The sequence below is a fragment of the Prosthecobacter sp. genome (assembly GCF_034366625.1).
GTDB lineage: Bacteria > Verrucomicrobiota > Verrucomicrobiia > Verrucomicrobiales > Verrucomicrobiaceae > Prosthecobacter.
This window is the reverse complement of sequence record NZ_JAXMIH010000010.1, coordinates 1-115343: the sequence shown is the minus strand read 5'-3', so window position 1 is coordinate 115343 and position 115343 is coordinate 1. Positions and strand designations below refer to the sequence as shown.

Genomic DNA, 115343 nt, shown 5'->3' with positions numbered 1-115343 from the left:
ACTGAGTCAGCTCCTCTTTGCCGATGCCGCCGTCATTCAGCATGCGCATGGCGAACCACGTCACCAGAATCAAGGCCACGCTGAACGCGAAGATGATGAAGGCGATGAAGGACGCGCGTGGAATCGCCGCACGAAGCACCGTGCGCAGGTATTCGCCGAGGTTTTTGTCATAACGGGCCATTTCATAAGCTTCGTTGCGGAAGGCCTTCACGCTCACGATGCTTTGCAGGCTCTCGTCCACCACGACCTGCGAGGCCGCGAGGTTGTCCTGCGCTTTCTTGGTCAGTTTGCGAATGCGGGTGCCAAAGATGGCGATCATCACAATCACCACGGGAATCGTGCCGACCATGAACAGCGACAGCTTCACCGACATGTTCAGGATGAGCACGAGGCACAGCGACAGCATCACTGTGTGCCGGATCAGCATCGGAATCGTCACCACCAGCGTCTCACGCATCGCTTCGACATCGTTCGCGAGGCGCGAGGCCAGCTCACCGACACGACGCTGGTTCAGCGTCGTCATTGGCAGACGAATGATGCGGCTGAAGGTGTCGAGCCGCAACGCTGCCAGGGCGCGTTCAGAGGCTTTGGCAAACAGCAGGATACGGAAGAAGGCGATGAACGCCTGCATAGCCACGATGCCCACGAGAAACCACGCGCTGTGATTGAGTTCGGCCATCCATTGCGGCCCGGAGGCTCCGCCGATGCCTTTTCCGGCCAGGGCCGCCAGTTCCTTGATGAAAATGATCGTCATCCCGCCCGTGATCGCCAGCGCGATGAGCGCCGGGATGAACACGTTGTAGTGCGGACGCAGGTAGGTCAGGAAAAAGCCCGCGTCTTTCCATGCCGCGCGGTCCCACAGTTTTTTACTCGCTCGTTCTTCAGCCATGTTAGTTGGTGTGTAAGGAAATCAAGGGTTCAAAGGCGGAGGGCAAAGAGCGAAGGGCTTAGAGTGCATGCTAGCGTGGGCAATAGACATTCTGGACTCTTTGCCCTTCGCTCTACGCCCTTTGCTTCTCACTCCACGCGCACGGTCCAGCGGCGGGTGGGTTTGTCAGTGAGTTCCAATACGCTCAAACTCTCCGCATCGTCTCCCTGGCGTGTGCTGCGGGTGAGGAAATACTCACGTCCGCCGCCGGTCAGCCGCAGATTGATGCCCAACTGGCTGTTGCCATTCTCCAGCGCCCATTCGTGGCGGTAGAGGTAGCTCTTGGGCAGTGTGATGGTCAGCCTGCGGCCTCCGCTGGCAGAACTGCTCAGCGTGGCCTGAATCTCCTGCACTTCAAACTCCGCCGCGTAACCGCTGCCGAAGACCCAGGGCGCAATGGGATCAATCTCCCCCGCGCCATCGCCCGCCTTGCCGGTGATGCGCAGTGCCGCCGTGGCACCTGGTGTCAGGCGCTCGCCATAACTGCGCGCATCGAGGTTCAGCAGCAGTTCATAGGCTTTGCCCGAGGCGCCATCCACAAGATCCACGCCGGTCAGATCCAGTGTCAAAAAAAACTTCATGCTGTCTGCATCCGCCCGCAGCGTGACCGCGCTGTGCTGACCATCCGCCGTGCTCAACGGCACGGTTTCCTTGAGACCAAAGTTGCGCGTGATCTCGACGTAGCGGTCAAAAATCTGCCGCACACCGTTGGCGCTCACAGCAAAGTTCAGCGGCAGGCGCTGGCGGAACGGCGCTTTGGCGTCCGCAGGCAGCGCGAGCCTCAGTGGCAGTGTCTCGGAGCCATTCGCATCCAGCGAGACCTTGCCCTCCTGGCTTTTGCCGCCCCAGCTTGATTCCCAAGAAGCGTTGAGGCCGGCGGCTGTGCTGTTGGTGATTTCCAGCTCAGGCGAAAACTCTGATTCCTGATTGAAGGCCACGCGTGCATTCCAGGAAGCGCTGAACGGGTGCAGCGGCACCACGAGATCGCTGATGCGCGACTCCTTGCCCGCGATCACCAGCACCGGCAGCCGCACTTTGCCATCGCTCAGCGGCAGTTGGAGGGTGTTCGTGATCGTGTAGCTCACCTTCACCGCTTGTTTCGCTCCAGGAGCCAGCGTGAGTTCGGGATTCGTGTCCTTGAGCTTCAAACCGAGCGGCACCAGCGGCAGCACCGTCATGGGCAGGGTCTCACGAGACGTGTTGGTGACCTGGAATTCGAGCGTCAGCTTCCCCTGCCCCTCCAACGTCGCATTCGCATCGCTGAGCCTCCATGCGACCACAGGCGTGCCTTTCATCACATCTTCAAACAGGATGCGTCCCATCGCCGCATGCATGTCCGCCGTCGGTGTCGCCACCTTGCCGGGCGGGGCGGTGTTGAGCCGGCTTTGATACTGCTGCACCAGCGCCGGGAACAGCAGATGGGCTTCACTGGTTCCCGCAGGCGGGGTGAGCAGCCGCGAGAAATCGCCGAGGTCCGAGAACAAAATCTTCCCTGTTTCACAAAATTCACGCATCACACTGTCCGGCCCACGGGTGAGCGCCAGACTCGTCTCCTCCGGGTCCGCCGCCTGCGGGATCGGCCCGGCGACGATGACTTCGAGACGATGCGTGCGTGCCGTGTCCAGCAGGCTGCGCATGGCGATGGCCACATCCGCTGTCGAAGTACCCGCCACACCGTCTTCGAGACCATGAGCCACCAGCACCACATCCGGCTTGCCTTGGAACCCCACCGTCGCCAGCGCCGAGGCGGCGGAAACGATGCTCGAGGTGCGCACCGGCTGCAGCAGAATCTCCGGCCCCAAGACCATGCTCTCCTTGCTGCGCAGCTCGGAGCCCGGCCGAATCACGCGCACACCGCCGGTATAGTAGAATTGATTCGCCAGCGCCTTCGCAAACACGCCCGCAAAGCTCTTGAGCAGCGGATCGGCATCACCCTCGGTCTTCGCGCCATCGAGGATCGCATCGCCCAGCACCACGATCTGCACGCGTTCGCGGCGGGTGAGCTTTAAGAGTGTCTGCGGCAGGTAGGTCTGCCAACGCTCCCGCTGCGCCGGCGCCAGATCGAAGTAGCTCTGCGGTTTCGACTCAGGCTTCGGCAGCTTTGCCTCCGCCTCGCGTGCGGCGGCCTGCAAGGCGGGCAGATCAGGCCTGGCCTCGGCGGCAGGTGCCGTCGGCGGCAGCGGCTCCGGCGTCTGCGCACGGAGACCGGTCACGCCCAGCCACGCCAGAGCGCCGAGAAGGGAGAAAGTCTTGCGGTAGGAAAACATGCGGGCGCTATGTCAGCGAGACCGGCGGCGGCTGCAACCGGGGAGTGGGGGATCGTTCTTGTCGACACACGTATTCTTGTGGAAAATTCTCGCTCTTGTGATCTGCACAATGCTAAAACCACTCGTCTCAGGCAACCTGCCGGGGCCAACAGACAATGAATACCACCCGAGAGATTGATTTGATCAACACATTCGTCGTGTCCGAAAAGCGAGATCGTTGCGTCTATTTTCTCAGTGATCCGAAGCGAAGACAAAAATTCTTGCGCCAACTCTACCATTTTAACGACTTTGACCCTGCGTGCGTGGAGGAGCTCTCAGGTGCAACCAACTCCAATCGTGGCCTTCTTGGCAGAACTACGACGCAGAGGAGCGCCTGAAGAGTGTTACATCGTGAGTGTAAACAAGGAGATGGATGGCACCACGAAACCCCTAGCCGATGTGGTCAACAAAATCTTCGGCTTTGAGGAGGGAACTCTCATATCCTGTGTTCCAGGTCAATTGGCGTACTATGAAGGAGAGGCTCCACACAACCGGTTCATCCTGCATCACAGAGGTGGTTCAACCAGGCGATGATTCGCTTGCCCGTTCTCCACGACTCTCTCTCATCCCGCTATGTCCACCCTCGCCCCCGCCGCCGTTTTGTATGAAGCGAAGACCCCCCTGAGCATCGAGGAGGTGCGCGTGCTGCCGCCGCAAAAGGGCGAGGTCACGGTGCGGATGAAGGCGGCGGGCGTGTGCCACAGCGACCTCCATGTGATGAAGGGCGATCTTTCGATGCCGATGCCGATCATCCTGGGCCACGAAGGCAGCGGTGTGATCGAAGCGGTCGGCGAAGGCGTGACTTCGGTGGAGATCGGCGATCATGTGATCCTCGTCTGGCGGGGTTCGTGCGGGAAATGCGAGTATTGCACCAGCGGACGCCCCGCGCTGTGCGACATGGGCACGACAATGCGTTTCACCGGCCTGATGCCGGACGGCACCACTCGGTTTCAAAACGCAGCGGGCGAGAACATCCGGCATTACGCGGGCGTTTCGGCCTTTTCCTCGCTCTCAACGATGCCGGAGGCCTCGGTGGTGAAAATTCCGCGTGAGTTTTCCTTCGAGAAGGCGGCGCTGATCGGCTGCGGTGTCATCACCGGCGTGGGTGCGGTGGAGCGCGCGGCCAAGGTGCAGCCCAACAGCACGGTGGCCGTGATCGGCTGCGGTGGCATCGGCTTGAACGTCATTCAAGGCGCGCGCATGGCCGGAGCGCGACAGATCATCGCGGTGGACAAATTCACCCGCAAAGAAGCCGACGCGCGGCAGTTTGGAGCCACCGATTACGTCGATGTGAACGCCGGTGATCCCGTGCAGGCCATCAAAGACCTCACCGACGGCAAAGGTGTGGATTATTCCTTCGAAGCCTACGGTTCAGGCAAAACCGCCGAACAGGCCTTCGATGCGACGAAGAAAGGCGGCATGTGCGTGATGGTGGGCATCACCAGCGCGGCGGATCGGGCGTCGATCAACGTCAATCAACTCGTCTATGCCGAGAAAACCCTGCGCGGCAGCCTCTACGGCAGCACCCAGCCACGCACTGATCTGCTGCTGCTCATCGGCATGCACCAGTCCGGCCGCCTGATGCTGGATGAACTCGTCACCAAGCGCTACCCGCTGGAGGGGATCAATGAAGCGTATGACGCGCTCCAGCGCGGCGAAGTGGCGCGGAGTCTGATCGTGTTTGAGTGAGCTTTCATCCAATCGCCCGCTTGATCGCATTCGCAGTGATTCTCTGCACGCGCGCATCCGGTCCATGCGGACGTGAGTAGTGGCTCCACGGAATCATGTGGCCAGGTGGATCGCTGAGGCCTTGGCTCCAGAAGATGGTGGTAGCGTTGAAGACGATGTTTTTCTTCGGGCCTTCGAAAATCGTGGCGGCATATTTGCCGAGGCGTGTGCCGCCAGCCCAGACGTTGCCTTCGGCGATGACTTCGAGGCCTTCGCGGGCGGTGTCGGGATCACCGTGGAATTCCCAGCCGACGAGACCGGGGATGCTGTCGCCCATTTTCATACCGGTGCCTTCAAACAGCCAGTGATCGGGTTTGGCGCAGGTCCAGTCGCCACCGCCGTTGAAGGGGACGATGGTGCGTGCGCCGATGATGTCGCGTTCGTCGGGGCCTGGATTTTCAAAGGGGCCGAGAACCTTGGAATAGGCCGCTTTTTCTTCTTCGCGAAACTCGCCGAAGCAGGTTTCACGCGTGAGGCGGCGGTTTGCATCGCCTTTGGCGTTCGGGGTGAAGGGCGTGACCATGTATACGTCATTTGCTGAGAGCCAGAGCACGCTAAGGCCGTCGGCAATGGCTTGTTTGACGTTGTGAAACTGCCGCACGTCCCAGTATTCGTCGTGGCCGATGCTGATCATCGTTTTGGCACGGCTCAGATTAGCAGGTTCGAGGTTATCGACGTTGGAGCAGTAGGTGACATCGTAGCCTTCCTTTTCGAGCCAGTAGCACAGCGGGAATTCCCACAGTAGGAACTCGCCGCTGCCCATGCTCTGCGGGTTGTCGAAGATCTGCACATACTTGCCGTAAGGCCGGTCAAAGCTGCCACTGACGCCGGGCGCATGTGCGGCGCGTGGATCGGTGTAGAGCGATTCATTCACCGGCCAGCGGTTGTAGGCCTGCCAGGTGTTATCGCTGCATTGAAAGAGGATGTCGGCAGGACGGTCGTCTTTGACGATGAAGATGATGTAGCTCTGCCAGTAAGGTTTGTCGGCAGCTTCGGGCACGGTGGAGAGACGGCCGAGATAGACACCGCTGGGCCAGTCGGCGGGAATCGTGAGCGTGGTGCTGGCCTCCCACTGGCATTCGCGCAGGCGCTGCTCGCCCATTTCGGGCACGGGCTGCTCTTTGCCAGTGAAGGGGCCGAGCGTGGTCATCAAACGTGAGCCTGCACCGTCGTAGTAACCCATGCGGAAAATGTCGATGGTGAATTTCGCCACAGGCTTCGTGCTGACGAAGATGTCGAGCTTTTCACCGGCTTTGATGGACTGGCGCGAGCAGTAGCCTTCGATGAGCGAGGTGCGGTAGGACTTCGCGTTGTCGGGCATCATGCGCGTGAGCTGGAAGCTTGCGCCGGGTTTGGCGTTCTCGGCTTTGATGAGCTCGGGCTGACGTTTGGCAGAAGGTGAGGACTTGAGTGTCCGTGTTCCTGTCAAAGCGGCAACGGCAGTGGTGGTTTTGATGAAATCGCGGCGGTCCATGATGAGGAAACCAACGTCGCAGCGTTCTGATCTCATGCTCCGAACACTCTTTCTCTCCGGCTTTTTGTTCACCCTGAGTGTGCAGGCGCAAACGCAGCCAAGGGTGGTGCTCGCGGGTGATTCCACGGTGGCGACGGTGAACGAAGCCCCCAAGGACCGGCCCACGCTCGCCGGGTGGGGGCAGATGTTGCAGGAGTTCATGCCCAAAGCGCAGATCATCAATCATGCGCGCTCGGGGACGAGCACGATGAGTTTTCGCGCGCTGGGGCTCTGGGACCGTGTGTTGAAGGAGAAAGCAGACTGGGTGCTGATCCAATTCGGTCACAACGACCAGCCGGGCAAAGGGCCTGAGCGCGAGACGGATGCGGCAACAACCTACCGTGAGAATTTGCGACGCTTCATCACCGAGGTGCGAGATGGCGGCGGAAAGCCGGTGCTGATCACTTCCGTGGCACGGCGGGTGTATGTGGATGGCAAAATGACGTCCACGCTGACACCGTATGTTGAGGCGGTGAAGGTGGTCGGCCAAGAGATGCAGGTGCCAGTGGTGGATCTGCATCAGGCGAGTTTTGCGCTGTTTGACCAGATGGGGGAGAAGTTCTGCAAGCTGTATGGCCCCTCGGACACGGACCGGACGCATTTCTCCACGGAAGGCGCGCGCATGATCGCAAGGTTGGTGGCCGAAGGACTGGCGCGCGAGGTGCCGGAACTGCGCTCGCATCTTCAACTCGTACCGCCACCACCCGCCGGGCTGCCGTTTGAGGTGAAGCACACGATTGTCTCCGAAGGCTACGACGGCAAAACCTGCTGGGTGCATCCACGCGCAGGTGCCATTCCTGGCAAAACGCCCAGCGTGGTGCTGACGATGCAGAAGCTGCTGCTCACCGGTAGCGATGTGTTTTTTGCGCTGAATGACACGCGCAGTGATGACCTCGGCCAGACCTGGAGTCCGATCACCGAGCACGGCGAGACGCTGGGACGTCGTAGCGAGCCTGACGACGTGATCGTGGCGACGTGCGATTTCACTCCGAAGTGGCATGCGAAGAGCGGCAAACTGCTCGGCATCGGCCACACTGTGCGTTACAGCGGCGACAAGGTGATTCATGACCGGAAGCGTGAGACCGCGTATGCGGTCTATGACGAGAAGACGCGTCAGTGGACGTCTTGGACAACGCTGGAGATGCCGGACGATCCGCGATTTCACAGCGCAGGTGCGGGAAGCGTGCAGCGCGTCGATCTGGACAACGGTGACATCCTGCTGCCGATCTATTTCAAAGGAAAAACGGACAAATATTACTCGGTGACCGTGCTGCGCTGCGTCTTTGACGGCACGAAGCTGCTTTATCGCGAGCATGGCGACGTGCTGACACTGGAATCCGGCCGCGGAGTGTATGAGCCATCGCTGATGCAATGCGGCGGGCGCTTTTACCTGACGCTGCGCAACGACACGGCCGGTTATGTCTCCGTCAGCGACGACGGGAAGCACTTCAGCAAGCCGGCGATGTGGTGCTGGGAGGACGGCACGGAACTGGGCAACTACAACACGCAGCAGCACTGGGTGACGCATGCGGACCGGCTGTATCTCGTTTACACGAGGAAGGGCGCGCACAACGATCACGTCTTCCGTCATCGCGCGCCGCTTTTCATGGCGGAAGTGAATCGCGACACCCTGCGCGTGAAACGTGCCACCGAAGTCGTGCTGGTGCCCGAGCATGGAGCGCGGCTGGGCAACTTTGGTGTTTGCGAAGTCAGCGCGAACGAGACTTGGGTCACCGTGGCGGAATGGATGCAGACCTGGGGGCCGAATGTGGCCATCCGCCCCGGACATCCGCTCGGCGCGAACAACCGCGTGCATGTGGCGCGTATCCTCTGGAAGAAATAATCACCCGCCATGCCGCTGCATCTCACCTCCCGCCGTCAGTTCATCACTCAATTCGGAGCCGCCGTCGCGCTCTCGCAGGTCGAAACCTCTGCGGCAGAGGTAGATGACAATCTGATCGCCATTTTGAACGACACACACATCGGCGCGCAGCATCTGGTGAGTGCTCCGATCCCGACAAACCTGCGCAACACGGTCGCCTACCTGCTGGCGCTGCCGAAACGCCCGGCTGCGGTTGTCATCAACGGCGATCTGGCCTTGAAGGATGGCAAGCGCGGTGATTACGAGCATTTTGCCAGATTGATCGCCCCGCTGCGCGACGCGGGTGTGTCGCTGCATCTCACGATGGGCAATCACGACGACCGCGCGATGTTTTACGAGGTACTGAAGAGCGAAAGGCCAGAGTCACCCGCCGTTGAGTCGAAACACGTCGGCGTGGTGAAACTGGCGGGCGCGAATCTTTTCCTGCTCGACTCACTGAAGGCGACCATGGTGACGCAAGGACTCATCGGCGACACTCAGATGGCCTGGCTGACAAAACTGCTCGATCAACACGCCGACAAGCCCGCGCTCGTCTTTGCGCATCACAATCCGCGTCTCGGTGGTGATCCCCTGCACTTCCCTGGCGGCTTGGAGGACTCGGAGACGTTATGGAAGGCGTTCGCAGCCCGAAAGCACATCAAAGCCTACATCCACGGACACATCCATCATCGTGACTTCTACGCGCATGAGGGCATCCACATTCTCAACACGCCCGCCACCTCGTATGTGGCCAACAAGCAGACCTCGACCACCGGCTGGACGATGGCCCGGCTGTCCACCTCAGGAGGTGCCTTCACCACGCACACGCACATCCCGGAGCATGCATGGAATGGTGTGACGGTGGACTTGAAATGGCGGAGTTGAGGAGCGCCTAACGTGAGAGCGCCCTGGTTCGTTGCAGCACGCATGAAGCGCCTCCCATTCATCCTCGGACTTGGTCTCGCCTGCTCGCATGCCGAAGCTGCCAATGAGGTCATCAAACCCAAGGGTGATCCCAACGATCCGGGACCGAAACCGGACCCGAACAAGCAGGGGACGTATGATTGCATGCTGAAGAGCATGGAGGAAAAGCAGGTCACGGAGCCACAAACGGGCAAAATAACCCGATGGGGCAAGCCCGAGAAGGAAACATGGAATGGATATGTCTATTGGGCCATCCGGTTGGAGTACGACCTTGGAACTGTGTTTGGAAAACTCGAAGCCGTGACGCGGGCACTCATCCGAAACAACCATGTCCACATCTGGCTCTATGTGGGGTCGGACGAATGGGTGCCGTAAGCGCCTGCCACGCAAGATCACTCCCCTGCCCTCGTAGGTTTGCACATCGTGGGCACACCGACTCCAGCCATGCGCATTTCACGGCGCAACGTTCTCCATGCAGGCGGCATGGGCATGCTGGGCTACGGTCTGAACCAGCTCGGAGCGCTCGCATCGCTATCACGACCTAGCAGTATCGGCTTGGGCAAGGCCAAATCGGTGATCATGATCTTCAATGGCGGTGCGCCGAGCCACATCGACCTATGGGATCCGAAACCGGACGCGCCGTCGGAGATTCGAGGTGAGTTCAAGACGATCAAAACGAACGTGCCGGGCATCCACATCACGGAGTTGCTGCCGCAGATGGCGAAGCGCATGGACAAGCTGGCGCTGATCCGCAGCGTGCATCATGGCCACAGCAGTCACAATGGCGGCATGCATTGGGCCACCACGGGCAGGCCGTATCGCGTGGACAGCACGCTGATCACCCCTAGCCCGACGGATCTTCCCGGCGTCGGCACACTCTGCGGCTGGCTGGCGCAGCGCGATGGATTCAGCAAGGGCGTACCGCCATATGTCATCACACCGTTTCCGCACTGCGACAGCAGGGTCTATCTCACGCCCGGTCAGTTCGGCGGCTGTTTGGGCACGCGCTACGATCCCTTCGTCCTCGATGATGATCCCAACGCGGCCACCTTCCGCGTGAAGAACATGGGACTCGATGCAAGCCTGACACCGGCACGTTTTCAGGAACGGCTCGCGTTGCTAAACCACATGAGCGCTGCCTCGCAGCCCATTGCCTCATCGCAAACGAAGCAGATTGATATTTTCAACGAGCAGGCCACCGCGATGCTGCAATCCGGCAAGGCGGCGGATGCTTTCGATCTCACCAAAGAGCCCGACAAAGTCCGCGAACGCTACGGCAGGCATAGTTGGGGGCAGTCGCATCTCCTAGCGCGGCGTTTGATCGAATCTGGTACGCGCTTTGTCACCACGGTGAACGGGCCGTCCATCACGTGGGACACGCACAAGGACAACTTCAACGGTCTCAAGAACCGCCTCGTGCCCCCGATGGAACAGGCCTATGCCGCGCTGCTCGATGATCTGGAGGAACGCGGCCTGCTGGAGAGCACGCTGGTCGTGTGGATGGGCGAATTCGGCCGCACACCGAAGATCAACAATGACGCGGGCCGTGATCACTGGCCGGGCTGCTACAGCGTGTTGCTGGCTGGCGGAGGTGTGCGTGGCGGGCAGGTCATTGGCAGCAGCGATGCCACGGGCGCTTATCCGAAAGATCGCCCCGTCTCACCGGCAGACATCCATGCCAGCATCTATGCCGCGCTGGGTTATGACTACCGCGAGATCGATTACCGCTCGGCGGATGGACGGCCGATCCCGCTCACCGACGGTGCCACGGTCAGTGAGTTGTTTTGATTTTCACCGCCACAGGCTAATCTAGCCACGTGCCAAAAAAGAAAACTCCCGACGCCAGGGCCAAGCCTGCCAAAAAATGGTGCCTTTATGTGCTGCGCTGCAAGGACGGCACGCTCTACTGCGGCATCACGAACGATCTGGCCAGCCGCATTGCCCGACACGATGCAGGCAAGGGAGCCCGCTACACACGTGGACGTGGACCGGTAAAACTGCTGCGCTCTTGGCCGCAGAAGGGCAAGTCCGCCGCACTAAAGGCCGAATTCGCCTTCAAACGGCTGACCCGGCGTGCCAAAGACGCGTTTTTACTCGCATGAAATGTCTCGCCGGTGAATGAATCGTCACATTTGATGATGGTTTCTGAGACAGAACCATATTCTTGTGGTACAGGGAACGATGGTCACCACTAAAGTAGTCACGAAAAAAGCGCCTTTCTCCCGCCGGGTAGTTGACCACGTCACTGACGAACTCGTGAACGTGCTCTCCAAGGGCGAAACCTATGAGTTCAAAGCCCTGTTCACGAAAGTGTTCGAAGGATTGAAGCTCAAGAACGCCGTCAGCGGCGGTGAGGAGATGCTCCGGCTGCGCTCGTATGAGAAGATTCTCAAGCTGACCAATTGCGGACTCGTGCAAAAGATTGGCAAGACCTACCGTGCTCTCGAAGGCATTGAAACAGCCTCCAGCGCCCATCGTCTGGCACGCTTGGATTCCGCCATCCTGGCCGCTCAGAACAAGGCCGTTGTGGTTTAACAGGTCACCGGGAGCATTCACCAAATCCACGTGCTCGCTAGGGCAGCGTGGTTGCCTCACAAGGATTCGAACCTTGAATAACAGATTCAGAATCTGCTGTGTTACCATTACACCATGAGGCAGTGGGTGGCGGGCGCGAAGAATAGAGGTGCCCGCCGTGGTTGCAAGCGTGAGGGTGGATTTTTTCAATCATTTCGGCCCGGGTTTGGCAGCCATACAGGCTGCAAGGCGAGTACTGCGCATGCGGTGTGATTTTTGCCGACGGTGACATTCCCGTTGCGTATTTCACCGCCCTTCCGCTATCCTCATCCCCTGTTTTAATCCAACCATGAAACCCTCCTTATTCCCCAATCGTCGTACGTTCCTTCGTAGCACCGCCGCAACTGCGGGCGGGATCTTTTTCCCCAATCTGCTGATCGGCCAAGAAGGTGGCGTCAAAAAACTCAATGTCGCGGGCATCGGTGGTGCCGGCGGCAAAGGTGAGAGCGACATCGGAATCGCCGCCAAGGGCGCGAATGTGGTCGCCATCTGTGACGTGGATCGTGAGCGCCTCAAGAAAGCCCAGGCCAAATATCCTGATGCGAAGATGTTCGAAAGCTTCCGCGAGATGTTTGAAACCATGGGCGACAAGATCGACCTGTGCACGGTTTCCACACCTGACCACGCGCATTACCCTGCCGCCATGGAGGCCATCAAGCGTGGCAAGCACGTCTGCGTGCAGAAGCCCCTCGTCAACCGTATCTGGGAGGCCAATCAGCTGCATCTGGCCGCAGGCAAGATGGGCGTGAAGACGAACATGGGCAACCAGGGCCACACCGGCAAGGGCATCCGCTTCCTCAAGCAATGGGTCAGCGAAGGCATCGTCGGCAACGTCAAAGAAATCCACGTCTGGACCAACCGCCCCATCTGGCCACAGGGCAACGAGGCCAAGGCCAAGTACATCACCGGCACCATGCCGAAGGTGAAGGAGAAGGCCAAAGGGCCCGATGGCAAAGACATCATGGTGGACACCACCCAGGATTTGTTGAACTGGGAGTCCTGGCTGGCGCAATGCCCGTCCATCCCCTTCACCAACGGCCTGCATCCCTTCGCTTGGCGCGGCCATGCCGAGTACGGCGCCGGTGCCATGGGTGACATGGGATGCCATCTGCTCGACGGTCCCTTCTGGGCCTGCGGTCTCGGTGAACCCTACAAGATGGAAGCCGAATGCAGTGAACTCACCGATGTGAGCTGGCCAAAGTCCTCCCACGTCGTCTGCTACTTCAAGACCGAGAAATACGGCGAGATCAAACTCCACTGGTATGAAGGCAGCCGCAAACCCGAGCGTCCGGCCGAACTCGAAGCCGACCGCGACTGGGACAAGATCAAGGGCGGCTTCATCCTCCGTGGCGATGCCGGCGTGATCCTCAACACTGACGACTACTGCGGCAGCCCGCGTCTCATCCCGAGCACGAAGATGACCGACTTCCTCGGCGGCAAATCGCCTGAATTGAAGATCGAGCCATCCATCGCCGAAGGCGAGCCTCAGCTCGAGCTTGTCCGCGCCATCGAACAGAACAAGATCTGCGGTAGCAACTTCGACTACTCCGTGCCGCTGACGAAATTCTGCCTTCTCGGCAATCTCGCCATCGCCAACCCCGGCAAAGTCATCAACTGGGACGCCGCGAAGCAGGAATCCGACAACGCCGACGCCAACAAGCTCATCAAGCGTGCCGCCGTCCGCGACGGCTGGGATTATAGCTCCGACAAGGTCTGACCAGCGTGACACAGGCTGCCAGCCTGTTCATTCCCGCTTCCCATCGCCCGGCAGTTCACGCTGCCGGGCATTTTTTTGGCCTTCGCTTTCGCTAACAGGCGCGGCGATGCTCGTACTGGGAAACGCCTGCCCCAGCAGCATCAGCGGGCCAAACAGCAGTCGAAACACATATCCCATGAAGCAGTTCAATTGCTGCTCCGCCTCGTCACGAATGCGACGGGTTGAAATCTCCTGCCGGTACTGACGCTTCTCGAAGTCCATGGTTCGCCTCCGCAACTGGCTGAGCTGAACAAAATTATTCAGTGGAAAAAAGGCCGGATCACGCTGGTTCGACACAGGCTCAAGCCCTGTGCGATACCGGTCAATCATCAGTGACACCACACCAAAAGGCAGGGCTAGCAGAAACAACAGCGGCCCCCAGCCCACCCAGCAAGCCAATGCGACAAACAGCAGACACACGACCAGAGCCAGCCCGTGATCCCATCCCCAGCGTTTTACCGTTGATATTGGCAACTCCGGCAGAGCCTCCAAATCGGATTTCAGGAGCAAAATGAACCTTTGAAACAAGTTCCACTGTTCTTTGGTCATCACGACATGATGATCCTTGCAATCATCGTAGTGGAACCACGCCAGGCGCGCGATTTCTGCCGCCATCTGGTCGTTGTTACTGGCCGGGCATAATTGCTTATCGAACTCGAAGGCAGTGATCCGGTCATCAAGGTAGCCCTCGATGACCACAATCATTCGATCACGCTCTACCCGGTCAATCATGTGCTCCCAGTGAAAGCAGCGCTTAAGTCAGTGTCAAGGGCTGGCCCGATAACGGCGATGAGCTTTTATGCAAACAGATGCGTCAGCGGCTGCCCTTTGTCGGCGACAGTGAACGGACGCTTGCTGGGTGAGAAGATCACCTGATCGAGTGGAAGACCGAGAGCATAGCCGATGGTGGCGTTCAAATCAGGCGGTCCGACTTTGTCAGCGGCAATGCCTGCGCCATCAGGAGTGGTGGCACCATATTTCATGCCTCCCTTGATGCCGCCGCCGATGATGACTGAACTGAAGATCGGATAATGATCACGGCCCTGGTTCTGATTGATCTTCGGCGTGCGGCCAAACTCGGAGCTGACCACGATCATGGTGCTGTCGAGCATGCCCCGGCGCTCCAGATCGGTGACGAGCGCTGCCAGTGCGGTGTCGAGCGTGTCACAGAGACGCGGTGTGTTGATGAAATTCGCCACATGCGTGTCCCAACTGCCAAAACTGACCTCAATGAAGCGCACACCGTGTTCGACGAGACGACGCGCCAGCAGACAGCCTTGGCCGAAGGTATCGCGACCATAGGCCTGGCGCAGGTCATCCGGCTCCTTGGTGAGATCGAAGGCCACGAGATCCTCGCTTTTCATGAGTTTGACCGCGTCGTCATACATGTCGGAGTAGGCTTTGACGTTGCGCGTCTCCCACTTGCCCTGAAACTCGGCGTCGAGCGCCCCGGCCATTTCACGACGCAAGGCGAAGCGTTCATCGGTCACGCCTTTCTGCGGGCGCACGTTTTGCAGCCCGGCCTCGGGATTGTTGACCATGAGCGGACCATGCTTCTTCGCAAAGAAGCCCGCGCCGGGATGGCGGCTGTCGTTTCCGACATACACATAGGCCGGGAGCGCCGGATTGCCGCTGCCCTGATAGAAACTCAGCCACGCGCCCATGCCTGGGTGCTTGATCGTGCTGCGCAGGCCGAAGCTGGTGTGCATGAAGTAGTTCGCCTGCTCGTGCGCGGCGGTGTTGGTGGCCATGGAGTTGATCACGCAGGCGTGATGCATCTGTTTGGTCATGCGCGGCAGGTATTCGCTGATCTGCACGCCATCGGCGCTCGTCTTGATGGCCTTCACCGGCCCGGCGACTTCCTTGTTGTCGGGCTTCGGATCCCAGGTGTCCAGATGGCTCTGGCCGCCGGTCATGTAGAGAAAGATGACATTGCGCGCGGTGGCCGCCTGTTTCGCCACAGCGGCCCCTTCGCCAACGGCCAGGGCTTTGCCGGAGAACAGATGCTCCATCGAAGGCAGCAGGCCGACGCCAAGGCAGCCTTGGGCCATGCGGGTCATCACGGAGCGGCGGGTAAGTTCGGAGTTCATGATCGTTTCAAGTTTGAGGTTTACAGTTTCAAGCGGGCCTACTCGACAAAGATGAAGCGCTGTGTGCTGAGCGCGGCGAGGGTGATGTCTTCCCAGAGGTTTTTGTTGGAGGCGTAGGATTCGAGGGTTTGCAGCATCTGCGTCTTTTCCTTCGCGCTTGGCGGGCGGGAGTAGAGGCTGAGGAAGAAGGTGTTGATCTTTTCCTCGTTGGTCGCTGCCTTGCGGAGGTTGATGCTGAGCGTAGACCATGCACCAGTGATCTGCCCCAAGAGTGAACCATTCATCATCGTGAGCGCCTGCGGCACGCTGGCCTCGTCACTGGCGTTTTCGATGATCTCGCGGTCGCTCTGGCCAAACTCACGCAGGAAGTGGCCGCGTGGGGCGGGCGACGGCTGTTCAGCAGCGCGGCTCCAAGTCTGATGCAGCGTCTTCTGGTAAGTTTCGTAGCTCTTGGCGCTCTTCGGGTCTTTGATGCCGAGCACCTGCTCATCGGCCTTGATGCGTTTCAGGAGCTTGGGATCGAGCGGCATGTCTTTGGCATCGACACGCGTGTCCTCCATCAGGCTCATCATCGCCATGTCCATCGAGCCACCACCGCTCACCGCTGCCAGTTCGGCCTGGATCTTCTCATTGCCAGACTTCTTCGCGGCAGCGTAGAAGTGCTTGGAGACGTTCTCGCGCAGGATGCGCTGGCTCTGTCCGAGGCGGCGCTGAATGTCGCGGGCTTTTTCCTTGTCGTCCTTGGCACGGGCCTCGTCGAGTTCCTTGCGCAGGGCATCGAACTCTTTGTTCTGCTCGCGCATGGCATCGGCGACAGCCTTCGAGGCCTCAAAGAGCAACGGAGCCTCGGTCTGGTCGAGAATCTGGGACAGACGACGGCGGTTTTCGAGATCGCGCTTCTCGCGCTCGCGGGCGCTCCAGTTCGGCTGCTCAGGATCAGGGCTGACGAGGGCGACGAGCGAGTCCCACACCTGCTCGGCGGTCATGCGGCGGAAAACAGGCCCTTGGAAATAGTAAGGCACACCGGGACTGATTTCCTTGGTGCTTTCGCGGGCGAAGGCCTGCGTGTTCAGCAGCATGCGCAAGTAGGCCTTCATGTCATACTTCTGCGCCACCATCTGCTTCTCCAAATAACGCATCAGCTCAGGATTCGAGGCCACGCTGTTGTCCATCATCTCATCGACCTGCTCATAGATGCCCGCGCCGAAGACACGCTTCCACAGGCGGTTCGCGATGATCGTGGTGAAGCGAGGATTCTCGGCGGAAGTGAGCCATTGGCCAAATTCACCGATGGTGTTCGACTCTTTCTTCAGCGTCACCGGCTTGCCAAACATCACGGCAGCCTGCACGACATCCTTCGGCTTCGCGTCGGAGTATTTGTAATCGTGCGGCAGGCGCATGGCGCCTTTGTTCTGCACCACGAGCGTGTCACGCAGCGGACGGAAGGCCTCATTGAGCGCCTGGCGCATGAGATCACGTGACTGGCTGTCGAGCGACTTGTCGGCACGCATCATTTTCTGCACCTCGTCGTTGCCCTTCGAGCGGTAGCTGGTGGCGCTCATGTTGTGGGTGAAGGCCGCCATCTCGAAGAACTGCTTCTGCGTCCACTTGTCGAAGGGATGATCGTGGCACTGAGCGCACTCCATGCGCGTGCCAAGGAAGATGCGCGTGGTGTTGGACAAATTGTCGAGCGGCATGCCGCGGTCGCGCATGTAGTAGCCGATGGCGCCCGTGTCGAAGCAAGTGCCCTCGCTGGAGACCAGTTCGCGGGCCATTTGGTCCCATGGCTTGTTCGTGCGCAGGGATTCACGGATGAAGTTCAGGTACTGCTGCGCCGTGGTGCTGCCACCCACGCCCTGACTCTGTGCACGGAGCACATCGGCCCAGTAGTTGAAGGCGTGCTGCACATAACCGTCGCTTGCCAGCAGGCAGTCGATGAGCTTCGCACGTTTGTCGGGAGCCTGTGAGGCGTGGAAGGCCTTCGCCTCGTCCAGCGTCGGGATGCGGCCCACGACCGTGAGATAAACACGGCGCAGGAACGTGGCTTCACCCACCAGTGGATTCGGCGTGATCTTCTGCTTCTGCCAGCTTTGAGCAAGCAGGGCATCGATTTGCTTCGAGGCGGCGGTGTCTGGCTGCGCCGCTGCAAGAGTGGAGGCGAGGCAGACGGCGGCGATGATCGGGATGAGCAGCGTGGCTTTCATGCCGCAACCAACGCAGGAAGAAGTGTCACCGTGTCAACCCAGCTTCAGGATGCCAAATCCTGCACAGCGAATGACAAGCGGCGTATTGCCGGGCATCCCGGCAGTTGATCTATTCGCAAAAAACAGTCACTTCATGGACATGTCGTTGAAGAGGCCCTTGATCACATCCCCAGCCTCGCCCAGGCCTTTCATCAGCTCATTCAGACCCGGACCAAGAATCCACGAGGCATAAGTGATGCCCGCCCACCACGCGACGGCGTTGATGATGATCATGAGGGTCACCAGCACCTCCACCCAGCGGCCCCAGACTCTAAGATAGCCGTTTTCGTCCTTCTTACGGCGGAAGATATGGTCCGAGTACAACGACACCGCCGCCCACCACAGCAACGGCGGAAAAAGCAAGAAGCCCAAGATCATGCGCCGCAGCACAGCGCCGCCGCGCTGGCTGTAAGGCACGCGGGTGTAATCACGGTAGCGTGCCACACGCCGACGTGAAGGCCGCACGGTGAGACCGTCGGCTGAAACTTGCCCCTCGGCATGCAGTTCCAGCAGCGTGGAAACCGGCCGCCACTGTTCATCATCCTCGCGTTTCACCAGATCGCTGTCCTTGATCGATCCATACGCGAGGAAATTGCGCAGATCATCCTTGGAGCAGGGCCCCAGAGTCTTCTGGCCTTTGGCGATGTAATACAGAGCATGCACGAACCGGGAGGAGTCGAACGGCGGAAGGATAGTCCTATCCGCAGGCAAGATGCAATATCCACGCCAGAATGAATTGTAAGTTTTTTCTCAGGAATCTGCTGTCGCAGGACGTACTCCGTGGCATGCGCCCCACCCTTCTCCTCTGTCTTCTCACGGCGACACTGCACGCCCAGACACCCGCTCTTACCTCAAGCATCAAGGCTGGCTTCGCCGAGCGTGACATCACACCCGGCATCGGCATGGAGCAGCCCGGCGGCTACGGCAAGGGCTTCCACAAAACCTTCCACGATCCGTGCAAAGTGCGCGTGGCCCTCTTCGACGATGGCAAAAAACGTGCCGTAGTCATCGGCCTCGATGCACTCGTCGTGCCACGGCAGGTTGTGCTGGATGCCAGATCGCAGATTGAAAAAGCCACTGGAATCAAGGGCGACGCCGTTTTGATCTGCGCTTCGCATTCTCACAGCTCCGGCCCCGTCGGCATGGTGATGCCAGGCGAATACGATGCCGCGTCCGATCTAGTGAAGAAGCTCGCGTATGAGGAATCCTCCTGCGCTGATGCTGGCTACCTGCTGCGTCTGACAAACGAGATCGTCGCCGGTGTTGTCGCAGCGGATCGAGGCAAGGTGCCCGTGCAACTCGGCTTTGGCTACGGCCATGAGGACAAAGTCGCCTTCAACCGTCGTCTGCGCATGAAGAACGGCCAGAGCTGGAGTCATCCCGGCGCTGGCAATCCGGACATCCTCGAATACGCCGGTCCCATCGACCCACAGGTCGGCGTCATCGGGGCGTGGGACATGCAGGGCCAGCTTGTCGGTGTCGTGGTGAACTACGCCTGCCATGCCACCACCAATCCCGGTGGCATCTCGGCCAACTGGATTCAATATCTCGAAAAAACCATCCAAGGCGGCCTCGGCACGCGTGCGCCCATCGTCTTTATGCAGGGCGCATGCGGTGATGTGACGCAGGTGGACAATCTCAGCCCGAACCAGCGCCCGAAACCGGAGGAATGGTCGCAATTTGTCGGCAGCCGCATCGGAGCGGAAGCGATCCGCACCCTGCTTGCGATACCGAAGACCACATCCGCTCCCGTCGAGACGCGCCAGGAGGTGCTCAAGATCAAACGCCGTCCGCCCTCGGCGCAACGCGTCGCCAAGAGTCTCGAAATCGTGCAGAAGCCGAAGAACACCGTCGAACCCACGGAATGGATCTTTGCGAAGGAGATCGTCATGCTCGATCACCTCAACAAAACCGTCCCGCTGGTCGATTGCGAGGTGCAGTGCGTCAAAATCGGCCCCGCGTGCTTCGTCTCGAATCCTGCCGAGTACTTCGTGCAGTATGGCCTCGACATCAAAAAAGGCAGCAAGCACGCTTTCACCTTCCCGTGCGAGCTTTCCAATGGCATCGTCGGCTATGTGCCCACGGAGGAGGCTTTTGGCCCAAATGGCGGCGGTTACGAAACACGCCTCACCGCTTACTCGAATCTCGAAATCACTGCTGGCACGCAGATGGCCCAAAAGGGCATCGAACTCGCCAACCAAATGGCTCCCGAGCCGAAGCCCGAGCCTCCCAAGATCTCGCCCTTCGCTGGCAAACCCTGGACCTACGGCAACGTGCCACCGGAACTGGAATGAGTATGTTGTTCACGCTTTAGCGTGTCTGCCGGTTGCAGTTCGTCTGATTCCGTGCCAAACCGCGAACTGTTGAACATGACTCCCACCGAACTCCTCGCCGCCTTGAACTGGCGCTATGCCACCAAGGTCTTCGATTCCACGAAGAAAATCCCTGCCGACATCTGGGCCGCTTTGGAGGAGTCGCTCGTGCTCACGCCCTCCAGCTATGGCCTGCAACCATGGAAGTTTCTCATCATTCAGGACAAGGATCTGCGTGAACAACTCGTGCCGCATTCCTGGCGGCAGCGTCAGGTCGCCGATTGCTCGCATCTCGTCGTCATGGCCACGAAACGCACCATGACCGAGGCCGACATCGACGCGAACCTCATCCGCATCGCCGAAGTGCGCGGCGGCACGCCGGATGCGCTCGCCGGTTTTCGCAGGATGCTCATTGGCGATGTCGTCACCGGCGAACGCAGCCAATACATCACCGTCTGGGCCAAGATGCAGGCCTATATCGCCCTCGGCCAGTTCATGGCGTCCTGCGCCCTGCTCGGCATCGACACCTGCCCGATGGAAGGATTCGTTGCCGAAAGATACGACGAAATCCTCGGCCTCGAAGCCCAGGGCCTCACCACCGCCGTCCTCTGCCCCGTTGGTTATCGCCATGCCGATGACCGCTACGCATCACTGCCGAAAGTGCGCTTCAAGAGCAACGATGTGATCGAACATCGCTGACGTTGTTCATTCCGGGTTTCGCACCAGTTGCACGAGCCGTGGATCTTTTTCGGGATCCAGCCACATGAGAATGGAGCGAAGATCGCTCTCGCGCATCGCCGTACAGCCGGAGGTGGGGACGCTTTCGCCCTGCCAGATGTGAAGGAAGATGCAGGAGCCGCGTCCGGGCAGGTTTTGTGGATTGTGAGCGATCACAGCCCCGAGCTGGTAACAGCCGCCGCTGGGCACCATCGTTTCGGGACTGGTCCAGTCGCAGGCAACCTCACGATCATCGACGATCTGGTTGTAATGACGCGAACGCACATCGTCGATGCCGAAATGATGCGAGGTGCAGCGGATGTAGGGCAGTTTGATCCAGTTCGGCTTCGATTCGGAGCCGAAGGCCTGCGTGATGCGGAAGATGCCCGCTGGAGCGCAGCCATCTCCTTCTTGTTTGAGGCGAAATCCGGTAGGCGCAGGCAAAGCGGGCTCGCCAAGTCCCCAGGCGAGACCATGGCGCCCGACGCGAACGGGAATGGCCGTGCTGAAGCTCTTCCAGGCATTCGCCGTGGTGCGTTGAAGCATGCGGAGCTCCGCAGCCGTGGTCTTGTCGTCGGCGGCAGTGACCAAGAGCACCTGCTGACAGCTTGCGGGCAAAACAGCGGCGATCTCCGGTGGCAGCGTGGCTGGGGCGGGCATGCGCGCACAGGAGGCGAGCACGAGGAGCATGACAAGCAGGCGATGCATGCGTTCTGAGGTGAAATGAAAACGCCGCAGGGTGGTGAGACTCTGCGGCGTTGCGAATGCGTTGCGCTCATCACGCGGAGCGATGATGGCTACTTTACCAGCCGTGTGCGTCGCGCACCTTGATCATCGCGGCGAGGATCTTGTTCCAGGTGTCCGGCGTTTCGAGCACGGCGTTCGGGAACATGCAGCCATCCCAGCAGATGTGCTGGATGCCACGGGCGGCGGCGTCTTTGAGCCAGTAGCCGGAGGCCTTGGTGATGTCGAGCTTGCCATTGGGATCGTCCGCCTGGCAGTGCTTGCCGGTCTTGTCGTGTGAACCAGCACCGTGGACGGTGCCGTCGTTCTGTGCGACGTGGAAGTCGATGGTCCAAGGACGCAGCTTGTCGGTCATCTGTTCGTAGGCGGCCCAAAACTCGGCGTCGCTGTAGCCTTCTTTGAGAAGAGCATGCTCGGGTGCGTTGTAACCGAGGGTGTAGAGGTAGGTGTGGGCGAGGTCGGCCTGGAAGCCGAGCGCGTTCGGCATGCCGACGCCTTCGAGGACATCGAGCATGTCTTTCCAGGAGTGCATGCCGGCCCAGCAGATTTCACCTTCGGCGGCAAGGCGCTCGCCACTGTCTGCGGCGATGCGGGCGGCCTTCTTGAAGGTGTCCACGATGCGGGCGGTGTTCGCCTTCGGGTTCTCGCGCCATTTGGCCACGCCGAACTCGGCGGAGTCGATGCGGATGACGCCGTATTTGCGGACGCCGTGCGCATTGAAGATCTTGGCGATGCGGCAGGCCATTTTCACGGCGCTGAGGAATTTCTCCTGCTGCGCGTCGTCGCCCATGGCGGAATCACCGACGGTGCCGGGCCACACGGGAGCCACGAGGGAGCCGACGCTGAAGCCTTTGCTGGCGATGAGATCGGCGATCTTCTTGAGTTCGTCGTCGCTGGCCTCGGGATTGGTGTGCGGGAGGAAGAGGAAGTAGTCGATGCCTTCGAACTTCTGGCCGCCGACATTGGCCGCGGCGCTGAGATCGAGCATGCGCTCAAGGCTGATCGGGGGTTCCTGGCCTTCGCCTGTGCCTTTGCCGACGAGGCCGGGCCACATCGCGTTGTGGAGTTTGGGTGCGGAGTTGCTCATAGTAGATGCTTGGTTTGGGAAGCGAGGCCGCGAGGTTAGCGGGCAGGTTTACGAACGCACGAGGAAAATGCGGCGAATTGACGGGTTGGAGGGAGATCAAAAATGACGAAACCAGAATGGCGAATGACGAAGGAATACCGAAATCCCAATGGCGAACGCCTTCGGTTATTGGTCATTCATTCGATTTTCCTCATTCTGGTTTCGTCATTCGCCGCTCACTTGGCCTTCTTCTTCGCCTTCGCGATGGGAGTCGGTTTGCGCAGCACGACCTCGACCGCGTTCTGCTGCGGCGTCCCCGGCGTGCTGCGGCCATTGGCGACGATTTTTTCGAGCTGGGCGGTCATCTTGGCGACGATCTCGGGGTTCTTGTCCTGCACGTTGGTCTTCTCGGCAATGTCGCTCTCCAAATTGTAGAGCTGTGTGTTCGGCAGACCTTTCTCGCCGGGCGAACCGGGCCGCGGATCGCTCCAACCGCCGGAACCGGCGCAGAGTTCAAGTTTCCACGCACCTTCACGCAACGCAAAGGAGCCGTTGATGGAATGATGGATGATGCTCTGACGTGTGGCCTTGCCGGATTCGCCCAGCAACACTGGTAGGAAGCTGAAGCTGTCCTCAGCGGCGTTGTCGGGGAGTTTGACACCCACGATTTCAGCAGCGGTGGCGGTGAAATCGGTGAGGCAGGTCAACTGGCCCGTGGTCTGGCCGCCTTTGACCTTCGCGGGCCAGCGCGCGATGAAAGGCACGCGATGGCCGCCATCAAAGATGTCCGCCTTGTGGCCGCGCATGACGCCGCTGGGATTGTGACCCTTCGCGATAAGCTCGGGGAAGTTCGCCTGCGGGGAGCAGCCGTTGTCGCTGGTCACGATGATGAGCGTGTCCTTGGCGATTCCAGCTTCTTCCGTCGCGCGCATGATCTGGCCGATGGCGTCGTCGGTTTCCATGACGAAATCGGCGTAGAGGCTGAGGCCGCTTTTGCCCTGCCACTTCTCGCTCGGCAGGATCGGAGTGTGCGGTGAGTTCAGCGGCATGTAGATGAAGAAGGGAGCGCCCTTCTTCGCTCCGGCGGACTTCTCGTCGATGATCTTCAGCGCACGCTTCGTGAACGATGGCAGCACATCTTCTCCACGGAAACCGGGGGAGCCGGGGCCTTCGCGGGTGAAGCTCATCTTGCCGCCCGAGCCGTTCATGGCGAGCTTCATCGTCTCGGTGGGAGTCGCTGGCACACGGTCGTTTTCGATGAAGCAATACGGCACCATGTCCAGCGAGGCGCTGATGCCGAAGTAGGTGTCAAAGCCGACGCTGGTGGGGCCGTTCGTGATCGGCTGGGTGTAATCGACGTTGTTCACCTGGCCTTCTGATTCGATGCCAAGTTCGGTGACATCGCCCTTGCGCACCCAGTCCATGCCGAGGTGCCATTTGCCGACGCAGTGAGTCGAGTAGCCTAGCCCTTTGAGCATGCTGGCGACGGTCAGGCGCCCCTGCTCGATCAAACGCGGGCTCAGACCGCCGAGCACGCCGCTTTGCAGCTTTGAGCGCCAGGCGTAGCGGCCGGTCATCACGCCGTAACGCGTCGGCGTGCAGACGCTGGAGCCGGAATGCGCGTCGGTGAAGATCATGCCCTCCTTCGCGAGACGATCCATGTGCGGCGTGGCGATCTTGCCTTCGGGATTGAGGCATTTCACGTCGCCGGTGCCGAGGTCATCGCAGAGGATGAAGATGATGTTCGGTTTGTCGGCCGCAGAAGCAGCGACGGCGACGAAGGTGAGGCAAAGCAGGGCCAGGAGTCGGTTCATGGTCCACTGGAACGCGTTCAGCCTTCCGAGCTATCGAGATATTCCAGCGCCTTCGAGAAACTGGCCTGCGTGAGGAAATGATTCAGCCGTGGCGGCAGTTGCGCGCGCAAACGCTGATGCTCGGCCATGATCTCCTCCGAGACGTTTTTGAGCGCTTCCAGATGCGCCGCCGCATCGCGATCCCGAAACGCATGATCGGCGATGAGATCGAGGCGGCGTTGCAGGAGCGTGCGGAGTGAAGCGAGGTCGGACATGGTGGAGTGCGAGTATTCCACTCGCCTGGCTTTCCTGTCGAGTGGCAAGGCGGGAGCGCGAGTATTCTACTCGCCTGACTTTCCTGCCGCGTCGCACGGCTAGAGATGCAGCGAAAGCGCTCAATCGCATTCGAGAACGCTGGGCCGGACAAATGGCGAGTAAAATACTCGCGCTCCTACAGCTTCGGCGGCGCGGGCTTGATCGGTGGCTGCTGGCCGCTGACGACGCCTTTGGCTTTCGTCGGGCGTTTGTAGTTTTTCCAGCCGCAGGCGATGTACAGTTCACTCATGTCCTTGCCGCCGAAACATACATCATGTGGCTTTTCTGGGGTCGGGATGATGAAGTTCACACGACCTGCCTGATCACAAACTTGAATGCCAAGACTGGTGGCAACATAAAGACGACCTTCGGTGTCCACACACATTCCTCCTTCACTACATTGTCCCATCGAAGTCATTTCGAGTCTGTAGAACATCTGAAGATGCTTTGATGCACCGCTCGGCTGCACCTGGGCAGAAAAGACTGTGTTGGTTCCTCGCAAATTTAAGTACACAATCGATTGGTCAGGCGAAAGAGCAGTGTGCCCGTTAGGCAGGGGCTTGGCACCCAAGTAGCGACCTTCAGAGTCTTTGGAGCGGGCATGTCGATCTGTGCTTCGATCAACGACACCGTCAGCGGATACTTTGAGGTACTGTGCATTCACAATCAAAGAGTCTGCCCACCTGCCCCCTGCATCCACCACCTCATACCCCTTCCACTTCGACTCGCCCTTCGGATTCGCTTTCACCTCTATGTCCGTCTGCCAGTCGCGCCAGAGCCAGCGCATCACGTCGGGGAAGATTTGGGAGGCGTGTTTGGCGTTGTGGCCGCCTTCGCCCCAGGCGTGGTTCACGTCGTAGCCGGCCCAGGTGAGGCTGCGTTCCATCATCTGGTTGGCCATCCACCAGTCGCCGCAGTAGAGGTTGTTGTCGCCGGTGCCGCTTTGCAGGAAGACGCGGAGGGGCTTGGGTTCAAATTTGCGGACGAGGACGGGCAGTTGATCGGCGCCATGTATGCCGACGTAGGTGCCGACACCGGTGAACACGCGACGGAAACGGTCGGGGCGATGCCACGCGGCCATGAAGGCGCAGATGCCGCCGCTGCTGTTGCCGGAGATGGCGGCGTGATTCGGATCGGTGCTGAGTTTGAGGCCGTGCTTGGACTCGATGGCGGGCAGGAACTCGTCGATGAGGAACTGCGAGTAGGTGGGCGTGATGCTGTCGTACTCGTAGCTACGGTTGAAGCGCGGCAGGGCGTTGTCATTCGCGGCGGGAACGACGCCTGGCTTGATGAAGATGCCGACGAGCGGCGGGATGTCCTTTTTGGCGATGAGATTGTCGAAGACGACAGGCGCCTGATAGATGACACCGTCCTGGAAGACCATGAAGGATGCGGGTTGCGTTTTGTCGAAACCGGCGGGCAGGTAGATCTGGTATTCGCGCTGCGTGCCGGGGAAGACGCTGCCTTCCTTCGCAGTGTGGTTGTCCTTCAGCATGGTGCCCTTCGGCACGTTCGGCTGCGGCTGGGAATCGGCGGTGAGCGGGAACTCGGGCTCGGCGGCGAGAGCGATGCGAGTGAGGAGCAAAAGAGCGAGGATGGAGCGCATTTGGCATGCTGGCAGAAGCGGAATCGGGCCGCCAGCGTGATTTTCTCCGGGTGGGGTGCATTCCCCATTCCACATGGCTGACTTCCGGCTTGTTTCAACGGGTGCTCCGGCTAGCATCCCCTTCTCCTTCCAACCCCTTCTTTCTCACGCGTGAAACCCGCTCTCGTCCTTGCATGCACGTTCATCGGCATGGGGCTCGCCATGTCGGTCCCGGCGGCGGAGAAGCGCACGGATGATCCGGGCGCGAGCCAGGAGATCGCCCTGCTGCGGCTCGGCTACGAACGCAGCCTCATCGAATCCAGTCTCGCGCCGGTGAAGCAGCAGATCACCACGCTGGCCGGTTTGGAAAAACAATTCGCCGATGCCCGCGATTACGACGCCGCGATCACCGCGCGCGACGAGCGCAAGCGCCTGCAAAACGAGCTGGGCCGGCTCGACAAGGAACTGCTGCTGCTGCAAACCCGCGAACGTGCGCTCAAGACCGCGATGCTGCCGGAGCGCATCAAGCTCCCGCTCGACTCCGCCACCTTGAGCGATCTGCGACGCGAAGGGGGTGCCATCACCGGCTGGTCAAAGATCGGCGCTGCCGCCACCTGGAAGCTGCCCGCGCTGCCGCCCGGTGGTTACGAGGTGATGCTGCGCTATCGCTGCGGTGCCGCGGAGGGCGGCCAGTTGTTGATCAAAGAGGCTCGTTTCACGCTCACCACGACCATTGAAACCACGCTCAAAGGCCCCGAGGAACGCAACGCCGGCACCCTCAAGGTCAGCGACGGCTCCGGCACGCTCACCCTCGCCGCGCAATCACTCGTCACCAACAACCTGATGCAACTGCTGGCCGTGGAACTGGTGCCCGCATCCCGATGAAACACCGCCTGCCAGTCTGGATCACCGCCCTGCATGCCTGCGCCTGCCTGGCCTTGCATGCCCAGACGGCGCCCTCGGAGCCGGACGCGCTCATCGCCACACGCGCGGCGTTTCTGCGTCAGGTGATGGCGGACTCACAGCTCCTCACCCAGCAATACGAGCGTGCGCTGGCCAGGACGGAAGCGGAAGTCGCCGCGACGGGAGATTACGAAGAGGCGCGCGCCATCCGCCAGCGCCGCGAGCAATTGCAGGCGCTGTACACCGGCACCGTGTCCAGCCTCGCCACTCCCCTGCCCTTGGCACAAGCAAGACTCACAGGTTCCGCCCAAGCCTCGGGCGAAACGCTCGGCGGCTGGCGCTCGAACGGCAGCGGCGCTGAGTGGCTGAACTTCCGCATCCTGCCCGGTCGCTACCATCTCGAATTCGAGGTCAACATGAGCGACGCACCCGTGGCCGGCAGCATCTACGCCTCGTCCAAATTTCAGCCGCAGCAGAGCGCCCTGTTTGAGTTCAACGAAGTCACGCTGCTGGGCAATTCCTCGGAAAACCGCCGCACCTTTGAGATCGCCCGCAGCACGGATGAGACCACCTTCGTCACCGTGCGTGTCGGCCCGCTCAACTTCAGCCACAGCCCGGTCACGTTGCGTTTCGCCACCACTGCCGGTTATCCCGCGAACATCATCCGCATTCGCAATCTGCGTCTGGTGCCCGTCACCGAGGAAACCGCCGTCCCGGTGGCCGCCACCATCCTGACGAGTTCCACCACGGCCATGCAGCAGGCCACCGCCACGTTGAAGGCGGCGCTCGACACGGCCAGAAAAAACGCCGCCACCACTTACCTCGCCGATTTGCAGAAGCTGGCCATGGGCAAGACTGCCTTGAAGGAACAGATCGAGGCCGAAACACGCCGCATCCAGCGGCTCAGCGATCAAAAAACCGGTCCCACCGGCCTGCGTGCCATCGCCACGGGCGGCAGCCTTGATGGCTTTGAAGACATCAGTGACGCACGTCTTGCCGATGAGGAACCCTTGTCTGGCGAGCGCTTCAACGTGGTTCACGAAGGCCGCACCATCGCCGTGCGCCTGCTGTGGATCGATTGCGCCCCGGTGGATGAAAAGGATCCTGGCGTGAAGCGATTCGCGAAGCACTTCAACATGGATGACGAGGATGCCGTGGCCGTGGGCCGTGACGCACGCGAATTCACCGCCGGTTACCTGCACGACAAGCCACTGCGGCTCCTCATCCGCCCGGATCGTGACAAGGACGGCACCCAGGCCGCGCTGCTGTTCCTGCCGGATGTCGGCTTGTATCAAAACGTGCTCGTCGATCACGGACTCGCCGCCGTGGTGCCGCCGTCACGCGATGAACGACGCAGCGCCACGGAGAAGGCCTTCATCGCAACGCTCAGCGCCCGTGAAAACGCCGCCAAAAAACGCCAGCCTGCCCCCGGAGCCTGGGCGCTCTCGGCGGAAACGAACGGAGGGAAAGCCCCATGATGCGCCTGCTCACGCTTGTCTTTTGCCTGGCACTGCTGGTTCCTCCCTCCGTGGCCCAGCAGCCTGCTCCACCGGCCGCCATCACACGTCTGCAGCAGATGGAAGGCATCTATCAGAAGGAACTGAGCGCACGGCACATTCCACTGCTGGGCAAGTATCTCGTCGAATTGCAGCGCCAGGCCGCCACCGCCACCGACAAGACCGCCTATGAGGCCGAAGTCACGCGCATCCAGCAGGTCATCAGCGCGGGTGGTGTGCTGGACCTCATCGCCATGCAGCAGTCGCTCTCGGGAGCCATGCCCATGCCCGCGCCACCGCCTGCTCCCATTCCCATCGAGCGCAAGCAGGCGCTCATCGCGCTTTCCCCCGCGCTGGCACAGACCGTTTCACCCACGCCTGCCGCCAATGCCGAGACCGCCACCATCGGGGAGGCAGACTGGCGCATCGAACTCATCGCCGCCGGCACCTACGACATCCTGCTGCAATATGCCTGCCCCGAGCTTGCCGCGCCCTTGACCATCCGCGTCGAATTCAACGGTCAGACGGTCGAAAAGGAACTGGCCACTGACCGTGCCACCAAGGACGCGCAGACCTTCCGCATCCTGCGCCTCGGCAGCCTCACCTTGACCGGCGACCATCGCGGCGAAACACTGCGCCTCAGCGCCGGTGACAAAACCAGCCCGAAGCTCATCCTCAAAAGCCTGCTCATCACCCGGCCGCGACCTGCCGCCCCCAATCCCTAGTTTCCATGCGTTTTGCCTCTCTCATTCTCCTCGTCCTCCTCGCCCTCGGCACGCTGCCCTCCTGCAAGCGCATTGAGGACAAGCTGCGCCGGCTTGCCGAGCAGAGCGGCGTCACCCCCAAACCACCGCCACCGCCCAAACCTGCCGAACCCGTCCTCACCCCCGAGGAACAGGCCATTGAAAAGAAGCTGCAGGAGTCCGCGCTGCTCGCCACGGCCGCACCGGAGCCCGACGTTCCCAAAGCCACGGCCTTCGAGCTCAACAAATCCTCCGTCGTCTCCATCCTCGGCTACCACGACTTCCGCGAGCGCGGCGGCAGCCCCATGCTCATCGCCTCCACCAAGTTCCGCGAGCAGATGCAGGCCATCAAGGACTCCAAGATCCCCGTCATCTCACTCAGCGATGTCATGGCCTGGAAGAAGGGCGAGAAGAACATCCCCGAAGAAGCCATCGTCATCACCATGGATGACGGCTGGGAGGGCGTTCACACCTATGCCTATCCCGTCCTGCGCGACTTCGGCTTCCCCTTCACCGTCTATCTCTACAAAAAGTACGTCAACATCGGCGGCCGCTCGCTGAGCTGGGACCAGATCAAGGAGATGATGCAGCACGGCTGTGAGATCGGCAGCCACAGCGTCTCGCATGAAAGCCTCAAGAAGCGCCCCCGCAGCGCCAAGACCGAAGCCGACTTCCAGCAGTGGGTGCTCGGTGAGCTGAAGGACTCGCGAGATTTCCTGGAGCAGAACCTCAAGATCAAGGTCACCTCCTTCGCCTACCCCTTCGGCATCTTTGACGATGCCATCATGGAGACCGGCTTGCAGATTGGCTACGAATCCCTCGTCACCGTCAACGGCCAGAAAGTCACCTGGGACACGCCCAACGGCAAACTCGGCCGCTACATCATCCACGGCGACAGCGACACCAACTTCAAGCTCGCCACCAGCTTCCGTGGCCGGGGCGATGTCGGCTCCAACAAATTCCTCGTCGCCGATGCCAAGAACGAGAAGGGCGAGCAGCTCATCCTGCTCACACCCAAGCCCGACGCCGTCGTCGCCAACCGCATGCCCGTCATCGAGGCCGATTTGAAAAAGATCGGCACCCTCATGCCGGAGAGCATCAAGCTGCGCATCGCCGGACTCGGCACCGTGCCCGCGCACTACGACCCCGCCACCATGATCGTGCGCTTCCAGTTCCCCTACAAACTGCGCCGCGAAGAATGCGCCGTCAGCCTCAGCTTCCAGCGCGATGCCACCCAGCCCGCCGAAGTCGTGAGCTGGCGCTTCAAGATCGACCTCGCGGCGGCTTATCTGCCAGCGCCGTAGCTGGCCCCTCGATCCTCCGCCGCTTAGCCACGTCCCAGAAGACGCGGAGATTCGCTGCCAGCCGCAGTGCTTTGCACAGCGATGCAGGCGGGTGCTCAGGAGACTTGGAGACATCGCTTTGATCAGGAGGGAAATGTTGCCTGGCTTCACCATCCCTGCGGGCAGCCTGCGGCTGGCTATCTCCGCTGCGCTCCGGTTCCTGCATTTCCGACTTCGGCAAACCGGGACGTTTGCCCTCCCATCTCACCCTCTCCACTGCTCGTTGCTACCAACTGCGATCCCAATGGTACCAGCCTTCCGCAAAGGGCAGCTTCGTATAGCTGTCTTCGCCAATGACGGGGGGTGATGATTTCGGAGCAAAGGCAAATCCGGCATGGTCGCCGAATCCGCTGTCGCATGTGATAAAGCGAACCACACCGTCAGGCAGCATCTCCGTCCTCTCACGAATCAGATAGAGACCCACCCAGATCCGGGAATCACGTTCGGGGTCCTTCATCGACTGAACATAATGCTCCAACGAAGGTCGGGATGCCATGAAGCGAAGATAAAAGGGCACCTTACTATGGGAGATGACGACCGCAAGAATCAAGGCCAGTGGCTCGATGGCCCAATAAGCGAGTCTTCGGCGTTTAGTGACCACTCCAAATCGTGACTTCCATGCATAGACGAGAAGTCGAATCACCCACGCAGATCCCCAGACAACGTTGACGCCGTAGCAAAGAAAAAACACACCCTCGTTCCACCCGGCATCCGAATGGGCAACAGTCACGAAAAGCACCCACAAGATCGACCCCAGGAGCGCCAGTGATGGCAGCTTCATGGCGGTGAGCCTAGGGGCATGGGTGAATGCGCGCTTCATGTGGGTATCCGAGGAAACACAATCCGCGCGACTCCGTCAATGCGGTTCTCCTCATCCCCACTTCTCCCAGTCTCCATGTCTCCTCTTCTCCAAGTCTCCGGCGCAGCCGTCTCCTCCTCTCTCCACCTCGCGCCTGTCACGAATCGTCACCTGCCCCTTTCCTGTGACCCTTTCCTGCGTCACCCCAACTCGACCAACCCGAGGGCTGATTCGATCAACCCGATGATTGGCTCGATCAATCCTACGGCTGGCTCGATCAACCCAATGGTTGATTCAATCAACCCGACGGTTGGCTCAATAAATCCTACGGCTGGCTCAATCCACCCAAGGGCTGATTCGATCTACCCGACGGCTGACGGAGCCGACACGGCACAAGGACGTGATTTTCAGAGGTTTGACCGCCTCTCACGGCCGCAGGGCCTGGTCGCCGGTCTTTCCAACTCTTTTCGGAGGATGCGCTCATGGCCCTGTAGTCCAGCCGCCGTTGACGCGCACCTCGGCGTAGATGCCGGTGTGCCCGTCCTTGAAGATGAACTGATCCTGGCGCTGCGGAGGTAGGGCGCGTTGTCCTCAACGCGCCGCCAAACCCGGCCGCTGGGGACCAGCCTCCCTACCTTGGGGGCGTGAGACAGGCAGCCTGCCTGTGCTTTCAATTCTAAGTTTCCGAGCCCACAGGCTGGCAGCCTGTGTCACTCACGGGCGCGTTGTCCGAACGCGCCCTCCTGAGCTTCGCAGTTGCCATGCGCGGGCATCTGCCGACTATCCAGCGCTCCCTTTTATCTCCCGATGTTCTCCGCTCTCTCCGAAAAACTCGAACTCGCCTTCAAAAAGCTGCGTGGCCAGGGCCGCATCAGCGAAGCCAACGTCAGCGACTCCATGCAGGAGATCCGCATGGCCCTGCTGGAGGCCGATGTGGACTTCAAAGTCGCCAAGGATCTCGTCGAAAACGTCACCAAGCAGTCGGTGGGTGCCGAAGTGCTGCGCACCGTCTCCCCCGGCCAGCAGATCGTCAAAATCTTCCACGATGAACTGGTCAAGCTGCTCGGCAGTGATGCCAGCGCGCTGAACCTCGACCCGCCGCAGCGCATTCTGATGACCGGCCTCAACGGTGCCGGTAAAACAACCACTTCCGCCAAGCTGGCGAGCTGGTTGAAAAAACAGGGCCGCCGTCCGTTGCTCATCGCTCTCGATTTGTACCGCCCTGCCGCCATCAAGCAGCTTCAGGTGCTCGGTCAGCAGCTCAACGTGCCGGTCTTTGCACCTGCTGAAGGCGAAACCGATCCCGTCAAAGCCGCGAAGGCGTCACTCGAATGGCTCAAGGCGCAAGGCAGCGGCATCGCCATCTTCGACACCGCCGGTCGCCAGGATCTCGATGAAGAACTGCTCGCCGAACTCAAACGCGTGCGTGCCGTGGTGCAGCCGAATGAAGTGCTGCTCGTCGCCGATGCCGCCACCGGCCAGCAGGCCGTGAACGTGGCCCAAAAATTCAACGACGCCGTCGGCATCACCGGCTTGATCATGACCAAGCTCGATGGCGACGCCCGTGGTGGTGCGCTGCTCTCGATGCGCCAAGTCACCGGCTGCGCGGTCAAATTCCTCGGCGTCGGCGAAAAAGTCGATCAGCTCGAAGTCTTCCATCCCGACCGCATGGCGCAGCGAATCCTCGGCATGGGCGATGTCGTCGGCCTTGTGGAGAAAGCGGCGGAAGAAATCGACGAGAAGGAGGCGATGAAGCTCGCCGTGCGCATGCAGTCGAACAAATTCGACTTCACCGACATGCTGCAGCAGATGCGCATGATGAAAAAGCTCAGTTCTGGCGGCATGGGGAGTCTGCTGGGCATGCTCCCTGGCATGGGCAAAATGAAGGACGCCATCGGTCCCGATGCCGACAAAAAACTCAAGCACACCGAGGCGTTGATCCTCTCGATGACGCCCAAAGAGCGCCAGCGACCCGAAATCATCAACGGCCAGCGCCGCAAACGCATCTGCAACGGTGCCGGTCGTCCCGTGATGGAAATGAACCAGCTCCTCAAGCAGTTCGAGATGATGAAGAAGCTCATGAGCAACAAAGGCATGATGGCTCAGATGATGGGCGGCATGATGGGAGGCGGCGGCGGTGGTGGTGGTGGCATGGGCGGCCTCGGCAGCATGCTCGGTGGCCTTGGCGGCGGCGGCAAAATGCCCAAACTCCCGCCGGGCATGAAGTTCCCTGGTAAATTCTGAAACAGAAGATAACGAAGAAAACAAAGCCCTGAATTTTTGATCTCCGTTAACTTCGTTATCTCCTGTAAAACGATTCTAATTTTTCTCTCCCAGACTTGTCCTCATGAGTTCCCCTTTCCGCATTGGAGTCGCCGGTGTCGGCGCAATTGGCAAAAACCATGCACGCATCATGGCGGAGATAGCCGCGAAGAGCGGTGGTGCGACCACCTTTGCCGCCGTGTATGACGCTGATCCCGCGCGTGCCGCTGAATTCGCCGCACAGTATCAAACCCACCCTGCCAGCGACCTCGAAGACTTCGCCCAGCGCGTTGATGCCGCCACCGTGGCCGTTCCGACCATTTACCACCGCAGAGTCGCCGAGCCGCTCATGCAGCGTGGCATTCACGTCATGGTGGAAAAGCCGATCAGCGAGTCCTACGCCGAAGCGCAGGCCCTCATCGAACTCGCCAAGGCCAAAAGCGTCATTCTCCAGGTCGGGCACATCGAGCGCTTCAATCCAGTGCTCCGCCAGCTTGAGGAACGCATGAACAACCCGCGTTTCATCGAAGCGCATCGCCTCTCCCCCTTCCCCAACCGCAGCATGGACATCGGCGTCGTCCTCGACGTGATGATCCATGACATCGAGATCGTTTTGCATCTCGTAAAGTCGGAACTCATCCAGATCGATGCCGTGGGCATCCAGGTGCTCACCAAACGCGAGGACATCGCCAACGCCCGCCTCAAGTTCGCCAACGGCTGCATCGCCAACATCACCGCCAGCCGCATCAGCCCCGAGAAGATGCGCAAAATCCGTGTCTTCCAGAGCGAGAGCTACCTGAGCCTCGATTACCAGGAGCAGAGCGGCTGGATCTATCGCAAGGACGGCATGCAGATCGTGCGTGAAGCCGTCGAGGTCGAAAAAGACGAGCCTCTGAAGCTCGAAATCGCCGCCTTTGTCGAATGCGCCCGCCATGGCCGCCGTCCTGTCGTCACTGGGCAGGAAGGCGCGGAGGCAGTGCGCATCGCGCTGGAGATCACCGATCAAATCGAACGCAACGCTGCTCTGGCCACGCCATGAACCGCATCTTCATCATCGCAGGCGAAGTCAGCGGCGACACCCATGCCGCCGGACTCCTGCGTGAGTTGAAGACACTGGAACCCGACCTGAAAGTCGTCGGTCTCGGCGGACCGAAGATGCGCGAAGTGATCGGCGAGAGCATTGAGGACTGGGTCGAAACGGCCGGTGTGGTCGGTTTGTGGGAGGTGGTGAAGATGTACCGCTACTTCAAGGAGAAGCTGGATGGCGTGCTGGACTCGATCCTCGATCAAAAGCCCGAAGCGGTCATCCTCGTCGATTATCCCGGCTTCAATCTGCGGCTGGCGAAGGCGCTGCGCCTCGGCGGCTACAAAGGCCGCCTCCTCTACTACATCAGCCCACAGGTCTGGGCGTGGAAGAAGGGCCGCGTGAAGACAATGGCCCAAGTGCTCGACCTCATGATCTGCATCTTCCCCTTCGAGAAGGAGTTTTATGAGAAGAGCGGCCTGCGCACCGAATTCTGCGGGCATCCGATGGTGGACCGCGTGGTCACCTTGAAACGTGAATGGAAGCGCGAACCCGGCCTCGTCGGCTGGTTTCCTGGCAGCCGGCTCAATGAAGTGCGTCGCTTGTTCCCGCTCATGATGGATGCCGCGAAAGCGATCAAACTGGCGGTGCCGAACGCCCGTTTTGCCGTTTCAGCCGCGAACGAGACGCTGGCGGGCTTCATGCGTGAGATGGCGGAGGAGCATGGCATGCCCGAGGCGAAGCGCTGGATCGAGACCGGCACGGTCTATGATCTGATGCAGCGTGCCGAGGCCGGAGCCGTGGCCTCCGGCACCGCCACGCTCGAAGCCGCCTGCTTTGGCCTGCCCTACACACTGATCTACAACGTGAGCTGGCCCACCTACATCATCGCGAAGCTGGTGGTGCGCATCAAGCACCTCGGCATTATCAACATCCTCGCCAAACGCGAGGTGGTGCAAGAACTCGTGCAAGGAAAGCTCAATGCTGACACGCTGGCCAGAGCCACCGCCGACCTGCTCACCAGCGAATCAAAGCGACAGCACATGCAAGGCGAACTCGCCGCTGTGGTGGCGACACTCGGTTCCGGCGGCGCGTATGCACGCGTGGCCAAAGTGGTGCATGAGTCTCTGGCAGCCTAGCCGCCTCAGAGGCTGACCTGAGGCAGCTTCCACACGTGCTTCGCGTATTCGAGGATGGTGCGGTCGCTGCTGAATTTGCCAACACGGGCGGTGTTATGAATGGCCATCTTCTGCCAGTGCTTCTGGTCGCGGTAGGCTAGATCCACTTTGGCCTGGCTGGCGGCATAGGAATCGTAGTCCGCCATGACCAGGAAAGGATCGCCGTGCGTGAGCAGGCTGTCGCGCAACGGTTTGAACTCGTCCTGATTGCCGGTGAAGTAATCCGAAGCCAGCCAGTCGATGCTGAGGCGCAGATCTTCACTGGCGTGGTAGAAATCCCATGGGTTGTAGCCCTTGGCATACAGCTCGGTGACTTCCTCGACGGTGAGTCCGAAGATGAAGATGTTTTCCGGGCCGACCTCTTCGAGGATCTCGACATTCGCACCGTCGAGCGTGCCAATGGTAAGAGCGCCATTGAGCGCGAGCTTCATGTTGCCGGTGCCGGAGGCTTCCTTGCCAGCGGTGGAGATTTGCTCGGAGAGATCGGCGGCAGGAATGATGCGCTCGGCGAGGGAGACGCCATAGTTCGGAATGTAGATGACCTTCAGCTTGCCATCGACACGCGGATCATGATTCACCTTGGCGGCGAGGGCATTGATGGCGTGGATGATGTTTTTCGCGAGGTAATAACCCGGAGCCGCCTTGGCGCCGAAGATGAAGACACGCGGGGCCATGTCGATCTGCGGATTGGCGATGATCTTGCGGTAGAGGCTGACGATGTGCAGGAGATTGAGGTGCTGGCGCTTGTACTCGTGCAGACGCTTGATCTGCACATCGAACAAGGCGTCAGGACTGACGCAGACACCGCAGGTGTCCTGAATGATCTTGGCGAGGTGTACTTTGTGACCGCGTTTGATGGCCTGGAAGCGCTCACGGAAGGATGAGTCGTCGGCAAAACGATCGAGAGCCTTGAGTTTCGTTGAGTCCTTCAACCAGCCTTCGCCGATGGATTCGGTGATGAGCGCGGAGAGCTGCGGATTGCACACATCAAGCCAGCGACGGAAGGTGACGCCGTTGGTCAGGTTGAGGAAGCGCTCGGGATACAATTCAAAGAACTCCGGGAAGAGACGTTCACACAGCAGCCGCGTGTGCAGCGCGGCGACACCGTTGGTGGCATGGCTGCCGAGGACGGAGAGATGCGCCATGCGGACGTGTTTGCCGCCACGCTCTTCAATGAGGGAAAGGTTGCGTTTTTTCTCCGCATCGCCCGGCCAGCGTGTCTCCACATCACCTTCGAGGAAGCGTTTGTTGATTTCGTAGATGATCTGGAGATGGCGTGGCAGCACACGGTCGAAGAGCGCGGCACTCCAAGTTTCGAGAGCCTCGGGAAGCAGCGTGTGATTGGTGTATGAGAAGGTTTTCTGGCAGATGTCCCAGGCCTGGCTCCACTCGATCCCCTCGTCATCCACGAGGATGCGCATGAGCTCGGGAATGGCGACAGCCGGATGCGTGTCATTGAGCTGGACCGCCGCCTTGGAGGGGAACTCGCTCCATGGCAGCTCATAGCCGCCTTTGAAACGACGCACGATGTCTGCCAGGGAGCAGGCGACGAAGAAATACTGCTGCACGAGGCGGAGTTCCTTGCCGCTTTCCGTGGCATCGTTCGGGTAAAGCACCTTGGAGACAGTCTCGGCGATGGCTTTTTCTCGCAGGGCCTCGACGTAGCTGCCCTCGTTGAAGACCTTGAAGTTAAAATCTTCATCCGCCTGCGCCTGCCAGAGGCGCAGCACGTTCACCGTGCTGCTGTCGTAGCCGACGATGGGAATGTCCCACGGCAGGCCGAGCAGGCATTTCGTTTCGATCCATTCGTGGTGCGGCTGGCCGAACTCGTCGAATTTTTGAATGACCTTGCCATACAGATGCACGGTCTGGCGGTAGGACGGGCGGGCGATCTTCCACGGGCTGCCATCGCGCATCCAGGCGTCGGGATGCTCGACCTGTTTGCCGTTCACGAACTCCTGACGGAAGAGGCCAAACTCATAATGGATGCCGTAACCGATCGCCGGAAGGTCCAGGGTGCTGAGCGAATCCATGAAGCAGGCCGCGAGACGACCGAGACCGCCGTTGCCGAGGCCCATGTCAGGCTCCTTTTGCACGAGCACATCGAGATCCTTGCCCATGTCCGCCAGCGCTTCTTTCGTGGCGTCATAGATGCCTGCATTGCGCAGGTTGTTCTCCAACAGACGGCCCATGAGATATTCGAGCGAGAGATAATGCACACGACGGACTCCCTGCGCGCGATGCTGCCGGCGCGACTGCGTGGCACGCTCCATGACGCGATCACGCACGGCGAGCGAGGTGGCGACATACCAGTCGTTCTCACTCGCGGTTTCGATGTAGGCCCCGAGGGTGAAGCGCAGATGATTGGTGATCGAAAGCTTGAGGCTGTCGGAAGTGTTGAGGACGGCGCAGTTGGCGAGGGCTTCCATGAGTGTTCTTTTTTAGAAATGAATTTACCAGACGAGCCACTTGGGAGACTCGACCGGAGCGATAAGGAGGGTGATTTCGCCCTTGGGCGGTTTGACTTGAAAGTGAGATAGCAGGATGCCTGCCGTGCCACGCCGGAATTCCTCGAATTTTTTGGTCAGTTCACGTGCCACCACCACGCGACGCTCAGGCCCTGCCTCAGCCAGGATGGCCAGCGTGTCCACGAGCCGGTAGGGGCTCTCAAAGTAGATGCTGGTGCAGTCGCGCTGAAGAGCAGCGGTCAGTTCGGTGGCGCGCGCGCCTTTTTTGTGCGGCAGGAAACCGCCAAAGTAGAATGGTGTGGTGGGGAGACCCGACGCGGCGAGCGCCGTGAGCACAGCGCTGGGTCCAGGAATGCCCTCCACATGCAGCCCCCCCGCAACGGTGGCTCCGACGAGCCTCTGCCCCGGATCGGACACGGTGGGCATTCCCGCATCGGAAATCAGCGCCACACTGCCGCCCTGGCGCATGTGATCGAGCAACTGCGGGATGCGCTGCGCCTCGTTGTGCTCATTCAGGCTGATGAGCCGCGCGCGGATGTCGTGGTGTTTCAGCAGCATGCCGGAATGGCGGGTGTCTTCGCAGGCAACCAAGTCAGCGGCACGCAAGACATCGAGCGCGCGCTGGGTGATGTCACGCATGTTGCCGATGGGGGTGGCCACGAGATGCAGGCCCGGTTTCAGCCGGCCCATGGAGGCCACAGGCTCTAATGGCGCATCCTCTTCACTCTGGATAGGCTCTGGGGGTAAATCCTGCTCCGACGGCATGAGACGGACAGGCGGTTACCAGCCCTCGGAGACTTCATCCGCCACATTGTAGGCGAGACGTTGTGCGGCATCTTCGAGCAGCTGGGTTTCCGAAAGCTGAAGATTGGCATCGAGAATGATGTAGGAGTCAGCCGAGGCGCTTCCATTGTGGAGCACGGTTCCCGACGCAGCATCCTTGATGACGTAGCTGCTGTTGAGAGTCGCCATAATCTGCGAGGTGAGCAGGATGTTGTTGCGGTCCGAACGGAACTGCGAGCGGGTGATCTGCTGAATATTGCCCTCCAGCACCGCCTCGGCATCGCTCTTGGCGACAATTTGATACGAGCCGTGGTTTTGCAGTTGCTTGATGACCGCATTCGTCACCAGCACGGCGAGACGAGGTTCAAGCGTGAGATTTTTAAAGGTCGGCACCGCGATCTTGGTGATGTTGCGCAGGTGGGCAGGCTTTTGGCCGCCGAGGGTGTAGCCCGCACAACTGGAAAGCAGGAGGCAGACGGGGGCCAGCAAAAGGAAAATCTGTTTCATCCAAAAAAGTTTGAGAAGTGATGCCATCCAGCATGGCGTGATTGCCATGTCCGCGCAAGAATTATGACGCAGGCTTCACCGTCGGCGGTGGCGGCACCGGCAGCTTGTTGCCGGAGGCAGGAGGAGGCGGGATCAGCGGCTTGTTCGGAACCGGAGGCACCGGCAACAGCGCGGGTTTTTCCGTCTCTGGCACCGGCGGCAGCAGTGAACCCGCACCTGGCATCGTTGCACCCGGGCGCAACGGCAGCATGGGCTCCTGCAGGGGGATGGGCATGAAACCCTCATCGCCCGTGCGCATCCTGGGTTTCTGGCTCAGACGGGCCAGTTCCGGCGCCAGCGGGCCAACATAATCATCACGCGTTTTCAAATTCTGCGCCGTGAGCGCTGTGTAATCCTGTCCCGGACCCTTCTTCGCATCTGCCACGCCTTCGGGATCGGTGGCGGCGAGTTCAGCGAGCAGCGTGCGGGCTTCAGCCGAGACTTCAGGCGAGCCGAACTTCAGCGCCTCGTTGAGGTAAATCGCCGCCGCCTTGGTCTTGCCGATGCGCTTGTAAAACTTCGCCACGGTCAGCGATTGATTGGCCTCCGCCGTGTTCACCTGGCTGAGAATCATCTCCGTCTCCTGCTTGCGCTCCCCGGCGGGATTCGAGGCGATGTAAGTGCGAAGCGCGTCACGTGCGGCGAGCAGGTTGGAGGCGTCCTCACTGCGCTGGGCGGCGATGTTGCTGATGGAGCCGATGCGGAACTGCGCTTCGGCCGCCTGCGAGGTGTTGGGGTAGTTTTCCACCACCTTCTGATAGGCGGCGACGGCCTTGTCCTTCTCTTTCATGTCCTGCTGGATTTCAGCGATGCTGAACTGCGCCAGCGGAGCGTACTTGCCGAAGGGGGCGTTTTTGATGATCTGCTCGTAAAACCCGATCACTTCCGAGGTGTTCAATTTCATCGGCAGCAGCAGCAGGCCGCTTTGCTTTTTGCCACCTTTCGCCTCTTCGGCGATTTCATACTGCTTTTCGATGGCCTCGGCGAACCGGGGACTGTCACGGTAGGCTTGAATGAAGGCCTGAAATGCCTCGAAGGCAGCATCCATTTTGCCCACATGGCGGATGATGAGTGCATTTTGAAAGGACGCCTCCCCAGCGCTCACTGTGAAGGGATATTTCTTCACGATGGCCTGGTACAATCCCTGCGCCTTGCCTGCTTTGCCGGCATTGTGCGCCAGCCGGGCCTGCGCGAGCAAGGCCGAGGCGGCGGCTTCCTGAGTATCACGCTCGCTGGCCATCGGCACCACCTTGTCCTTTTTGCCGAAAATGAACTCAAACAAGGCAAAGGAAGGGGTCGTCAGAGACAGGAACGACAGGGCACACGCCAGGACCACTGGCAGGCGGGCAGAAATGGGGGGGATCATCGTTCCGATAGTATGTTCTGGTTAAGCATGCGTCAAGGTTGCAACATGCCCATCTCGACATCCTTTTGCGGCTCTTGTTTTGCCCTTTTTCCCGGCTTATGAGGCCCGTCATGCGTCTCTCCTGCCTCATTGCCCTAGTCCTCCCTGCCCTGGCTCTCTGTCAAAGCCCCGCCGGCTTCCAAGTCGTGCGCAATCTCGACTATGTTGGCAAGGGCAACCCACGCCAGATGCTCGACCTCTACCTGCCTGAGACGAAGACCACCAAACCACGTCCGCTCGTGGTGTACATCCACGGCGGCGGCTGGGAAAACGGCAGCAAGGACCAAGCTGGCGTGCTCATCAATCTCATCAAGGACACAGCCTATGCCGGAGCCAGCATCAACTACCGCCTCACTAACGAGGCCATCTGGCCCGCGCAGCTTCATGACTGCAAAGCCGCCATCCGCGCCCTCCGCGCCCATGCTGCGGAGAACCAGATCGACCCGGACAAGATCGCCGTCTTCGGCATCTCGGCCGGCGGGCATCTCGTCAGCCTGCTCGGCGTCACCGGCGGTGTGAAGGAACTGGAGGGCGAGCTGGGCACGAACCTCGGTCAAAGCAGCCGCGTCACCTGCGTGCTCGACTTCTGCGGCCCTTCAAACTTCCTCACCTTCGCCGGTGAAGGGACGATCATCAATGTGGACGATCCCAAGACTGGGCTCTCGAAGCTCATCGGCGGCACGGTCAAAGAAAAGCCCGACGTTGCTCGCAGCGCCTCTCCCGTCACCTACATCACCAAAGATGACGCCCCCTTCCTCATCATCCATGGGGACAAGGACAACATCGTCCGCTATGCCCAAGCCACCGAGTTCGACGCGGCGCTCGAGAAGGCCCAGATTCCCGCCACCCTCCTCACCGGCACCAACGGCGGCCACGTCTTCTTCAGTGCGCCACTCTTCGAGCACATGCGCCACTTCATCGACCGCCATCTCCTTGGCAAAGACGTCCAGATCCCCGAAGGAGCCGTTCCTTCCAAGTAGAGCATTGTTCCGTTTGCTGCTTGCCATCCACCAAGAACGAGGAACTAAGAACCAAGAACCTTTTTTGATGACCGATTCCGAAATCCAGTCCGCCATCCTCGACATGGGCCGCCGGGCCCGTGCCGCCTCCTACGCCCTCGTCAAACTCTCCACCACGCAGAAAAACGCCATCCTACATGCGATGGCCGATGAGATCCGTGCACGACAAGAAGTCATCCTCGCGGCCAATGCCCTCGACCTCGCCCGTGCCGAGCAAAACGGCCTCAGCAAGGCCATGATCGACCGCCTCGCGCTCGATCCAAAGCGTTTGCAAGACATCTCCGACGCCTTGCATGAAGTCGCCGCCCTGCCCGATCCCGTCGGTGAGCAGCTCCGCGTCTGGACCCGCCCCAACGGCCTCCACATCCGCAAAGTCCGCGTTCCCATCGGTGTCATCGGCATCATCTTTGAATCACGCCCTAACGTCACGAGCGACGCCGCCTCGCTCTGCTTCAAAACCGGCAACGCCACCATCCTCCGTGGCGGCAGTGAGGCCATCGACAGCAACCGCGCCCTCGCCGCCGCGTTGCAGGCCGGTGGCGAACGCGTCGGTCTCCCGCCCGACAGCATCCAGCTCATCCCCTTCACCGACCGCGCCAGCGTCGAGCACATGGCGAAGATGGATCAATACCTCGACCTCATCATTCCCCGCGGTGGCAAAGGCTTGATCGAAAAAGTCGTCGCCTGCGCCCGCATGCCCGTCATCAAGCACTACGACGGCGTCTGCCACGTCTATGTCCACGCCGATGCCGATCTGCAGATGGCCGCCGACATCATCGTCAATTCCAAGTGCCAGAAGCCCGGCGTCTGCAACGCCCTCGAAACCTTCCTCGTCCATCAGGACATCGCCGCCTCCTTTTATCCGCTCATCGGCCAGCGCCTTGTCGAAGCCAAAGTCGAAATCCGTGGCGATGCCACCGCCTTGCAGCACCTCGGCGTGCCCGCCCAAGCCGCCACCGAGGAAGATTGGACCACCGAATACCTCGACCTCATCCTCGCCGCCAAAACCGTCAGCGGCTTGGATGAAGCCATCGCCCACATCAACCGCCACGGTTCCCACCACACCGACAGCATCATCACGCGGGATCGCAGTGCCGCCGAACGCTTCCAGCACGAGGTGGACAGCGCCGTCGTCCTTCACAACGCCAGCACGAGATTCAACGACGGCGGCGAATTCGGCTTCGGTGCCGAGATCGGCATCTCCACCGACAAACTCCACGCCCGCGGCCCCATGGGCCTCGCCGAGCTGTGCAGCTACAAGTATCTCGTGGATGGCAGTGGTCAGACGCGCGTGTAACCCACTGCAAGTGATCCTCCTCGTCCTCCTACTCGAACTCGTCCTCGATGGATGGGTCCTCTTTGCCAGGAGCCAGGATCAAGCCTCCATACTTGGCATCTGAGAAACGCAGGAAAAGAGGAAAGCAGCGCGGCGCACAATCTGCATCGGAGCGCTGCGGACTGAAGTCCGCGCTCCACGATTCCGCCCCCAACCTGATTTTGCCTCGAAAACACGGATAACAGATCGGGAGTTAGTTGAGTGAGGCTTCAAAGTCCAGCGGGGACATGTAGTCGAGGGAAGAATGGAGACGCTTGGAGTTATAAAAGGTGGTGATGTAATCGAAGATCATGGTGATGGCAGCGGAGCGGGTGGCGGGGATGGTGGAGCCGAAGGCTTCGGTTTTGAGCGTGGCCCAAAAGGACTCCATGGCGGCGTTGTCGTAGCAGTTGCCTGTGCGGCTCATGCTGGGGATGGCGTGACGCAGGGTGAGGTCAGCGCGGTAGGCCGCGCTGGCATACTGGCAGCCACGATCGATATGAACGATGAGGTCGTGCAGGGGAACACCGCGATGACTGTAGGCCTGGCGCAGCGAGGTGATGACCAGCTCCACAGGCATGGCCGCAGAGGCGTGCCAGCCGAGCACTCGGCGACTGCATAAATCCAGCGTGGCATCAAGATAGAGCCAGCCTTCACGCGTGGGGATGTAAGAGCCGAGCACAGCGAGACAGCCAACCGTCAGGCTGCCCGCAGGGTGAGCGCAGCGAACGAAGCAAATGTCTTTGACCCAGATCTCGTTGAGGCGGGTGGGTGGAGTGGGGCGGCGTTGTTGAAGCAGATTGGCGGCAATGGGGCCGCAGTGATTGCTGTGCGTGGTTTTAGGCACGAAGCGGCGCTTGGCCTTGGGGCGCAGTCCCTTGGCGGCCATCAGGCGGCTGATGCGTCTGCGGCTCACGCCGAGGCCCTGCGCCTTGAGCACCTCGCGCAAACGCGGACTGCCATAAGTCTGGCGGCTGAGCTTGAAGCCTTCGACGAGTTGCGTGGCGATGGCTTGATCCTGCTGACGGCGCTGGCGGTGCGCCTTGTGCGTGTGATCGTAGTAACCACTGCGCGATACTTCAAGCGTCTGGCGCATGTCAGTGAGACAATGCGTGTTGCCAGGATGGGAGATCATGGCGTGGATCATCTCGTGGCGACGGGGGATGTCTGGCCGACAGCCGAGCGAAGCGAGACAGACAGCACGGAGTGCTGCCCGCAGGGCGAAGGCGCAGCCGAGTCAATGGCCAAGGCTTTTTTAAAATGTCGTGCTGGATGATGACATGACGCAGATCGGCCTGGAGGCGGGCCACCGCCGCCGCAAGCGCCACGGGGCCGCGCGCGCCTTCGGCCATCAACAGAACGGCTTGCTCTTTGAAGGCTTCATCATGCATCGGGTGCTGCGCACCCCGGTTGGTCGATTCAGATTCTTGGTTCACTGGACACGGTTCCTATACAGGTTGGTTTTCGTGTCCGCGAATTCGTGGCAGGCTCAGAGGACATGCCAGCCGGTGCCGTCCATCACCAGCAACGCACGGTCCCTTGGTATCGGCTTCGTTGAATTCCGGGAGCAGCGCTCACGACACTCATCTCACCCACGCTCATCGCTGCATTCTATCTGTGTGCCTTCGGCTATCTCCACTTCGTTCCGGTTCGCAGCCCGCCATTGTGCTCGGCTCCAAGTCTCATTCATTCCGCACTCCTCCATCACTCCACTTCTCCAACTCTCCTCCGCCCTTTCGCGTCGTCGCGTGAGAAATCCCGCCCCCGACCTCCGTAACTCTCCGGCCTCAGGGTCTCCAGGAGGCAGGCTGCCTCCGGCGGCATCACAGTTCATCTCAACCAGGACTTGTTCATGAATCTCCTCCCGAGCTCCCGTCGCCGATTTCTTCAAGCCGGTGGCATCGGCGCTCTGAACCTCGCCATCCCGGGACTCGTCGTCGGGAAGGACAAGCTCGATGCCTCGGGCAAGGCAGTGGCTTCGAAGAAGCGCTGCATCTTCCTGCTGCTCTGCGGCGGTCCGAGCCAGCTCGACACTTGGGATCTGAAGCCCGACGCTCCGTCCGAAATCCGCGGACCCTACAAACCCATCCGCACCAAAGTGCCCGGCATGCACTTGAGCGAGCTCCATCCTCTGCTCGCGAAAGTCACCGATCACTTCTGCCTCATCCGCTCGATGACGCACCCAGGCCCGATCAGCAATCACTTCGACGCCATGCACAACCTGCTCAGCGGGCAGTTGATCGAGCGCGTCAAGCAAGGCGAGCCCGACGGCCTGCCCTACCTCGGTTCCGTCGTGGCCAAGCATCTTCCAAGCGAGCACAACCTCGTCTCCAACGCCTGGCTCATCAAATGCGTTGGGCAGCCCGTCTTCTGCGCGCCAAACATCGGCTCGGGCGGTTACCTCGGCTCCGCTCAAGCGCCGGTGTTCATCGGCTCCGCCGACAACCATCCCGCGATGCCGAACTTCAAACCACCGGAGATTTATGACATGGGCGATCCCGCCCGTCTGTGGGAACGGCGCAAACTGCTGGCCGATCTTGAATCCAAAGCCCTGGCCGACACCCCGCTTGGCAAGGACTGGAGTGAACTCCGCGAGAAAGCCTACGATTCCATGACCCGCCCCGAAGGTAGGCAGGCCTTTGACTTGACGCAGGAAACCGTCGCCGTGCGCGAGCGCTACGGCATGCATCCCCTCGGTCAAAATCTCCTCCTGGCCCGGCGCATGGTCGAGGCCGGCGTGCGCTTCGTTACCGTCAACGGCTGGGTCGGTCCCGCGCCGGGAGAAAAAGACGGCGGCCCGCCCAGTTCCAGTTGGGACATGCATGGCGGGAACATGGGCATGGGCAACGCCTTCGGCACCGGCTCTTACGGCATGAACTTCTGCCTGCCCCGCCTCGATCAGGCGCTCTCCGCCCTCCTCAGCGATTTGAAGCAGCGCGGTCTGCTCGAAGACACCCTCGTCGTCGCCGTCGGCGAATTCGGGCGCACGCCCATCATCCTGACGAAAGGGCCACCCGGGCGCCAACACTGGCCCAAGTGCTTCTCCGCCATTGTCGCTGGCTGCGGCATTCGCGGCGGTGCGGTTTATGGCGAGTCTGACAAAACCGCCTCCGCCCCGATCAGTGATCCCGTCACCGTCCAAGATCTCCACGCCACCGTGCTCCACGCCTTGGGTGTGCCCCTCAACGACCTCGGCATGAACACCGGCCTCTCCCGTCCCCCCTTCTCCACCGGCAAACCAGTCCTCGGCCTTTTCGGCTGAGCAGGCTCCCGCTTTCAGCATTTCAGTTTTTCAGCTTTCGTTTTCCCATTTCCCCTCCTGATCGCGCCTTCTTCGCCGACGCATCACCGCCAGTCCCAGTCCCAGCCCAAGGAGCATGGCACGGCCTGGCTCCGGCGTCGCATACAGGCTGGCATTGATCCCGCCGGGGAGACGCCCGGCGGTGGGACTCCAGAAGTTGATGCGGCCGATTTGATCCCCGCCCGTGGCCTCGACGCCCAGATACTGGGTCGATGCCGGGTCGGCACTGAAGTTGGTGGATCCCAAGAAAGCTCCCGTCGTCGAATAAGCACTGATCACAATGTTCGAAAATCCGGCCCCGTTGATGGAAAAGGGGTTCAACCCCACCCCGTTCACCTGCGTCGTAGGGCTGAAGATCCAGTCCAGACTGTTGGTGGTGCTCGCGATCGTGATGACTGGCGTGATGTTCCCCCGGGTGGAATTGGGCCCCACCGCCAGCAGGATGGTGCCCATGCTCACGACCGAGGCCGACCCGCCCAGCGAGTTGCTCTGCACCGTCATCGGCATCACCAGCCCGCTGTTGTACGGAAAGTTCGGCACCCCCTGTGTGATTGGCGGGTTCGGGTTCGCGTTGGAGTTCGTGCCCAGCGCGGATCCCCCAAAGGTTTCCGTGCCCAGCAGGGTGTTGTTCGTCACCGCAGACATCGCCGTGGTGAACCCGGTTTGATCATTCACATGAAAGGTGACCGCTGCTCTCAGCGCCACCGGTGCTGTCAGCACAAGCATTCCAAACACGCGGCACACCAAGAACAAGACAACGTTCCTCTTCCCCGCGGCACGATGAAGACTGGTATTCATAATAAGAGGATTGTTTTCAAAAACAGGGCCATTAGCAAGACCAATCATCGCGCGCATTTTGCGCCACCCTCCCGAATGCTGGCTGACGCGCCTTCATCGACCTGACTCGGATGGGGTCTCAGGCTTTAGGCCGACGAAGACGAAAGGGGCACCTGCCGTCAGCCCGCCCTGCCAGTAAGCCGCAGTGGGTGGAGCGTTCGGAGCGTAGTTCGGTGAAGACCCACGAATGCGAAGGGAAACCCAAATGGCATCGAATCGCCACTCATAGCCAAAGTTGGAATCATGAAGACTGGCGGTGGAGTACGTTTCTTGCGCGAACGCTCAAGCTCTGGCGACGGGAGGAGCACTGATACGACAATGAAGCCCCTCGCGTTGCCAGCAGCGCCATTGTTAGGCGACATCGGGTTCATCGAGACGAGCGAAGAGGAACAAACGAGCGCGGAAGAAAAGCAGTGGAATGCCCCCGACGCGGAATTGAAGATGAAGCTCTTTATCAGTTATGCCCAAGTGAACGAGAAGGAGTTGCTGCCCTTCCGACAGAACCTCACACACTTGAGCCAACAAGGATACATTCAGGTGTGGCAGGATCGTGATCTACTTTCCGGAGAAAAGTGGGAGGCCGGCAGTCGTGACGCTCTAAACCATGCCGATATCGTCCTGCTCTTCTACACCACGGCGGCTAGGATCTCCAAATTCATCCAAGAAACCGAGTTGCCGATCATGCTCGAACGCTCCGACAACAATCAATGCACTGTTCTCTGGGTACCACTGGAGCGAAACGACCTGAATGCCAGCCACCCTCTTGAAAGCCGTCTCAAAGACATCCAATGTGCCACCCAGGACGCAATGCAAATCTATGACTTCGAAATCGTGCAGAAAGGCTGGTTAGAAGTCGAGCAAGCGATCCGCAAGGCTGTGGAGACACGGCGGAAATTGCGGAAATAAACGACAACGCTTCACTCTTAGGGCAGATGATTCTCCAGCCACCTCCGGTCAAAACTCGATGTTGCCAGTAGACATTACCATATGGATGAATCACTCCGCCGCTGGCATGCCTTCGGATTCCGGTTCTGAGGGTTCGACTACAGTCGCAGGCACTTCGCCGACTTCAACAACCGGCACCACATCATCGGCGACCACAGTGGCCACGTCCTGAATGGTTTCGCCTTCGTTGAGGCCCATGAGCTTGACGCCCTGGGCGTTGCGGCCGGTTTCGCGGATGTCGCAGACGCGGATGCGCACGCTCTGGCCCTTGGTGGTCATGAGCATGAGTTCGTCTTTGTCATGCACGGCTTTCGCAGCGACGACTTTGCCGGTTTTCTCGGTGACGTTCATCGTGGTGACACCTTTGCCACCACGATTGGTGAGGAGGCGGTATTCGTCGAAGGCGGTTCGCTTGCCGAGGCCGTTCTCGCTCACGACGAGCAGCATGGCTCCCACCTCGTGCGTGATGCAGCTCACGAGGAAGTCGCCATCGTCGAGCGTGATGCCGCGCACACCGGCGGTGGCACGGCCAATCGGACGCAGATTCGGTGACGCGGGATCATCGCCCGTCTCGTGGAAGCGGGCACACATGCCTTCATGCGTGATGAGACAAATCTCCTTGTTGCCGTCGGTGAGGACGCAATCAACGAGGTCGTTGCCTTCATCGAGCTTGATGGCGATGATGCCGTCCTTGCGGTAGTTTTTGAACTCTTCGAGGGCGGTTTTCTTCACCGTGCCATCCTTGGTGGCAAAGAGCACATACTTGTCCGCCGCCCACATGGCCTCGTCTTCGGGGCCCTGGGCAACAAGAATCAATACGGCCGCGATTTTCTCTTCAGCGCGCAGATTGAGCATGTTCTTGATGCTGCGGCCCTTGCCGGTACGTGCAGCCTCCGGGATCTGATACACCCGCTCCACATACATGCGGCCCGTGTTGGTGAAGAAGAGCAGGAAGTCGTGCAGATGCGCGCTGAAGAGATGCTCGACGAAGTCGGTCGCCTCCTCCTCGCCCTGCGCTTCGCGGGCCTCCATGCCTTTGAGGCCTTTGCCACCACGGTTTTGCAGGCGGTATTCGGTCGTGGAGGTGCGCTTGATGCTGCCCAGATGCGTCATGGTGACGACGGTCGGGTCGTTCGGAATGAGATCGACATTCTCGATCTCACCTTCGGCAGCTTCGATGCGGGTAAGGCGCGGGCCAGCGTGCTTGAGGCGGATGGCCATCAATTCGTCCTTGATGATCTGGAGCACGCGGGACTCACGGGCCAGGATGTCCATGAAGTCGCGGATGCTGACGAGAACGTCGTCGTAGTCGGCCTTGATCTTGTCGCGCTCGAGTCCGACGAGCTGATAGAGGCGAAGTTCGAGGATGTCTTCGACCTGCTTATCGGTGAAGATGTATTTGTCGCCCACAATGCTGGCCTGGGCGCGAATCATGATGCCGAGCTGCTCGGCTGTGCTGATGGCGAAGCTGTAAGCCTTGAGGCGCTCACGAGCTTCGTCGCGGTTCTTGCTGTCGCGGATGATCTTGATGAAATCGTCGAGATGGCCGAGCGCGAGGAGCTGGGCTTCGAGTTTTTCGGCCTTGATCTCGGCCTGCTTGAGCAGGAAGCGCGTGCGGCGGATGATGACCTCGCGGCGGTGCTCGATGTAGCACGCGATGGCGTCCTTCATGCTCAACACACGCGGCTTGCCGCCGTCGATGGCCAGCATGTGGATCGAGAAGCTCGATTCGAGCGCGGTGTGCTTGTAGAGATTGTTTAGCACGACCTGCCCGCGTGCATCGCGCTTGAGGTCGATGACGACGCGGGTGTTTTCATCCGACTCATCGCGCACACCGCTGATTTCCGCGATGATCTTCTCGTTGGCGAGTTCAGCAATGCGCTTCACCAGTTCGGCGCGGTTCACGTTGAACGGAATCTCGGTGATGATGATCTGCTCACGGTTGCCGTTCTCAGCGATCTCGGCCTGACCACGAATGCGCACGCTGCCGTGGCCGGTTTCCATGTATTCACGGATGCCGTTGGTGCCGAGGATGACGCAGCCCGTCGGGAAATCGGGGCCTTTGATGTGCGCCTGAAGCTCTCCGCAAGTGATCTGCGGATTGTCGATCTGCGCGCACACCGCATCGACGACTTCGCCGAGGTTGTGCGGCGGCATGTTCGTGGCCATGCCGACCGCGATGCCGGTGCCGCCATTGACGATGAGATTCGGGAACGCCGCCGGGAACACGGTCGGCTCGGTGAGACGTTCATCGTAGTTGGGCACGAAATCGACCGTCTCCTTCTCCATGTCCGACATCAAAGTCCCGCCGAGATGCGTCATGCGGGCTTCCGTGTAACGCATGGCAGCCGGAGGATCGCCTTCCACCGAGCCGAAGTTCCCCTGCGGGTCGATCAGCGGCTCACGAATGGCCCAGGGCTGTCCCATGTGAACGAGTGTCGGGTAAATGACCGCCTCGCCATGTGGATGATAGTTACCCGAGGTGTCACCGCAGATCTTCGCGCACTTCATGTGCTTCTTCGGCGGATAGAGCGACAGCTCATGCATCGCGTAAAGGATGCGACGCTGAGAGGGCTTCAAACCATCGCGAACATCCGGCAGCGCACGGGCGATGATGACGGACATCGAATAGTCGAGGAAGGAGTTCTTCACTTCTTCAGCGACAGAGATGGGGCGGATGTTGGGGTCTTGCATGGACGGAGAACGAAAGGGCTAAACGAAAGAACAGGAAGCGGGCGAAAGGCCCCGGATTACACGTCGAGGTTGCGGACGTTGAGGGCGTTTTCTTCGATGAAGTGCTTTCGTGGCTCGACCACATCACCCATGAGGATGGTGAACATGCGTTCGGCTTCATGGGCGTTGGTTTCGTCGAGTTTGACCTGGAGGAGGGTGCGCTTGTTCGGGTCCATGGTGGTCTCGAAGAGCTGCTTGGCGTTCATTTCGCCCAGACCTTTGAAGCGCTTGATCTCCATGCCGCGTTTGCCGATCTCCATCACTTTGTCGAGGATGCCTGGGATGCTGAAGACGGGGTGAACTTTGGCGTTGTCGCCATCGCCTTCGATGACTTCAAAGAGCGGCTTGTCCTGGCTGCTGAAGTGATCGACGTGCAGGCCAAGCTCATCAAGCTGCTGGAAACGCTTCTTCATGCCGTGGGCCTCGTGAATTTCAATGAGGCGGGCGCGGCGATGAGACTTCGGCAATGCCGCAGTTCCGTTGCCGTTGGTGTCAACGGCGGCAGTGGGATTGGCAAAGAGATGGAGATCGCTGTTTTCGCGAGCGAAGGCGGCGAGCTGCTCGTTGCTGTGGAAATAGTGGATGCGCACTTCGTTGCCTTCGCGGATCACAACGAGATGATGCGGCAGGTTGCCGGAGGCTTCGTCACGGGCCTGGAGGTAATGCTCAAAGTCAGCGCCGTGACGGCGGATGATGTCGGCGAATTTGGCAACGGGAACGAGAAGATCGAGGATGGCCTTGAGCCGGTCGGCAGTGAGTTTGCTGCCATCAGCGATGTTGCGCAGGCTGATCTCGCCGGAACCGAGTTCGAGCAGAATAGCGTCCATTTCGGCATCACTCTGCACGTATTCCTCGCGTTTTTTGCGCGTGACTTGGTAGAGCGGCGGCTGGGCGACATAAATGTGGCCGCCCTTCATGAGTTCCGGCATCTGGCGGAAGAAGAACGTGAGAAGCAAGGTGCGGATGTGGCTGCCATCGACGTCGGCATCGGTCATGATGACGATTTTATGGTAGCGGAGCTTCTCGATGTTGAAGGAGCCTTCCACCTCACTGTCGCCACCGATACCGGTGCCGATGGCAGTGATCATGGTCTGTACTTCCTTGTTCTGAAGCACTTTTTCGAGGCGTGCTTTCTCGGTGTTGATGAGTTTACCTCGGAGCGGAAGAATCGCCTGATTGTGGCGGTTGCGGCCCATTTTGGCAGAACCACCGGCGGAATCACCCTCGACAATGAACAGCTCAGTCTTCGCCGGATCACGTTCGGAGCAGTCGGCCAATTTGCCGGGCAGACCGCCGCTGCTCATCGCATCCTTGCGGATGGCCTCACGGGCCTTGCGGGCCGCTTCGCGTGATTTCGCGGCGATGATGATGTTCTTGATGATCTCGATGGCGGTATCGGGATTCTCATCAAAGAAGCGCAGCAGGCCTTCATAGACGATGGAATTGACGACGCCTTCGACCTCGCCGTTCACGAGCTTCACCTTCGTCTGCGAGTTGAAGCGCGGATTGGTCAATTTAACGCTCAAGACGCAGATCATGCCTTCGCGGCAGTCATCGCCCTCAATGTCGGGCAGTTTGTCTTTGAAAGCTTTCGGGTTGGCGTTGATATACTGCTTCACCGACTTCGTGAGCGCGGTTTTGAGGCCGCTGTAGTGCGTGCCGCCGTCGGGATTCGGAATGGCGTTGGCAAAGCAGAGTGTCTGCTCGTTGAGGCCCTTGTTCCATTGCAGCACGCAATCAACGAGGATGAATTTCTTCTTGTCGTCGATGGGCACCTCGCGGCGACCCGCGAGCGCGACCGGCTCAGGATGGATCTTGTCCTTGTCCGCGCCCATCTCGCGCACGAACTGCTTCACACCTTCTTGATAAATGAGCACTTCCTGGCGCTGCGGCTCGCAGCGCTCGTCGGTGAGCGTGATCTTGATGCCGGGATTCAGGAAAGCGAGTTCACGCAGGCGCACGAGCAGGCGATCAAAGACGTAAGCCGTCGTGATCGTGAAGATCGTGGCATCAGGGAAGAAGGAAATCTTCGTCCCTGTTGTCTTCGGATCATCGAGATCGCCGAGGACGGTCAGCGGCTCCGTCGTTTTGCCACGCTCGAAACCGATGGCGTGGATTTTGCCATCGCGGAAGACCTCGCACTTGAACCAGTCGGACAGAGCATTCGTACACTTCGCACCGACGCCGTGAAGACCGCCGGAGAATTCGTACGCGCCATCGCCGAACTTGCCGCCCGCATGCAGGCTGGTGAGCACGAGTTCCACCGTGGGAATCTTGGCCTTGGGATGCATTTCCACCGGGATGCCACGACCGTCGTCTTGAATCGTGATGGAACCGTCGGTGTGAATCGTGATCCAGACGTTTTTGCAATGACCGGCGAGATGCTCGTCGATGGAGTTGTCCACGACTTCAAAAACACAGTGGTGCAAGCCGCGCTCATCGGGGTCGCCGATGTACATGCCGGGGCGGAGGCGGACGGCTTCGAGGCCTTCGAGTTTCTGGATTTGATCGGCACCGTAGGCCTGGTTTTCGGCCACACCGGTATTGAAAGCAGCGTTCTGCTCAGGAGACTGTTCGGACATAAGATTTGATGGGAGAATCATCGACTGAATCCGTCCCAAAAACCGCTACCGGAAACGTGCTCGATGACAACCCGTCCAGACTAGCAAGATGGAATGGCGAGCAAAGAGATTTTTACCTCGAAACGCAGTCTTTTTTCTCCAGCGAAACAGACCTCAAATCACATCCTGCAAACCCAACTTCTCAATGACCTCCGCCGGCACCCCAGGATAAGGGCCGCCGACGCTGATATTGCCGACATAGCCAAGGCTTTTCCAAGTCTGGCTATGGGTGTAGTAGCCGCCGAGGCAGAGCTGGCGGAAGCGCTTGAAGAAGGAGGAGCCGACTTTGAATTCAGACCGCGCCTTGGCAGGGTCGCAGATGTCATCGGCGATCTGAGACTGCTGCGCGACGTCCAGCTCCTCGAAGCGTTTGGCGAAGCGCTTGAAGCTCTCGGTGTTAAGCCAGCCAAGGCCACCGCGGATGATTTCGCGATCCTCGTGATGCTCCGGGTAGTCGGCACTGACCCATTCGTTGATGAAATCCGGCACGCCGACCTCGGAGGCAGCGGGCGAAGTCTCGTCCTTGGGCAGGATCAAATCAGCCAAGGTCGTGGTGGTGGCGAGTTCTTCGGCGGAAAGCAGCTTTTCCCACGGAAACTTCACCGGTTGGGTGAAATCGGGGTCTTGAAAGACATGCCGCGAAGGAAACACCGCCGGAGCCGGCTCGGTGTGATTCGGCGCGGCGATGGCCGGAACAGCAGCAGCGCCAGCGGCACCGCTGAGGAGCCCTTTCAGAGCGTGGCGGCGAGAGATGAAGGAAGAATCGGACATGGCACAGATCGGTTAGATGTTCCCCCGCTTCATCTCCTCCATGAGCCATTCACTGGAGCGCCAGGCGAGGGCCAGGATGGTGAGGGTGGGGTTTTTGTCGGGATTGCTGGGCAAGACGGCTCCGTCCATGAGGAAGAGGTTCTTCACGTCCCAGGTCTGGCAGTATTGATTCGTGACGCTTTCCGAGGCCTTGTCGCCCATGCGGGCGGTGCCAACCTCGTGAATGATCTCGCCGGGGCGCTGGATGGCGTCCTTGCCACTTTGCGGCTTCGGCTTGCCTCCCATCTCCTCCAGCATCGCGGCAAAGGTCTGCTGCATGTGCTCGGCCTGCTTGATCTCGTGATCGCTCCACTTCCAATGGAAGCGCAGCACGGGGATGCCCCATTGATCAACGACATTGGGATCGAGTTCGCAATAGCAGTCTTTGTTCGGCAACATTTCGCCACGTCCTGCGAAACCGAAGGTGGCACCGTAGTAGCGGCGGGCTTCTTCCTTCAATTTACGGCCATACACGCCGGGCGAAGTCGAATCGAGGATGCTGAAGTTTTTCATCTCCGGCATCTGACGGCCACCGCCCATCTCGATGTGATAGCCACGGGCGAAGCCGAGCTTGGCGTGATCGTTCACCAGCCACCACGGCGAATAGACATGCAGCCCACCGGCCCCGTCCTCATTCATCGGCGGCAGGTCTTCCATCGCGGGAATGTGCGCCCCCAGACGCGTGCCAACGCTGTCCATGAGGTTCTTGCCGACCTGGCCGGAGGAATTGGCCATTCCTGCCGAATCGCGCGACTTCGAGTTCAGCAGGATGCGTGAGGTTTCGCAGGTGCTCGCGGCGAGAATGACGACGCGTGCCTTCGCAATGGCATCACGGCGCGTGATTTTGTCGATGTAATGCACGCCCGTGGCCTTGCCGCTGCCATCGACAATGACTTCGCGCACCATCGCGTCCGTGATGATGTCGAGATTGCCTGTGGCGAGCGCGGGCGGCAGCAGGACGGTCGTACTCTGGAAGTTCGCACGGATGCTGCAGCCACGCACGCAATGCGTGGCCCAGAAACACGCCATGCGGGACAGCATGTCCTTGCCGATGATCTCCTGCGCCTTCGGATTGTTAGGGAACAGCGTCTTCGGGAGATTCTTCCAATCGAGCGGCTGACTCAGCACGGCACGATGCGCTGCGACGACGGGCACGCCGTGCTTCCTCCCGGCTTTTCTCGCGAGAAGCTCGCCCACACGCGGCTTCGGCGGTGGCATCAGCACGCCGGGAGATGAGTTGGGTGCGTTGGCAATGCCGTCGTTCTCACCATAGACGCCGATCAACTGCTCCACGCGGTCATACCACGGCGCAATGTCGGCGTAGTTCATCGGCCAATCGACACCGAGACCGTCGCGCGACTTCGGTTTGAAGTCGAACTCGCCAAAACGCAGCGCGATGCGGCCCCAGTGATTGGTGCGCCCGCCGAGCATGCGCGCACGCCACCACCAGAAGGCGCCTTCAGTGCCCTGCTTGTTGGTGTAAGGCTCTCCCGAGACCTGCCAGCCGCCAATGTTCGAATCGTAGAAGCCGAAGGGGCGATCCGGTGTGGGCGCACCACGCAGCGGAGCCATCTCCGGCGTGTTGAACATCGGCGTCTCCTTCACCGGCTCGTAATTGCGGCCGGCCTCAATCATGAGGACCTTCACTCCATTCAGGGCCAGAATCATCGCCGCCATGCCGCCACCCGCGCCAGAACCGACGACGATGACATCATACTGCGGCTGCGTTTTGCGATTGGTGATAAGAGACATGACAAAAGGTCAGAATTCGCCGCGAAACACGCAGCGAGCGTTCGGAGTTTCGTGAATGACGATCTCGCATAGGCCGGGAAGCTGGGGTGCGAGCTTTTTCCAAAGCCAGGCGGCCATGTATTCGATGGTGGGGTTCTCCAGGCCTTCGATTTCGTTCAAATAGGAGTGATCGAGACGGTCCATGATCGGCTTCATGGCCCGGGAGATTTCAGCGTGATCATAGACCCAGCCGATCTGCGGATTCACCTCGCCCTCGACGGCAATTTCCACTTTGAACGAGTGACCGTGCATCTTGGTGCATTTGTGATCGCCAGGAAGATTTGGCAGCGTCTGGGCGGCCTCGAATCGGAAGTCTTTGATGATGCGTGCGCGCATGATGAGGAATGATTGTCAGTTCGCGGTTTTCAGTTCGCGAGTGGGTGCGGTGGGTTGGTGTGGCGGGAGAAGGGTGAGGTTCAGACGATGAACCTGCCCGTCAAAGGGAGTGCTGTTGGGATGTTGCGCGTTCTTCAAAATGCCGAAACTCTGCCCGGCGGCGACGCCAGATTTGGGTTCCTGTGGAAATCCCTGGTCGAAAGGAGCCACGCCGAGCACCTCGCTGTGCCCCGGAACGGCGATCGTAATGACACCGCCGGTGTCGATTTGGGCGCGGATGTTGACGCGGCCTTTGTCGAGAGCAGCGCCACTGATGATCGTCTCCTTGCCATTCACAAACACCGTCAGTGTCGGCTTCGACGCGACCAGGTGCAGCGCGTAGCCGGACTGTGTGTCACCTTGCGCGAGCAGCGTGCTGTCCTGATCGACATCAGGATCGAATTCAAAGGCAGCGTCTATAAAGACGCCCCTGCCCTGCAGTTTGGGTGCCTCGGCGGCGCTGAGTTCATCGCCAATGTTAAGCTTGAGATCCACAGAACCGGACGGACTGGCGGCACCGACAATCTCTGAGGCCGGACGCACGGCGCTCTTGAACTCCCTTGGGAAAAACGTCCCGAGGCGGGTTTTCTCAGCCGCGTATTCAGGTTTCGCGGCAAGATTGGTCCACTCGTTGGGATCGTTTTGATGATCGTAGAGTTCCTCGCTGCCATCAGCATACCGGATGTAGCGCCAGCGCTCGTCACGGGCGGCGTAACCAGCATTTTTGCCGCCACCCATGCAGGTGATGGCAGGCGTGTCACGTTTCGACGCCGGATCGAGCAGCAACGGTTTCAAACTGAGGCCATCGAGGTGTTTGGGCTTGGGCAGTTTCACGAGATCGCAGAGCGTGGGATACAAATCGACGAGCGAGACGGGCTGTGAAGACACGCTGTCCGGCTTGGTCATCTCGGGAGCATAAATGGTGAGCGGAACTCGTGTGGTGGCCTCCCACAACTTGCCTTTATGCCACATCTGCTTCTCCCCGAGATACCAGCCGTGATCGGAGGTGAAGACGATGATGGTGTTCTTCGCATTCGGGCCTTTTTCGACCGCTTCCAGGATGCGGCCGAGCATGGCGTCGCAAAAGGCCACGTTGGCGAGATAGGCACGCACGGCATCCTTCCAGAGGTTCTTTTCGAGGATCTTGGCGTGGTGGCTGTCTTTGAGATGTGATTTCGCGACGGCGGGCACGTCGTCGAGATCATCCGCCTTCACTTCCGGCAGCTTGATCGAATCGAGCGGCAGCGCATCGAAGTATTTCTGCGGCACATACCAAGGCGAATGCGGACGGTAGAGGCCGAGGGCAAGGAAGAACGGCTTCTTCTGCTTCTGCGCGAGGAAATCGGCGGCAAAGCTCACAACCTGGCCATCATCCGTCTTATCGTCTTCGACTTGAATGCCACCCCAGTCCCAGTGCCAGATGTCGAGGCCATTGAAGTTCTGTCCAGTGTGAACGGGAAGATCGGGGATTTGCACACCCGTAATTGGAAAGCGCTGATCCCATGCGGCATCCTGCTCAAAGCCACGACGACCTCCATGCCAGCCGGAGAGACGACCTTCCGGCCCGCCATGATTCGCGTGGAAGATTTTTCCCGCTGCCGCAGACGTGAAGCCCTGCGCCTTGAAATGTTCAGGCAGCGTCGGTTTGCCTGCGATCTGCACGCTGCGCCGCCAGTCCTGCTCGTTGCCAAACACACCGCTCGACGATGGCAGCATGCCGGTGAGCAAGCTGGTGCGCGAAGGATTGCACAGCGCGTAATTGCAGTGCGCATTCGTGAAGCGAATGCCCATTTTCGCCAGACGATCCATGTTCGGCGTCACCGCCTGCGAATGCCCGCCCATCCAGCCGATGTAGTCGCGCAGATCATCGGCGATGATGAACAACACATTAGGCTTGCCGTAGGCGGAGACAGAGCGCGATTTCGACTTCGTGGCGGCGCTGGCAGAAAAAGACAGCGCGAGAGCGAGAAAAAAGAAGCGGTAGGCGGTCGGCATCGCGGCGAAACTCGCACGTGGCGGAGGAGATGTCGAGCCAGTGTGTCGAGCATGGGTGAACGACTCTGCATGTCCGCAAAATCAAGGCCTTGGCGACTTTGTGAAATTTTTCACAAATAGGGCTTGCCTCACCTCTCTCATGTGGCTAGAAAAAGCGCCCGCCATTCCGGCACAACCCACGCGCCATGTCGTCTTTGCTCACCCAACAAGTCTCCTTTTCGCCGCTGCTCGCCAACGTGCACAGCTATGCGTCGGAGTTCTTCAAGGCCAGCAGCACGCTTGGCTTCCTGACCAACTCGGTGTTTGTGGCGCTGGTCGTGCTGTCCCTCGTCCTCTGGTTCTCGCGCAAGGCGACGAAAAACATGACGCTGGTGCCGCACAAGGCGCAGAACTTTTTTGAGTTCATCGTCGAGTTTCTCTACGGCCAGGTGGAAGGCATTGTCGGCAAGAAACTCGCTCCGCGCACCTTCCCTCTGCTCGGCACCATCTTTATCTATATCCTTGTCTCCAACTGGTTCGGACTCCTCCCCGGCGTCGGCACCATCGGCTGGGGCGAAGGAACCGGCTTCCTGAGCGTCAAGGAAGTGCATGATCCACTGTTCCGCCCGCCAACGGCCGATCTGAACATGACCTTTGGTCTGTCGATCTCGATGTTCCTCGTCTGGTTTTACATCACGATCCGTGAAGTGGGTCTCTGGGGCTTTCTGGTACATACCTTCGGCCCCAAAGGCGGCCTGAAGGGCCTGATGGGCGCCGTGGTTGCCGCCGTGTTCCTGTTTGTCGGCGTGATCGAAATTTTCTCCATCATCTTCCGCCCGGTAACTCTCTCCTTCCGTCTCTTCGGCAACATCTTGGCTGGCGAAAACGTGCTGCACACCATGAGCGACATGGGAGGCTTCATCGGCAGCATTCTCGCCCCCTTCCCCTTCTACTTCATGGAATTGCTGGTCGGCCTGCTCCAGGCGATCGTGTTCACGCTGCTCTGCGCCGTTTACATCCAGCTTTCCACCACTCATGACGATCACGGTCATGAGGAAGCGCATCACTAATCTCGAATTTGCCTGCGGGACCATGCGCAACGCGTGGACGTGGGTGACACAACAAACCAAAACTCAACTAACACTATGACACTTGAACTTATCTCGATGGCCCAGGCCGCCGCCGCTCATGCTCCTGCCGCCGTCGGCATCTCCGGCAGCATCGCAACCGGCCTTGGCGCTGGTGGTGCCGCTCTCGGCGTGGGCCTCATCGGCTCCAAGGCTGTGGAAGCCGTCGGTCGCAATCCCGGCGCTTTCGGCAACATCCTGACCCTCGGCATTATCGCCATGGCTCTTGCAGAAGGCCTCGGCATTCTGTCCTTCATTCTTGGCAAGTAAGCCCTGAATTTCGCGGCGGGCTGTGAACCAGCCCGCCGCAGTCAACTCTCTCTCTTTCTCACACCGTTATGGACCAGATCAAAGGAATTGCTTATCAGATCGCAGGCGACTTCGGCCTCGCTTGGGCCAAATTTTTTGCCCAGGTCATCATCTTCATCGCGGTGTATGCCATTTTGAAAAAATACGCCTTCGGCCCGATCCTCGGCATGCTGGAGCAGCGCCGTCAACGCATCGCCGATGGCGAGGCGAAGCTCGAAAAAATCGCCCGTGACGCCGCCGAGGCCAAACAGAACTCCCAGGCCATTCTCGACAAAGCAGAGGCTGATGCAGCCCGTCTCGTGAAGGAAGCCGATGACGCCGCGAAGGCCATCCAAGAGCGCCGCCAGCAGGATGCGGTCGCCAGCGCCAACACCATCATCGCCAAGGCGCGTGAAGCAGCTCAGCTCGAACAGGAGCAGCTCATGTCCCAACTCAAGCGCGAGTTCGGCCGCATGGTGTCCGACGCCACCAGTCGCGTCACCGGCAAGGTGCTCAACACCGAGGACCAAAGCCGCATCAATCAGGAAACCGCAGCCCAGGTCTCCGCTTAATTTTCTCCACGCGTCGCCCCCATGAAGATCACCAAGGAAGCCCGCCGCACCTCACGTCAGCTCTTCCGCGCCTGCATCGCTGGTGGGAAGCTCGACGAGTCCCGCGTGCGCACGGTGGTCAACACGGTCGCAAAAAGCAAGCCTCGCGGCTACATCGGCATCCTCGATGCCTTCTCGCGTCTCGTTTCGAACGAAGTGGACCGTCAGCGTGCCCTCGTCGAAAGCGCCACCGCTTTGACGTCTGCCACGCAGTCCGAACTGCAAGCCAGCCTCTCGAAGAAATACAACCGCACGCTCAGCCTTGAGTTCAGCGTCAATCCCGACCTCCTCGGCGGTATCCGCGTCAAAGTCGGCTCCGACGTGTGGGACGGCAGCGTCAAAGCCCGTCTCGAAGCCCTCAAAGCCTCCTTGTCCTGATTTTAGTTTTCATCTTTTAGCCTTCATCTTTCTTTTAGCCCCCGCAATACCATGAGCAACATCCTCCAGGAGATCGAATCCCAAATCGCCGGCCTCAAGACCGCCGTCACGAAGTCCAATGTGGGCATCGTCCGTGAAATCGGTGACGGCGCCGCCAAGATTGAAGGCTTGAGCGATGTCATGCTCAACGAAATGATCGAATTCCCCGGCGGTGTGTTCGGCCTCGCGCTCAACCTTGAAGAAACGGAAGTCGGCTGCGTGCTCCTCGGCTCCGGTGAAGGCATCAAAGCGGGTGATGAAGTCAAAACGACCGGCCGCCTCCTTTCCGTTCCTGTTGGCAAGAGCCTCCTTGGCCGCGTGGTCAACGCCCTCGGTCAGGCCATCGACGGCAAAGGCGACATCAAAGGTGAAGCCCAGTATCCGGTCGAAAAACTCGCTCCTGGCATCATTGCCCGTAAATCCGTCTCCGTTCCCGTGCAGACCGGCATTATGAGCATCGACGCCATGATCCCGATTGGCCGTGGTCAGCGTGAGTTGATCATCGGTGACCGCTCCACCGGCAAGACCACCATCGCGGTGGACACCATCATTTCCCAAGCACAGCAGAACAAGGCTGCCGAACAGGGCAAGCTCGCTGGTCACAAGCCGCTTTATTGCATCTACGTCGCCATCGGCCAGAAGCAGTCGAACGTCGCCCGCGTCGTGAAGACGCTCGAAGACGCCGGTGCGATGGAATACACCACCATCATCAGTGCTTCCGCTTCGGACTCGGCGGTGAACCAATACCTCGCGCCTTACACCGGCTGCGCCATCGGCGAATGGTTCATGGACCAGGGCCAGGACGTGTTGATCGTGTTTGATGACCTTTCCAAGCAGGCCGTCGCCTATCGTCAGGTTTCCCTCATCTTGAAACGTCCTTCCGGTCGTGAAGCTTATCCAGGTGACGTCTTCTATCTCCACTCCCGTCTGCTTGAGCGTTCCTGCCGTGTTGGTGACAACTACGGCGGTGGTTCCATGACCGCGCTGCCGATCATCGAAACGCAGGCTGGCGACGTGTCCGCTTACATCCCGACGAACGTGATCTCCATCACCGACGGCCAGATCTTCCTTGAAACCGACTTGTTCTATCAAGGCATTCGCCCCGCCATCTCCGTCGGTCTTTCGGTGTCTCGCGTGGGTTCCGCCGCGCAGACGAAGGCCATCAAGAAGGTCTCCGGCACCACGAAGCTCGACCTCGCCCAGTTCCGCGAACTCGCCGCCTTTGCGCAGTTCGGTTCCGACCTCGACGCCGGCACGAAGGCCAAGCTCGACCGCGGTGCCCGCATCGTGGAACTCTTCAAGCAGCAGCAGTATCAGCCAAAGAGCCTGCCGATCATGGTCAGCAGCCTCTATGCGATGCAGAAGGGCTATTTCGATTCCGTCTCCGTGGATCGCGTGAAGGAATTCCAGGCCAAGCTCGAAGATTACCTCTCCACCCGCAAGAGCGAACTCATGGACCAGCTCGCCAACGAGAAGACCCTCGACAACGTCGAAGCCGGCCTCAAAACCGCCCTCGACGACTTCAAGGCTTCTTGGAAGTAGTCTGTTTTCATCTTTCCGTTTTCATCCTTTATCTTTTAAGAGATGCCCTCCACCCGCGACATCAGACGCCGAATCAAATCGGTCAAAAACACGGCCCAGATCACCAAGGCCATGCAGCTCGTCGCGGCTGCGAAGATGAAAAAAGCGCAGGACCAGGCCAGCAACGGCCGCGCCTACGCCGAGATGCTCAACAAGGTGCTCGTGAACCTCAAGGAGCAGGCCGAAGAAGGCGTGCATCCCTTCTTCTCCGAAGGCAAAGGCGACAAGACGCTCGTCCTCCTCATCGCCAGCGACAAGGGTCTCTGCGGTGCTTTGAACACCAACTTGTTCAAGAAACTACTCACCACGCAGATTGACGGCCACGTCGATTACGTCACCATCGGCAAGAAAGCCGTCCAGGCCATCAACCGCCTGCGTCGCAACCTCCTCGCCGACTTCCCGATCAAAGATCCCGCCAAGTTCGCCGAAGTGCGCGCCGTGGGCCGTTTCGTGCAGGACAAGTTCCGCACGGGCGAATACAAGAAGGTGCTCGTCGTCTTCAACAACTTCATCAACACCGTCACCATCGTTCCGACCGTCGAGCAGCTCCTGCCCGTCAATCCGGTGACCCTCGGCGGCAAGCGTGACTTCGGTCATCTCATCGAAACGCCCGCCGCCACAGCCTCCAGCGAGTACACCTTTGAACCCAGCGCCGCCGTCGTCTTTGAAACCGTGCTGCCGCAGTATGTGAACGACACTGTGTATCAGATGGTGCTCGAATCCCGCGCCTCCGAGCACTCCAGCCGGATGGTCGCCATGAAGAACGCCACCGACAACGCCAAGCAGATGATCAAGGACCTCAGCCTTGAGTACAACAAGCTGCGCCAGGCCGCGATCACCAACGAACTCCTCGAAATCACCACCGCCAAGATGGCCCTCGAATAAACCATCTGCCATCTCCCCTTACCTATCTCCCAAGTCTTATGAGCAACATCGGCAAAATCGTTCAAGTCATCGGTCCCGTGGTGGACGTGGATTTCTCCGCCACTGGCAATCTCCCGGCCATCTACAATGCGCTGGAGATCAACTTTGAGCAGGTCGGCAAACCCGTCCGCCTCATCTGCGAAGTGCAGAGCCACCTTGGCGACGGCTGGGTCCGCTCCATCTCCATGATCTCCACTGACGGCCTCAAGCGCGGCATGGACGTCACCGACACCGGCGGCCCGATCACCGTTCCCGTCGGCGAAGAAGTCCTCGGTCGTATCTTCAACGTCACCGGCGACGCCGTGGATGACCAGCCCTCCCCGAAGACCGAGAAGCGCTACGGCATTCATCGCAAGGCCCCTGCCCTCACCGACCAGAACCCTTCCGCTCAGATCCTCGAGACCGGTATCAAAGTGATCGACCTCATCTGCCCCTTCACCAAGGGTGGTAAAGTCGGTGCCTTCGGCGGTGCAGGCGTCGGCAAGACCGTCGTCATCATGGAACTCATCAACAACATCGCCAAAGGCCACGGTGGTTTCTCCGTGTTCGCCGGTGTGGGTGAGCGTACTCGTGAAGGCAATGACCTTTACTGGGAAATGATCGAGTCCGGCGTTATCGCCACCGAGAAGGATGACAAAGGTCATCCGAAGAAGGATGACAAAGGTCGCCCCGTCCTCGCCCCCGGCTCCAAAGTGGCCCTTGTTTATGGCCAAATGAACGAGCCTCCAGGTGCCCGTCTCCGTGTCGCCCTCTCCGCCCTCTCCATGGCCGAGTACTTCCGCGATGAGAAGAACCAGGACGTGCTCTTCTTCGTCGATAACGTCTTCCGTTTCTCCCAGGCCGGTTCCGAAGTGTCCGCTCTCCTCGGACGTACGCCGTCCGCCGTGGGTTACCAGCCAACGCTGGCTGCTGAAATGGGTGCCATGCAGGAGCGAATCACCTCCACCAAGACCGGTTCCATCACGTCCTTCCAGGCCGTTTACGTCCCTGCCGATGACTTGACCGACCCTGCCCCGGCCAACACCTTTGCCCACCTTGACTCCACCGTCGTGCTTGAGCGTTCCCTCGCCGAGCTGGGCATCTACCCTGCCGTGGATCCTCTTTCCTCCGTGTCGAAGGCCCTCGCCCCCGACATCGTCGGTGAAGAGCACTACCGCGTCGCCCGTGGCGTCCAGCGCGTCCTTCAGCGCTACAAAGACCTCCAGGACATCATCTCCATTCTCGGCATGGACGAACTGAGCGACGACGACAAACTCACCGTGTTCCGCGCCCGCAAGCTCCAGCGCTTCCTCTCCCAGCCCTTCACCGTCGCTGAAATTTTCACCGGCACCAAAGGCGAGTACGTCTCCGTCAAAGACACCATCAAAGGCTTCGCCGAAATCCTCGACGGCAAGCACGACAGTGTCCCCGAAGCCAACTTCTACATGAAGGGTGGCATCGACTCCGTGAAGAAGGACTAAAGCACCGGTTCTTGGTTTCCTCGTTCTGGGTTCTTCGTTGGAAGATCAGAGAACACGAAACCAGGAACAAAGAACCAGGAACAAAGAACCGCCCATGCCCTTCAAACTCGAAATCGTCACTCCTGAAGCCCGCATCTACTCCGATGACGTGGATACCGTCGTGCTGCCGGGTTACGAAGGCGAAATGGGCGTCCTCCCGGCTCACGCCAACCTCGTGACCACGCTGCTCCCCGGTGAGCTGCGCATCACGAAGAACGGCAAGACCATCGAAATGGCCGTCGGCGAAGGTTTGGTCGAAGTCACCGGCACCGTCACGCGCATCCTCACCGATGTGGCCATCGACGCCGACAAGATCGACGAAAAAGCCGCCGAAGAAGCCATCGCGCGCGCCAAGAAAGCTCTCGAAGACCTCAAGCCCGGCGAGCATCAGGAAGAAGTTGCCGCCGCCATGGCCGCCATCCAGCGCGCCACCGCCCACTTGCATATCAAGCGCAAGCGCAAGACGATCTGAGCCAGCACGCGCCGCGTGTAATGATACATCAGGGTGTCTTCGGCAGTGACGCGGCCTTCTTGACCTCCGCCTCTTTCAAGGCCTCTGCCTTGAGCCGTTGGGCCTCGTTTTGACTGGTGATCAGGCGGTCAGCCGCCGCTCTCACCTCGATCGCTTTTTGATCCGCCGCCAGTTGAGCCGCCGTTTTGGCTTTGGTGGCCGCCGCTTTTTTATCGCAGGCGGTCATGCCACAGATGAGCAGCAGGATCAGGAGGAGATGGAAATTCAAGGTCATGGGGGCAGGCTCCGTGCTGCGAAGGGGAGCACAAGGCATTCCTCAGACACGGAGCCTTCAGCATGCCGGTGTTTCTCCGCCCGCGAAAGGTAGGACTACACCCCATGGCAGGACGGACCCGCATGCCCGAGCCTCTGCCCACGTTCGTTCGCCAACCAGCCCACGGGCACTCAGCATCCACCCCATCCCATCATGAAACACACCCCGCTCGCCATCCTCGCCCTCGCCACGCTCCTCGTCGTCAGTTGCAACAAGGAAAAAGCCGCCATCGACGCCCGCACCGAGACCACGCAAACCGCCATCGAGCATCAAAAGACCGCCGTGGACGCCGCTGCCAAGGAAGCCAAGCTGCAGACCGACGCCAACGCCACCATCGACAAGGCCAACATTGAGGCGAACAAGGTCGCCGCCCAGGCCCAGCTCGACGCTGACAAGGCGAAAGTCGCCGCCGAAGCCGTCGCCGCCAAAGCCCGCGTGGACGCTGAGAAGAAGTAGTCGAGGTCTCTCCGCTCCACTGCGGGACAGAAGCAATCTTGCAGGCCCTCGCTTGTCCGCCATCAGCGGTCAAGCGGGGGCTCGTGCTTTGACAGAACTGCGATTTCGAGAGCCTCCCGCCCCGCAGACCGCCTTTTTATGTCACGGGTTCCAAGTCTCACCACCTTGACCTCTTGACCATGCCTTGACTGCTTCTCCTGCTCGCATTTCCGTCGCTTGCATTCCCCCCGTCTCTGCTAGACTCGGCACTCTCTCGGATTTCAGCTTTCCGCTTTCCTTTTTCTGCTTTCCCTCACCATGTCTCATCGTGTCCTCATCATCGGAGCCGGCGGCGTCGGCCGCGTCGTTGTTCATAAATGCGCCCAGCTTCCCGACGTCTTCGGCGAGATCATGCTGGCCTCCCGCACCAAGACGAAATGCGACAGCATCGCCGCTGAATTGAAGCGCCCCATCAAGACCGCCGCCGTCGATGCCGACAACGTGCCGGAACTCGTCAAGCTGCTCAAAAGCTACAAGCCCGAGGTCGTCATCAATGTGGCGCTGCCCTATCAGGATCTCACCATCATGGACGCCTGCCTCGAAGCCGGCGTGCATTACATCGACACCGCGAACTACGAGCCGCGCGATGTCGCCAAATTCGAGTACCACTGGCAGTGGGCCTACCAGGACAAGTTCAAGAAGGCCGGCCTCACCGCCTTGCTCGGCTGCGGCTTCGACCCCGGCGTCACGAACGTGTACACCGCCTACGCGTTGAAGCATCACTTCAGCAAGATCGACACCCTCGACATCCTCGACTGCAACGCCGGTGATCACGGCAAGGCCTTCGCCACCAACTTCAATCCTGAGATCAACCTTCGCGAAGTCACCGCCAACGGCCGCTACTGGGAAAACGGCAAGTGGATCGAAACCAAGCCGCTCGAAATCAAACGCAGCTTCCCCTTCCCCGCCGGCATCGGTCCGAAGAACATCTACTGCCTCTACCACGAGGAGCTGGAATCCTTGACGAAGCACATCCCCATGCGCCGCGCGCGTTTCTGGATGACCTTTGGCGACGCCTACATCAAGCACATGGAAGTCCTCGTGAATGTCGGCATGACCGGCATCCATCCCGTCAAACACAAAGGCGTGGACATCATCCCCATCGAATTCTTGAAGACCCTCCTGCCCGAACCCGGCAGCCTGGGCCCCGACACCAAAGGCAAGACCTGCATCGGCAACTGGATCGAAGGCACCGGCAAAGACGGCCAGCCGAAGCGCTACTACGTGTACAACATCTGCGACCACCAGGAGTGCTACCGCGAAACGAACAGCCAGGGCGTCAGCTACACCACCGGCGTCCCCGCCATGATCGCCGCACGCCAGCTCCTCACCAATCCCGCTGAGTATCGCCAGCCCGGTGTCTGGAACGTCGAGCAGCTCAATCCCGACCCCTTCATGGCCGATCTCAACGCCTACGGCCTGCCGTGGCTGGAAACGTGGCCCACGGAACCGCTTCCGGGCGAGTGAGAAGGCAGAACGGAGCCGTCAAAGGTCAAGACTTCGCCGTCAAGAGGGTCATCGCACGACACTTGACCTCTTGACCACGCCTTGACGATCCGCCTCAGCCTTCTTCACCTCGTGAAAAAATTCCGCGTGACAGCAACGGGCGTGTCATGATCCAATGCCTGCTGTTCTCCACCCTTCTCCAACCATGAAAGCACTGCTCCTCGTTCTGACCGCCGCCCTCACGCTGTCCGCCACCGCCGCCGAGCCCGTGAACAGCGAATGCCCCGTCTGCCACAAAGACGTGCGCCTCATCTTCCACAGCCAGACGAAGGATGGCAAGCGAGTCGCCTTCGCCACCGCCGAGTGCAAGGGCAAGTATGACCGCACACCCGGCAAGTATCCGGTGAAGCCCAAATCCTGAGTTTCTCTGCGGGCGAACAAGGTGCATGCACCATTGGTTTGAAGGGAGCGCGGGCACTCTTGCCCGCTGTTTGGAAAGCAGAAGCGGGCAAGAGAGTGTCCCTGCACCTCTCCGCTCTCCGCTCTCTGCTTTCTGCTTTCAGCTTTCAGCTTTTCTGCTTTCCCCCTTCCCTACACCTCCGCCAGTTCCAGGATGAACCGGTAATGACTCTCCGGCCCGCCGAGGGTCAGCGTGTTCGGGCCTGGCTTCAGCGCTGCCTCCGTGGTGGCGAAATCACGGCCGACCTGCACGCCGTTCACGTTCGTTCCCAGCCGCGATTCCACATCGCGCACCACCAGTCCCTCCGCTGTGCGCACGATCTCACAGTGATCGCGGCAGAGCTGGTACGGCTCCTTGTCAGGGATCGAGAGCCGCCGCGTCGGCAGCGCGTCCACCGGCAGCGGAAAGGTCAGGCGTCCGATGCTGAAGGGCACCTGCGGGATGATCACATCGATCACCGGGGGCGGCGTCCCCGGTGCGGAAATCAGCCGCAGATCCAGCCAGTCGCTCCGTCCGCTCGCCGTGGCCGGCAGCGCCTCCAGATACGCCGCCCGCGTCACCTGCACCGCCGCCTCCTGCTTGTGCCACTCCAGCCGCAGCAGCGAGTCCGTGATGCGGATGCGCTGCATCAGCAGCGCCAGATAGCTGGCGCGGCGGTCCGGCTGCTCCAGCAGGCGTTCCTCAAAACTTCGGTCATCGATCCACTCCGCCGTCACCGCCGTCAGCGCGCGCGCCGTCGCCGCCCGCGGCTGGTTGGTGATCAGCGCCATGTCTCCCAGAAAATCCCCCGCGCCGAACCGCGCCAGCACCCGCGGCCCCTCCGGCGTGGCCACGCTCACCTCCACCGTGCCGGACAGCACCAGCAGCATCCCCTGCCCGGCCTCCCCCTGCGCATAGATCACCTCTCCGGCGGCAAACAGCTTTTCAGCAACAGCGTCACTCATATCATGGATGGATGGAATTCAGGCCCCGCGCCTCACGGATCCGGCAGAAAGTACGTCCGGCTCGGGCGATCATTCACCAGAGGCGGCAGAGAGTTCGTTGTCTCGCCTTTTTCACGGTAGAGATAGGGCGCATCGTGCGCCCGGGAGTAACCCAGCGGGTCGATGCGCCGCCAGACGCGGTCACCAGAGCATCCCGCCAGCACGGCCAGGGCCAGCAGGAGACAGCGCGGCACCGTCCGCCGCAGGACACCATCAAGGTTTCGGGATTCAATCAGGCGCATCGGGAGAAAAGAAGGTCGCCTCCATCTCTCCTCCGTCCTCCCCCGCTCGTCCAGCAGCTTCCGTAGCCGGCGTGGGCCCGACCGCTCACCGCCCAGTTGCCTGAAGTTGTCCTCGTTTATCGTTCCCGCCCGTGTCTCGTCGTGGTCGGTCAGCCACAAGCCTTGACCACATAATCCAGCAGGGCACCGCTGAGCGGCTGCACCCGAAGGTCGATCGGTGCCAGCAATCCGTCATCCATCAGGATGATGTTTCCCCGGTGCGTGTCGGAGATCACCACGTTCCGCTCCGGGTCGAAATAGGCCACCTCGCCGTTGGCCGTGAAGCGCTGCCAGCCGTTGGCCGTGAAGAAGTCGTTGATCTGCTCCAGCGTCGCCGGCTCTCCTTCGATGGCCTGCTGCTGAATGATGAGCCTCAGTCTGCCTTCCTCCTCCAGTGCCCCGAGAAACCTCACACGGTCGCCAAACAACTCGTTGTGCAGGTGCCAGCGCTCCAGATAGGCGATGGGAGATGCCTGCTCCTCCTCGTCCTGACGGTAGATCACCAGCATCCCGAAGAAATCCGGCCACGTCACCTTGAGGTAAGTATCCGTCTCCGGCTGGAACCACACCTGATGCTCGTTGCCCTCGTCATCCGGGGTCCGGCTCAGCTCTGGGGTTTGGTCTGGTAAACAGCCGAGTCCTCTTTCAGCCGCATACTCCCGGAAGAGCCGAATCTCCTGCCAGTAACTGGTTGCACCGCCTTGAACACGCGCAACTGCTTCACAGCGGCGGCGTAGCTCTTCAACGTGTGCTTCGAGCGGGATTCCCGCAGTTGTTCCGAAAGGCTCATGGGCAGACATTGGGGGCAAGGGGCTCAAAGATCAAGTTCATCGAATAGACACGCGTGACAGCCGCTGGCAAGGCAGGGATCAAGTCATCAGAATCTTCGGGGCCAGCCATCCGTTCTGCTCTCCGCTTTCTGCTTTCAACTTTTCAGCTTTCAGCCTTTCAGCTTTGACTCGTTCGCGCCCCAACAGCGATGGAAAGTGGAAATGAGAAAGCAGAAATGGGAAATCAGAATTTCAGCTTCCAGCCTTCCAGCCTTTGACTCGTTCGCGCCCCAAGTCGCCTCGGCTCAGCATTTCTGCTTTCTGCTTTCCTATTTCAGCTTTTCAGCTTTGACTCCCTCGCGCCCCAACAGCGATGGAAAGTGGAAATGAGAAAGCAGAAATGGGAAATCAGAATTTCAGCTTCCAGCCTTTGACTCCCTCGCGCCCCAAGTCGCCTCGGCTCAGCATTTCTGTTTCAGCTTTTCAGCCTTTCTGTTTTGACTCCCTCGTTCCTCACACTCGTGTCGCCCTCCGGGCTTCGCTACGCTCAGTCTGTCTCGCACGTCGCCACCGTGCTCGGCTCAGCTTTCCTATTTCAGCTTTCCCATTTCAGCTTTCAGCTTTTCAGTTTTCAGCCCCCCCCACAGAGACTTGCGGCGTTGGGCAAAAGTGAATACAATCCGCGGCATGAGCACCGTGCTGGAAATCGAACAAGCTGTTGAGCATCTGCCAGAGGAGGAGTTCCAGTCCTTCGCCCAATGGTTTGATGAGGCCCGTGCCCAGCGCGTCGATGCCGCTTTTGAAAAAGCCGTTCTGGCAGGAAAATTCGATGCCATGGCTGCCCAGGCCTTGCGCGACATCGACGCCGGTCGCACCACGCCTCTCGATGAATTCCTCCGTCGCGCCTGAGTTTTGGGAGCGCTACAACCGCCTGCCACCCCAGGTGCAGGCGCGCGCCCTCAAGCAGTACGAACTCTGGCGGCAGAACCACTGGCACCCTTCCCTGCACTTCAAGCGCGTCGGCACCTTCTGGTCAGTCCGGGTCGATGACAATCACCGCGCCCTCGGCCTTGAAAAAGACGGCACCATTCTCTGGTTCTTCATCGGCCGCCATGAAGCCTACGAAGCCCGCATCTGAACCCGGCTGCGGCGGCTGCACGGCGATGGCGGATCGCAGTTCTTCTCCCCGCACTGCATTCCCACTCCCGCTTTCCCATTTCAGCTTTCAGTTTTCAGTTTCCCATTTCCTATTTCTCATTTCCCTCTTCCACGCGGCTGTTGGAATCGCCTCCTGAGCCGTTCATGTCTCCATCTCCGCTTTCAGCTTTCCCATTTCCTATTTCTAATTTCCCTCTGCCATCCATCAACCCTCATATCCTCTTCTTGGTGCGGCGCAGAGTCAGCCCTCCCAGCCCGAGAGCGAACAGACCAAAGATGCCTGGTTCAGGCACCGACGTGCCAATGATGTCAAGCTCGCGATAGGCCGTGCCGCCATTCTCGAAGCCGGTGAACGTGTAGCGGATCTTCGCCACGTTGGAAGCCAGCGTCCCGGTGGAGTCCGTGAGGCTGACCCGCGTATGGGAATGGTCGCCGTCCGTGGGGCTCGGGTTGAATTGCGGGACAGTCGCCAGCGCAAAAAAGGTGTCGGGCGCGAAGGCCGTGCTGTAGAGGACCGAGTATTGCTGTCCGTCCCGGCCAGCGTCCCAACTGGTGAAGCTGTCCAACTGCGTCAGAAAATAGCCATTGGTGTTCACGCTCAGGTCGAGGGCAAAGGTGATGACGTAGTTGCCAGTGGGGGCAAGAGATTGAGGCGCCCCCGCGATCCCAGAGGCGCCAAAGAGGCCGTTGTAGAGCACCGTCGAGTCACCTGAGCTGATGCCATAAAAATCGCCCGTGACACTGGCCGAGGCGAGACTCGTCTGCAGCAAATCGGTGCTGGAGACGCTGAACGTATTGCCAGGGCCCTCCTGAGCCGTGTTGGTGATGATGACGGCGGCCTCCAGGCGGCCTGTGGATAAAAAGCCTGAGACGCCAAGAATGGCTGCCAGGAGCAGCCCCCCAATGCGAACTCCAAGGAGGGTGTGACGGGAATTCGCATTCATAGTCATCGCTTTGGGAGGGTTGGTTATTCTCCCAAAGGGCATTCCAGCGAAAAGGAGGAGAGATGTCGAGATTTATTTCTTGAGCCGCCACCCGCCGCGTCATGGTCTTCCGCATGCGCTAACCCCTCCTCCTCCTGCTCGTCCTCGATTGCTGCGCTCAGGAGACTTGGAGAACCAACCCCAAGGAACCTCGAACCAAGAACGCCCCGTGATCGTCATTCCACATTCCCCACCTCCGCTCTCCGCTCTCCGCTCTCCGCTTTCAGCTTTCAGCTTTTCAGTTTTCAGTTTTCAGCTTTCAGTATTTCAGCTTTTGACTCCCTCGTGCCCCAACAGCGATGGAAAGTGGAAATGAGAAAGCAGAAATGGGAAATCAGAATTTCAGCTTCCAGCCTTTGACTCCCTCGCGCCCCAAGTCGCCTCGGCTCAGCCTTTCTGCTTTCTGCTTTCCTATTTCAGCTTTTCAGTTTTGACTCCCTCGTGCCTCACACTCGTGTCGCCCTTCGGGCTTCGCTACGCTCAGTCTGTCTCGCAGCCCGCCAGGCTGCTCGGCTCAGCTTTCCCATTTCCGCTTTCCCATTTCCGCTTTTCCGTCTGCTCTCTCAGGTTTTTGCTACCCTGCACCCGGATCCGCGCTACAGCGGCACCTTCCCGCCGCAGTGCGGACAGATCACCACCCGTTCCGGGAACGGGGGCGGCAGCCCCGCCCACTCGCACAGGATCTGCCAGATGCCCTGGCCGCCACCGCGAGGAGGAATCATTTCGCGGTAGCGAATGCACCTCCATGCCTCATCCCAGCGCAGTTCACCGGAGTCCATGGCCGCGCGCACCTCCGCGCGTGTGGCCCATGGGGTTTGTTTGAGAAAGGTCAGCACCCACTGGGGCAGCAGGCACAGCGCGTCCCGCCCGTTCTGGGCGAAGTCCTGCAACCGCCGCCGCGCGTCGGTCTCCATGGCCTGGGCCCGCGATTTCGAGAATCCCATCGTGCGGGCGATCTGCACATAGTTCAGCCCTTGGTCGCGCAGGGCGATCACCTGCTTCTGCGATTCGTTGAGCGGTTCGGTCAGCAACTTCATGCGCGCCGACTCTGGAAACACCCCTGCCAATGTCAAAGGAAAGCCCGCGTCGGGTGATCGTCCTCGATTTTCCCCGCCTCCTCCCCCTCACGGCAGCCAGCGTTGCGGCGGCCCATCGCCCTCGAGCACATGGATCGCGTCGCCTTCCCGCAACGTTCCCGGGCTCAGCACCCGCACGCCGCCACCGTGCTCGGCTCCCCGTCTCTCAGTCCCCTCCGCACCGCTTTCCCATTTCCGCTTTCCCATTTCCCATTTCCCATTTCAGCTTTCCCATTTCAGCTTATCCGCCCGCCTCCTGTCCACGGGAAACCAGCCTCCAGCCCGCCCCTCCGACCCAGAACAAGGGACCAAGAATTTCAGCCTTTCAGCTTTCCAATTTCCGCTTTTCCGTCTGCTCTGTCAGGATTTTGCACCCCCTGACACCGGTTCCGGTTCTACCAAGGACATCCTGAGTTAGTAATATAAACTGGAAGATTATGAGGAGCATCAACAATCAAAGGACCTGCGTCATTGTTAACCGCCACACGTAAGGGACTATCGTCATTTCTGACCAAAACACGATTCGGTTTGAATGCAGCGCTCTTATATTTGATCCCAGCGTCAATCGTATCAAGATATTCAATATTAGTTTTTAGTGCTTCCCTCAACGCAGCTCGAAAGATATTAAGTTCTTCCGCTGTCTCAAAAGACAGGGTGCAGGTTTCTGCTGGCATGACAATAACACATACATATTCTGACTTCGATGAATTCGAGTTACCATACACTCTTGTTCCTGTTAACTCCATAGTCACACCAAACTTTGACGGGTCTTTGCGAATATTTAGCCACATATGAGATATATTGATATTTCCTTATCGGAAAGTCAATTTTGAACAAAGCGCTGCTGGCCTGCCCCCGGTTCCTTCAAAATCCCCACGCTCCAATCAGTTCATCTCCATCTTGAGCTTGCTCGATCAGGGATTTCTTTTGCCAGATCATGCCACCGTATTTTTCGGGGATGATCGCAGTCACTTGCTTGCTGGGGTCACGGCGAACCAAAAACCAATCGATCCAGCCCACCTCGCGTCTGACACGAATCGCCTCTGGAGCCGTTCATCCTCTGCCAGGTTTTTGCACCCTGTCCCCGGATTCCCCATATGTATTGGTGTATGCTAAGGTTAGCTTTATGCTCAAACAGCCAAATCCAGCGGCAAGTCTGAAATGTCGCGCAGGCGTTTGCCCTCAATCATGATTTTTAGCAACTCTCTCGAATCCGCACTTCCACGTTTGTTGACTGCCTTGAGAAGTTCCGGCAGTGCGATGTGATAAACGAAATCAAGATCGCCCGTTCCAAGCGCCAAAGATGCGAGTCGGCTTGGCAAAGGTTCGGCAGTCACGACGACAATATGAGGCGTCCTGCCTTTGCGATTCCGAATGAGGTTCAAGGCTTCTGAGCGCGAGTTTTGCGCTCGATCACTTCTCATGGTAAACTTGCAGGAGATGCTGGCGTGAAAAATCGACTTTCCACCGTTCGCTTTTCGAAGAGATGCCAGATTCGTGGTGGATTCATCCACGAGCCTTTCGATGGCATTGATTTTCACATCCTCCTCCGTCTCCCGCAGAATGATGATGTCCGGCTTGATGAGGTAGTCCTGACCAAGAATAGCGGCAAGTTCAGGCTGCTTCTCGCATGCCTCTGAAAGCGTCGCCAGATGCGCGTATTGCTCCGTGTCTGTGATGCCGCGCTTAAACTGGCCTGATGGCGTGGTTACCACCCAAGTCCCCGGCCTTAAATGCTTCAATCGTGGGAAGGTGTCTTGCACGAACGCCAGACATTGTTTCTCAAAACGGCTTCCCAATGATTGCGCTGGAATCTTAACCCCCACGTTTGGCTTGCCCATCGTTGACAGCATTTCTTCAGCAATCGCTTTGCTGTCTACGTTATCCTTGTCGGCATTGCTGGCAACGCCTTGGGCATCAACGGTCAGAACATTCTGTTCGATGAGCAACCTGTGAAATGTTGATCGTGACGCGCTGAATAAAGTGGGTTTCATGACTTTAGATGAATGGATGTAGCTTGTGAGTGTGCCCGGAAACGTAGTAGGCTGTAGGTGTCTCTAAAAATCTCAGCTGCTCCGTGCTGCTTACTGCAAGTGGCCGTTTCATCTGAAGTGCCGCCCGTATGGAACGCCCGATTGCCTTGGCAACTAACGGGGGGAACGCATTACCCACTTGGCGATATGCGGCTGTTTTCTTCCCGCTAAACTGCCACCCATCCGGGAAACTCTGAACACGGGCCACCATTCTTACAGTTAACTTTGGATAACCGTTTATGTCAAAATCCACTCTAGGAGGTTGGTCAGCAATTCCGAGACCATCCACACCCATCTCACGCCATTGTTTCTTGGCACGCGTGGGGCCTAGATCAGGCCCGCCGTGTTTTTTTGAACCACCGACAACTGTCGGCGCAATGCGGTTCGCTTTCTTGATCCATTCATCTGCTCCAAGCCAGCCTCCCGCGCTCATTAAATCACCAATCGCAGGCCCTACGCCAGTCCTCTGATCAAATGCCACAGGCCATTGAAAAAAATCAAAAAACCTTGGACGCAGAGCCACCAACAAAAATCTCGGGCGAAGCTGGGGCACTCCATAGTCGGCCGCCTGAAGCACTTTCCAGTCCGCTTGATATCCCAGCCTCTCTAACTGCCGCAGAAGGTTTTTTCGGTAGTCATCAAACTTTGCAGAAGCAAATCCTGGAACATTCTCCAGCAAAACCGCAGAAGGCGAACACTCCTTAATCACGCGCAAAGCCTCAGGAAACATGTCTCGCTCATCGTCACTGCCCAGTTGTTTCCCGGCCACAGAAAAAGGCGGGCATGGAACACCTGCGGCAAAAAGATCAACCCCCTTCCAACGGGTGGCATCAACATTTCGCATGTCATCGTTGCGCACATCCCACCAAGGGCGGTTGGCTCTCAAAGTTGTGCAGCAGTCAGCGTCAATCTCAATGGCAGCCTCACATTCAAAGCCCGCCATTTCAAGCCCCAACCCCTGGCCACCACCGCCAGCGCAGAATTCTATGACATGATGGCTCATGCTAATTGTGCTGAATTTTACCTGTTGCTGCGTGAGTGTCTTTTTTCATTCGTGGGGAATCCATCAAAGCCGGAGATGAATCCAAAGGCAAGACGTGAGCAATGTAAACACGCAAGCAAGTGCCGGAAGGCGACTCCTGACAGCAAACCTTGGGTGGCGGTAAGGATGGCATCACCTCGGTGTGCGCGCCCGAGGGCCATGGAGCGGAGACTTGGGGACGTGGGGACTGGGCGTGCGAGCAGATTTTTTTCTTCCTGCCTTCGTGCGGCGCTCCCGCCTGGGATCTGACTCGGAATCAATGATTTAGGCTTCTTGCCTGAGGCCTTCGAGGGAATTCAATCGGCACGGGCTAGGGATTGCCAGCACTTTGGGCTTCCCAACCGGGCGTTTTTCTGATTCAATCCGCCGCCGTCCCCCCAGTGAACCCGCATGAGTGCCAAGCGACGCCGAGCGGCCCGGAAGGGTGGTGCGAAGGCTGTCAGCAAGACGGGGAGTGCCAGAGACTGGGAGACGAGGGGACCACGAGACGGGGTGGCAAACGCGCAGGGAGCAGACGCGGTTGCGACCACCGCAGGCGTGGACCCACTACCGCCAGCGCGGGGGAGCGCTGGAGCCCCTCCCACCCAGAAGGCGCGGACGGCGGAGCCGAGGCGGCGGAAGCGGCCGGTGCCACGGCTGCGGGCGGAGGAGCTGATGGACCGGTTGTGGATGCTGTACCGGCACCTGGCCGGGCTGCGCTGCGCGCAGGTCGTCGATCTGGTGCGGCTCTGCCGCCTGCCGTATGAGTCCCTGCGCGGGTGGTGGACGCATCCCAAGCAGACGCTCTGCGGGGTGAACGAGGAAAAGCTGGCGCGCGGCCTGGGCGGCACCGGCGCGGCCTTCCGCCGGGTGGTGGAGCGCACCGCCGGCCAGGGGGACTGGCTGCAATGCTGCACCGACCTGTGGCGGCGCAGCCAGACCTGGCTGCTGGGCTGGCTGCTGGTGGAGACGCTGGACCCAGCGCTACTCTCTCCGGTGCCGGCCTGAACGGCACGTCTCCCCTCCCCGCAGCAGCAAACGTGCCAGCGCCGTACCGGGTGCTCGGGATGGGCGATCCGCCCCGGCGGGTACATCCTTCCCCCATGAACGCGACGGCCCGAGCCCATCCAACCGACCTTGAGACCCGGAGACTGGGAGAGGGCGGCGGCTCCTCAGAGACGTTCGGCGGCAGCAGGGCTGAGCCCCCGGCCGGGCAGTTTCACGGCTCCTTTTGCATGCCTGCAATTTCATCCGTCAGGCCTGCAAACTCAACCGTGATGCCTGCAACTTCGTCCGTCAGGCCTGCAAACTCAACCGTGATGCCTGCAACTTCGTCCGTCAGGCCTGCAAACTCAGCCGTGATGCCTGCAACTTCGTCCGTCAGGCCTGCAAACTCAGCCGTGATACCGGTTTTCCCTGGTGGCAGGGCACCGGAGGCACGCTGGCAGGGGCGATTTTCACCGGAACCACCCGCTGCGGCGGGCAGGAGGGCGCATTGATGGCCCTGTGGTCCAGCGGGGCGCTGTGGTCGTCCGGACAACTTTGGGGGCCGCCCTCACCGGCGGCTCCCAGCTTCGAAAACACGAAAACCAAACACACCAAGAAGATGAGACAACCGTTCTACCCCCGCTCCATGGGCGATCGTTCCGAATGGCACACCAATGTGGCCACCAAACTGCCTGGTTATGCGTCCGTGCTGGCGCTCACCCAGGCGGAAGAAGACAACGGCGTGGCCGACAACCTGACCCTGGCCCACGGGTACGGGGGCTGGATCGTCGCGATCCGCGAGCACTCGACGGGCTGCACGTCCTCGCTGGAGACGCTGTCCTTCGGCACGGGCAGCACCAACTACGAGTTCCCCGTGCTGCAACTGCCGCCGCTGCCGACCCTGCCCGCCGGCATCACCGGCGTGAAGCCCGGCGCGCTGCAACGCACCTTTGACCTGGTGCAGACGATCAAGCGCAAGCCCGGCTACACCGAAGCCATCGGCCTGGACCTCGGCATCGTGGGCCCGGAGGCCCCGCCACCACCGCCGCCGGGCGACGTGCCGCCGCCGCGCATCCTGGTGACCGCCATTCCCGGCGAGGACAGCGAGGTCAGCCGCGTGAAGTTCTACAAGGACGGTCACGAGTATGTGGTCATCGAGTGCCGCCGTGGCGCAGGCGACTACGAGGAACTGGTGCAGAGCAACAAGAGCCCCTACATCGACGACCGCCCCCTGCTGGTGGCCAACCAGGCCGAGGTGCGCGAGTACCGCGCCCGCTTCTGGGACAACGGCCAGCCCAGCAGCGGCTGGTGCGACGTGGCGAAGGTCACGGTGGGACCGTAGCGCCGGAGGCGCGGGGGAAAAGCCCAATCCTACTCGTCCTCCTGCTCCTACTCCGCCTCCCTTTTTGGTCGTCTTTTGGCTCAAGCTTCAGGGAGTAGGAGGAGGAGTAAGAGGAGGAGGACGAGAACGAGCCCGCCAGTCGCCTCGGCTCAGTATTTCAGCTTTCAGCTTTCTCATTTCAGCTTTTCTTCCCATGTTCGACCCCACTCTTCCCCAGGCCGGCACCGAGATCGACGCGGTGCAGATGCGTGCGCAATTGAATGGCCTCAAGGATCTCATCGACGCGATCCAGAGCATCACCGCCGCCATCGTCGATGGCACGAACACGCTGCCGACGGGCAGTCCGGCTCAGGTGGTGCTCGAGGTGACCGATGGCACGCTGCACTTCATTTTTGGCATCCCCACCGGCCCGCAGGGTGAGACGGGCAGCAACGGCAGCGATGGCAGCACGGGCCCGCAGGGCATCCAGGGCGAGCCAGGCCTGCCGGGCGCTCCCGGTGAGGTTTCGCTCCAGCAGCTCACCGACGCCATCGCCACCACCAGCAGCAACAGCAACGCCGTGGCCACCCTGGGAATGACGGTGAGCGACCCGCCGACGCAGGCGGAGGTGCAACAGATCGCGAACAAGGTGGATGAGCTGATCGTGATGCTGAGGCGGTAAAACTGAAAAGCTGAAAGCTGAAATGGGAAATGGGAAATCAGAATTTCAGCTTCTCAGCTTCTCAGCGTCTCAGCTTCTCAGCGTCTCAGCTTCTCAGCGTCTCAGCTTCTCAGCGTCTCAGCTTCTCAGCGTCTCAGCTTCTCAGCGTCTCAGCGTCTCAGCGTCTCAGCGTCTCAGCTTCTCAGCGTCTCAGCTTTTCCGCTTTTCAGCTTTCAGAATGTGACTTCGTGCTTGCCGCATGCGCCGTTCTGCTTTCTTCTCAGGGCGAACATGGCCTTCAAACTTGTCATCCTCTCCGGCGCTCAGATGGGCGTGGAACGTGCCGCCCTCGACTGGGCGTTGAAATATGAGCTTCCGCACGGCGGCTGGTGCCCGCAGGGGGTGCTCTCTGCGGCGGAGCCGATCGACCCGCGCTACAAGCTCAAGGAGGGTGCCACGGACAGCCTGCTGGAGGCCATCACCTCCAATGTGCGCGATGCGGAGGCGACGCTGGTCTTTACCCTCGCGACCAAGGCCGCCGGCATGGCACAGAAGGCGCTCAGCAACGCGAAGAAGCAGAAGAAGCCGGTGCTGCATGTGCATCGCGGCATCCTCGGCGTCTCGGAGAAGATCGTGGCCTTCATCGACAAGTACTACATCCGCCGCCTGCACATCACCGGTTCCCTGGACACCGATGAGGCCGGTGTGAGCGACTGGGCGATAGGCGAACTGGAGAAGGCCAAGGGCATCATGGACCGGCGGCCGGAGTGATCCGGCGCGGCCAGGTCTTGCGCATGAAATGAGCTACGGGTCATGGCGCTCATACCCCGCGTCATCCAGTTTTGGGATTCCCGGGTGTTTGGAGCGATGGAGTGGTTCATCCTTCGCCGTCTTGCTTTCATCCTTCGCAGTAAAGCTACGGAGAACGGAACGGAGCACTGGAACGACGGGTGGGCGTGTGAACCAGGGAGTAACTTTCTCTGGTAAAAAATGGGGGGGGTAAAAGATCGGGAAACGACGGTTCCCATTTTTTACCGCCAATCTTTTACCAGCCAAGTTATTCGGGAGAATGGATGGAGTTCTGCATTCCAGCAGTCCACATCTCCATGACTCCATAGCTCCGAAGCCGAATGAGCACGAATAAGGTGGGGAAAGCCGGCTCTGCGGCCATTCGCGTGTCATTCGCGTGTCATTCAAATACATAGGACAGCAGAATGGGGACAGCAGAATAAACCGCTGCACGGCCTCTCCCGACAAAGCGTCAATTGACAAGGCGAACGCAACCCGCCTTGTGTCCGCCGCATGATTTTGCTCGCCGCTGCCGCCTCTCACGCCGTGCTTCCTCCCCTGGGGATGATCGCGCCCTTTGCCCTGCTGCTGCTGTGCATCGCGCTGATGCCGCTGCTGGCCCCGCACTTCTGGGAGCATCATTACCCGAAGGTGGCCGTCGGTCTGGGACTGGTGACGGCGGCGTATTATGCCTTCGTGCAGAAGGACTGGCATCCGCTGCATCATGCGGCGCATGAGTATGTGAGTTTCATGGCGCTGGTGGGATCGCTGTTTGTCATCTCCGGCGGCATCAACATCCGCGTGAAGGGCGAGGCGACGCCGCTGGTGAACACGCTCTTCCTGCTGATCGGCGCGGTGCTGGCGAACCTGATCGGCACCACGGGGGCGTCGATGCTGATGATCCGGCCGTGGATCCAGATGAACAAGTACCGCGTCACCGGCTTTCACATCGTGTTCTTCATCTTCCTGATCAGCAACGTCGGTGGCGCGCTCACGCCCATCGGCGATCCGCCGCTGTTCCTGGGCTTCCTGCGCGGCGTGCCGTTCTTCTGGGTGATGCAGCACTGCTGGCAGGCCTGGGCGCTGGCGGTGGTGCTGCTGCTGGCGGTGTTTTATGTCTTTGATGCCATCAACTTCCGCCGCGCGCCCAAGGAGGTGCGGGAACTGGAGACCGCGCATGAAGACTGGTTCTTCCGCGGGCTGCTGAACGTGCTGTGGCTCGGCGTGGTGCTGGGCGCGGTGTTGCTGCCGAAGAGCCTCCAGGAAACCACGGTGGCCGGTGTTGTTTCCCTTCCCGCGCTCGTGATGTTCGCCGCCGCTGTGGCTTCCTACTTCACCACGAGGCCGGAGGTGCATGAGGCGAACGATTTCAACTTCGGCCCGGTGAAGGAGGTGGGCTATCTGTTCGTGGGCATCTTCCTGACGATGATCCCGGCGCTGCAAATCCTGCAAAGCGGCGAGGCGGTGCAGATCGACACGCCGATGCAGTACTACTTCGCCACCGGCGCGCTCTCCGCCTTCCTCGACAACGCGCCGACCTACCTGTCCTTCCTCGCCGCCGCGATGGGCCAGCAGCATCTCTCGGTGGATTCGCCCGCCGATGTGATGACCTTCGCCGCCGGGCACGCGCCGCATCTCATCGCCATCTCGCTCGGCGCGGTGTTCTTCGGCGCCGGGAGCTACATCGGCAACGGGCCGAACTTCATGGTCAAGGCGATCGCTGACAAAGCGAAGGTGCATGCACCGTCCTTCCTGGCCTACATGCTGCGTTTCTCCATCCCGGTCCTGCTGCCTGTTTTGATTGTGGTGGGATGGATCATGGTGAAATGACGAAATCAGAAATCCGAATGACGAACGAAGCCCCAAATCCGATGCCCGAGGCCGCCACAAGCTTCGTCATTCGTCATTCCGCCGCTGCCGTTCTGTGTTTGTGCATCGCCGGCTGCGCCTTCTTCCCGCCTTTGGGCAGCAAGCGTCTCAAAACCGACGTGGCTGCGCTCCACGGCACCGCGCCGGCGAAGTGGGCCGCGCTGCCGGGCATCCCCAAGAGCGCCGCCACCGGCTGGCTCGATGAATTCGGCAGTTCCAGGCTGCCCGCGCTGGTGCAGCAGGCCGTGGCTGCCAATCCCAGCCTCAAGGCCACCGCCGCCCGCGTCGAGCAGGCGCGTGCGCAGTTGATGCAGGCCGGCTCAGGCCTGTTCCCGGCCCTGACCTCCTCCGGTTCCGCCAGCCGCACGCAAAGCCCGGGAGACCAGCGCTTCCCCGGCATCAACCCGATCGCCAACCGCTTCAACGGCAACTACCTCAACCTGAGCTGGGAAATCGACTTCTGGGGCCGCGTGGCCGACACACGCCGCGCCGCCAAGGCCGGTTCCGAAGCCGCCGAGGAAGACTGGCACGCGGCGCGTCTTTCGCTCGCCTCGACCACGGTGCAAACCGCCGTCAGCCTGGCCGAGGCCGAGAGCCTGCTCGCGCTGGCGCAAAGCAACGTGACCACACGCAAGGTGCAGCTCGGCATCCTCGAACGTCAGATGGACCGCGGCATCGAACCCGAACGCGCCGCGCTGGATGTGAGCCTGAGCCGCGCCGACCTCGCCCGCGCCGAATCCACCGTGCAGCAACGCCGCGCCACAGCGGATCAAACACGCCGCACGCTCGAAACCCTGCTCGGTGGCTATCCCGCGGGCACTGAACGCGGCCTTGGCTCCCTGCCCTCGCTCAAGCGCGGCATTCCCGCCGGATTGCCCTCGGAGATGCTGCTGCGTCGTCCCGATCTGCGCGCCGCCGAACGCCGCCTGGCCTCCGCACTCGCCAGCGAAAGCGCCGCGAAGAAAGCGATGCTGCCCAGCATCCGCCTCACCGGCTCGGCGGGCCGCACCTCGCAGCAGATCGAGCAGATCATCCGTCCCGAGTCCGCCATCTGGAACCTCGGCACCCAGGTCGGCCAGACCTTGTTCCAAGGCGGCTTGCTGAAGGCTGGCGTGGATCTCCAGCGCGGACGCTACCATGAGATCCTGCAAACCTACGCCGACAGCGTGCTCACCGCCTTCCGCGAGGTCGAAACCGCGCTGGCCGCCGAGCAATTCCTGCTCCAGCAGGAGTCCGCCCTCGAACGCGCTGCCAGCGAGGCCGAACGCGCCGAACAACTTGCCCTGAGCCAGTATGAGAAGGGATTGAGCGAGGTTTTGACCCTGCTCGACACCCGCCAGCGCGCCTTCGATGCCCGCAGCACGCTGACCAGCGTCAAAGCCCAGCGCCTGCGCAATCGCGCCGCGCTGCATCTCGCGCTCGGCGGGGAGTTTTGAAAGTAGGCCTGTTCCTGTGGAACAGGTTGCTGGTCTTGTTGCGCAGCAACAAGGCAACGTTCACTCGATGAAGAGCGTCTCACCGGGCCGCATCCTCGAGATGCGTTTTTTCATCGGGACGATGGCACGGCGGATGGTTTCCGTCTGCCGGGGTTTGGATTCCTTCTTCTGCGGCTTGCTGCTTGCGAACAGCGTGGTTCGCGCGGGCGGCGTGTGTGTCACGCTTCTCGCGGCAGGAGTTGCAGGAGCGGCTTTCGCGGGGGACGCGGCAGCCACGACTCTCGCGGGTGGGGCAGAAGGCGCGGGTGCGATGTCGATCTCATCGCTGCCGATCTGGATGGGTTCTTCGTTGGCAGCGAAGGAACCGTGGCCGATGATTTGCACTGGCGTGCCATGCGGTGTCTCGCGGTAGAAAATGGCGGCCATCTTGGTCGGCAGGCGGATGCAGCCGTGGGAGGCCGGATAGCCGGGCAGATAGCCCTCATGCATGCCGATGCCACCCACGATACGCATGAAGTAACGCATGTTCGCGCCGACAAACTTCGTGCCCGGCGGCTGCGGATCTTTGCGTGTATCGACATCGCTCACCACCGTGTCTCCGCTGGAATCGATGTACGAGCCGAACAGCGAGGAGCGGTGATGCAGATCCTTTTCGATGATGCTGAAGCGGCCGTTCACCGTGCCCGTGCTCTCCTTCCCCGAGGAAATCGGCGACATGCCGACCAGTTCGCCGCCTTTGAAGTAGTGAATCCGTTGTTCGCTCAGATTGATCACGATGCGGGGCGGTCCAACGACACCGTCGCCTTTCCACCATGCGCGATTGTCCACCGGCGGGAGGTTCGCCTGCGGCGCGGTGGCGCAACTGCTGAGAACAACCACAGCGGCAGCAAGGGAAAGAGCGAGGCTTCGCGCAAATGTCATGCGCCCGAATGCTGCATCGTCCGTGCCAGATTTCCAGAAGGAATCAGGGCAAAAATGCCGGATCACGCGTACGGCACCGGGGTGCCGGTGCTGTTGGCGAGCGCCTTGAAGCGTTGCGTCAGCTCCTGCGTGAGCTTGCCGGGCTTGCCATCGCCGATGGGGCGGCGGTCGTACTGCACGGCGGAAATGACCTCGGCGGCGGTGCCGGTGAGGAAGCATTCGTCGGCGGTGTAAACGTCGAAGCGCGTCATGACGGCCTCAATGCAAGGCACGCCCATCTCCACGAGGATTTCCATGACCGCGCGACGGGTGATGCCGTCGAGAGCGCCGGAGGAGATCGGCGGCGTGGTGACCTTGCCGTTCTTCACGATGAAGACGTTGTCGCCGGTGCATTCGGAGACGAAGCCCTGATCATTGAGCATGATGCCCTCGTCACAACCGGCCTGGAGGCACTCGATCTTGGCCATGATGTTGTTGAGGTAATTCAGGCTCTTCACCTGCGGGCTGAGCGCGGAGGAGTTCGGACGGCGCGTGCCACAGGTGATCAGGTTCAGACCCACTTCATAACGTTCCGCCGGATACAGCGAGATGCTGCTGGCGATGATGATGACACCGGCCTTCGGGCACTGGTAGGGATTCAAACCGAGCGAGCCGACACCACGTGTGATGACGAGGCGGATGTAGCCGTCGCGCAGCTTGTTCGCGGCCACGGTGTCGAGCGTGGCTTTCTCCATTTCCTCGAAAGGAATCGGGATCGTGAGGCAGATCGCTTTGGCGCAGTCGTACAGGCGGTGCAAATGCTCGGTGAGACGGAACACGCGACCATTGTAGATGCGGATGCCTTCAAATACCCCGTCGCCATAGAGCAGGCCGTGGTCGAAGACGGAGATCTTCGCCTCGGATTCAGGAACGAGCTTGCCGTCAAGGTAGATGAGGAGGTTTGCAGACATGAGCCGCGTAGAAACCACAGGCGGGAGGGTTTTGCAAGCGCTGGCAATATGCTTGCACGGGACCGATTCAAGCCCATCGTGCGCGCCCTTAAACGAACCCTGAACACCCACGACCATGGCCGACATCCAAACCAGCGCTGCTGACAAGAAAGACAAGGAATTCTTCACCCACGTCCCCCAGGAGGCCCCCGGCTTCTTCCTGAAGGGCTGCCACCAGTATGACTGGGGCCTCAAGAACCGCCTCAGCAGGGTCTTCAATCCCAAGGACGGCCGCACCGTGATGCTCGCCTTTGACCACGGTTATTTCCAAGGCCCGACCACCGGCCTGGAGCGCGTCGATCAGACGATCCTGCCCCTCGCCCCATATGCCGACTGCCTCATGCTCACCCGTGGCATCCAGCGCAGCGTGATTCCCGCCTCCACGACCAAAGCCATCGCCCTGCGTGCCTCCGGCGGCACCTCGATGATCAGCCCCATGGAAGAATGGGAAGGCGAAATCGACGGCAAGAAGGCCAAGTTTGGCCGCCCCGGCTTTGAACCGCTCTCCAATGAAAGCACCGCGCTCAACATCGAGGAAGCCATCCGTCTCAACGCCAGCGTGCTGGCCGTGCAGGTGTTCATCGGCAGTGCGTATGAGCGCCAAAGCCTGAAGAACCTCACCGACCTCGTCGATGCCGCCAGCCGTTACGGCATCGCCGTCATGGGCGTGACCGCCGTGGGTCGTGCGATGGCCCGCACTTCGCAGTATTTCCGCCTCGCCACCCGCATCATGGCTGAACTCGGCGCGAACGTCGTGAAGTGCTACTACACCGACACCGAGTTCGACACCGTGACGAGCTGCTGTCCCGTGCCGATCGTGATCGCCGGTGGCAAGAAGCTGCCCGAACTCGAAGCCCTCCAGATGTGCGCCAACGCCATCGCTCAAGGTGCCAGCGGCGTTGATATGGGCCGCAACATCTTCCAATCCGACGCCCCCATCGCCATGATGCAGGCCGTCCAAGGCGTGGTCCACGGCGGCCTCACTGCCGAGCAAGGCTTCGCCAAATACAACGACCTGAAGGCTTCCGGCGTGAAGTGATTCGGACTCGTCCTCAACTCATTCGAAAACTCCGGTCGTCGCAAGGCGGTCGGAGTTTTTTTGTTCAACGCGAATGGAACCGGAATGGCCGCGAATGCTCGCAAATTCAGGCATTCGTGTTCATTCGCGGCCATTCGAGAATATTCGCGTTTGTCATTCAACAGGTGCCGTCTAAAAGCACCGCACCCGATGAAAAACCCCGTCTCCTTCCTGCGCTCTGTCGCCCTGCTTGAAGCCATCTCGTATTTGATCCTCCTGTTCATCGCCATGCCGCTCAAATATGCGCTGGGCATGCCGATGGCGGTTAAAATCGCCGGCTCGGTGCATGGCGGCTTGTTTGTGGTGTTCGGTTTTGCACTGCTGCGTGTGCTCATGACGACGAACTGGCCGTTCAGTCGCGCGGCGCTCGTGTTCATCGCCTCGCTGCTGCCGTTTGTGCCCTTCTTCATCGACCGCCGCATGCGTGCGTGGGCGGCGGAATCCCATCAGACTCCGGCGTGAAGAAAGTCGTCATTCATTCCGACGGCGGCTGCCACGGCAACCCCGGCCCCGGTGGCTGGGCCGTTGTGCTGGCCTACGGCAAGCATGTGCGCGAACTCAAAGGCGGCGTTCCCGCCACCACGAACAACCGCATGGAACTCCAGGCCGCCATCGAAGCCCTGCGCATTTTGAAAGAGCCCTGCGAGATCGACTTCCACACCGACTCGCAGTACGTCCGCCAGGGCATCAGCCAATGGATCGCCAGTTGGAAACGCAACGGCTGGCGCACCAGCGCGAAACAACCCGTCAAAAACGCCGACCTCTGGCGCGAACTCGACGCTGCGACCGCCCACCACAAAATCCACTGGCACTGGGTCAAAGGCCACGCCGGTCACACCGACAACGAACGTTGCGACGAACTCGCCAACGAAGCCATCGCCGCCGTCAAAGCCAGCCACACGCCCCAGCAGCTCGTTGCGCTGCTGGAGGAGTTTAAAGCGGAGACGGATGCGCAGCTACTGTGAGAATCTTCATGCCGAGCATCTTTACCGCCGTTGGCGCGGAGGTGTCGGCGATGATTCCGCAATCTTCGCTCAAGGCGCCGGTGAAAAAGATCGGAGTGAGGAAGTAACTCTTCCGAGTTGAATCATCATCGCGCTCCGAGGGGGCTCACCCTTCGCGGATTTTTCCGGCGAGGGAATCGAGGGTGCGCTTGAAGTCGTTGGAGGCGTTGAGGTTGTTGGTGACGACTTTGCAGGCGTGGATGACGGTGCCGTGGTCGCGGCCACCGAATTCATCACCAATCTGGACCAGAGGCAGCTTGGTGAGCGTGCGCACGAGGTACATGGCCACCTGGCGGGCTTCGGCGATGTTTTTCGGACGCCGCGGGCCGGTGAGGTCGCTGACACGCAGATCGTAATGCGTGGCCACGATGCGCTGCACGCGATCCACAGTGACGGTCTTCGACTGATCTGCGTCGATCACATCATGCAGCAGCGTGGCGAGGGCGGATTCCGTGGTGACGGCACCTTCGAGCGAGACATGGGCGGCGACGCGCATGAGCGCGCCTTCGAGTTTGCGCACGTTGGCACGGATGTGCTGCGCCATGAAGTCGAGAATCCAGGAGTCGAGAGCGACATTGAAGTCGCTCTGCTTGCGGCGCAGGATGGCGATGCGTGTTTCAAAGTCCGGCACCTGAATCTGAGTAGCGAGACCCCATTCAAAGCGTGAGACGAGGCGGCTTTCGAGATTTTTGATCTCGCTCGGCGGACGGTCGCTGGCGAGGACGATCTGCTTCGCGTTGTTGAAGAGCTCGTTGAAGGTGTGGAAGAACTCCTCCTGTGTGCTGTCCTTGCCCTCGAAGAAGTGCACATCGTCGATGAGCAGGACGTCGAGCTTGCGGAATTTCTGGCGGAACTGGCTGAAGGTCTGCTTCTTGATGGCGTCCACAAACTCGTTGGTGAACTGCTCGGAGGTGACGTAGCGCACGTTGGCGCGCGGCTTGCGCGCGAGCACCTCCTGGCCGATGGCCTGCATGAGATGCGTCTTGCCAAGACCGGTGGGGCCGTAGAGGAACAGAGGGTTGTAGATGCGGCCCGGTTTTTCAGCGACAGCGCGGGCGACGGCGACGGAATAGCTGCTGTTGGTGCCCACGACGTAGCTGTCGAAGTTGAACTTGGCGTTCAATCCGGCCTCGCTGAAAAAACGAATCGGCGCCTGATCGGCGGCGGTGATGCGCGCGGCCTTGAGTTCAGGCAGCGGTGCAAAGGAGGCGACGGGCGTTGGTTCGGTGGCGACGTGAAATTCGATGACGGCAGGAACACCTGTGACCTCGGCCACGGCATCCGCCACGGCAGCGCTGTGATTGCTTTCGATCCAGAGCTGATGAATCGGATTCGGCACGGTGATGATGAAGCGCCCGTCATCAGCGAGACGCGCGGAGGTGCCGCTGAAGCATCGCTGAAAATTATCGCCGCCAAGCCGGCTCACCAACACCTCGCACACACGATCCCAGACCGTGGGAGCAAGCGTGAACAGTTCCGTGTGCGCATGATGATCTGATCCATTGAGGGAAGGTTGATTCGTGTTTTCATCGTTACGCGCCATGATGAGGTTCTCCGGGAGAGTGAGGTCGAAAGTGGATTGGGAAGCTGTGCCGAAAAAAATTCAATGGAGCAATCGGGAGGCCAGTGAATGTTTTTTTAAACGACAGCACTTTGTATGACGAAATCGACACGTGTCACAAGTTCTTCTTCGATATATTTTTTGAAATTTTCACGCAAGCAGGTGAAAAAAATCAAAATCAATTTGCACTCCGCAGTGAAGATTTTCGCAAGCGGATGTGAACAAGCTGCGAACAGCATGGGAATAGCTGTGTGCAACCGCCATCAGGCACGCGAATTGCGTGCATTCAAACCTGAATGAATCTTCATGCCGCAATGCGACAACGACTTCAATGCGCCTTCTTCAGATGCTCACCGAGCAAATCGCGGCCAAAGTCGCCGTCGAAACTGCGCCAGACACTGTGAACGTGGTTGGCGTCGTTCTGCGTGTTGTCGTACTCAAGCAGGAAGGTCTTCCCTTGAACGCGATAATAGTGCGGTTCGCCGCGCTCCTTGCCGCCGGCCCAGCCGAAATAAACCGGCCCGCTCTTTTGGATCTCTGCACGAGCCTCGTCGGCGATTTCCGGACGCAGGCGTGTGAGATATTCATCAATCAGGCGCGTGAGCATGGCTTTCTGCTTTTCATTGAGTTCGGAATCCGCGAGTCCAGCGGGTGACAAAGCGCTGACCTTGTGTTCGGCAGCGGTGATCATCTCCTTGGGGGCGATCTCGGCCACCAGTGCCGCTTTGAATTGTTCCGGCGTGAGTGTTTTGACCAGTTCGCGCCCCAGTTCCTCTTCCACAGCAAGCACACGCAGCCCGGTGAGAGGCCCCTGGCGGATTTCGCCGGGATTGGTGCCCATGAAGGAGGGGGTGGCACGAAGAAGCTGACCGTCCTTGATGGTGAAGTTCAGTGAGAGATGATGGCCTTCGACACGCCAGCCCCAAGAACCTTTGTCCGCAGGTTCGCCAAAGATGGAGACAAAATATTTTTCAGGATCACGCTTCTCGCGGACGGCGGCGCGCTTCGCTTCATCCGCTCCCTCCATTTGATAGAGAACTTCTTCGAGACTCATGATGGTGACGGCTTTGGCGGAGCCGCGGAAGCTGAGACCTGTGTTTAACAGAGCATGGGCGAGCAGGCGCTGCTGTGGCGTCATCTCCTTCATGGGCAGTCCTTTGCGCTCACGTGGGATGAAATGCCAGTTTTCACGTTCCTCAGCGGCGAACTCGAAGCCGGCCTTCGCCTTTTGTTCAGGCGTAAGAGCGGCGAGGAACACTTTGGCGATGGCCGCCATCTGTGTGCCCGCATCATGGGCGGCGGCCGTGCGCGGAGTGAAACTGGCAAGAACAAGGCAGAGGCCGAGGAGCGGGGCGGTGAGGCGCTGAGAGAGGTGCATGAGGGTGAATCGTCGTGATTGAGTCGCGGGGCAAGTCGAACGCTGGCAGAAACGGTGGTTTGTCATTCATCCTCATCAAATTTCATGCCGCACGCGCCGATTCGTTGACACTTTCCAGCGCGAGGTTGTAGTCTGGTGATTATCGAAAAATACCGTTCGCACCTCCCACCCGCCAAGCAGACACGTTTACATGTACTCCAATGAAACATACCTACTCGAACAGCTCCAAGAATCCGGGCTGCTGACCGAGCGTGACATCCAGCAGACAAAAGGAGGCCTGAAACCCGGAGAGAGCATCATTGAGGTGCTGATCAAGGCGGGGACGATCTCGGACGAGCAGATCGCGCAGATGGTCGCGGTGAACTCCGGCATGGAGTACGTGGATTTGAACGGGTTCGAGCCGCATGGCGGTCTGAAGGCGCTTGTGCGTCTCGATGTTGCGTTAAAATACAAGATCGCGCCGCTGGGAACGAATGGCAGCACCTTGCAGATCGTGGTGGCCGATCCGTATGACTTTGAAACGCTGGACGCGCTGCCGCATGTGCTGCAGCCTGACATTGAGTACTACTGCTCCACGCCTGCGCTGATCAAGACGCTCCAGGCCAACATCTACGGCAACGAGGCGGTGATGGGAACCATCAGGGCCAAAAACACCGATGGTACCGTGACCGATGACGACGCCCCGGTCATCAAGCTGGTGACGAACATGCTGATGGAGGCGTTCAAACAGAAGGCCTCGGACATTCACGTCGAGCCGCTGGAGAAAGACATCCGCATCCGCTACCGCATGGACGGTGTGCTCATTGATGTGGAGCATCATCCGAAGCGCCTGCATTCCGCGATCATCGGACGCCTCAAGATCATGACCGGTTCGATGCAGTTGGATGAAAAACGCATCCCGCAGGACGGACGCATCCAGATGGCCTACAACGACAAGGAGATCGACATGCGCGTGTCGGTCATCCCGACGAACAACGGCGAGAGCGTGGTCATGCGTGTGCTCGACAAGAGCAGCCTGAAACTCGGTCTCGTGGACCTGGGCTTCCTCAGCGACGACCAGGCTACCTTTGAGCAGCTTATCACGCTGCCGGACGGCATCATTCTGGTCACCGGCCCGACCGGTTCAGGCAAAACCACGACGCTTTATGCCTGCCTCAATTTCATCAACCGCCCCGACCGCAAGATCATCACGGTCGAAGATCCGGTCGAATATGAGCTCGCAGGGATCAATCAGGTCATGGTGAAGGAGGAGGTCGGCATGACGTTCGCCGCGGCGCTTCGCGCCATGCTGCGCCAGGCGCCGAACATCATCATGCTGGGGGAAATTCGAGATTTGGAAACGGCCTCCATTGCGATCCAGGCCTCGCTCACCGGCCACCTGGTCTTTAGTACGCTGCACACGAATGATGCACCAAGCGCCGTGGCCCGTCTCAGTGACATCGGTGTGAAGCCGTTCCTCACCGCCTCCGCCGTGCGTGCGATCGAGGCGCAGCGGCTGGTGCGCAAGCTGTGCCCCGACTGTAAATCCTCCTCCACTCTCAGCGATCGTGAACTGCGCGCGCTCGGGCTGGAAGCCTCCCAGCTTTTGGAGGCCACGGTCAACGGCGCGAACGGCTGCTCCAAGTGCCGTCAGGGTGGTTACCGCGGCCGCATGTCTCTCGTGGAGATTTTCAAAATCGACGACGAAGTGCGCAACATGATCAACCAGCAGCTCACCACGCCGCAACTCCGCAAACGTGCGCGCGAGCTGGGCATGCGCACCCTGCGTGAAGACGGCATCCGCAAGGTGCTCTCCGGCATGACCACCGCCGAAGAAGTGATCGAAGCCACCATGTCCGATGCCGATTGAGTTTCCCCGGCATTCCCCAACGAATTCCATTCCTTACAGACGACTATGACACCTCAGAATGTGGTAGAGATGCTCGAAAACCGGGGCGTGATCGACAAAGGTCTCGCCTATGACATTGAGCAGGATGCCGTGCAGAACGGCAAAGACATCGTCCAGGTGCTGCTGGATTACAGTATCTACGCCAATGAAGACGAATTCTGGGCCCAGGTGGCCGATGAACTGGGCGCGGATCACTTCGATCTCGACAACTTCGAGCCGCCGCCGTCGGTCATTGCGCTGATTCCAGCGGGCATGGCACGCCTTTACGGAGCGTTTCCGATCACCCTTGATGCGCAGGGGCTGCATGTCGCCTTCACTGATCCACTCAACCCGCAGCTCGTCGAAGACCTGCGCTTCGGACTCGAAAAAACCATTGTGCCAGTGGTTGCACGCCGCAGCCAGGTGCAGAACTTGATCGAAAGGCACTACGGCAGCGGAGCGCCCAGCATCGAGGAAATCTTCGGTCAGCTCGGCAAGGGCGGCAAAGACGGCGCCTCGCCCGAAGTGGAGGCAAATTCGGCCCCCATCGTTAAATTCGTCGATCTGGTGATGCATCAGGCCATCAAGGAGCGTGCGAGCGACATCCACTTCGAGCCGTTCGAGCGCGAGTTCAAAATCCGCTACCGCGTGGACGGTGCGCTGTATGAAATGGCCCCGCCTCCGGTGCATCTGGCGACTTCCATCATCTCCCGCATCAAGGTCATGGCGAACATGAACATTGCGGAGCGCCGCATCCCGCAGGACGGGCGCATCATGACCACGGTGGGCGGCAAGCCGGTGGACATGCGCGTGAACTCGCTGCCCACACAGCATGGCGAATCCGTGGTGCTTCGTGTTCTTGACCGGTCCTCGGTCAATCTCGATCTGGAGGTGCTCGGCATGCAGCCCTTCCTCTTCGATTACATCGTGGAGACGATTCACAAGCCGAATGGCATCTTCATCGTCACCGGCCCCACCGGAGCGGGCAAAACCACCACGCTGTACGCCTGCCTGCGCCGAATCAACACCATCGACTGCAAGTTGCTCACCGCCGAAGATCCAGTCGAATATGAACTGGATGGCATCATGCAGGTGCCGATCAACGAAGCCGTGGGCCTGACCTTCGCCAAAGCCCTGCGTTCCTTCCTGCGCCAGGATCCCGACCGCATCATGGTCGGTGAAATGCGTGACCTTGAAACCGCCCAGATTGCGATCCAGGCCTCGCTCACAGGCCATCTCGTGCTCAGCACGCTGCACACGAACGATTCCGCCGGTGCGGTGACACGTCTGGTGGACATGGGTGTCGAGCCCTTCCTGGTGTCCGCCACACTGGAGGGGGTGCTGGCCCAACGTCTGCTGCGCACCATCTGCAAAAGCTGCCGCTCACCGTATGAGCCAAGCCTGCACATTTTGAACCAGCTCAACCTCTCCCCTGAAGATTTGGGCGGGAAGCATTTCTACACCGGTTCCGGCTGCTCCTCCTGCGGCAGCAGTGGCTACAAAGGCCGCAAAGGCATCTACGAACTGCTCCATGTCACCGATCCCATCCGCGAACTCATCACGGGTCGTGCCCCTTCCATCGTCCTTCGCCAGAAGGCCATCGAACTGGGCATGGTTACCCTTCGCGAAGACGGCCTGCGCAGCATCTACAATGGCGACACGACCATCGAAGAAGTACTGAAATACACCTGATCCTCCCGAAGGCCACCAACGTTCCCTTTCGAGAGCATCCTTGCTCATTTATTTGATGGACAGAACGCCCGTCGCCCCGGTATTCTGAATTTACCCTGAACAAACGCCTCCACGCCACGCCTTATGCCCAAGTTTCATTACATCGCCCTGGATCAGAACGGACAGGAAACCGCCGGAGACCTTGATGCTGCCTCCGAGGCGGACGCCATCAATCAACTTCGCCAGTCCGGCCTCTACCCGACCAGTGTCGCCGCCGAAGGACAGGGCCAGGCAGCCGCAATCAAGAAGCGCGCCAAATCGACCACCAAGGGCAAGGCCAAGGTCGTCAAAGTCGGTGCCAATGCCAAGGTGAAGAGCAAGAGCCTGATGATTTTCACGCGCCAGCTCGCCACTCTCATCGACTCCGGCCTGCCATTGCTGCGTGGTCTCACCGTGCTGGGCCGCCAGGAGCCAAATCTTGTGATGAAGGGGACGATCAACACGCTCGCCGACAATGTGCAGACGGGCAGCACCTTCTCCGAAAGCCTCCAGCAGTATCCGCGCATCTTCAACAAGCTCTACATCAACATGGTGAAGGCCGGCGAGCTTGGTGGTGTGCTAGAACTCGTGCTCAACCGCCTCGCTGAATACCAGGAGAAGGCGCAGAAGCTCAAAAACAAGATTGTCGCCGCGATGGTTTACCCCATCATCGTCATGTGCATCGCCGCTGCCATCATGGTCTTCCTCATGATGGTCATCGTGCCCCGCTTTGAAACCATCTTTGAAGACATGCTGGGCAGCAAGGACAAGCTCCCCGAGCTGACCAAATGGGTCATCGGTTTCAGTCGCAACATGTTTGAGTACAAGTGGTATCTGCTGGGCGGACTTGTTGGAAGCATCGTGAGTTGGCGCGCCTTGGCCGCCACCAAGGGCGGACGCCGCTGGATCGACCGTACCAAGCTCAAACTTCCGCTGTTCGGCGATGTGCAGCGCAAGACCGCCATTTCCCGCTTCACCCGCACCCTGGGCACGCTCGTCACCTCTGGCGTGCCGATTCTCCAAGCCTTGAACATCACCCGTGATACTGCGGGCAACACGATTGTTTCCGATGCCATCACCAAAGTCCATGATGCTGTGAAAGAAGGTGAGTCCATGGTGGCGCCGCTGGAATCCAGCGGCGTGTTTCCACCCATGGTGATCTCCATGGTCGATGTGGGCGAAGAAACCGGTCAGTTGCCCGAGATGCTCCTGAAAATCGCCGACGTCTATGAAGACGAGGTGGACAATTCTGTCTCCGCTCTCACCTCCATGCTGGAGCCGCTCATGATCGTGGTCCTCGCCCTCGTCGTGGGTGTCATCGTCATGGCTCTCTTCCTCCCGCTCATCGACGTGATCAAAAATCTCAGCGGTGGTGCCGGCGGCTGATCACGCCATCTTTCATCATCTAGCTTTCATGAAATCAACCCGTCTTAGATTCAACCCACGCGCCTTCACGTTGTTGGAGATGCTTGTTGTTATCACCATCATCTCCCTCCTCGCGGCGCTGACCATGGGCGGCTACACTTATGCCATGAACTCCTCGAAGCGCCGCATCACCACCGGCACATTTGAGGCGATCAAACTCTCCCTTGAGCGTTACAACTCGGAGTTCGGGGAATACCCCGAGGCCTCTGGTGATGCTCAAATGGTGGAAATTCTTCCCGGCAAAAGCTACGACACTTCTGGGGCGGCATGCCTGTATCAGGCCCTCACCGGCGATGGTTTCGACCAGATCAAGGGTGCCAGTGCTTCAGCGACATCAGACGAATCCTCCGCGCAATCGGATGGAAAGACAGAGGGGACTGCTGAAATTCGAAAAATGATGCTGGTGGAAGTTCCCCGAACCATATGGACCGTGAAAAACTCCCGATACATCATCATCGATGGATTTGGACGTCCTTTTCAGTATATCAAAGCAGCCACCCCGGAGACCGTTGGCGAAACTCCGGAGGCGACCACCATCAACTCCACCTACGACCTTTGGTCCTACTCCGAGGACGAGGTGAACACCACGCTAAAATCCATCGATACGCTGGACAAGGCGCAAGCGTCCGTCAAATGGGTCAAAAACTGGTGACACACGGTTGATGAATAGTTTTAAATCATCATTGACTGTCGATCTCAGGCAAAAATTAGTCCCCTATGCCGATCGGTCTCGCCATTGCCTCAATCCTTGCGCTGTTCATCAGCTTCTGGGCGTTGAACATTGCTCGTGATCCTCGTGTCTGGCGGCTTTGGTGGATGGATCTGCTGGGTGTGCTGGATGTGGACTCCGACCGTGAGCAACGGCGAGTACAGGAAACGCATATGTCGTTCATCTGCTACGCCTTGTTTGCTCTCCTTCTGGCCACCAGTCTTAGTGGTGCTTTCTGGACAGTTGATCTCGTGCGTGAGTACAAGCGCGATAAAACGCGTTTTGAACGTGCGATCGACAGTTCCAACCGCGAGATCGAAAAGGTCAAAAGCAAGCCGCAAAGCATCAAGCGCTGACCCTGGAGAACACGTCCTGGCGGGATTTTGGTTTGCACGCGGCGCTCATCGCTGCGAAGAAACGGCCCAATCCCCTCTTGATCCATGAACCGCCAGGAAAACCTCGAAGCCCTCTTTCGCAACGGCAAGACCGTCATTCTCCCCATCGACCACGGTTGCGCCATTCCCGTGCCCGGGCTGGAAAACCCCTTCCAGCTCATCGATCAGGTTAACGAGTTCGTCGATGGTTACGTCATGAACCTCGGTGTCGCCCTGCGTGCGGCGGACAGCCTCGCCGGCAAGGGCATCATCCTGCGAACCGATGTCTATAACACCCGTACCACAGGTGAGGGAGCCGGCAGCATCGGTGTCTTTGGTGTCGAAGAAGCGGAAATGGTCGGTGCCAATGCCGTCATGAACATGCTCTACCCTTGGTCCGCCTATGAGAAGGCCAACTTCCAGGAATGCGCCGATCTCATTCGCCTGAGCCTCGACACCGATATCCCCGTCATCCTCGAATCCCTGCCCTTCGCCCTCGGCGCGCCGGAAAAATATACCGTCGAAAATGTCAGCTTCTCCACCCGACTGGCGGCAGAGTTGGGTTCGGATGTGGTCAAGATCCCCTACCCCATCAACGGTACGGTCGATGACTTCCGCCGCATCGTTGGGCAATGCTTCGTCCCCGTCATCATTCTCGGTGGTGCCGCGATGGGAGACGACGCCGGCCTCTTGAAGATGGTGGAAGATGCGATGGACGCCGGTGCCGCAGGCATCGCCATCGGCCGCAACGTCTGGCAGCATAAAAACCCCGCCGCCATCGCCCGCAGCCTCGCCGCTGTTGTGCACGAGGACGCATCGGCCCTCGAAGCGCTCGCCCTGCTGAAAGAACCCGTGCGCTGATCCAGTTTCGCATCACGCCAACCATGAAACGACTGCTCCTTGCCGCCTGCCTTTGTGCTGCCACCTCCCTAGCTGCGCAGCAGCTTCAGATGTTTGAAATCAAGGCGGACGACTGGGCCGAGGGCGAACCACCGAAAGAGGTTTTTGTCGTCGATGGCACGATCAAGATCGCCTCACGCGACGGTAACAAGGCCATCGTCGTTGATCCCAATCCCATCACTGACGCGAGCGCCCAGCTTGCCATCTCCGCCAGCGGCAACGCCAGCATCGAGGCAAAAATCCTCGCCATCAAACGTGGCCGCAGCACACCGCGCTTCGGGGTTAGCGTACATGGCATGAGCGGCCATCGCCTCATGATCAATCCGGCCAAAAAGGCGCTCGAACTCGTCCGCAACGATCAAACGCTTGCTACCGTACCCTTCACGTGGACCAGCGAAGCCTGGGTGAAGCTCAAACTCGAAGCCAAAAAGGGAGGGGGAGATGCTTGGATCATCACCGGCAAAGCATGGCCCGCCGATGCCGCTGAACCCGCCGAACCGCTCATCAAGCACGAGGAAAAGGCACTCAAAGGCCAGGGCAAATGTGCCATCTGGGCCACTCCGTTCTCGGGAGAACCGGTTTTCTTTGACGACATCCGCATCAGCATCGAGGCAGCACCTGCTCCTTGATTCATTGGACGGGTGGTAGTTTGACCGTCATCGGGGTCGGAAGCGATGCCATAGCGCCCTTCCCTTGAAGCATTTTGATGTCCGTCATGCGTGCGGACATGTAGCCGATGAAAACGTCCGCGTGCATCTCCATGGGCACGCGCAAGGCATCATCCGAAACCCAGATCGTGGCGGTTTTCATCTTCTTGTAAGCGCTCAGCGTAAGCGTGCTGCGGTCAATCTTTCGGATCTGCAGTCCCACTTTGATGCAAGGGTGGCTTTTCCCGTCGAATGCCAGTGTTTCACGCCCCAGCACGGTGAATGTGGTCAGATACGGCTTGTCCCATGGCTGCACCACTCGGGTGATTTTTTGCCCGTTCTTCAGTTCCAGGCTACGGACGTACAGAATCACCGAAAGAAGGTCGTCCATCGGCCCATACGAACACAACGTCGTTGAAATCGCCGGTGTGCCTTTCCGTGGTTGAATGAGCGTTTCCGTGACCACTTGCTTTTTTTCAAAAGACACGCGGTAGCTGCAGGTTTCATCGCAGTCTGTTTCACTGTGTTGAAGAAAGCGCGCCCGCAGATCATCTCGATGCATGATGGAGGTCATCTCGCAGTCGTACTTCCACAGCGTTCGCGCAAAACCAGTGCTCGCGGCGGTGGCGTCGGCCCTCCAGTAATCCCCCGCCTCCCGCACGGTCAGCGTTGCCTTGCCCGCCGTGATCACATTGTTCCAGCCAAGTTCAAAGGTCAGTACGCAGGGCGGCACACTCAGGTGCGATCCCGCCGTGCCAGGCGTGAGCCCCTTGGTCCATTCCTGTGCCTGGGCACCCACCATGGAGTGGATCAGAAAGCAGATCAGCAGGAGCAGGCGATGCGTCATGTTCCCAGCATTCCCTCGATTTTCCCTTTTGCCAGCCTGTGTCTTTATCGCCACAATCCGCCCATCATGCACGACCCCCGAATCGACGCCCTCTCCCGCCAGCTCGTCCGCTACTCCACCAAGGTCAAAAAAGGCGACTTCGTCTGGATCGACCTCTTCGACGTGCCGAACACCGTCGGGCAGAGCCTCATCCGTGAAGTCGTCGCCGCCGGCGGCACGCCAATGGTGCGGATCAACGACGCCGTCATTACCCGAGAACAGATGATTCACGCCGATGAGAAGCAGTACGACCTCATCGCCAAGAATAACCTGGCCCTGATGAAACAAACGCAGTGCTACATCGCCGTCCGTGGCAGCCACAACATCACCGAATCCGCCGATGTGCCGCCGGACAAGATGAAACTGGTCATGAAAAAACTGCGTCCCTTGCAGAACCGCCGCGTCGCCCACACGCGCTGGGTCGTCCTGCGCTGGCCCACCGCCTCCATGGCCCAGCAGGCCGGCATGAGCACCCAGGCCTTCGAGGACTTCTTCTTCCGCGTCTGCTTGCTCGACTACGAGGCGCTCCTCCCCGCCATGAACGCCCTCAAGAAGCTCATGGACAAGGCCGAGAACGTCCACATCACCGGACCCGGCACCGATCTGCGCTTCAGCCTCAAGGGCCTCAAGGCCATCGCCTGCGGCGGCAATCACAACATCCCAGACGGCGAAGTCTTCAGCTCCCCGGTCAAAGACAGCGTCGAGGGCGTCATCAGCTACAACGCCCCCACCATCTACCAGGGCATTGCCTTCGACAGCGTGAAGCTGGAGTTTAGCAAAGGCAAGATCGTCCAGGCCACCGCCAACAACACCGAGGCCATCAACAAGATCTTCGACAGCGACAAAGGCGCCCGCTACATCGGTGAATTCGCCATCGGCTTCAATCGCGAAATCAAAGAGCCCATGCGCGACATCCTCTTCGATGAAAAGATCGCCGGCAGCTTCCACTTCACCCCCGGTCAGGCCTACGAAGGCATCGCCGACAACGGCAACCGTAGCCAGGTTCATTGGGATCTCGTCAACATCCAGCGCCCCGACTACGGCGGCGGGGAAATCCATTTCGACGGCCAGCTCGTCCGCAAAGACGGCAAGTTCGTCCTGCCCGAACTCAAGCCGTTGAATTACTGATGCAGCTAGATCAAACCGGCGGCTGAAAGTTCAGCAGTTCGATCTCCACCGCATGCTTCCGTTCCGGTAGCAGCTCTACCACTGAGATGCTGCCATACTCGATGTTGAAGTGCGCCATGCGCGCGAGCGGCCACTCCAGCAGCAGGGCGATCATCACCCGGATGATCCCGCCGTGGCAAAACACCGCCACCTTTTGATGCGGATGCGCATGCAGAATGCGCAGCAGGCACTCACGCACGCGTGCGGTGAACCCGTGAACGCTTTCACCGTTGGCAATGCCGTCGCTCTCCATGATCTCCAGCCAGTCAAACGCGCTCACGCCAAAGTTTGACTGCACCTCGTCCCAGCGATGTCCGGTCCAGTCGCCGAAATCGATTTCACGCAACCCGTCCATGAGTTCCGGCTCCATGCCGCGCTGTTTTGCGGAAGGCGCCAGCGTCTGCTGCACGCGCAACATCGGGCTCGCATAGATCTTGTCGATCTTCGTGTCCTTCAACCAGCTCGCCACTGCTTCGCCCTGTTTCACGCCCAACGGCGACAACGCCATGTCGATGCGCGAGCCGCCGAAGACCTTGTGATACTTCTCCTCCACTTCGCCGTGACGGATGAAATAGAGCTGGGTGGGATGATTCGGCAGGTGGGCTTTCACTCCCTGTCTATGAAACAGAGCACCACGCGACGCAAGCCGTGGCTGCGATCATGCAATCTTCCACGCCTCGCGCATCGGCCGCAGCAGCATCTGATTGGCCTGCTCGTCGCCTTCAAAGCGCTCGGCCTTTGGATCAAACTTCAACGGACGCTTCAGCACCGCTGAAATCGCGCCGATGTGGCAGGTCGTGGCGGCACGCTGGGCGATCTCCGCCGTGGCGGCGGTGCGTCCGCGTGAGATCACGGCGTCGATGAAGTTGCGGTGATGATGCTTCGATTCGTAGAGCTTCACGTCGCTGTCCTTGAGCTTCACGCGCAGGATGTCGTCCGAGCTGGCCTTGAGCACCTCCGCCTCGGTGTAAATCCAGCCCTTGCTGCCGATGAACTTCGTGCCCCACTTGGTTTTGTCGTCCGTGCTGAGCATGACCACACGCACGCCGTTGGCGTAGCGGTATTCGATACGGAAGCTCTCGGCGGCATCGTAGATGCCCGCGTCGCGGCGCTTCACCTCGGTGGCGCTGACCTCGGTCGGCGTCGTTTCATCCATGCCCGCGCCCCATTGCGCCACATCCAGGAAATGCGCGCCCCAGTCGGTGATGTAGCCGGGCGCGTATTCCTCGATCCAGCGGAAGTTGAAGTGGCAGCGTGCCGCCGTGTACGGCTTCTCCACCGCCGGGCCGAGCCACATGGCATAATCAAAGTGCGCTGGCACGGGTTGCGTCGCTTCCAGGCCGGTGACACCGCCACGAATGGCAAACTTGCCCGGCACGCCGATCTCGATCTCCTTCAATTCGCCGATGTAGCCGTTGCGCACACGCTCGCAGGCCATGCGCACCTTCAAACCGGAGCGCCGCCAGGTGCCGCATTGCAGCACGCGCTTGTTTTCCTCCACCGCACGGCAGATGGCGCGGCCTTCGACGATGCTCGCGCCCAGCGGTTTCTCGGAATACAAGTCCTTGCCCGCCTTCGCCGCGGCGATGGCCACGTTCGAGTGCCAGTGATCCGGCGTGGCGTTCATGATAGCGTCCACATCGCTGCGAGCCAGCACCTCGCGAAAATCACGATACACATCGCCCTTCGACAATCCGGCCAGTTTTGCTGCGGCCTCGGAATGCTGGGAGTCCACATCGCACACGGCGACGATCTGCACGCGTTCATCGCCCATCAGCGCCCGCAGATTGCTCGTGCCCTGGCCACCGACACCGATGCAGGCGATGCGAACTTTCCCATTCGGCGACACCGCGCCCGCGCGGCCCAGCGTGGCGGCGGAAACGATGAAAGGAACAGCGGTGCGGAGAAATTGACGACGATTCGGAGAAGCAGGCGTGTGCATGGGAAAGAAACGCGCATCAGTTCCGATATTCATCACACTCCAACGCACGCCACTCACTCATGGACTCCACTCCCCTGCCCCGCCGTCGTGACTTTCTTCAAACCACCGGCATGGGTCTTCTGAGCTGGCCCGTGATGCAGTCGTTTTTCGGCAGCACGAGCACCGCATTGGCCCAAACCGCTGCCACAGCTCCAGCGGCAGCCGTTCCAGCCTTGAACCGCTTCCCGCGCATGATGCAGGACTGGCTCGTCACTGAAGTTCGAGCCGCCGAGCAGCGTGGCAATGCCGGGCGTGATGCTTTGAAGACGAAGGCCGATGCCGAGGCTTATGTGAAGTCGGTGCAAGAGCGCATCCGCCAGTGTTTCGGCCCCCTCCCCGAAAAAACGCCGCTGAACGCCAGGGTGACGAAGACCTTGGAGCGCGATGGCTACCGCATCGAGAACATCGTCTTTGAGAGCCGTCCGAATTTTCTCGTCACGGGCAATCTTTACCTGCCCACCAACCGCCAAGGCCCCGTTCCCGGCGTGATCGGCGTCTGCGGCCACTCGCTCAACGGCAAGGCGGCGGAGGCTTATCAAAGCTTCGCACAGGGACTCGCGCGACAAGGCCAAGCCTGCTTCATCATTGATCCCGCCGGCCAGGGCGAGCGGTTTCAGTATTTGAATGAGAAGCTCGGTTCCCGTCTCGGCGGCGGAACGTCCGAGCACAATCAAATGGGCGGACCGCAGGCACTCATCGGCGAATTTCTTGGCACTTGGTTCGTGTGGGATGCCATGCGAGCGCTCGATTACCTGCTGACGCGCAAAGAAATCGACCCGCAGCACCTCGGCGTAACGGGGAACTCCGGCGGTGGCACGCAAACGACCTGGCTCTGCGGCATGGAGTCGCGTTTCACGATGGGCGCACCGTCCTGCTTCGTCACCACCTTCCGCCGCGATGCCGAAAACGAACTGCCGCAGGACATGGAGCAGTGTCCGCCGCGTGTGCTGGCACACGACCTCGATCATTGCGATTTCCTCGCCGCCATGGCACCGAAACCGGTCATCATCATGGCGCAGGAGAAGGATTACTTCGATGCGCGTGGCTCCGCCGAGACTTACGAGCGCTTGAAGAAGCTCTACACGCTGCTCGGCAAGCCGGAGAACATCCAGCTCCACATCGGCCCCGATCCGCACGGCTACACGCAATCGAACCGCGAGGCGATGTATCGCTTCTTCGGCAAAGTCACCGGCATTCCATCTGCTGCCACCGAACCCACGATCACCGTCGAAAAAGACGCGGATCTGCTCTGCACTCCACGCGGTCAGGTGGCCGAAGCCGGTTCGCGCACACTGATGTCCTTCACGCGAGAAAAAGCCGACGATCTGGCCGCCAAACGCAAACACCTCACCGGTGAAGCCTTGCAGAAAGCGGTGCGTGACGTGTTGAAACTGCCCGCGCTGGCGGATTCACCGCCTGACTACCGCATCCTGCGCAGCGTGGGCGCGCGCAAGTATCCCACGAAAGCCTACTGCACCTACGCCGTCGAAACAGAGCCGATGATCCATGCGTTGGTCACGCGCTTGAGCGATGAAGCGCTCACCTCGCGCCTGCCACGCGGTTTGAGCAAAGCCGTGCTCTACATCTCGCATCGCTCCGCCGATGCCGAGCTGCGCGATGACCCGTTCGTGCAGGAACTCATCGCCTCTGCTCCCAACGCGGCTTTCTTTGCCTGCGACGTGCGCGGCATCGGCGACTCGCAACCCAACACCTGCGGCGCGAACCAATTCCTCGGCCGCTACGGCAGCCACTACTTCTACGCCGCCTACAGCCAAATGCTCGACCGCCCGCTGCTCGGCCAGCGCACCTTCGATGTGCTGCGCGTCATCCAGCTTCTTGCCGCTGCCGGTCACACGGAGATCCATCTCGCCGGTCAAGGCTGGGGTGCGTTGCCCGCCGCATTCGCTGCCCTGCTTAGCCGCGAGGTCAAACAGGTCACTCTGAAGCATGCGCTCACGTCTTTTCATGAACTGGCCGTTCACGATGACCAGCAGTGGCCCACCGCCTTCATGCTGCCGCAGGTGCTGCAGCATTTCGATCTTCCCGATTGCTACGTCGGCTTAAAATCCCGTAATCTCCGGCTCTTCGAACCATGGGGTGCCGCCGATGGCATGAAATGATCCCCCTCCCTCCTCCAGACCGCACCTCAACCACACCACCATGCAAACACAGCTCAAGATCAAGCTCTCCTTCTTCATGTTTCTCCAGTATTTCATCTGGAGCAGTTGGTACATGACGCTGGGTGCATACCTCGGAACGCTGAACTTCACCGGCACTGAAATCGGCGCGTCGTATGGCGCCTTCGCCTGGGGTGCGATTCTCTCGCCCTTCATCGTCGGCTTGATCGCGGATCGCTTCTTTGCCTCGGAGAAAATCATCGCGGTGCTCGGCATCGCCGGTGGACTGGTGATGCTCTTCATCCCGCAGTTGAAGACCTTCGGCAGCGTCTATCCCACGCTCATCCTCTACTGCACGCTCTACGCGCCGACGCTCGCGCTGGGCAATTCGATCTCCATGACCCATCTGGCAGATGCGAAGAAGGATTTCCCCTTTGTGAAGATTTTCTCCGCCGTGGGCTGGATCGCTGGTGGTGTGGTGCTCAGCCAGTTGAAGGGCGAGCAGTCTTCGCTGCAATACTACCTGGCAGGCGGCACCTCCATGGTCTTCGGCCTCTTTGCGCTGACGCTGCCGCACACACCACCGAAGAAGAAGGGGCAGAATGTGCCGCTGAGCGAGGTTCTCGGCCTCGATGCCCTGGCGCTGCTGAAGAAGCCCACGTTTGCCATCTTCATCCTGTGCATGTTCCTCATCTGCATCCCGCTGTATTTTTACTTCGTGAACATGGGCACCTACCTCACCCAGTTGAAGTGGGAGGACATGGCGCAGAAGATGACGCTGGCCCAAGTCTCCGACATCGTCTTCCTGATCCTGCTGCCGCTGATGCTCAAGAAGCTCGGCTACAAGAAAACGATCTTCCTCGGCATCCTGGCCTGGGTCGCCCGCTACTTCATGCTCAGCGCCAGTGCTGCCAGCACCGGCACCGTGCTCATCTTTGGGGCCATTCTGCTGCACGGCGTTTGCTATGACTTCCTGTTTATCGCCGGACAGCTTTATGTCGATGACGAAGCGAACGAACGCATGCGTGGCGCGGCCCAGGGCCTGATCGCCATCATTCTGTGGGGTTTCGGCTCACTCGTCGGCACCTACCTGGCCGGGCGCGTCATGGACATGCACAAGCTGGCCACTCCGAAAGGCGACATCGCCCACGACTGGGCCGCCATCTGGAGCACTCCCGCATGGATCGCCGTAGTGGTGCTGGTGTTGTTCATGATCTTCTTCCGGGAGCCGAAGAAAGCGGTTTCGGTTCCAAAATGACCGGCATCGCAGGCAATCAAACCAATGGTCGGGCTGGCGAGATTCGAACTCACGACCTCTTGCACCCCATGCAAGCGTTCTACCAGGCTGAACTACAGCCCGACCTAGTTTGACTTCTCTCCAGCGGTGCCGCGTTGGGGTGGCTGCCGGTTGGAGAGATGCGCATTCTGGACAGAGCGGCTGTCTTTGCAACTGCGATGTTGCGTTCTGTTGAGAATGTCCCGCGAGGCTTGCCATTACAGTGCCATCCAAGTAAAACCTGACGGATATTCCGCATGGTCACGATCACAATCCAAGAACTCACCAAACGTTTCAGCGGCAGTGTCGTTCTGAGCAGCGTGGACCTGCAAATCGAGGCCGGAGAGCTGTTTTTCCTGCTTGGACCCAGCGGCTGCGGCAAAACCACGCTACTGCGTCACATCGCCGGCTTCTACACGCCGGACGCGGGTAAAATCTGGTTCGATGACGAGGACGTGACGCATTTGCCCGCCCACAAACGCGGCACGGGCATGATGTTTCAAAGCTACGCGCTCTGGCCGCACCTCAACGTCGCGCAAAACGTCGCCTTCGGCCTCGAAGAACGGAAACGACCACGCAAGGAGATCGAACACCGCGTTTCCGAAGCTCTCTCACAGGTCAAACTCGACGGCCTTGGCTCGCGCAAAATCCAGCAGCTCTCCGGTGGCCAGCAGCAACGTGTCGCGCTGGCCCGTGCGCTGGTCATTCGTCCGAAATGTTTGCTGCTCGATGAACCGCTCTCCAATCTCGATGCCAAACTGCGTTTGGAGATGCGCAGTGAAATCAGAAGCATCTGCAAACAACACGGTCTCACCGCGATTTACGTCACGCATGATCGTGATGAAGCTCTCAGCATGGCAGACCGCATGGCGATCATGGAAAGCGGCAAGCTCGTGCAGGTCGGCACGCCCACCGAAGTCTATCGCAATCCCGCCACGCGCATGGTCGCCGAATTCATCGGCGAGACGAACTTCGTTGAAGGCCGCACGCTACGGGAAAGCAGCCGCGCCGGTTACCACGATGTCGAAACGCCCTTCGGCGTGCTGCGTGGCCGCACCAATGACACCACCTGGCAGCCCGCGCCCGGCCAGCCGGTCGTCTTGAGCATCCGACCCGAAGCACTCACCTTTGGCAACGTGCTCGATTCACCCAACCGCTTCCCCGGCCACATCATCGACACGACGTATCTCGGCCCCACCGTGCAATACCTCCTTCAGGTGCAGAACGGGCCACTCATGAAAGTCTGCGAGATCAACCCGCAGGAAATACGCCCGCCTTCCGAGGAAGAAGTCCGCGCCATGGCGGGAATGAACGACGTGGTGATCCTGCGCAAATGAATGAACGGCTCACAGCTTTGCTGAATCACCCGCGCACGCAGGCCGTGCTCACCTGGATACGGCAATGGCGCAAGGAACTCGCCGTCGTGCTGGCGATGCTGCTCACCATGATCGGCCCGTTCCTGCTGAAACCGGCGCAAAGCACCGCCCCGGCACGATACGATCGCCGCCTCGTCATCATCTCGCCGCATCATGACCGCATCCGCGAGGAGTTTGGGCAGGCGTTTGCCGCGCATTGGAAGCAAAGCACCGGACAAACACTCTTCATCGACTGGCGCGTCCCCGGCGGCACTTCCGAAATCGCGATGCTGATCAAATCTGAGGCCAGCGCCGCATTTCAGCAGCACTGGCAGTCGAAATTGAAGCAAGCGTGGTCGCCTGCGGTGGCGCAGGCGTGTTTGAATCCCAAGGCTGCTCCCGAAGATGCTGCTCGGCAGGCCTATCTCGCTTCCAATCTCACCACTGGCATGGATGTTTTCTTCGGCGGCGGTGCGTATGATTTTGAGCAACAGGCCAAGGCGGGCACACTCGTGGCTGGAGATGGCGAAAAGACCGGCATCAGCGGCCTGACAAAAAAACATCCCGAGTGGTTCGGCGAGAACGGCATCCCCGAAAAACTCAGCGGCGAGCCGTTTCGCGATCCACAGGGCCGTTGGTGCGGCGCGTGTCTTTCCAGCAGCGGCATCGTCTTCAATCGCGATGTGCTGCGTCGCATCGGCATCGCGGACGATCCTGATGCATGGGAAGATCTTGCTGATCCTCGTTACTACGGCCAGATCGCCCTCAGCGACCCAGGTAAAAGCGGTTCAGTCACCAAAGCGCTCGAAATGCTCATCCAGCAGCAGATGCAGATCGCCATTGATCGGCTCAAGGCTGTTCCCAATGCCAAACTCACGCCGGAAGAACTCGAAGCCGAAGGCGTGGCGGCCGGTTGGAATGAAGGACTGCGCCTGATCCTGCGCATCAGTGCCAATGCCCGTTACTTCACCGACTTCTCCACGAAGATCCCGCTCGAAGTCGCCCGTGGCGACGCCGGAGCAGGCATGTGCATCGACTTCTATGGCCGCTCCGCTGAAGAAGACGTGCGTAAGGCCGATGGAACCTCCCGAGTCGGTTTCATCGCTCCGCTCGGCGGAACTTCGATCAGCGTTGATCCCATCGGCATGCTGCGCGGTGCGCCCGATCCTGAAATCGCCACCGCCTTCATTGAATTCGTGCTCGGCGAACACGGCCAGAAGCTTTGGAGCTTTCGCGTCGGCGAAGCTGGCGGTCCGCGTCAGCATGCGCTGCGGCGTTTGCCCGTGCGACGTGATCTTTACACGCCAGAAAACATTCCCCGCATGAGCGATGGCAAAGAAGCACCGTTTGAAAAGGCCCAAGCCTTCACCTACCACTCCGAGCGCACCGGAGCCGCGTTCAATGCCATCCGTTTCCTTGTTCGCGTCATCTGCGTCGATTCCCACGATGAACTGCATGATGCCTGGAAGCGCATCATCGACAACGGCATGCCTGAACGTGCCATCACCGTGCTCGAAGACCTCACCCGCGTGAAGTACGAGGCCGCCACCGGCAACATCGCCAAAATCCTCGCCGCCCGTGACAAAGCCCAGGAAACCCGTCTTGCCCGCGAGCTGGGCGACGCCTTCCGCAATCAATTCATCCGCGCCGGCACCATCGCTCGTCGTGGCTCCTGATCTTCCCGCCCCATGTCCAAAACCCTATCGCTGCTGATCTTTCTGGTGATGACCGCGTTCTTCGCGTGCTTCTTCGCCTATCCGATCTGGGCGGCGCTGGAATCCGCGTTTCGAGGGCCGGATCACAAGTTCACGCTGGAATACATCACCGAGGTCTTCCTCAACGAGCTGTATCGCGAAGGCTTGTGGAATTCGTTCATCATCGCGGTGTGGACGACGCTGGGTTCTCTTGTCATCGCACTGCCGCTGGCGGTTTGTTATGTGCGTTTCGCGTTTCCTGGCCGGGCGCTGCTCAATTCGCTCGTGCTCATGCCGATGATCCTGCCACCGTTCGTTGGCGCCATCGGCATCAAGGCCATGCTGGGCCAGGCGGGGGCGTTGAACAGTCTCTTGATCAATCTCGGACTCATGGATGCCATGCATCCGACCGACTGGCTCGGTCAGCAGCGCATGCTGGGCATCATCATCATGGAGGTGCTGCATCTTTACCCGATCATTTACCTCAACGCCGCTGCCGCGCTGTCGAATCTCGACCCGGCCATGGAAGAAGCCGCTGCGAACCTCGGCTGCAACGCGTGGAGCCGCTTCTGGCGCGTGACGCTGCCGCTCATCATGCCCGGCGTGTTCGCGGGCGGCACGATCGTGTTTGTGTGGTCCTTCACCGAGATGGGTGTGCCGCTGCTGTTTGATTACGACCGCGTCACCGCCGTGCAGGTGTTTCGCAGCATCAATGATTTGAGCGGGAACCCGTTTCCTTATGCCTTGGTGACAGTGATGCTCGTTTTCAGCACGCTGTTTTACCTCACGAGCAAGCTGCTCTTTGGCAGTTCGAGCGCCAGCGGTGGCGGACGGGCCACGACAGGCCGCGAGACGATTCAATTACCACCCTGGCTCGGCTGGGCCTGCACTGCGTTCTTTGCGGGCGTCACCTTCCTCGCCGTGCTGCCGCATCTCGGCGTCGTGCTGCTGTCGTTCTCCAAAGACTGGTATGGCACGGTCATTCCACATTCGCTCACCTTGTCTCACTACCACGACGCCCTCGGCCATGAACTGACGCTGTCTTCTATCGCCAACAGTTTGAAGTACTCCGCGCTGGCGATGCTGGTGGCGCTCGTCCTCGGCATCGGTGTGGCCTACGTTTCCGTCCGCACCCGCATCTGGGGCCGTCAAATCCTCGACGCGATGGCCATGCTGCCGCTCGCCGTGCCTGGCATCGTCATGGCCTTCGGTTATCTCGCCATGACGCGTGAAGGCCAGCCCTTCCACTGGCTCATGCTCGGAGATGATCCGATTCTGCTGCTCGTCATCGCGTATGCGGTGCGCAGACTGCCCTACGTCGTGCGCTCCGCCGCCGCCGGCTTTCAACAAGTCAGCCCCACGCTCGAAGAAGCCGCGCAAAACCTCGGCGCACGTCCCGAAAAAGCCCTGTGGCGCATCACGCTGCCGCTGGTGGCCCCCAATCTCGTCGCCGGTGGCCTGCTCGCCTTTTCTTTCGCCATGCTCGAAGTCAGTGACTCCATGATCCTCGCGCAACAAGCCGCGCACTTCCCGATCACGAAGGCGATTTACTCGCTGGTCCTCGCTCTCGGCAGCGGCCCTAACCTCGCGTCAGCTCTCGGTGTGTGGGCGATGATCTTCCTCGCAGTCACCATCCTCGGAGCGGGAGTGATTCTGGGGAAGAAACTCGGAGCATTGTTCCGCGGATGATTCGATGATCGACCTTTCCCACCATGTCCACGCAGCACATCAAATTCAACCACGGTCTGGGCGACTGCGTGTTCTTTGCCCATCAACTGCCCTTGTATCAGCGGCGCGGTTTTGAGTTCGAGGTCGGTTGTCAGGTGAACAAGGAATTTCTTTTTGCTCCCGCATGCACCACGCAGCCAGATGCCTCGCATGTGCCGCTGCCGTGGAAGCATGGGGTGGGGCTGGAAAAATTGGACGACACGAACCACTGGCAGGCCAACAAGGCGATGGCCAATTTTTCATTGGCTCCAATGCCAGACATCGGCCCGCCATCGACGGAATTGTGGGATGAGTATTGCGCGGTGAAAGTCGATCTAGGGTCACGTGTCAGCCCTGCGGTGCAGCAGATGGTGGCGGATTACTTCAGCAAGCTCGCGCGGCCCATCATTTTGCTGCATGGCACCGGCAACACCTCCCGGGAGGTCAAGAGTCTGTCCGATGCGATGGCGGTTGAAATCTACCGGACGATTCTGGATGAAACAGGCGGTACGCTGCTGCTGCTGGACTGGGACAACCGGGTGCCGCGCGTCGCACACGGCCGGATCAAGCATCTGACCGATGACTGGAAACGACTCTCGGTCGAAGAACTGCTGGCGACGATCATGCAGGCCGATCTGCTGGTGGGCGTGGACAGCGGCCCGTTGCACCTCTGCCGCTTCACTGAAACACCGGCGGTCGGCCTGTGGCTCGGCGGCCAGCATCCGGCGAGGTTCAGCCTGCCACGTGCCAACCAAGTGAACATCACGCTCAAGAAAAGTGCGCCGAAGGGCAACCGTTACACCCGCTGGTTTTACAACATTATCGAAGAACACGCGGATCACCTTCGACCGTCCCTCGTGGGCCGCACCTGCCGCCAGTTGCTGGCCGCGCCGCGCTATCTCAGTCGTGGTCAGATTGGCAGGGATGTCATGATGCAGCACTGGGTCACGGACCTGACACGCGGCGGACTTTCCGACTACCGCAGTTTCATTGACCGTGACAAGTCCTTTGACCTCATGCTTCGCCATGCCTCTCATTTCACCTCTCCACGCATCGTGGAAACCGGCTGCATCCGTGCCGAAGAGGACTGGCGCGGTGCGGGGTTCAGCACCTACCTGCTCGGGGCGTTTGCCGCCGCTCATGGCGGGCGATTGGATTCCGTGGACAAGGGAGAAAAGAATTGTGCTTTTGCCCGCCATTGGACACGCATCTTTGGTGAGAGTGTGGGCATTCACTGCAACGACTCGTTGCATTACCTGTCAACACGCCAGGAATCCGTCGATCTGCTCTACCTGGACTCCTGGGACACCTACGTTCCCGGCTTTGCGGAACACGGTCTGCGCGAAATTCAAGCGGCGGAAAAGCTGCTGCATGCGCAGACCATGGTCGTCTATGATGACACCTCCATCCGTGCCGGCCAATGGCAGGGCAAAGGCACGCTGGGCGTGCCATGGCTGCTCGAACGCGGTTGGCGGACGATGCATGTCGGCCACCAGACAGTGCTCGTGCGCGCCTGAGTTGAATCGGCAACTAACTCGAAGCCCGTGCTCCATCCGCACTCGCAGCCGTTTTTTCACGCCAGCGATAACGAGCAGCCCACGCATTGGCTTTTCGCTCCACCACATCCGCGATGATCTCGCCCATGACTGGCGTGAATTTGAACGCGTGGCCGGAATCACCAGCGGCAACGATCAAGCCAGGATGATCGGGATCGTGATCGATCCAGAAAGCACCGTCGAAGGTGTCGCAGTAGAGGCAGACGCGGGAAGAATGCAGCGGCTCCTCGGCGAGCGATGGAAAAGTCTCGCGCAGGAAGGTGCGGTAGCGTTCCTCCTCGCCTGTGGGCAACGTGCGCGGATCGTTGGCATTCACGCGGCGGCCTGGGCCGTGGTTGGCGACTTTGACGAGGCCGTCGGCATTCGCGGGAAAGCCATACCAGCCGGTTTTGCCAATGTCGGCACCCCAGACGGGAAACTGCGGCGGTGAGAACGAGCTTGGGTTGTGTGGTTTGAAGTGAAATACGGTCTGCGCCGTGGCCCACATCACGTCTTGAAGATGCGGCAGCAGCGTGGGCGTCCACGCACCGGCGGCGACGAGAACGTGATCGGACTTCCATTGAATGCCGTTGCTCGATGAGATGCCGATGCAGAGTGCGCCGACAAACTGTGGCTGTGGATTGGCAACATCCTCGATGATCTCAACACCCACAGTGCGTGCTTCAGCCGCGAGTTTGGCGATGACGCGCCCGCTTTCGACCCAGCCGCCGATGGGATTGAGATAGCCATCGCGATAGGCGCTGTGATTCCACGCGGGATGCAGTTCGCGCAGCATCGTGGCGGAAGTACGGCGCAGTTTATGACCGCGTGCGGTGAGAAACTGGCGGCTGTCGTGCTCGAAGCCGCCGGGTTGCATTTCATCCCGCGACATGACGAGGAAACCGTCCTCGTGATACAACTCCTCGCCCCATTTCGCGTTCCAGGCACGCCAGCGCGTGAGACTTCGCTCTCCCATGGCGGTGTGCTGCTCGTCGCTGCCGTAGTCCATGCGCACGACCTTGCTGATGTCGGTGGAGGCGGCGTCTGGATGTGGAAGGCGCCCCTGATCGATCAACGTGACCTTCCAGCCGCGAGCGCGGAGTTCGAGCGCAGCCGTGAGGCCGAAACAACCGCCGCCGAGGATGAGGATGGAGGCGCTCATTCGTGCTGGATGGATTCAAAGACGGCCCCGCCGAGCAATCGCTCGCCCTCATACAACGCGCAGATTTGTCCCGGAGTGAGCGCACGCTGCGGTTCTTTGTATTCGAGCTCGGCACGGCCATCGCCGAGCGGACGGAAGATCGCATCGCCTGCGGGACAGCGATAACGTGGCTGGGCTTGCAGCAGGCGCTCGTCATGCAACGGCTCTCCGGTGCTCGAAATCGAGTGCAGCACGGCTTTGCGCGCCCAGAGCAGCGGCGTGTCGGCGCTTTCGATGGCGACGACGAGTTCGTTTGTCTGCGGACGCTTGGCGACGACGACATAGGCCTGCTTGTGCAGCGGACTGGCGACTCCATGTCCTTTGCGCTGACCGAGCGTGTAAAGATGCAGTCCGCGATGCTCACCGAGCACCTTGCCTTCGAGGTTCACAATGGGGCCAGGTTTATCCGGCACAAAGGTGCGCAGGAAGTCCTCCATTTTGACCTGGCCGATGAAGCAGATGCCCTGGCTGTCTTTTTTGTCCGCCGTTTTGAGGCCAAACTCACGCGCGAGGTCGCGCAGCTCCGGCTTGAGCAGATGACCGATGGGAAACTGCGCGATGCGCACCTGATGCGGCTGCATCATGGCTAAAAAATACGTTTGATCCTTGTTCGGATCAGCACCGCGATAGATCGCAGGTTCGCGGTTCTCAGTTCGCGGTTCGCTGTTGTCTGAAACCGCGAACCGCGAACCGCGAACCGCGAACTCTTTGCGCGCATAATGCCCCGTCGCGATTCCTTCAAACCCATGCTCGCTCGCCCAGTCCCACAGGACGCCGAATTTCATCTCGCGGTTGCACATCACATCGGGATTCGGCGTGATGCCGGCCTGATAGCCTTCGAGGAGGTATTTCACGACCTTCTCGCGGTATTCGGTCATGAGATTGACGACGCGGAACGGGATGCCGAGCTGTTTGGCGACCGCCTCCGCATCCACGATGTCCTCCTCCCACGGGCAGTGGCCGATGATGTTCTCCTCATTGATCCAGTTCTTCATGTACACACCGGACACGTCATGCCCCTCGCGGACGAGCTGCGCGGCGGCCACGCTGCTGTCCACGCCTCCGGACATGGCTGCGAGAATCTTCATGCGGCGAGAATCGGCGGCTGAAAGCATGCGTCAATGAAGAGGCTGACATTGACTTTCATGAGGCCTCGCCAACCCCTTGCAGGCTACATCATGCGATTCATCCAACTTCTGCTCAAACCCTGGCTGGCACCCCTGCTGCGACAGCGCGCGATGTGCCGTGGTCTGACGGTGGCCTTCATGGTGCTGGGTTTTGGCGCGTGGATGAACTGGAAACTGTGGCCCTGCACGTTTGCGGAGGTGACCGGACTGCCCTGCCCCGGCTGCGGTCTCACCCGAGCCACCTCCGCCCTGCTGAGGGGTGAATGGCGGGCTTCGTTCCTGTTTCATCCCTTCGCAGGCTTCTTTGTGCTCGTTGGAATGGGCGTCATGGTGGGGGCTGTGATGCCCCGTTCATGGGTGGAGTCCTTGGCTGTGAAAGTGGAGTTTTTTGAGCGTCGGACCAAACTGCCCGCGATTTTTTTAGGGGGTCTGGTGTGTTTCGGCTTGCTGAGGATGCTTGGATTCTGGTGTCAGCTTTCTGTCGGCGATTATTCCGGTCGTTTTTTACGATGGCCAGCATTCCGAAAAACCGTCCCTAACAACCACAACACACAACCTGACCGCTGACTTAAGGAGCCCGGTTTCATACACGCCGGACATGGCGGCA

101 protein-coding genes and 2 tRNA genes (1 of these 103 running past the window's edge) are annotated in these 115343 nt (G+C 59.9%); 58 read left to right on the top strand and 45 right to left on the bottom strand.

Annotated features, from left to right (window positions below):
* A protein-coding gene (locus U1A53_RS12920; protein ID WP_322281473.1) for an ABC transporter ATP-binding protein crosses the window boundary here: on the bottom strand, positions 1-889 show its 5' portion. 893 nt of this gene lie to the left of the window's left edge; 889 of the gene's 1782 nt are visible here — the first part of the coding sequence; the start codon lies at positions 887-889; its stop codon lies off the left edge, out of view.
* Between the two features lie 128 nt (positions 890-1017).
* Complete coding sequence (locus U1A53_RS12915) at positions 1018-3195, bottom strand: hypothetical protein (RefSeq protein WP_322281471.1); 2178 nt, start codon at positions 3193-3195, stop codon at positions 1018-1020.
* A 612-nt stretch (positions 3196-3807) separates the two neighbouring features.
* Here U1A53_RS12915 and U1A53_RS12910 point away from each other — a divergent pair.
* Complete coding sequence (locus U1A53_RS12910) at positions 3808-4923, top strand: Zn-dependent alcohol dehydrogenase (protein WP_322281469.1); 1116 nt, start codon at positions 3808-3810, stop codon at positions 4921-4923.
* 4 nt (positions 4924-4927) lie between these two features.
* Here U1A53_RS12910 and U1A53_RS12905 read toward each other — a convergent pair whose 3' ends face one another.
* Positions 4928-6436, bottom strand: coding sequence for a N,N-dimethylformamidase beta subunit family domain-containing protein (locus U1A53_RS12905; RefSeq protein WP_322281468.1), 1509 nt, complete (start codon positions 6434-6436; stop codon positions 4928-4930).
* A 34-nt stretch (positions 6437-6470) separates the two neighbouring features.
* Here U1A53_RS12905 and U1A53_RS12900 point away from each other — a divergent pair, with 34 nt between their 5' ends.
* From U1A53_RS12900 to U1A53_RS12875, 6 genes are all read left to right on the top strand, one after another.
* The gene (locus U1A53_RS12900; protein ID WP_322281466.1) at positions 6471-8318 is read left to right on the top strand and encodes a GDSL-type esterase/lipase family protein; all 1848 of its coding nucleotides are present in this window, start codon (positions 6471-6473) and stop codon (positions 8316-8318) included.
* A gap of 9 nt (positions 8319-8327) precedes the next feature.
* The gene (locus U1A53_RS12895) at positions 8328-9221 is read left to right on the top strand and encodes a metallophosphoesterase (RefSeq protein WP_322281465.1); all 894 of its coding nucleotides are present in this window, start codon (positions 8328-8330) and stop codon (positions 9219-9221) included.
* 42 nt (positions 9222-9263) lie between these two features.
* Positions 9264-9635, top strand: a complete 372-nt coding sequence (locus U1A53_RS12890) for a hypothetical protein (RefSeq protein ID WP_322281463.1) — start codon at positions 9264-9266, stop codon at positions 9633-9635.
* A gap of 69 nt (positions 9636-9704) precedes the next feature.
* Positions 9705-11048, top strand: a complete 1344-nt coding sequence (locus U1A53_RS12885; protein ID WP_322281461.1) for a DUF1501 domain-containing protein — start codon at positions 9705-9707, stop codon at positions 11046-11048.
* Between the two features lie 29 nt (positions 11049-11077).
* Positions 11078-11362, top strand: coding sequence for a GIY-YIG nuclease family protein (locus U1A53_RS12880; protein ID WP_322281460.1), 285 nt, complete (start codon positions 11078-11080; stop codon positions 11360-11362).
* Positions 11363-11516: 154 nt separating this feature from the next.
* Positions 11517-11795: a hypothetical protein gene (locus tag U1A53_RS12875; RefSeq protein ID WP_322281458.1), complete on the top strand. Its 279-nt coding sequence runs from the start codon at positions 11517-11519 to the stop codon at positions 11793-11795.
* 48 nt (positions 11796-11843) lie between these two features.
* Here U1A53_RS12875 and U1A53_RS12870 read toward each other — a convergent pair.
* Positions 11844-11917 (bottom strand) — tRNA-Gln (locus tag U1A53_RS12870).
* 206 nt (positions 11918-12123) lie between these two features.
* Here U1A53_RS12870 and U1A53_RS12865 point away from each other — a divergent pair.
* The gene (locus tag U1A53_RS12865) at positions 12124-13551 is read left to right on the top strand and encodes a Gfo/Idh/MocA family oxidoreductase (protein WP_322281456.1); all 1428 of its coding nucleotides are present in this window, start codon (positions 12124-12126) and stop codon (positions 13549-13551) included.
* A gap of 27 nt (positions 13552-13578) precedes the next feature.
* Here U1A53_RS12865 and U1A53_RS12860 read toward each other — a convergent pair whose 3' ends face one another.
* The 4 genes from U1A53_RS12860 to U1A53_RS12845 all read right to left on the bottom strand — a co-directional run bounded on the left by U1A53_RS12860 (position 13579) and on the right by U1A53_RS12845 (position 18586).
* On the bottom strand, positions 13579-14322 hold the full coding sequence (locus tag U1A53_RS12860; RefSeq protein WP_322281455.1) for a hypothetical protein: 744 nt from the start codon (positions 14320-14322) through the stop codon (positions 13579-13581).
* A gap of 65 nt (positions 14323-14387) precedes the next feature.
* Positions 14388-15680 (bottom strand): DUF1501 domain-containing protein, encoded by a 1293-nt coding sequence (locus U1A53_RS12855; RefSeq protein ID WP_322281453.1) that lies wholly within the window; start codon positions 15678-15680, stop codon positions 14388-14390.
* Between the two features lie 38 nt (positions 15681-15718).
* Positions 15719-17884, bottom strand: a complete 2166-nt coding sequence (locus U1A53_RS12850) for a DUF1549 domain-containing protein (protein WP_322281452.1) — start codon at positions 17882-17884, stop codon at positions 15719-15721.
* 126 nt (positions 17885-18010) lie between these two features.
* The gene (locus U1A53_RS12845) at positions 18011-18586 is read right to left on the bottom strand and encodes a DUF4339 domain-containing protein (protein WP_322281450.1); all 576 of its coding nucleotides are present in this window, start codon (positions 18584-18586) and stop codon (positions 18011-18013) included.
* A 122-nt stretch (positions 18587-18708) separates the two neighbouring features.
* Between U1A53_RS12845 and U1A53_RS12840 the strand changes: the two genes are divergently transcribed.
* Both U1A53_RS12840 and U1A53_RS12835 read left to right on the top strand, forming a co-directional pair.
* Positions 18709-20217: a hypothetical protein gene (locus U1A53_RS12840; RefSeq protein ID WP_322281449.1), complete on the top strand. Its 1509-nt coding sequence runs from the start codon at positions 18709-18711 to the stop codon at positions 20215-20217.
* A 75-nt stretch (positions 20218-20292) separates the two neighbouring features.
* A complete protein-coding gene (locus U1A53_RS12835) occupies positions 20293-20934 on the top strand; it encodes an NAD(P)H-dependent oxidoreductase (protein WP_322281448.1) in 642 nt (213 codons plus the stop codon).
* 6 nt (positions 20935-20940) lie between these two features.
* Here the strand turns inward: U1A53_RS12835 and U1A53_RS12830 are convergent, their stop codons facing one another.
* The 5 genes from U1A53_RS12830 to U1A53_RS12810 form a co-directional block, all read right to left on the bottom strand.
* Positions 20941-21660, bottom strand: coding sequence for a L,D-transpeptidase family protein (locus U1A53_RS12830; RefSeq protein WP_322281447.1), 720 nt, complete (start codon positions 21658-21660; stop codon positions 20941-20943).
* A gap of 94 nt (positions 21661-21754) precedes the next feature.
* Positions 21755-22783 carry a TIM barrel protein gene (locus U1A53_RS12825; protein WP_322281446.1) on the bottom strand — a complete coding sequence of 343 codons (1029 nt, stop codon included), beginning with the start codon at positions 22781-22783 and terminating at the stop codon, positions 21755-21757.
* Between the two features lie 215 nt (positions 22784-22998).
* Positions 22999-24576, bottom strand: a complete 1578-nt coding sequence (locus U1A53_RS12820; protein WP_322281445.1) for an arylsulfatase — start codon at positions 24574-24576, stop codon at positions 22999-23001.
* A 17-nt stretch (positions 24577-24593) separates the two neighbouring features.
* The gene (locus U1A53_RS12815; RefSeq protein ID WP_322281443.1) at positions 24594-24830 is read right to left on the bottom strand and encodes a hypothetical protein; all 237 of its coding nucleotides are present in this window, start codon (positions 24828-24830) and stop codon (positions 24594-24596) included.
* A 176-nt stretch (positions 24831-25006) separates the two neighbouring features.
* Positions 25007-26476 carry an alpha/beta hydrolase-fold protein gene (locus U1A53_RS12810; RefSeq protein WP_322281441.1) on the bottom strand — a complete coding sequence of 490 codons (1470 nt, stop codon included), beginning with the start codon at positions 26474-26476 and terminating at the stop codon, positions 25007-25009.
* 150 nt (positions 26477-26626) lie between these two features.
* On the opposite strand from U1A53_RS12810, the gene U1A53_RS12805 reads away from it, so the two are divergent.
* The 4 genes from U1A53_RS12805 to U1A53_RS12790 are packed head-to-tail and all read left to right on the top strand — an operon-like array spanning position 26627 to position 30901.
* Positions 26627-27340, top strand: coding sequence for a hypothetical protein (locus U1A53_RS12805; protein ID WP_322281439.1), 714 nt, complete (start codon positions 26627-26629; stop codon positions 27338-27340).
* Positions 27337-28836 (top strand): hypothetical protein, encoded by a 1500-nt coding sequence (locus U1A53_RS12800; protein WP_322281437.1) that lies wholly within the window; start codon positions 27337-27339, stop codon positions 28834-28836. Before U1A53_RS12805 ends, U1A53_RS12800 begins: the two co-directional genes overlap by 4 nt.
* On the top strand, positions 28833-29579 hold the full coding sequence (locus tag U1A53_RS12795; RefSeq protein ID WP_322281435.1) for a hypothetical protein: 747 nt from the start codon (positions 28833-28835) through the stop codon (positions 29577-29579). The genes U1A53_RS12800 and U1A53_RS12795 overlap by 4 nt, the downstream gene beginning before the upstream one ends.
* A 5-nt stretch (positions 29580-29584) precedes the next feature.
* Positions 29585-30901, top strand: a complete 1317-nt coding sequence (locus tag U1A53_RS12790) for a polysaccharide deacetylase family protein (RefSeq protein ID WP_322281434.1) — start codon at positions 29585-29587, stop codon at positions 30899-30901.
* Between the two features lie 265 nt (positions 30902-31166).
* Here U1A53_RS12790 and U1A53_RS12785 read toward each other — a convergent pair whose 3' ends face one another.
* Positions 31167-31721 carry a hypothetical protein gene (locus tag U1A53_RS12785; protein ID WP_322281432.1) on the bottom strand — a complete coding sequence of 185 codons (555 nt, stop codon included), beginning with the start codon at positions 31719-31721 and terminating at the stop codon, positions 31167-31169.
* 825 nt (positions 31722-32546) lie between these two features.
* On the opposite strand from U1A53_RS12785, the gene ffh reads away from it, so the two are divergent.
* The 3 genes from ffh to lpxB all read left to right on the top strand — a co-directional run bounded on the left by ffh (position 32547) and on the right by lpxB (position 36164).
* A complete protein-coding gene (ffh, locus tag U1A53_RS12780) occupies positions 32547-33983 on the top strand; it encodes a signal recognition particle protein (RefSeq protein ID WP_322281431.1) in 1437 nt (478 codons plus the stop codon).
* A gap of 103 nt (positions 33984-34086) precedes the next feature.
* The gene (locus tag U1A53_RS12775) at positions 34087-35040 is read left to right on the top strand and encodes a Gfo/Idh/MocA family oxidoreductase (protein WP_322281429.1); all 954 of its coding nucleotides are present in this window, start codon (positions 34087-34089) and stop codon (positions 35038-35040) included.
* Positions 35037-36164, top strand: a complete 1128-nt coding sequence (gene lpxB / locus U1A53_RS12770; protein ID WP_322281427.1) for a lipid-A-disaccharide synthase — start codon at positions 35037-35039, stop codon at positions 36162-36164. Before U1A53_RS12775 ends, lpxB begins: the two co-directional genes overlap by 4 nt.
* A 5-nt stretch (positions 36165-36169) precedes the next feature.
* Here the strand turns inward: lpxB and U1A53_RS12765 are convergent, their stop codons facing one another.
* The 4 genes from U1A53_RS12765 to U1A53_RS12750 form a co-directional block, all read right to left on the bottom strand.
* The gene (locus U1A53_RS12765) at positions 36170-38632 is read right to left on the bottom strand and encodes a glycogen/starch/alpha-glucan phosphorylase (RefSeq protein WP_322281425.1); all 2463 of its coding nucleotides are present in this window, start codon (positions 38630-38632) and stop codon (positions 36170-36172) included.
* Between the two features lie 24 nt (positions 38633-38656).
* Positions 38657-39361, bottom strand: a complete 705-nt coding sequence (rsmI, locus tag U1A53_RS12760) for a 16S rRNA (cytidine(1402)-2'-O)-methyltransferase (protein ID WP_322281423.1) — start codon at positions 39359-39361, stop codon at positions 38657-38659.
* 90 nt (positions 39362-39451) lie between these two features.
* Positions 39452-39961, bottom strand: a complete 510-nt coding sequence (gene lptE, locus U1A53_RS12755; protein WP_322281422.1) for an LPS assembly lipoprotein LptE — start codon at positions 39959-39961, stop codon at positions 39452-39454.
* A gap of 61 nt (positions 39962-40022) precedes the next feature.
* Positions 40023-41366: a tetratricopeptide repeat protein gene (locus U1A53_RS12750; protein ID WP_322281421.1), complete on the bottom strand. Its 1344-nt coding sequence runs from the start codon at positions 41364-41366 to the stop codon at positions 40023-40025.
* Positions 41367-41476: 110 nt separating this feature from the next.
* On the opposite strand from U1A53_RS12750, the gene U1A53_RS12745 reads away from it, so the two are divergent.
* Both U1A53_RS12745 and U1A53_RS12740 read left to right on the top strand, forming a co-directional pair.
* Positions 41477-42385 carry an alpha/beta hydrolase gene (locus tag U1A53_RS12745; RefSeq protein WP_322281419.1) on the top strand — a complete coding sequence of 303 codons (909 nt, stop codon included), beginning with the start codon at positions 41477-41479 and terminating at the stop codon, positions 42383-42385.
* 67 nt (positions 42386-42452) lie between these two features.
* Positions 42453-43721 carry a glutamate-5-semialdehyde dehydrogenase gene (locus tag U1A53_RS12740; protein WP_322281417.1) on the top strand — a complete coding sequence of 423 codons (1269 nt, stop codon included), beginning with the start codon at positions 42453-42455 and terminating at the stop codon, positions 43719-43721.
* A 232-nt stretch (positions 43722-43953) separates the two neighbouring features.
* On the opposite strand, the gene U1A53_RS12735 is transcribed toward U1A53_RS12740, so the two are convergent.
* The gene (locus U1A53_RS12735) at positions 43954-44874 is read right to left on the bottom strand and encodes an IS3 family transposase (protein ID WP_322281416.1); all 921 of its coding nucleotides are present in this window, start codon (positions 44872-44874) and stop codon (positions 43954-43956) included.
* A gap of 717 nt (positions 44875-45591) precedes the next feature.
* On the opposite strand from U1A53_RS12735, the gene U1A53_RS12730 reads away from it, so the two are divergent.
* Positions 45592-47001: a DUF1501 domain-containing protein gene (locus tag U1A53_RS12730; RefSeq protein ID WP_322281415.1), complete on the top strand. Its 1410-nt coding sequence runs from the start codon at positions 45592-45594 to the stop codon at positions 46999-47001.
* Positions 47002-47031: 30 nt separating this feature from the next.
* Here the strand turns inward: U1A53_RS12730 and U1A53_RS12725 are convergent, their stop codons facing one another.
* On the bottom strand, positions 47032-47895 hold the full coding sequence (locus U1A53_RS12725) for a PEP-CTERM sorting domain-containing protein (protein WP_322281413.1): 864 nt from the start codon (positions 47893-47895) through the stop codon (positions 47032-47034).
* A 300-nt stretch (positions 47896-48195) separates the two neighbouring features.
* Between U1A53_RS12725 and U1A53_RS12720 the strand changes: the two genes are divergently transcribed.
* The gene (locus U1A53_RS12720; RefSeq protein WP_322281411.1) at positions 48196-48783 is read left to right on the top strand and encodes a toll/interleukin-1 receptor domain-containing protein; all 588 of its coding nucleotides are present in this window, start codon (positions 48196-48198) and stop codon (positions 48781-48783) included.
* A gap of 90 nt (positions 48784-48873) precedes the next feature.
* Here the strand turns inward: U1A53_RS12720 and gyrA are convergent, their stop codons facing one another.
* From gyrA to U1A53_RS12690, 6 genes are all read right to left on the bottom strand, one after another.
* Entirely contained in the window at positions 48874-51516 is a 2643-nt protein-coding gene (gene gyrA / locus U1A53_RS12715) for a DNA gyrase subunit A (RefSeq protein WP_322281410.1), read from the bottom strand.
* Positions 51517-51572: 56 nt separating this feature from the next.
* On the bottom strand, positions 51573-54137 hold the full coding sequence (locus U1A53_RS12710; RefSeq protein WP_322281409.1) for a DNA gyrase subunit B: 2565 nt from the start codon (positions 54135-54137) through the stop codon (positions 51573-51575).
* Positions 54138-54290: 153 nt separating this feature from the next.
* The gene (locus U1A53_RS12705; protein ID WP_322281407.1) at positions 54291-54947 is read right to left on the bottom strand and encodes a gluconate 2-dehydrogenase subunit 3 family protein; all 657 of its coding nucleotides are present in this window, start codon (positions 54945-54947) and stop codon (positions 54291-54293) included.
* A gap of 12 nt (positions 54948-54959) precedes the next feature.
* Positions 54960-56738 (bottom strand): GMC family oxidoreductase, encoded by a 1779-nt coding sequence (locus U1A53_RS12700; protein WP_322281406.1) that lies wholly within the window; start codon positions 56736-56738, stop codon positions 54960-54962.
* 9 nt (positions 56739-56747) lie between these two features.
* Positions 56748-57113, bottom strand: coding sequence for a 6-carboxytetrahydropterin synthase QueD (gene queD, locus U1A53_RS12695; RefSeq protein ID WP_322281404.1), 366 nt, complete (start codon positions 57111-57113; stop codon positions 56748-56750).
* Between the two features lie 15 nt (positions 57114-57128).
* Positions 57129-59147, bottom strand: coding sequence for a sulfatase-like hydrolase/transferase (locus tag U1A53_RS12690; protein ID WP_322281402.1), 2019 nt, complete (start codon positions 59145-59147; stop codon positions 57129-57131).
* A gap of 185 nt (positions 59148-59332) precedes the next feature.
* Here U1A53_RS12690 and atpB point away from each other — a divergent pair, with 185 nt between their 5' ends.
* The 8 genes from atpB to atpC all read left to right on the top strand — a co-directional run bounded on the left by atpB (position 59333) and on the right by atpC (position 66045).
* Positions 59333-60196: a F0F1 ATP synthase subunit A gene (gene atpB / locus U1A53_RS12685; protein ID WP_322281400.1), complete on the top strand. Its 864-nt coding sequence runs from the start codon at positions 59333-59335 to the stop codon at positions 60194-60196.
* Positions 60197-60292: 96 nt separating this feature from the next.
* Complete coding sequence (locus tag U1A53_RS12680) at positions 60293-60523, top strand: ATPase (protein WP_345786487.1); 231 nt, start codon at positions 60293-60295, stop codon at positions 60521-60523.
* Positions 60524-60591: 68 nt separating this feature from the next.
* Positions 60592-61113: an ATP synthase F0 subunit B gene (locus U1A53_RS12675; protein ID WP_322281397.1), complete on the top strand. Its 522-nt coding sequence runs from the start codon at positions 60592-60594 to the stop codon at positions 61111-61113.
* Between the two features lie 21 nt (positions 61114-61134).
* Positions 61135-61530 (top strand): ATP synthase F1 subunit delta, encoded by a 396-nt coding sequence (atpH, locus tag U1A53_RS12670; RefSeq protein WP_322281395.1) that lies wholly within the window; start codon positions 61135-61137, stop codon positions 61528-61530.
* A gap of 51 nt (positions 61531-61581) precedes the next feature.
* Positions 61582-63111: a F0F1 ATP synthase subunit alpha gene (gene atpA / locus U1A53_RS12665; protein ID WP_322281393.1), complete on the top strand. Its 1530-nt coding sequence runs from the start codon at positions 61582-61584 to the stop codon at positions 63109-63111.
* Positions 63112-63153: 42 nt separating this feature from the next.
* Entirely contained in the window at positions 63154-64035 is an 882-nt protein-coding gene (gene atpG / locus U1A53_RS12660) for an ATP synthase F1 subunit gamma (protein WP_322281391.1), read from the top strand.
* A gap of 38 nt (positions 64036-64073) precedes the next feature.
* Positions 64074-65534 carry a F0F1 ATP synthase subunit beta gene (atpD, locus tag U1A53_RS12655; RefSeq protein ID WP_322281389.1) on the top strand — a complete coding sequence of 487 codons (1461 nt, stop codon included), beginning with the start codon at positions 64074-64076 and terminating at the stop codon, positions 65532-65534.
* Between the two features lie 94 nt (positions 65535-65628).
* Positions 65629-66045, top strand: a complete 417-nt coding sequence (atpC, locus tag U1A53_RS12650; protein ID WP_322281387.1) for an ATP synthase F1 subunit epsilon — start codon at positions 65629-65631, stop codon at positions 66043-66045.
* A 28-nt stretch (positions 66046-66073) separates the two neighbouring features.
* Here the strand turns inward: atpC and U1A53_RS12645 are convergent, their stop codons facing one another.
* Positions 66074-66319 carry a hypothetical protein gene (locus U1A53_RS12645; RefSeq protein WP_322281386.1) on the bottom strand — a complete coding sequence of 82 codons (246 nt, stop codon included), beginning with the start codon at positions 66317-66319 and terminating at the stop codon, positions 66074-66076.
* A gap of 192 nt (positions 66320-66511) precedes the next feature.
* Between U1A53_RS12645 and U1A53_RS12640 the strand changes: the two genes are divergently transcribed.
* The 3 genes from U1A53_RS12640 (at position 66512) to U1A53_RS12630 (ending at position 68720) form a co-directional block, all read left to right on the top strand.
* Positions 66512-66814: a hypothetical protein gene (locus tag U1A53_RS12640; RefSeq protein WP_322281384.1), complete on the top strand. Its 303-nt coding sequence runs from the start codon at positions 66512-66514 to the stop codon at positions 66812-66814.
* Between the two features lie 297 nt (positions 66815-67111).
* Positions 67112-68320: a saccharopine dehydrogenase family protein gene (locus U1A53_RS12635; protein WP_322281382.1), complete on the top strand. Its 1209-nt coding sequence runs from the start codon at positions 67112-67114 to the stop codon at positions 68318-68320.
* Between the two features lie 184 nt (positions 68321-68504).
* Positions 68505-68720 carry a hypothetical protein gene (locus U1A53_RS12630; protein WP_322281381.1) on the top strand — a complete coding sequence of 72 codons (216 nt, stop codon included), beginning with the start codon at positions 68505-68507 and terminating at the stop codon, positions 68718-68720.
* 170 nt (positions 68721-68890) lie between these two features.
* Here U1A53_RS12630 and U1A53_RS12625 read toward each other — a convergent pair whose 3' ends face one another.
* The 3 genes from U1A53_RS12625 to U1A53_RS12615 form a co-directional block, all read right to left on the bottom strand.
* Entirely contained in the window at positions 68891-69703 is an 813-nt protein-coding gene (locus U1A53_RS12625) for a cyclic nucleotide-binding domain-containing protein (protein ID WP_322281379.1), read from the bottom strand.
* Positions 69704-69735: 32 nt separating this feature from the next.
* Positions 69736-69984, bottom strand: a complete 249-nt coding sequence (locus tag U1A53_RS12620) for a hypothetical protein (RefSeq protein ID WP_322281377.1) — start codon at positions 69982-69984, stop codon at positions 69736-69738.
* A 149-nt stretch (positions 69985-70133) separates the two neighbouring features.
* Complete coding sequence (locus U1A53_RS12615; protein ID WP_322281376.1) at positions 70134-70823, bottom strand: hypothetical protein; 690 nt, start codon at positions 70821-70823, stop codon at positions 70134-70136.
* 657 nt (positions 70824-71480) lie between these two features.
* On the opposite strand from U1A53_RS12615, the gene U1A53_RS12610 reads away from it, so the two are divergent.
* Positions 71481-71702, top strand: coding sequence for a hypothetical protein (locus tag U1A53_RS12610; RefSeq protein WP_322281374.1), 222 nt, complete (start codon positions 71481-71483; stop codon positions 71700-71702).
* The gene (locus U1A53_RS12605) at positions 71680-71931 is read left to right on the top strand and encodes a hypothetical protein (protein ID WP_322281372.1); all 252 of its coding nucleotides are present in this window, start codon (positions 71680-71682) and stop codon (positions 71929-71931) included. Before U1A53_RS12610 ends, U1A53_RS12605 begins: the two co-directional genes overlap by 23 nt.
* A 232-nt stretch (positions 71932-72163) precedes the next feature.
* Here U1A53_RS12605 and U1A53_RS12600 read toward each other — a convergent pair whose 3' ends face one another.
* The 5 genes from U1A53_RS12600 to dcm all read right to left on the bottom strand — a co-directional run bounded on the left by U1A53_RS12600 (position 72164) and on the right by dcm (position 77046).
* Positions 72164-72895, bottom strand: coding sequence for a PEP-CTERM sorting domain-containing protein (locus tag U1A53_RS12600; protein ID WP_322281370.1), 732 nt, complete (start codon positions 72893-72895; stop codon positions 72164-72166).
* Between the two features lie 635 nt (positions 72896-73530).
* Positions 73531-73971, bottom strand: coding sequence for a sigma factor-like helix-turn-helix DNA-binding protein (locus U1A53_RS12595; RefSeq protein WP_322281368.1), 441 nt, complete (start codon positions 73969-73971; stop codon positions 73531-73533).
* Positions 73972-74405: 434 nt separating this feature from the next.
* The gene (locus tag U1A53_RS12590; RefSeq protein WP_322281367.1) at positions 74406-74684 is read right to left on the bottom strand and encodes a hypothetical protein; all 279 of its coding nucleotides are present in this window, start codon (positions 74682-74684) and stop codon (positions 74406-74408) included.
* A gap of 456 nt (positions 74685-75140) precedes the next feature.
* Complete coding sequence (locus U1A53_RS12585) at positions 75141-76004, bottom strand: NgoMIV family type II restriction endonuclease (protein WP_322281365.1); 864 nt, start codon at positions 76002-76004, stop codon at positions 75141-75143.
* Positions 76005-76008: 4 nt separating this feature from the next.
* Positions 76009-77046, bottom strand: coding sequence for a DNA (cytosine-5-)-methyltransferase (dcm, locus tag U1A53_RS12580; RefSeq protein ID WP_322281363.1), 1038 nt, complete (start codon positions 77044-77046; stop codon positions 76009-76011).
* 708 nt (positions 77047-77754) lie between these two features.
* On the opposite strand from dcm, the gene U1A53_RS12575 reads away from it, so the two are divergent.
* From U1A53_RS12575 to U1A53_RS12550, 6 genes are all read left to right on the top strand, one after another.
* Positions 77755-78072 (top strand): hypothetical protein, encoded by a 318-nt coding sequence (locus U1A53_RS12575; RefSeq protein WP_322281361.1) that lies wholly within the window; start codon positions 77755-77757, stop codon positions 78070-78072.
* Positions 78073-78295: 223 nt separating this feature from the next.
* A complete protein-coding gene (locus U1A53_RS12570; RefSeq protein WP_322281359.1) occupies positions 78296-79393 on the top strand; it encodes a hypothetical protein in 1098 nt (365 codons plus the stop codon).
* Between the two features lie 193 nt (positions 79394-79586).
* Complete coding sequence (locus U1A53_RS12565) at positions 79587-80054, top strand: collagen-like protein (RefSeq protein ID WP_322281357.1); 468 nt, start codon at positions 79587-79589, stop codon at positions 80052-80054.
* A gap of 270 nt (positions 80055-80324) precedes the next feature.
* Positions 80325-80804: a putative molybdenum carrier protein gene (locus tag U1A53_RS12560; protein ID WP_322281355.1), complete on the top strand. Its 480-nt coding sequence runs from the start codon at positions 80325-80327 to the stop codon at positions 80802-80804.
* 531 nt (positions 80805-81335) lie between these two features.
* Positions 81336-82652 carry a sodium:proton antiporter gene (locus tag U1A53_RS12555; protein ID WP_322281354.1) on the top strand — a complete coding sequence of 439 codons (1317 nt, stop codon included), beginning with the start codon at positions 81336-81338 and terminating at the stop codon, positions 82650-82652.
* Between the two features lie 17 nt (positions 82653-82669).
* Complete coding sequence (locus U1A53_RS12550; RefSeq protein ID WP_322281352.1) at positions 82670-84127, top strand: efflux transporter outer membrane subunit; 1458 nt, start codon at positions 82670-82672, stop codon at positions 84125-84127.
* 60 nt (positions 84128-84187) lie between these two features.
* Here the strand turns inward: U1A53_RS12550 and U1A53_RS12545 are convergent, their stop codons facing one another.
* Together U1A53_RS12545 and ilvE are read right to left on the bottom strand one after the other, a co-directional pair.
* Positions 84188-85048 (bottom strand): L,D-transpeptidase family protein, encoded by an 861-nt coding sequence (locus U1A53_RS12545; protein WP_322281351.1) that lies wholly within the window; start codon positions 85046-85048, stop codon positions 84188-84190.
* A gap of 62 nt (positions 85049-85110) precedes the next feature.
* Positions 85111-85998: a branched-chain-amino-acid transaminase gene (gene ilvE, locus U1A53_RS12540; protein ID WP_322281349.1), complete on the bottom strand. Its 888-nt coding sequence runs from the start codon at positions 85996-85998 to the stop codon at positions 85111-85113.
* A gap of 115 nt (positions 85999-86113) precedes the next feature.
* Here ilvE and U1A53_RS12535 point away from each other — a divergent pair, with 115 nt between their 5' ends.
* The 3 genes from U1A53_RS12535 (at position 86114) to rnhA (ending at position 88080) form a co-directional block, all read left to right on the top strand.
* Positions 86114-87076, top strand: coding sequence for a 3-hydroxy-5-phosphonooxypentane-2,4-dione thiolase (locus U1A53_RS12535; protein WP_322281347.1), 963 nt, complete (start codon positions 86114-86116; stop codon positions 87074-87076).
* A gap of 189 nt (positions 87077-87265) precedes the next feature.
* Complete coding sequence (locus tag U1A53_RS12530) at positions 87266-87577, top strand: DUF3817 domain-containing protein (RefSeq protein ID WP_322281346.1); 312 nt, start codon at positions 87266-87268, stop codon at positions 87575-87577.
* Entirely contained in the window at positions 87574-88080 is a 507-nt protein-coding gene (gene rnhA, locus U1A53_RS12525) for a ribonuclease HI (RefSeq protein ID WP_322281344.1), read from the top strand. Before U1A53_RS12530 ends, rnhA begins: the two co-directional genes overlap by 4 nt.
* 145 nt (positions 88081-88225) lie before the next feature.
* Here the strand turns inward: rnhA and dnaA are convergent, their stop codons facing one another.
* Together dnaA and U1A53_RS12515 are read right to left on the bottom strand one after the other, a co-directional pair.
* Positions 88226-89662: a chromosomal replication initiator protein DnaA gene (gene dnaA / locus U1A53_RS12520; RefSeq protein WP_322281342.1), complete on the bottom strand. Its 1437-nt coding sequence runs from the start codon at positions 89660-89662 to the stop codon at positions 88226-88228.
* Between the two features lie 346 nt (positions 89663-90008).
* On the bottom strand, positions 90009-91058 hold the full coding sequence (locus U1A53_RS12515) for a DUF3500 domain-containing protein (protein ID WP_322281341.1): 1050 nt from the start codon (positions 91056-91058) through the stop codon (positions 90009-90011).
* Positions 91059-91248: 190 nt separating this feature from the next.
* Between U1A53_RS12515 and U1A53_RS12510 the strand changes: the two genes are divergently transcribed.
* From U1A53_RS12510 to U1A53_RS12480, 7 genes are all read left to right on the top strand, one after another.
* Positions 91249-92907 carry an ATPase, T2SS/T4P/T4SS family gene (locus U1A53_RS12510; protein WP_322281339.1) on the top strand — a complete coding sequence of 553 codons (1659 nt, stop codon included), beginning with the start codon at positions 91249-91251 and terminating at the stop codon, positions 92905-92907.
* Positions 92908-92952: 45 nt separating this feature from the next.
* Positions 92953-94617: a GspE/PulE family protein gene (locus U1A53_RS12505; RefSeq protein WP_322281337.1), complete on the top strand. Its 1665-nt coding sequence runs from the start codon at positions 92953-92955 to the stop codon at positions 94615-94617.
* A 123-nt stretch (positions 94618-94740) separates the two neighbouring features.
* Positions 94741-96021: a type II secretion system F family protein gene (locus tag U1A53_RS12500; RefSeq protein ID WP_322281335.1), complete on the top strand. Its 1281-nt coding sequence runs from the start codon at positions 94741-94743 to the stop codon at positions 96019-96021.
* A gap of 28 nt (positions 96022-96049) precedes the next feature.
* Positions 96050-96712 carry a prepilin-type N-terminal cleavage/methylation domain-containing protein gene (locus U1A53_RS12495; protein WP_322281334.1) on the top strand — a complete coding sequence of 221 codons (663 nt, stop codon included), beginning with the start codon at positions 96050-96052 and terminating at the stop codon, positions 96710-96712.
* 65 nt (positions 96713-96777) lie between these two features.
* Positions 96778-97125, top strand: coding sequence for a hypothetical protein (locus tag U1A53_RS12490; protein WP_322281333.1), 348 nt, complete (start codon positions 96778-96780; stop codon positions 97123-97125).
* Between the two features lie 84 nt (positions 97126-97209).
* The gene (locus tag U1A53_RS12485) at positions 97210-98004 is read left to right on the top strand and encodes a hypothetical protein (protein ID WP_322281331.1); all 795 of its coding nucleotides are present in this window, start codon (positions 97210-97212) and stop codon (positions 98002-98004) included.
* Positions 98005-98027: 23 nt separating this feature from the next.
* Positions 98028-98672 carry a hypothetical protein gene (locus tag U1A53_RS12480; RefSeq protein ID WP_322281330.1) on the top strand — a complete coding sequence of 215 codons (645 nt, stop codon included), beginning with the start codon at positions 98028-98030 and terminating at the stop codon, positions 98670-98672.
* A gap of 1 nt (position 98673) precedes the next feature.
* On the opposite strand, the gene U1A53_RS12475 is transcribed toward U1A53_RS12480, so the two are convergent.
* Positions 98674-99492 carry a DUF3108 domain-containing protein gene (locus U1A53_RS12475; RefSeq protein WP_322281764.1) on the bottom strand — a complete coding sequence of 273 codons (819 nt, stop codon included), beginning with the start codon at positions 99490-99492 and terminating at the stop codon, positions 98674-98676.
* 111 nt (positions 99493-99603) lie between these two features.
* Between U1A53_RS12475 and U1A53_RS12470 the strand changes: the two genes are divergently transcribed.
* Positions 99604-100704 (top strand): aminopeptidase, encoded by a 1101-nt coding sequence (locus U1A53_RS12470; RefSeq protein ID WP_322281329.1) that lies wholly within the window; start codon positions 99604-99606, stop codon positions 100702-100704.
* Between the two features lie 10 nt (positions 100705-100714).
* Here the strand turns inward: U1A53_RS12470 and U1A53_RS12465 are convergent, their stop codons facing one another.
* Both U1A53_RS12465 and U1A53_RS12460 read right to left on the bottom strand, forming a co-directional pair.
* Entirely contained in the window at positions 100715-101353 is a 639-nt protein-coding gene (locus U1A53_RS12465; protein ID WP_322281327.1) for a histidine phosphatase family protein, read from the bottom strand.
* Positions 101354-101401: 48 nt separating this feature from the next.
* The gene (locus U1A53_RS12460; protein WP_322281326.1) at positions 101402-102685 is read right to left on the bottom strand and encodes a Gfo/Idh/MocA family oxidoreductase; all 1284 of its coding nucleotides are present in this window, start codon (positions 102683-102685) and stop codon (positions 101402-101404) included.
* A gap of 59 nt (positions 102686-102744) precedes the next feature.
* Between U1A53_RS12460 and U1A53_RS12455 the strand changes: the two genes are divergently transcribed.
* Together U1A53_RS12455 and U1A53_RS12450 are read left to right on the top strand one after the other, a co-directional pair.
* Positions 102745-104844, top strand: coding sequence for a prolyl oligopeptidase family serine peptidase (locus U1A53_RS12455; RefSeq protein ID WP_322281324.1), 2100 nt, complete (start codon positions 102745-102747; stop codon positions 104842-104844).
* Between the two features lie 40 nt (positions 104845-104884).
* Positions 104885-106099, top strand: a complete 1215-nt coding sequence (locus U1A53_RS12450; RefSeq protein WP_322281322.1) for an MFS transporter — start codon at positions 104885-104887, stop codon at positions 106097-106099.
* Positions 106100-106124: 25 nt separating this feature from the next.
* Here the strand turns inward: U1A53_RS12450 and U1A53_RS12445 are convergent.
* A tRNA-Pro gene (locus U1A53_RS12445) sits at positions 106125-106201 on the bottom strand.
* A gap of 173 nt (positions 106202-106374) precedes the next feature.
* On the opposite strand from U1A53_RS12445, the gene U1A53_RS12440 reads away from it, so the two are divergent.
* From U1A53_RS12440 to U1A53_RS12425, 4 genes are read left to right on the top strand one after another with little or no spacing between them, the layout of a single operon-like run.
* Positions 106375-107454, top strand: coding sequence for an ABC transporter ATP-binding protein (locus tag U1A53_RS12440; RefSeq protein WP_322281320.1), 1080 nt, complete (start codon positions 106375-106377; stop codon positions 107452-107454).
* Entirely contained in the window at positions 107451-109148 is a 1698-nt protein-coding gene (locus U1A53_RS12435; RefSeq protein ID WP_322281318.1) for an extracellular solute-binding protein, read from the top strand. The genes U1A53_RS12440 and U1A53_RS12435 overlap by 4 nt, the downstream gene beginning before the upstream one ends.
* Positions 109149-109160: 12 nt before the next feature.
* Positions 109161-110855 (top strand): iron ABC transporter permease, encoded by a 1695-nt coding sequence (locus U1A53_RS12430; RefSeq protein ID WP_322281316.1) that lies wholly within the window; start codon positions 109161-109163, stop codon positions 110853-110855.
* Between the two features lie 23 nt (positions 110856-110878).
* Complete coding sequence (locus tag U1A53_RS12425) at positions 110879-112390, top strand: class I SAM-dependent methyltransferase (protein WP_322281315.1); 1512 nt, start codon at positions 110879-110881, stop codon at positions 112388-112390.
* Positions 112391-112403: 13 nt separating this feature from the next.
* Here the strand turns inward: U1A53_RS12425 and U1A53_RS12420 are convergent, their stop codons facing one another.
* Both U1A53_RS12420 and mnmA read right to left on the bottom strand, forming a co-directional pair.
* Positions 112404-113570 carry an FAD-dependent oxidoreductase gene (locus U1A53_RS12420; protein ID WP_322281313.1) on the bottom strand — a complete coding sequence of 389 codons (1167 nt, stop codon included), beginning with the start codon at positions 113568-113570 and terminating at the stop codon, positions 112404-112406.
* Positions 113567-114697, bottom strand: coding sequence for a tRNA 2-thiouridine(34) synthase MnmA (mnmA, locus tag U1A53_RS12415; RefSeq protein ID WP_322281312.1), 1131 nt, complete (start codon positions 114695-114697; stop codon positions 113567-113569). The genes U1A53_RS12420 and mnmA overlap by 4 nt, the downstream gene beginning before the upstream one ends.
* Before the next feature lie 90 nt (positions 114698-114787).
* Between mnmA and U1A53_RS12410 the strand changes: the two genes are divergently transcribed.
* Positions 114788-115303 (top strand): DUF2752 domain-containing protein, encoded by a 516-nt coding sequence (locus U1A53_RS12410; RefSeq protein WP_322281310.1) that lies wholly within the window; start codon positions 114788-114790, stop codon positions 115301-115303.
* Positions 115304-115343: the final 40 nt, after the last annotated feature.

Coding starts and splice junctions, on each gene's coding strand:
- U1A53_RS12605 (WP_322281372.1), top strand. CDS start 71,680: ATGAATTCCTCCGTCGCGCCTGAGTTTTGGGAGCGCTACAACCGCCTG.
- U1A53_RS12420 (WP_322281313.1), bottom strand. CDS start 113,570: ATGAGCGCCTCCATCCTCATCCTCGGCGGCGGTTGTTTCGGCCTCACG.
- U1A53_RS12475 (WP_322281764.1), bottom strand. CDS start 99,492: ATGGTGGGTGCCCAGGCACAGGAATGGACCAAGGGGCTCACGCCTGGC.
- U1A53_RS12575 (WP_322281361.1), top strand. CDS start 77,755: ATGCTGTACCGGCACCTGGCCGGGCTGCGCTGCGCGCAGGTCGTCGAT.
- U1A53_RS12895 (WP_322281465.1), top strand. CDS start 8,328: ATGCCGCTGCATCTCACCTCCCGCCGTCAGTTCATCACTCAATTCGGA.
- dnaA (WP_322281342.1), bottom strand. CDS start 89,662: ATGGCGCGTAACGATGAAAACACGAATCAACCTTCCCTCAATGGATCA.
- U1A53_RS12550 (WP_322281352.1), top strand. CDS start 82,670: ATGACGAACGAAGCCCCAAATCCGATGCCCGAGGCCGCCACAAGCTTC.
- U1A53_RS12590 (WP_322281367.1), bottom strand. CDS start 74,684: ATGCCAGCAGAAACCTGCACCCTGTCTTTTGAGACAGCGGAAGAACTT.
- U1A53_RS12635 (WP_322281382.1), top strand. CDS start 67,112: ATGTCTCATCGTGTCCTCATCATCGGAGCCGGCGGCGTCGGCCGCGTC.
- U1A53_RS12835 (WP_322281448.1), top strand. CDS start 20,293: ATGACTCCCACCGAACTCCTCGCCGCCTTGAACTGGCGCTATGCCACC.
- U1A53_RS12855 (WP_322281453.1), bottom strand. CDS start 15,680: ATGAACTCCGAACTTACCCGCCGCTCCGTGATGACCCGCATGGCCCAA.
- U1A53_RS12500 (WP_322281335.1), top strand. CDS start 94,741: ATGCCCAAGTTTCATTACATCGCCCTGGATCAGAACGGACAGGAAACC.
- U1A53_RS12565 (WP_322281357.1), top strand. CDS start 79,587: ATGTTCGACCCCACTCTTCCCCAGGCCGGCACCGAGATCGACGCGGTG.
- lptE (WP_322281422.1), bottom strand. CDS start 39,961: ATGAAACAGATTTTCCTTTTGCTGGCCCCCGTCTGCCTCCTGCTTTCC.
- U1A53_RS12535 (WP_322281347.1), top strand. CDS start 86,114: ATGGCCGACATCCAAACCAGCGCTGCTGACAAGAAAGACAAGGAATTC.
- U1A53_RS12740 (WP_322281417.1), top strand. CDS start 42,453: ATGACCGATTCCGAAATCCAGTCCGCCATCCTCGACATGGGCCGCCGG.
- U1A53_RS12735 (WP_322281416.1), bottom strand. CDS start 44,874: ATGATCTCCCATCCTGGCAACACGCATTGTCTCACTGACATGCGCCAG.
- atpC (WP_322281387.1), top strand. CDS start 65,629: ATGCCCTTCAAACTCGAAATCGTCACTCCTGAAGCCCGCATCTACTCC.
- U1A53_RS12410 (WP_322281310.1), top strand. CDS start 114,788: ATGCGATTCATCCAACTTCTGCTCAAACCCTGGCTGGCACCCCTGCTG.
- U1A53_RS12700 (WP_322281406.1), bottom strand. CDS start 56,738: ATGTCTCTTATCACCAATCGCAAAACGCAGCCGCAGTATGATGTCATC.
- atpB (WP_322281400.1), top strand. CDS start 59,333: ATGTCGTCTTTGCTCACCCAACAAGTCTCCTTTTCGCCGCTGCTCGCC.
- U1A53_RS12840 (WP_322281449.1), top strand. CDS start 18,709: ATGCGCCCCACCCTTCTCCTCTGTCTTCTCACGGCGACACTGCACGCC.
- lpxB (WP_322281427.1), top strand. CDS start 35,037: ATGAACCGCATCTTCATCATCGCAGGCGAAGTCAGCGGCGACACCCAT.
- U1A53_RS12440 (WP_322281320.1), top strand. CDS start 106,375: ATGGTCACGATCACAATCCAAGAACTCACCAAACGTTTCAGCGGCAGT.
- U1A53_RS12865 (WP_322281456.1), top strand. CDS start 12,124: ATGAAACCCTCCTTATTCCCCAATCGTCGTACGTTCCTTCGTAGCACC.
- U1A53_RS12710 (WP_322281409.1), bottom strand. CDS start 54,137: ATGTCCGAACAGTCTCCTGAGCAGAACGCTGCTTTCAATACCGGTGTG.
- U1A53_RS12470 (WP_322281329.1), top strand. CDS start 99,604: ATGCACGACCCCCGAATCGACGCCCTCTCCCGCCAGCTCGTCCGCTAC.
- U1A53_RS12610 (WP_322281374.1), top strand. CDS start 71,481: ATGAGCACCGTGCTGGAAATCGAACAAGCTGTTGAGCATCTGCCAGAG.
- U1A53_RS12490 (WP_322281333.1), top strand. CDS start 96,778: ATGCCGATCGGTCTCGCCATTGCCTCAATCCTTGCGCTGTTCATCAGC.
- U1A53_RS12530 (WP_322281346.1), top strand. CDS start 87,266: ATGAAAAACCCCGTCTCCTTCCTGCGCTCTGTCGCCCTGCTTGAAGCC.
- U1A53_RS12600 (WP_322281370.1), bottom strand. CDS start 72,895: ATGAATGCGAATTCCCGTCACACCCTCCTTGGAGTTCGCATTGGGGGG.
- U1A53_RS12915 (WP_322281471.1), bottom strand. CDS start 3,195: ATGTTTTCCTACCGCAAGACTTTCTCCCTTCTCGGCGCTCTGGCGTGG.
- U1A53_RS12615 (WP_322281376.1), bottom strand. CDS start 70,823: ATGTCTGCCCATGAGCCTTTCGGAACAACTGCGGGAATCCCGCTCGAA.
- atpH (WP_322281395.1), top strand. CDS start 61,135: ATGAAGATCACCAAGGAAGCCCGCCGCACCTCACGTCAGCTCTTCCGC.
- atpG (WP_322281391.1), top strand. CDS start 63,154: ATGCCCTCCACCCGCGACATCAGACGCCGAATCAAATCGGTCAAAAAC.
- U1A53_RS12595 (WP_322281368.1), bottom strand. CDS start 73,971: ATGAAGTTGCTGACCGAACCGCTCAACGAATCGCAGAAGCAGGTGATC.
- U1A53_RS12455 (WP_322281324.1), top strand. CDS start 102,745: ATGGACTCCACTCCCCTGCCCCGCCGTCGTGACTTTCTTCAAACCACC.
- U1A53_RS12480 (WP_322281330.1), top strand. CDS start 98,028: ATGAAACGACTGCTCCTTGCCGCCTGCCTTTGTGCTGCCACCTCCCTA.
- ilvE (WP_322281349.1), bottom strand. CDS start 85,998: ATGTCTGCAAACCTCCTCATCTACCTTGACGGCAAGCTCGTTCCTGAA.
- U1A53_RS12725 (WP_322281413.1), bottom strand. CDS start 47,895: ATGCGCGCGATGATTGGTCTTGCTAATGGCCCTGTTTTTGAAAACAAT.
- gyrA (WP_322281410.1), bottom strand. CDS start 51,516: ATGCAAGACCCCAACATCCGCCCCATCTCTGTCGCTGAAGAAGTGAAG.
- U1A53_RS12625 (WP_322281379.1), bottom strand. CDS start 69,703: ATGAGTGACGCTGTTGCTGAAAAGCTGTTTGCCGCCGGAGAGGTGATC.
- U1A53_RS12435 (WP_322281318.1), top strand. CDS start 107,451: ATGAATGAACGGCTCACAGCTTTGCTGAATCACCCGCGCACGCAGGCC.
- U1A53_RS12555 (WP_322281354.1), top strand. CDS start 81,336: ATGATTTTGCTCGCCGCTGCCGCCTCTCACGCCGTGCTTCCTCCCCTG.
- U1A53_RS12910 (WP_322281469.1), top strand. CDS start 3,808: ATGTCCACCCTCGCCCCCGCCGCCGTTTTGTATGAAGCGAAGACCCCC.
- U1A53_RS12850 (WP_322281452.1), bottom strand. CDS start 17,884: ATGAAAGCCACGCTGCTCATCCCGATCATCGCCGCCGTCTGCCTCGCC.
- U1A53_RS12560 (WP_322281355.1), top strand. CDS start 80,325: ATGGCCTTCAAACTTGTCATCCTCTCCGGCGCTCAGATGGGCGTGGAA.
- U1A53_RS12720 (WP_322281411.1), top strand. CDS start 48,196: ATGAAGCCCCTCGCGTTGCCAGCAGCGCCATTGTTAGGCGACATCGGG.
- U1A53_RS12750 (WP_322281421.1), bottom strand. CDS start 41,366: ATGATCCCCCCCATTTCTGCCCGCCTGCCAGTGGTCCTGGCGTGTGCC.
- U1A53_RS12885 (WP_322281461.1), top strand. CDS start 9,705: ATGCGCATTTCACGGCGCAACGTTCTCCATGCAGGCGGCATGGGCATG.
- mnmA (WP_322281312.1), bottom strand. CDS start 114,697: ATGAAGATTCTCGCAGCCATGTCCGGAGGCGTGGACAGCAGCGTGGCC.
- U1A53_RS12810 (WP_322281441.1), bottom strand. CDS start 26,476: ATGCGCTCCATCCTCGCTCTTTTGCTCCTCACTCGCATCGCTCTCGCC.
- atpD (WP_322281389.1), top strand. CDS start 64,074: ATGAGCAACATCGGCAAAATCGTTCAAGTCATCGGTCCCGTGGTGGAC.
- U1A53_RS12765 (WP_322281425.1), bottom strand. CDS start 38,632: ATGGAAGCCCTCGCCAACTGCGCCGTCCTCAACACTTCCGACAGCCTC.
- U1A53_RS12630 (WP_322281381.1), top strand. CDS start 68,505: ATGAAAGCACTGCTCCTCGTTCTGACCGCCGCCCTCACGCTGTCCGCC.
- U1A53_RS12510 (WP_322281339.1), top strand. CDS start 91,249: ATGTACTCCAATGAAACATACCTACTCGAACAGCTCCAAGAATCCGGG.
- U1A53_RS12680 (WP_345786487.1), top strand. CDS start 60,293: ATGGCCCAGGCCGCCGCCGCTCATGCTCCTGCCGCCGTCGGCATCTCC.
- U1A53_RS12585 (WP_322281365.1), bottom strand. CDS start 76,004: ATGAAACCCACTTTATTCAGCGCGTCACGATCAACATTTCACAGGTTG.
- queD (WP_322281404.1), bottom strand. CDS start 57,113: ATGCGCGCACGCATCATCAAAGACTTCCGATTCGAGGCCGCCCAGACG.
- U1A53_RS12815 (WP_322281443.1), bottom strand. CDS start 24,830: ATGTCCGACCTCGCTTCACTCCGCACGCTCCTGCAACGCCGCCTCGAT.
- dcm (WP_322281363.1), bottom strand. CDS start 77,046: ATGAGCCATCATGTCATAGAATTCTGCGCTGGCGGTGGTGGCCAGGGG.
- atpA (WP_322281393.1), top strand. CDS start 61,582: ATGAGCAACATCCTCCAGGAGATCGAATCCCAAATCGCCGGCCTCAAG.
- U1A53_RS12900 (WP_322281466.1), top strand. CDS start 6,471: ATGCTCCGAACACTCTTTCTCTCCGGCTTTTTGTTCACCCTGAGTGTG.
- U1A53_RS12860 (WP_322281455.1), bottom strand. CDS start 14,322: ATGATTGACCGGGTAGAGCGTGATCGAATGATTGTGGTCATCGAGGGC.
- rsmI (WP_322281423.1), bottom strand. CDS start 39,361: ATGGGCCGGCTGAAACCGGGCCTGCATCTCGTGGCCACCCCCATCGGC.
- U1A53_RS12675 (WP_322281397.1), top strand. CDS start 60,592: ATGGACCAGATCAAAGGAATTGCTTATCAGATCGCAGGCGACTTCGGC.
- U1A53_RS12825 (WP_322281446.1), bottom strand. CDS start 22,783: ATGAGCAACTCCGCACCCAAACTCCACAACGCGATGTGGCCCGGCCTC.
- U1A53_RS12505 (WP_322281337.1), top strand. CDS start 92,953: ATGACACCTCAGAATGTGGTAGAGATGCTCGAAAACCGGGGCGTGATC.
- U1A53_RS12730 (WP_322281415.1), top strand. CDS start 45,592: ATGAATCTCCTCCCGAGCTCCCGTCGCCGATTTCTTCAAGCCGGTGGC.
- U1A53_RS12800 (WP_322281437.1), top strand. CDS start 27,337: ATGAAACACCGCCTGCCAGTCTGGATCACCGCCCTGCATGCCTGCGCC.
- U1A53_RS12830 (WP_322281447.1), bottom strand. CDS start 21,660: ATGCATCGCCTGCTTGTCATGCTCCTCGTGCTCGCCTCCTGTGCGCGC.
- U1A53_RS12890 (WP_322281463.1), top strand. CDS start 9,264: ATGAAGCGCCTCCCATTCATCCTCGGACTTGGTCTCGCCTGCTCGCAT.
- U1A53_RS12545 (WP_322281351.1), bottom strand. CDS start 85,048: ATGACATTTGCGCGAAGCCTCGCTCTTTCCCTTGCTGCCGCTGTGGTT.
- U1A53_RS12790 (WP_322281434.1), top strand. CDS start 29,585: ATGCGTTTTGCCTCTCTCATTCTCCTCGTCCTCCTCGCCCTCGGCACG.
- U1A53_RS12430 (WP_322281316.1), top strand. CDS start 109,161: ATGTCCAAAACCCTATCGCTGCTGATCTTTCTGGTGATGACCGCGTTC.
- U1A53_RS12640 (WP_322281384.1), top strand. CDS start 66,512: ATGAAACACACCCCGCTCGCCATCCTCGCCCTCGCCACGCTCCTCGTC.
- U1A53_RS12690 (WP_322281402.1), bottom strand. CDS start 59,147: ATGCCGACCGCCTACCGCTTCTTTTTTCTCGCTCTCGCGCTGTCTTTT.
- U1A53_RS12795 (WP_322281435.1), top strand. CDS start 28,833: ATGATGCGCCTGCTCACGCTTGTCTTTTGCCTGGCACTGCTGGTTCCT.
- U1A53_RS12705 (WP_322281407.1), bottom strand. CDS start 54,947: ATGTCCGATTCTTCCTTCATCTCTCGCCGCCACGCTCTGAAAGGGCTC.
- U1A53_RS12425 (WP_322281315.1), top strand. CDS start 110,879: ATGTCCACGCAGCACATCAAATTCAACCACGGTCTGGGCGACTGCGTG.
- U1A53_RS12645 (WP_322281386.1), bottom strand. CDS start 66,319: ATGACCTTGAATTTCCATCTCCTCCTGATCCTGCTGCTCATCTGTGGC.
- U1A53_RS12775 (WP_322281429.1), top strand. CDS start 34,087: ATGAGTTCCCCTTTCCGCATTGGAGTCGCCGGTGTCGGCGCAATTGGC.
- U1A53_RS12495 (WP_322281334.1), top strand. CDS start 96,050: ATGAAATCAACCCGTCTTAGATTCAACCCACGCGCCTTCACGTTGTTG.
- U1A53_RS12820 (WP_322281445.1), bottom strand. CDS start 24,576: ATGAACCGACTCCTGGCCCTGCTTTGCCTCACCTTCGTCGCCGTCGCT.
- ffh (WP_322281431.1), top strand. CDS start 32,547: ATGTTCTCCGCTCTCTCCGAAAAACTCGAACTCGCCTTCAAAAAGCTG.
- U1A53_RS12450 (WP_322281322.1), top strand. CDS start 104,885: ATGCAAACACAGCTCAAGATCAAGCTCTCCTTCTTCATGTTTCTCCAG.
- U1A53_RS12905 (WP_322281468.1), bottom strand. CDS start 6,436: ATGGACCGCCGCGATTTCATCAAAACCACCACTGCCGTTGCCGCTTTG.
- U1A53_RS12460 (WP_322281326.1), bottom strand. CDS start 102,685: ATGCACACGCCTGCTTCTCCGAATCGTCGTCAATTTCTCCGCACCGCT.
- U1A53_RS12515 (WP_322281341.1), bottom strand. CDS start 91,058: ATGCACCTCTCTCAGCGCCTCACCGCCCCGCTCCTCGGCCTCTGCCTT.
- U1A53_RS12745 (WP_322281419.1), top strand. CDS start 41,477: ATGCGTCTCTCCTGCCTCATTGCCCTAGTCCTCCCTGCCCTGGCTCTC.
- U1A53_RS12785 (WP_322281432.1), bottom strand. CDS start 31,721: ATGAAGCTGCCATCACTGGCGCTCCTGGGGTCGATCTTGTGGGTGCTT.
- U1A53_RS12620 (WP_322281377.1), bottom strand. CDS start 69,984: ATGCGCCTGATTGAATCCCGAAACCTTGATGGTGTCCTGCGGCGGACG.
- U1A53_RS12485 (WP_322281331.1), top strand. CDS start 97,210: ATGAACCGCCAGGAAAACCTCGAAGCCCTCTTTCGCAACGGCAAGACC.